115 protein-coding genes and 4 tRNA genes (2 of these 119 only partly in view) are annotated in these 113091 nt (G+C 59.5%); 32 read left to right on the top strand and 87 right to left on the bottom strand.

Annotated features, from left to right (window positions below):
• From HKK55_RS17165 to HKK55_RS17175, 3 genes are all read left to right on the top strand, one after another.
• A protein-coding gene (locus HKK55_RS17165) for a crotonase/enoyl-CoA hydratase family protein (protein ID WP_169355771.1) crosses the window boundary here: on the top strand, positions 1–585 show its 3' portion. Its footprint begins 105 nt before the window's first position; 585 of the gene's 690 nt are visible here — the last part of the coding sequence; its start codon lies beyond the left edge, outside the window; the stop codon is at positions 583–585.
• A gap of 215 nt (positions 586–800) precedes the next feature.
• Positions 801–1556 carry a 1-acyl-sn-glycerol-3-phosphate acyltransferase gene (locus HKK55_RS17170; protein WP_169355772.1) on the top strand — a complete coding sequence of 252 codons (756 nt, stop codon included), beginning with the start codon at positions 801–803 and terminating at the stop codon, positions 1554–1556.
• Positions 1557–1621: 65 nt separating this feature from the next.
• Complete coding sequence (locus HKK55_RS17175) at positions 1622–2593, top strand: magnesium and cobalt transport protein CorA (protein ID WP_155583121.1); 972 nt, start codon at positions 1622–1624, stop codon at positions 2591–2593.
• A gap of 21 nt (positions 2594–2614) precedes the next feature.
• Here HKK55_RS17175 and HKK55_RS17180 read toward each other — a convergent pair whose 3' ends face one another.
• From HKK55_RS17180 to HKK55_RS17190, 3 genes are all read right to left on the bottom strand, one after another.
• On the bottom strand, positions 2615–3337 hold the full coding sequence (locus HKK55_RS17180; protein WP_169355773.1) for an amidotransferase: 723 nt from the start codon (positions 3335–3337) through the stop codon (positions 2615–2617).
• Positions 3338–3625: 288 nt separating this feature from the next.
• A complete protein-coding gene (locus HKK55_RS17185) occupies positions 3626–5770 on the bottom strand; it encodes a 3-hydroxyacyl-CoA dehydrogenase NAD-binding domain-containing protein (RefSeq protein WP_169355774.1) in 2145 nt (714 codons plus the stop codon).
• Positions 5771–5786: 16 nt separating this feature from the next.
• On the bottom strand, positions 5787–6992 hold the full coding sequence (locus HKK55_RS17190) for an acetyl-CoA C-acetyltransferase (protein ID WP_169355775.1): 1206 nt from the start codon (positions 6990–6992) through the stop codon (positions 5787–5789).
• Positions 6993–7698: 706 nt separating this feature from the next.
• On the opposite strand from HKK55_RS17190, the gene HKK55_RS17195 reads away from it, so the two are divergent.
• Entirely contained in the window at positions 7699–8514 is an 816-nt protein-coding gene (locus HKK55_RS17195; RefSeq protein ID WP_169355776.1) for a cytochrome c, read from the top strand.
• Between the two features lie 206 nt (positions 8515–8720).
• Here the strand turns inward: HKK55_RS17195 and HKK55_RS17200 are convergent, their stop codons facing one another.
• The 14 genes from HKK55_RS17200 to HKK55_RS17265 form a co-directional block, all read right to left on the bottom strand.
• On the bottom strand, positions 8721–9524 hold the full coding sequence (locus HKK55_RS17200) for a transglutaminase family protein (protein ID WP_169355777.1): 804 nt from the start codon (positions 9522–9524) through the stop codon (positions 8721–8723).
• Positions 9521–10471 (bottom strand): alpha-E domain-containing protein, encoded by a 951-nt coding sequence (locus HKK55_RS17205; protein WP_169355778.1) that lies wholly within the window; start codon positions 10469–10471, stop codon positions 9521–9523. The genes HKK55_RS17200 and HKK55_RS17205 overlap by 4 nt, the downstream gene beginning before the upstream one ends.
• A 4-nt stretch (positions 10472–10475) precedes the next feature.
• A complete protein-coding gene (locus HKK55_RS17210) occupies positions 10476–11885 on the bottom strand; it encodes a circularly permuted type 2 ATP-grasp protein (protein WP_169355779.1) in 1410 nt (469 codons plus the stop codon).
• Positions 11886–12321: 436 nt separating this feature from the next.
• Complete coding sequence (locus HKK55_RS17215) at positions 12322–12663, bottom strand: ribonuclease E inhibitor RraB (protein WP_155583128.1); 342 nt, start codon at positions 12661–12663, stop codon at positions 12322–12324.
• A 213-nt stretch (positions 12664–12876) separates the two neighbouring features.
• Entirely contained in the window at positions 12877–13137 is a 261-nt protein-coding gene (locus tag HKK55_RS17220; RefSeq protein WP_169357892.1) for a hypothetical protein, read from the bottom strand.
• Positions 13138–13294: 157 nt separating this feature from the next.
• Positions 13295–13900 carry an START domain-containing protein gene (locus HKK55_RS17225; RefSeq protein ID WP_169355780.1) on the bottom strand — a complete coding sequence of 202 codons (606 nt, stop codon included), beginning with the start codon at positions 13898–13900 and terminating at the stop codon, positions 13295–13297.
• 41 nt (positions 13901–13941) lie between these two features.
• A complete protein-coding gene (locus tag HKK55_RS17230; protein ID WP_169355781.1) occupies positions 13942–14196 on the bottom strand; it encodes a YkgJ family cysteine cluster protein in 255 nt (84 codons plus the stop codon).
• 163 nt (positions 14197–14359) lie between these two features.
• Positions 14360–14848, bottom strand: a complete 489-nt coding sequence (locus tag HKK55_RS17235) for a translation initiation factor 2 (protein WP_169355782.1) — start codon at positions 14846–14848, stop codon at positions 14360–14362.
• Positions 14849–14952: 104 nt separating this feature from the next.
• Positions 14953–16392, bottom strand: a complete 1440-nt coding sequence (locus HKK55_RS17240) for a PLP-dependent aminotransferase family protein (RefSeq protein ID WP_169355783.1) — start codon at positions 16390–16392, stop codon at positions 14953–14955.
• Between the two features lie 191 nt (positions 16393–16583).
• Positions 16584–17399 (bottom strand): OmpA family protein, encoded by an 816-nt coding sequence (locus HKK55_RS17245; protein ID WP_169355784.1) that lies wholly within the window; start codon positions 17397–17399, stop codon positions 16584–16586.
• On the bottom strand, positions 17396–17758 hold the full coding sequence (locus HKK55_RS17250; protein WP_169355785.1) for a DUF4398 domain-containing protein: 363 nt from the start codon (positions 17756–17758) through the stop codon (positions 17396–17398). The genes HKK55_RS17245 and HKK55_RS17250 overlap by 4 nt, the downstream gene beginning before the upstream one ends.
• Before the next feature lie 9 nt (positions 17759–17767).
• The gene (locus tag HKK55_RS17255; RefSeq protein ID WP_169355786.1) at positions 17768–18583 is read right to left on the bottom strand and encodes an ABC transporter substrate-binding protein; all 816 of its coding nucleotides are present in this window, start codon (positions 18581–18583) and stop codon (positions 17768–17770) included.
• 82 nt (positions 18584–18665) lie between these two features.
• Positions 18666–19595 carry an electron transfer flavoprotein subunit alpha/FixB family protein gene (locus HKK55_RS17260; protein ID WP_169355787.1) on the bottom strand — a complete coding sequence of 310 codons (930 nt, stop codon included), beginning with the start codon at positions 19593–19595 and terminating at the stop codon, positions 18666–18668.
• A gap of 2 nt (positions 19596–19597) precedes the next feature.
• Entirely contained in the window at positions 19598–20347 is a 750-nt protein-coding gene (locus HKK55_RS17265; RefSeq protein ID WP_169355788.1) for an electron transfer flavoprotein subunit beta/FixA family protein, read from the bottom strand.
• Positions 20348–20887: 540 nt separating this feature from the next.
• On the opposite strand from HKK55_RS17265, the gene HKK55_RS17270 reads away from it, so the two are divergent.
• The gene (locus tag HKK55_RS17270; RefSeq protein WP_169355789.1) at positions 20888–22552 is read left to right on the top strand and encodes an electron transfer flavoprotein-ubiquinone oxidoreductase; all 1665 of its coding nucleotides are present in this window, start codon (positions 20888–20890) and stop codon (positions 22550–22552) included.
• 191 nt (positions 22553–22743) lie between these two features.
• Here the strand turns inward: HKK55_RS17270 and HKK55_RS17275 are convergent, their stop codons facing one another.
• A complete protein-coding gene (locus HKK55_RS17275) occupies positions 22744–23634 on the bottom strand; it encodes an AraC family transcriptional regulator (RefSeq protein ID WP_169355790.1) in 891 nt (296 codons plus the stop codon).
• 180 nt (positions 23635–23814) lie between these two features.
• Here HKK55_RS17275 and HKK55_RS17280 point away from each other — a divergent pair, with 180 nt between their 5' ends.
• Positions 23815–24867, top strand: a complete 1053-nt coding sequence (locus HKK55_RS17280) for an NAD(P)-dependent alcohol dehydrogenase (protein WP_169355791.1) — start codon at positions 23815–23817, stop codon at positions 24865–24867.
• Positions 24868–25006: 139 nt separating this feature from the next.
• Here HKK55_RS17280 and HKK55_RS17285 read toward each other — a convergent pair whose 3' ends face one another.
• From HKK55_RS17285 to HKK55_RS17310, 6 genes are all read right to left on the bottom strand, one after another.
• The gene (locus HKK55_RS17285; protein ID WP_169355792.1) at positions 25007–25810 is read right to left on the bottom strand and encodes an IclR family transcriptional regulator; all 804 of its coding nucleotides are present in this window, start codon (positions 25808–25810) and stop codon (positions 25007–25009) included.
• Positions 25811–26015: 205 nt separating this feature from the next.
• Positions 26016–26981: an L-arabinose ABC transporter permease AraH gene (gene araH / locus HKK55_RS17290; RefSeq protein ID WP_155583140.1), complete on the bottom strand. Its 966-nt coding sequence runs from the start codon at positions 26979–26981 to the stop codon at positions 26016–26018.
• A 16-nt stretch (positions 26982–26997) separates the two neighbouring features.
• Positions 26998–28506, bottom strand: coding sequence for an L-arabinose ABC transporter ATP-binding protein AraG (araG, locus tag HKK55_RS17295; protein WP_169355793.1), 1509 nt, complete (start codon positions 28504–28506; stop codon positions 26998–27000).
• Complete coding sequence (locus HKK55_RS17300) at positions 28503–29492, bottom strand: substrate-binding domain-containing protein (protein WP_169355794.1); 990 nt, start codon at positions 29490–29492, stop codon at positions 28503–28505. Before HKK55_RS17300 ends, araG begins: the two co-directional genes overlap by 4 nt.
• 33 nt (positions 29493–29525) lie before the next feature.
• The gene (locus HKK55_RS17305; protein ID WP_169355795.1) at positions 29526–30347 is read right to left on the bottom strand and encodes an SDR family oxidoreductase; all 822 of its coding nucleotides are present in this window, start codon (positions 30345–30347) and stop codon (positions 29526–29528) included.
• A gap of 228 nt (positions 30348–30575) precedes the next feature.
• Entirely contained in the window at positions 30576–31055 is a 480-nt protein-coding gene (locus HKK55_RS17310; protein ID WP_155583144.1) for a GNAT family N-acetyltransferase, read from the bottom strand.
• 112 nt (positions 31056–31167) lie between these two features.
• Between HKK55_RS17310 and HKK55_RS17315 the strand changes: the two genes are divergently transcribed.
• From HKK55_RS17315 to HKK55_RS17330, 4 genes are all read left to right on the top strand, one after another.
• Positions 31168–31812, top strand: a complete 645-nt coding sequence (locus HKK55_RS17315) for an HD domain-containing protein (protein WP_169355796.1) — start codon at positions 31168–31170, stop codon at positions 31810–31812.
• Positions 31813–31925: 113 nt separating this feature from the next.
• The gene (locus HKK55_RS17320) at positions 31926–33134 is read left to right on the top strand and encodes an MFS transporter (protein WP_169355797.1); all 1209 of its coding nucleotides are present in this window, start codon (positions 31926–31928) and stop codon (positions 33132–33134) included.
• An 85-nt stretch (positions 33135–33219) separates the two neighbouring features.
• Positions 33220–33564 carry a hypothetical protein gene (locus HKK55_RS17325; RefSeq protein WP_169355798.1) on the top strand — a complete coding sequence of 115 codons (345 nt, stop codon included), beginning with the start codon at positions 33220–33222 and terminating at the stop codon, positions 33562–33564.
• 39 nt (positions 33565–33603) lie between these two features.
• Complete coding sequence (locus HKK55_RS17330) at positions 33604–33984, top strand: termination factor Rho (RefSeq protein WP_169355799.1); 381 nt, start codon at positions 33604–33606, stop codon at positions 33982–33984.
• Between the two features lie 99 nt (positions 33985–34083).
• On the opposite strand, the gene HKK55_RS17335 is transcribed toward HKK55_RS17330, so the two are convergent.
• The 21 genes from HKK55_RS17335 to HKK55_RS17435 form a co-directional block, all read right to left on the bottom strand.
• The gene (locus tag HKK55_RS17335) at positions 34084–34821 is read right to left on the bottom strand and encodes a bifunctional 2-polyprenyl-6-hydroxyphenol methylase/3-demethylubiquinol 3-O-methyltransferase UbiG (protein WP_169355800.1); all 738 of its coding nucleotides are present in this window, start codon (positions 34819–34821) and stop codon (positions 34084–34086) included.
• A 38-nt stretch (positions 34822–34859) separates the two neighbouring features.
• A complete protein-coding gene (locus tag HKK55_RS17340) occupies positions 34860–35780 on the bottom strand; it encodes a PfkB family carbohydrate kinase (protein ID WP_169355801.1) in 921 nt (306 codons plus the stop codon).
• The gene (locus HKK55_RS17345; protein WP_169355802.1) at positions 35773–37239 is read right to left on the bottom strand and encodes a cytosine permease; all 1467 of its coding nucleotides are present in this window, start codon (positions 37237–37239) and stop codon (positions 35773–35775) included. Before HKK55_RS17345 ends, HKK55_RS17340 begins: the two co-directional genes overlap by 8 nt.
• Positions 37240–37433: 194 nt before the next feature.
• A complete protein-coding gene (locus HKK55_RS17350) occupies positions 37434–38435 on the bottom strand; it encodes an ADP-ribosylglycohydrolase family protein (RefSeq protein WP_169355803.1) in 1002 nt (333 codons plus the stop codon).
• Positions 38432–39145: a GntR family transcriptional regulator gene (locus tag HKK55_RS17355; protein ID WP_169355804.1), complete on the bottom strand. Its 714-nt coding sequence runs from the start codon at positions 39143–39145 to the stop codon at positions 38432–38434. Before HKK55_RS17355 ends, HKK55_RS17350 begins: the two co-directional genes overlap by 4 nt.
• 70 nt (positions 39146–39215) lie before the next feature.
• On the bottom strand, positions 39216–39776 hold the full coding sequence (locus HKK55_RS17360) for a DUF1285 domain-containing protein (protein ID WP_169355805.1): 561 nt from the start codon (positions 39774–39776) through the stop codon (positions 39216–39218).
• A gap of 17 nt (positions 39777–39793) precedes the next feature.
• A complete protein-coding gene (locus HKK55_RS17365; RefSeq protein ID WP_169355806.1) occupies positions 39794–40399 on the bottom strand; it encodes a DUF4823 domain-containing protein in 606 nt (201 codons plus the stop codon).
• A 74-nt stretch (positions 40400–40473) separates the two neighbouring features.
• Entirely contained in the window at positions 40474–41442 is a 969-nt protein-coding gene (locus tag HKK55_RS17370; protein WP_169355807.1) for a GTP 3',8-cyclase MoaA, read from the bottom strand.
• 139 nt (positions 41443–41581) lie between these two features.
• Complete coding sequence (locus HKK55_RS17375) at positions 41582–42235, bottom strand: TetR/AcrR family transcriptional regulator (RefSeq protein ID WP_169355808.1); 654 nt, start codon at positions 42233–42235, stop codon at positions 41582–41584.
• A gap of 436 nt (positions 42236–42671) precedes the next feature.
• Positions 42672–43454, bottom strand: coding sequence for a TatD family hydrolase (locus HKK55_RS17380; protein ID WP_169355809.1), 783 nt, complete (start codon positions 43452–43454; stop codon positions 42672–42674).
• 63 nt (positions 43455–43517) lie between these two features.
• Positions 43518–44507, bottom strand: a complete 990-nt coding sequence (locus tag HKK55_RS17385) for a DNA polymerase III subunit delta' (RefSeq protein WP_169355810.1) — start codon at positions 44505–44507, stop codon at positions 43518–43520.
• A complete protein-coding gene (gene tmk, locus HKK55_RS17390) occupies positions 44500–45132 on the bottom strand; it encodes a dTMP kinase (RefSeq protein ID WP_169355811.1) in 633 nt (210 codons plus the stop codon). The genes HKK55_RS17385 and tmk overlap by 8 nt, the downstream gene beginning before the upstream one ends.
• 19 nt (positions 45133–45151) lie before the next feature.
• Positions 45152–46282: an endolytic transglycosylase MltG gene (mltG, locus tag HKK55_RS17395; protein WP_169355812.1), complete on the bottom strand. Its 1131-nt coding sequence runs from the start codon at positions 46280–46282 to the stop codon at positions 45152–45154.
• A 1-nt stretch (position 46283) separates the two neighbouring features.
• A complete protein-coding gene (pabC, locus tag HKK55_RS17400; protein ID WP_169355813.1) occupies positions 46284–47099 on the bottom strand; it encodes an aminodeoxychorismate lyase in 816 nt (271 codons plus the stop codon).
• On the bottom strand, positions 47099–48343 hold the full coding sequence (gene fabF / locus HKK55_RS17405) for a beta-ketoacyl-ACP synthase II (RefSeq protein WP_169355814.1): 1245 nt from the start codon (positions 48341–48343) through the stop codon (positions 47099–47101). Before fabF ends, pabC begins: the two co-directional genes overlap by 1 nt.
• A gap of 110 nt (positions 48344–48453) precedes the next feature.
• Positions 48454–48690 (bottom strand): acyl carrier protein, encoded by a 237-nt coding sequence (gene acpP, locus HKK55_RS17410; protein ID WP_010165887.1) that lies wholly within the window; start codon positions 48688–48690, stop codon positions 48454–48456.
• Positions 48691–48882: 192 nt separating this feature from the next.
• A complete protein-coding gene (gene fabG / locus HKK55_RS17415; RefSeq protein WP_169355815.1) occupies positions 48883–49626 on the bottom strand; it encodes a 3-oxoacyl-ACP reductase FabG in 744 nt (247 codons plus the stop codon).
• A gap of 17 nt (positions 49627–49643) precedes the next feature.
• On the bottom strand, positions 49644–50582 hold the full coding sequence (gene fabD / locus HKK55_RS17420) for an ACP S-malonyltransferase (protein WP_169355816.1): 939 nt from the start codon (positions 50580–50582) through the stop codon (positions 49644–49646).
• Between the two features lie 126 nt (positions 50583–50708).
• Positions 50709–51719, bottom strand: coding sequence for a phosphate acyltransferase PlsX (gene plsX / locus HKK55_RS17425; protein WP_169355817.1), 1011 nt, complete (start codon positions 51717–51719; stop codon positions 50709–50711).
• 4 nt (positions 51720–51723) lie between these two features.
• Entirely contained in the window at positions 51724–51906 is a 183-nt protein-coding gene (gene rpmF, locus HKK55_RS17430) for a 50S ribosomal protein L32 (protein WP_003179396.1), read from the bottom strand.
• 13 nt (positions 51907–51919) lie between these two features.
• Positions 51920–52450: a YceD family protein gene (locus HKK55_RS17435; RefSeq protein ID WP_169355818.1), complete on the bottom strand. Its 531-nt coding sequence runs from the start codon at positions 52448–52450 to the stop codon at positions 51920–51922.
• Between the two features lie 105 nt (positions 52451–52555).
• Here HKK55_RS17435 and HKK55_RS17440 point away from each other — a divergent pair, with 105 nt between their 5' ends.
• On the top strand, positions 52556–53134 hold the full coding sequence (locus HKK55_RS17440; protein ID WP_169355819.1) for a nucleoside triphosphate pyrophosphatase: 579 nt from the start codon (positions 52556–52558) through the stop codon (positions 53132–53134).
• A 132-nt stretch (positions 53135–53266) separates the two neighbouring features.
• On the opposite strand, the gene HKK55_RS17445 is transcribed toward HKK55_RS17440, so the two are convergent.
• Genes HKK55_RS17445 through rluC form a run of 3 tightly spaced genes read right to left on the bottom strand, consistent with a single transcriptional unit; the run spans position 53267 to position 55886 of the window.
• On the bottom strand, positions 53267–54256 hold the full coding sequence (locus HKK55_RS17445) for a S49 family peptidase (RefSeq protein WP_169355820.1): 990 nt from the start codon (positions 54254–54256) through the stop codon (positions 53267–53269).
• 21 nt (positions 54257–54277) lie between these two features.
• Entirely contained in the window at positions 54278–54940 is a 663-nt protein-coding gene (locus HKK55_RS17450; protein ID WP_169355821.1) for an HAD-IA family hydrolase, read from the bottom strand.
• Positions 54927–55886 (bottom strand): 23S rRNA pseudouridine(955/2504/2580) synthase RluC, encoded by a 960-nt coding sequence (gene rluC / locus HKK55_RS17455; RefSeq protein WP_169355822.1) that lies wholly within the window; start codon positions 55884–55886, stop codon positions 54927–54929. Before rluC ends, HKK55_RS17450 begins: the two co-directional genes overlap by 14 nt.
• 768 nt (positions 55887–56654) lie before the next feature.
• Here rluC and rne point away from each other — a divergent pair.
• Positions 56655–59888 (top strand): ribonuclease E, encoded by a 3234-nt coding sequence (rne, locus tag HKK55_RS17460; RefSeq protein WP_169355823.1) that lies wholly within the window; start codon positions 56655–56657, stop codon positions 59886–59888.
• A 67-nt stretch (positions 59889–59955) separates the two neighbouring features.
• Here rne and HKK55_RS17465 read toward each other — a convergent pair whose 3' ends face one another.
• The 12 genes from HKK55_RS17465 to HKK55_RS17520 all read right to left on the bottom strand — a co-directional run bounded on the left by HKK55_RS17465 (position 59956) and on the right by HKK55_RS17520 (position 71428).
• Positions 59956–60540, bottom strand: coding sequence for an NTP transferase domain-containing protein (locus HKK55_RS17465; protein ID WP_169355824.1), 585 nt, complete (start codon positions 60538–60540; stop codon positions 59956–59958).
• Positions 60537–61523, bottom strand: coding sequence for an XdhC family protein (locus HKK55_RS17470; RefSeq protein WP_169355825.1), 987 nt, complete (start codon positions 61521–61523; stop codon positions 60537–60539). Before HKK55_RS17470 ends, HKK55_RS17465 begins: the two co-directional genes overlap by 4 nt.
• The gene (locus tag HKK55_RS17475) at positions 61523–63841 is read right to left on the bottom strand and encodes a xanthine dehydrogenase family protein molybdopterin-binding subunit (protein WP_169355826.1); all 2319 of its coding nucleotides are present in this window, start codon (positions 63839–63841) and stop codon (positions 61523–61525) included. The genes HKK55_RS17470 and HKK55_RS17475 overlap by 1 nt, the downstream gene beginning before the upstream one ends.
• Positions 63838–64308, bottom strand: coding sequence for a (2Fe-2S)-binding protein (locus HKK55_RS17480; RefSeq protein WP_169355827.1), 471 nt, complete (start codon positions 64306–64308; stop codon positions 63838–63840). The genes HKK55_RS17475 and HKK55_RS17480 overlap by 4 nt, the downstream gene beginning before the upstream one ends.
• A gap of 261 nt (positions 64309–64569) precedes the next feature.
• Entirely contained in the window at positions 64570–65589 is a 1020-nt protein-coding gene (gene murB, locus HKK55_RS17485) for a UDP-N-acetylmuramate dehydrogenase (RefSeq protein WP_169355828.1), read from the bottom strand.
• The gene (locus tag HKK55_RS17490; RefSeq protein WP_169355829.1) at positions 65586–66050 is read right to left on the bottom strand and encodes a low molecular weight protein-tyrosine-phosphatase; all 465 of its coding nucleotides are present in this window, start codon (positions 66048–66050) and stop codon (positions 65586–65588) included. The genes murB and HKK55_RS17490 overlap by 4 nt, the downstream gene beginning before the upstream one ends.
• Positions 66050–66814, bottom strand: a complete 765-nt coding sequence (kdsB, locus tag HKK55_RS17495) for a 3-deoxy-manno-octulosonate cytidylyltransferase (RefSeq protein ID WP_169355830.1) — start codon at positions 66812–66814, stop codon at positions 66050–66052. The genes HKK55_RS17490 and kdsB overlap by 1 nt, the downstream gene beginning before the upstream one ends.
• Positions 66811–66996: a Trm112 family protein gene (locus HKK55_RS17500; RefSeq protein WP_003174668.1), complete on the bottom strand. Its 186-nt coding sequence runs from the start codon at positions 66994–66996 to the stop codon at positions 66811–66813. Before HKK55_RS17500 ends, kdsB begins: the two co-directional genes overlap by 4 nt.
• A 24-nt stretch (positions 66997–67020) precedes the next feature.
• Complete coding sequence (lpxK, locus tag HKK55_RS17505; RefSeq protein WP_169355831.1) at positions 67021–68031, bottom strand: tetraacyldisaccharide 4'-kinase; 1011 nt, start codon at positions 68029–68031, stop codon at positions 67021–67023.
• A complete protein-coding gene (locus HKK55_RS17510; RefSeq protein ID WP_169355832.1) occupies positions 68031–68459 on the bottom strand; it encodes a biopolymer transporter ExbD in 429 nt (142 codons plus the stop codon). The genes lpxK and HKK55_RS17510 overlap by 1 nt, the downstream gene beginning before the upstream one ends.
• Positions 68456–69091 carry a MotA/TolQ/ExbB proton channel family protein gene (locus tag HKK55_RS17515; RefSeq protein WP_169355833.1) on the bottom strand — a complete coding sequence of 212 codons (636 nt, stop codon included), beginning with the start codon at positions 69089–69091 and terminating at the stop codon, positions 68456–68458. The genes HKK55_RS17510 and HKK55_RS17515 overlap by 4 nt, the downstream gene beginning before the upstream one ends.
• Before the next feature lie 75 nt (positions 69092–69166).
• Positions 69167–71428, bottom strand: coding sequence for a DNA internalization-related competence protein ComEC/Rec2 (locus tag HKK55_RS17520; RefSeq protein WP_237151265.1), 2262 nt, complete (start codon positions 71426–71428; stop codon positions 69167–69169).
• 135 nt (positions 71429–71563) lie between these two features.
• Between HKK55_RS17520 and HKK55_RS17525 the strand changes: the two genes are divergently transcribed.
• The gene (locus tag HKK55_RS17525; RefSeq protein WP_155583174.1) at positions 71564–72079 is read left to right on the top strand and encodes a DUF2062 domain-containing protein; all 516 of its coding nucleotides are present in this window, start codon (positions 71564–71566) and stop codon (positions 72077–72079) included.
• Between the two features lie 2 nt (positions 72080–72081).
• Here HKK55_RS17525 and HKK55_RS17530 read toward each other — a convergent pair whose 3' ends face one another.
• Positions 72082–73452, bottom strand: a complete 1371-nt coding sequence (locus HKK55_RS17530) for a sensor histidine kinase (RefSeq protein ID WP_169355834.1) — start codon at positions 73450–73452, stop codon at positions 72082–72084.
• Positions 73439–74167, bottom strand: coding sequence for a response regulator transcription factor (locus tag HKK55_RS17535; RefSeq protein WP_169355835.1), 729 nt, complete (start codon positions 74165–74167; stop codon positions 73439–73441). The genes HKK55_RS17530 and HKK55_RS17535 overlap by 14 nt, the downstream gene beginning before the upstream one ends.
• A gap of 204 nt (positions 74168–74371) precedes the next feature.
• On the opposite strand from HKK55_RS17535, the gene HKK55_RS17540 reads away from it, so the two are divergent.
• From HKK55_RS17540 to HKK55_RS17555, 4 genes are all read left to right on the top strand, one after another.
• Entirely contained in the window at positions 74372–77125 is a 2754-nt protein-coding gene (locus HKK55_RS17540) for a response regulator (RefSeq protein ID WP_169355836.1), read from the top strand.
• Between the two features lie 73 nt (positions 77126–77198).
• The gene (locus tag HKK55_RS17545) at positions 77199–78188 is read left to right on the top strand and encodes a 2-hydroxyacid dehydrogenase (protein WP_169355837.1); all 990 of its coding nucleotides are present in this window, start codon (positions 77199–77201) and stop codon (positions 78186–78188) included.
• Between the two features lie 71 nt (positions 78189–78259).
• Positions 78260–78700 carry a hypothetical protein gene (locus HKK55_RS17550; protein ID WP_169355838.1) on the top strand — a complete coding sequence of 147 codons (441 nt, stop codon included), beginning with the start codon at positions 78260–78262 and terminating at the stop codon, positions 78698–78700.
• Positions 78697–79101, top strand: a complete 405-nt coding sequence (locus HKK55_RS17555; RefSeq protein WP_169355839.1) for an META domain-containing protein — start codon at positions 78697–78699, stop codon at positions 79099–79101. The genes HKK55_RS17550 and HKK55_RS17555 overlap by 4 nt, the downstream gene beginning before the upstream one ends.
• Positions 79102–79185: 84 nt before the next feature.
• Here the strand turns inward: HKK55_RS17555 and HKK55_RS17560 are convergent, their stop codons facing one another.
• Entirely contained in the window at positions 79186–79647 is a 462-nt protein-coding gene (locus tag HKK55_RS17560) for a TlpA disulfide reductase family protein (RefSeq protein ID WP_155583180.1), read from the bottom strand.
• Between the two features lie 116 nt (positions 79648–79763).
• Here HKK55_RS17560 and arsC point away from each other — a divergent pair, with 116 nt between their 5' ends.
• Genes arsC through HKK55_RS17575 form a run of 3 tightly spaced genes read left to right on the top strand, consistent with a single transcriptional unit; the run spans position 79764 to position 81131 of the window.
• Positions 79764–80117, top strand: coding sequence for an arsenate reductase (glutaredoxin) (arsC, locus tag HKK55_RS17565; RefSeq protein ID WP_169355840.1), 354 nt, complete (start codon positions 79764–79766; stop codon positions 80115–80117).
• A complete protein-coding gene (gene wrbA, locus HKK55_RS17570) occupies positions 80114–80728 on the top strand; it encodes an NAD(P)H:quinone oxidoreductase (protein ID WP_169355841.1) in 615 nt (204 codons plus the stop codon). The genes arsC and wrbA overlap by 4 nt, the downstream gene beginning before the upstream one ends.
• Entirely contained in the window at positions 80712–81131 is a 420-nt protein-coding gene (locus HKK55_RS17575) for a DUF2069 domain-containing protein (protein ID WP_169355842.1), read from the top strand. The genes wrbA and HKK55_RS17575 overlap by 17 nt, the downstream gene beginning before the upstream one ends.
• 146 nt (positions 81132–81277) lie before the next feature.
• Here HKK55_RS17575 and HKK55_RS17580 read toward each other — a convergent pair whose 3' ends face one another.
• Both HKK55_RS17580 and ttcA read right to left on the bottom strand, forming a co-directional pair.
• Positions 81278–81949 carry a DNA-3-methyladenine glycosylase I gene (locus tag HKK55_RS17580; RefSeq protein ID WP_169355843.1) on the bottom strand — a complete coding sequence of 224 codons (672 nt, stop codon included), beginning with the start codon at positions 81947–81949 and terminating at the stop codon, positions 81278–81280.
• Between the two features lie 67 nt (positions 81950–82016).
• The gene (ttcA, locus tag HKK55_RS17585) at positions 82017–82841 is read right to left on the bottom strand and encodes a tRNA 2-thiocytidine(32) synthetase TtcA (protein ID WP_169355844.1); all 825 of its coding nucleotides are present in this window, start codon (positions 82839–82841) and stop codon (positions 82017–82019) included.
• A 405-nt stretch (positions 82842–83246) separates the two neighbouring features.
• On the opposite strand from ttcA, the gene HKK55_RS17590 reads away from it, so the two are divergent.
• Positions 83247–83849 (top strand): Yip1 family protein, encoded by a 603-nt coding sequence (locus HKK55_RS17590; protein WP_169355845.1) that lies wholly within the window; start codon positions 83247–83249, stop codon positions 83847–83849.
• A gap of 129 nt (positions 83850–83978) precedes the next feature.
• The gene (locus tag HKK55_RS17595; RefSeq protein ID WP_155583185.1) at positions 83979–84473 is read left to right on the top strand and encodes a SprT family zinc-dependent metalloprotease; all 495 of its coding nucleotides are present in this window, start codon (positions 83979–83981) and stop codon (positions 84471–84473) included.
• A 125-nt stretch (positions 84474–84598) separates the two neighbouring features.
• Here HKK55_RS17595 and HKK55_RS17600 read toward each other — a convergent pair whose 3' ends face one another.
• Entirely contained in the window at positions 84599–85780 is a 1182-nt protein-coding gene (locus HKK55_RS17600; RefSeq protein ID WP_169355846.1) for a CaiB/BaiF CoA-transferase family protein, read from the bottom strand.
• A gap of 139 nt (positions 85781–85919) precedes the next feature.
• Complete coding sequence (locus HKK55_RS17605; RefSeq protein ID WP_169355847.1) at positions 85920–87251, bottom strand: dicarboxylate/amino acid:cation symporter; 1332 nt, start codon at positions 87249–87251, stop codon at positions 85920–85922.
• Positions 87252–87582: 331 nt separating this feature from the next.
• On the opposite strand from HKK55_RS17605, the gene HKK55_RS17610 reads away from it, so the two are divergent.
• A complete protein-coding gene (locus HKK55_RS17610; RefSeq protein WP_169355848.1) occupies positions 87583–88581 on the top strand; it encodes an AraC family transcriptional regulator in 999 nt (332 codons plus the stop codon).
• A gap of 113 nt (positions 88582–88694) precedes the next feature.
• Here the strand turns inward: HKK55_RS17610 and HKK55_RS17615 are convergent, their stop codons facing one another.
• The 3 genes from HKK55_RS17615 to HKK55_RS17625 are packed head-to-tail and all read right to left on the bottom strand — an operon-like array spanning position 88695 to position 91051.
• The gene (locus HKK55_RS17615) at positions 88695–90041 is read right to left on the bottom strand and encodes an ATP-binding protein (RefSeq protein ID WP_169355849.1); all 1347 of its coding nucleotides are present in this window, start codon (positions 90039–90041) and stop codon (positions 88695–88697) included.
• Entirely contained in the window at positions 90038–90715 is a 678-nt protein-coding gene (locus HKK55_RS17620; RefSeq protein ID WP_169355850.1) for a response regulator transcription factor, read from the bottom strand. Before HKK55_RS17620 ends, HKK55_RS17615 begins: the two co-directional genes overlap by 4 nt.
• An 18-nt stretch (positions 90716–90733) precedes the next feature.
• Entirely contained in the window at positions 90734–91051 is a 318-nt protein-coding gene (locus HKK55_RS17625; protein ID WP_169355851.1) for a hypothetical protein, read from the bottom strand.
• A gap of 180 nt (positions 91052–91231) precedes the next feature.
• Here HKK55_RS17625 and HKK55_RS17630 point away from each other — a divergent pair, with 180 nt between their 5' ends.
• Positions 91232–91948 carry a 4'-phosphopantetheinyl transferase gene (locus tag HKK55_RS17630; RefSeq protein ID WP_169355852.1) on the top strand — a complete coding sequence of 239 codons (717 nt, stop codon included), beginning with the start codon at positions 91232–91234 and terminating at the stop codon, positions 91946–91948.
• 12 nt (positions 91949–91960) lie between these two features.
• On the opposite strand, the gene HKK55_RS17635 is transcribed toward HKK55_RS17630, so the two are convergent.
• Positions 91961–93571 carry an ATP-binding protein gene (locus tag HKK55_RS17635; RefSeq protein ID WP_169355853.1) on the bottom strand — a complete coding sequence of 537 codons (1611 nt, stop codon included), beginning with the start codon at positions 93569–93571 and terminating at the stop codon, positions 91961–91963.
• Complete coding sequence (locus HKK55_RS17640) at positions 93568–94293, bottom strand: response regulator (RefSeq protein WP_169355854.1); 726 nt, start codon at positions 94291–94293, stop codon at positions 93568–93570. Before HKK55_RS17640 ends, HKK55_RS17635 begins: the two co-directional genes overlap by 4 nt.
• A gap of 818 nt (positions 94294–95111) precedes the next feature.
• On the opposite strand from HKK55_RS17640, the gene HKK55_RS17645 reads away from it, so the two are divergent.
• On the top strand, positions 95112–98006 hold the full coding sequence (locus HKK55_RS17645) for a ribonucleoside-diphosphate reductase subunit alpha (protein WP_169355855.1): 2895 nt from the start codon (positions 95112–95114) through the stop codon (positions 98004–98006).
• Between the two features lie 115 nt (positions 98007–98121).
• Here HKK55_RS17645 and HKK55_RS17650 read toward each other — a convergent pair whose 3' ends face one another.
• From HKK55_RS17650 to HKK55_RS17680, 7 genes are all read right to left on the bottom strand, one after another.
• Positions 98122–99180, bottom strand: a complete 1059-nt coding sequence (locus HKK55_RS17650) for a hypothetical protein (protein ID WP_237151266.1) — start codon at positions 99178–99180, stop codon at positions 98122–98124.
• 175 nt (positions 99181–99355) lie between these two features.
• Positions 99356–100672, bottom strand: coding sequence for a flagellar hook protein FlgE (gene flgE / locus HKK55_RS17655; RefSeq protein ID WP_169355856.1), 1317 nt, complete (start codon positions 100670–100672; stop codon positions 99356–99358).
• A 31-nt stretch (positions 100673–100703) separates the two neighbouring features.
• A complete protein-coding gene (flgD, locus tag HKK55_RS17660; RefSeq protein WP_169355857.1) occupies positions 100704–101435 on the bottom strand; it encodes a flagellar hook assembly protein FlgD in 732 nt (243 codons plus the stop codon).
• A gap of 16 nt (positions 101436–101451) precedes the next feature.
• A complete protein-coding gene (flgC, locus tag HKK55_RS17665) occupies positions 101452–101895 on the bottom strand; it encodes a flagellar basal body rod protein FlgC (protein ID WP_046046514.1) in 444 nt (147 codons plus the stop codon).
• Between the two features lie 3 nt (positions 101896–101898).
• The gene (gene flgB / locus HKK55_RS17670; RefSeq protein WP_169355858.1) at positions 101899–102306 is read right to left on the bottom strand and encodes a flagellar basal body rod protein FlgB; all 408 of its coding nucleotides are present in this window, start codon (positions 102304–102306) and stop codon (positions 101899–101901) included.
• 325 nt (positions 102307–102631) lie between these two features.
• Entirely contained in the window at positions 102632–103459 is an 828-nt protein-coding gene (gene cheR / locus HKK55_RS17675) for a protein-glutamate O-methyltransferase CheR (protein WP_169355859.1), read from the bottom strand.
• Between the two features lie 43 nt (positions 103460–103502).
• Complete coding sequence (locus tag HKK55_RS17680; RefSeq protein WP_169355860.1) at positions 103503–104435, bottom strand: chemotaxis protein CheV; 933 nt, start codon at positions 104433–104435, stop codon at positions 103503–103505.
• Positions 104436–104522: 87 nt separating this feature from the next.
• On the opposite strand from HKK55_RS17680, the gene flgA reads away from it, so the two are divergent.
• The 4 genes from flgA to HKK55_RS17700 all read left to right on the top strand — a co-directional run bounded on the left by flgA (position 104523) and on the right by HKK55_RS17700 (position 107124).
• Entirely contained in the window at positions 104523–105299 is a 777-nt protein-coding gene (gene flgA, locus HKK55_RS17685) for a flagellar basal body P-ring formation chaperone FlgA (RefSeq protein WP_169355861.1), read from the top strand.
• A 140-nt stretch (positions 105300–105439) separates the two neighbouring features.
• A complete protein-coding gene (gene flgM, locus HKK55_RS17690; protein WP_169355862.1) occupies positions 105440–105763 on the top strand; it encodes a flagellar biosynthesis anti-sigma factor FlgM in 324 nt (107 codons plus the stop codon).
• A gap of 48 nt (positions 105764–105811) precedes the next feature.
• A complete protein-coding gene (locus HKK55_RS17695; protein ID WP_169355863.1) occupies positions 105812–106279 on the top strand; it encodes a flagella synthesis protein FlgN in 468 nt (155 codons plus the stop codon).
• Positions 106280–106374: 95 nt separating this feature from the next.
• Complete coding sequence (locus HKK55_RS17700) at positions 106375–107124, top strand: flagellar brake protein (protein ID WP_169355864.1); 750 nt, start codon at positions 106375–106377, stop codon at positions 107122–107124.
• Positions 107125–107183: 59 nt separating this feature from the next.
• Here the strand turns inward: HKK55_RS17700 and HKK55_RS17705 are convergent, their stop codons facing one another.
• Together HKK55_RS17705 and HKK55_RS17710 are read right to left on the bottom strand one after the other, a co-directional pair.
• Positions 107184–108578 (bottom strand): MFS transporter, encoded by a 1395-nt coding sequence (locus tag HKK55_RS17705; protein ID WP_169355865.1) that lies wholly within the window; start codon positions 108576–108578, stop codon positions 107184–107186.
• A 379-nt stretch (positions 108579–108957) separates the two neighbouring features.
• Positions 108958–109034: transfer RNA gene (locus HKK55_RS17710), tRNA-Arg, on the bottom strand.
• A 336-nt stretch (positions 109035–109370) separates the two neighbouring features.
• On the opposite strand from HKK55_RS17710, the gene HKK55_RS17715 reads away from it, so the two are divergent.
• Both HKK55_RS17715 and HKK55_RS17720 read left to right on the top strand, forming a co-directional pair.
• The gene (locus tag HKK55_RS17715) at positions 109371–109598 is read left to right on the top strand and encodes a hypothetical protein (RefSeq protein ID WP_169355866.1); all 228 of its coding nucleotides are present in this window, start codon (positions 109371–109373) and stop codon (positions 109596–109598) included.
• 22 nt (positions 109599–109620) lie between these two features.
• Complete coding sequence (locus HKK55_RS17720) at positions 109621–109800, top strand: PA3371 family protein (protein WP_169355867.1); 180 nt, start codon at positions 109621–109623, stop codon at positions 109798–109800.
• Positions 109801–109880: 80 nt separating this feature from the next.
• Here HKK55_RS17720 and HKK55_RS17725 read toward each other — a convergent pair whose 3' ends face one another.
• On the bottom strand, positions 109881–110216 hold the full coding sequence (locus HKK55_RS17725; protein ID WP_169352805.1) for a hypothetical protein: 336 nt from the start codon (positions 110214–110216) through the stop codon (positions 109881–109883).
• 32 nt (positions 110217–110248) lie between these two features.
• Here HKK55_RS17725 and HKK55_RS17730 point away from each other — a divergent pair, with 32 nt between their 5' ends.
• Positions 110249–110575: an Arc family DNA-binding protein gene (locus HKK55_RS17730; protein WP_003175643.1), complete on the top strand. Its 327-nt coding sequence runs from the start codon at positions 110249–110251 to the stop codon at positions 110573–110575.
• Positions 110576–110667: 92 nt separating this feature from the next.
• Here HKK55_RS17730 and mgtE read toward each other — a convergent pair whose 3' ends face one another.
• From mgtE to csrA, 5 genes are all read right to left on the bottom strand, one after another.
• Positions 110668–112110 carry a magnesium transporter gene (gene mgtE / locus HKK55_RS17735; RefSeq protein WP_169355868.1) on the bottom strand — a complete coding sequence of 481 codons (1443 nt, stop codon included), beginning with the start codon at positions 112108–112110 and terminating at the stop codon, positions 110668–110670.
• Between the two features lie 371 nt (positions 112111–112481).
• Positions 112482–112558 (bottom strand) — tRNA-Arg (locus tag HKK55_RS17740).
• A gap of 72 nt (positions 112559–112630) precedes the next feature.
• Positions 112631–112707, bottom strand: a tRNA-Arg gene (locus HKK55_RS17745).
• 108 nt (positions 112708–112815) lie between these two features.
• Positions 112816–112906 (bottom strand) — tRNA-Ser (locus HKK55_RS17750).
• Between the two features lie 62 nt (positions 112907–112968).
• On the bottom strand, positions 112969–113091 hold the 3' portion of the coding sequence (gene csrA / locus HKK55_RS17755; RefSeq protein ID WP_002554426.1) for a carbon storage regulator CsrA. It continues 66 nt past the right edge of the window; the window shows 123 of its 189 coding nt (coding positions 67–189); its start codon lies off the right edge, out of view — the gene reads right to left on this strand; it ends in the stop codon at positions 112969–112971.

A 113091-nucleotide genomic window follows, 5' to 3' on the forward strand; every position in this document is an offset into this window, starting at 1 on the left:
GAAGCGCTGGACCAGGCTGTGCAGGACCGGGCGGTGGTGATCATCACGGGCCAGCCCGGAATTTTGTCGGGTGGCTACGATTTGAAGGTGATGACTGCCGGCCCTAAAGAGGCGGTCAGTCTGGTGACGTCGGGGTCGACCCTGGCCCGTCGTCTGTTGTCGCACCCGTTCCCGGTGATTGTCGCGTGCCCTGGGCATGCGGTGGCCAAGGGTGCATTTCTGCTGTTGTCGGCGGATTATCGGATTGGGGTCGAAGGGCCGTTCAGCATTGGCCTGAATGAAGTGATGATCGGCATGACCATGCACCACGCCGGGATCGAGTTGGCGCGGGATCGTCTGCGCAAGTCGGCGTTTCATCGGTCGGTGATCAATGCCGAGATGTTCGACCCGCAAGGTGCCTTGGGTGCCGGGTTCCTCGACAAGGTAGTCGCGCCTGAAGAACTGCAGGCTACCGCCCTGGAAGCCGCGCGTCAGTTGAAGAAGATCAACATGAACGCCCACAAGCACACCAAGCTCAAAGTGCGTAAGGCGCTGCTGGAAACGCTGGATAACGCGATCATCCAGGACCAGGAACACTTAGGTTAAGTCACCCACATCATCTGTAGCCGAAGCCCGAACTTGAGTCGGGCTTTTTCTTACCCCGCATTCAGCAAGATCCTCTAGCCCTCTAAACCGGTGCTATCAACGCATGTTGAAACATGCGCTCAAACATCGCCCATCTCCTACCTCTATAGGGGCAATTGCCGAAAACAGTGCACATCCGTACACTGCGCCACCTTTTGTCCCGATGGTCCGTGTTGATGCTTTATTTGTTACGCATGTTATTGATGGGCCTGCATTTTATGGTGGCGGGTGTGCTCGGCGTATTGCTGGGGCTTTGCCGGCCATTCAATCCGGACAACAGTCGCCTGTGCGCGCGACTGTATGCGTTGCCGGCGATGTGGATCTTGCGCTTGCGAGTCAAGACCCAGATCGACTCGCTGCGGAACAAGCCCAACAGCTGCGTGATCATTGCCAATCACCAGTCCAACTATGATCTGTTCGTGTTCGGCAATGTGGTGCCCTACCGTACTGTGTGCATCGGCAAGAAAAGCCTGAAATGGGTGCCGTTGTTCGGGCAGTTGTTCTGGTTGGCGGGCAATGTGCTGATTGATCGGGGCAACGCGCAGAAGGCACGCCGCTCGATGCTCACCACCACGCATACCTTGCAGCACGAAGATACGTCGATCTGGGTGTTCCCCGAAGGCACGCGCAACCTCGGTGAAACCCTGCTGCCATTCAAGAAAGGCGCGTTCCAGATGGCAATTGCCGCAGGGGTGCCGATTGTGCCGGTGTGTGTCAGCACCTACGTGAAGCAGATGAAACTGAACGCCTGGAACAGTGGCGATATCTTGATTCGTTCGTTGCCGGCGATTCCTACAACCGGCCTGACCATGGATGACATGCCTCAGTTGATGCTGACCTGCAGGGCACAGATGAACGACTGTATTGAGGCAATGGATCGAGAACTGCAAACCACACCTGAAATTGCCGGTGAACCCCACCGAATTCGCTGACTCTGATAGCGCAGGGCAGGCTAAGCTGCCTGTCACCTGCCATCCAAGAAGAAGCGATCAGCATTATGGGTAGAGTTGTTGCGGCGGCCGTCTACAGCGCCGGAAAGAAAGTCACCGATATCACCCTCGACGAGGGTGCCGCCTGGGCTGCCAAGCCTGGCCACTTTGTCTGGATCGGCCTGGAAGAGCCCAATGCCCAGGAGCTGGCCAATCTGCAACGCCAGTTCAACCTGCATGAACTGGCCATCGAAGACGCCCTGGAAAAACACAGCCGGCCCAAGCTGGAAACCTTCGGCGATGCACTGTTTATCGTGACCTACTCGCCGGTTCGCGAAAACGGCAAACTGGTGTTTATCGAAACCCATATCTTCGCCGGCAACGGCTACATCATCACGGCCCGCAACGGCCACTCGGCGTCCTACGGCTATGTACGCCAACGCTGTGAGGCGCGGCCACTGTTACTGGAACACGGGGAAGATTTCGTACTCTATGCGCTGCTGGATTTCGTCACCGAGAACTACCAGCCGGTGAGCGAGGCGATTCACGCCGAGATCGATGAACTGGAGCGCAACGTGCTGTGCGACTCCCTGAATGAACGGGACATCCAGAACCTTCACGGCCTGCGCCGCGACGTGCTACGCCTGCGTCGTTATGTGGCGCCGATGGTGGAGATCAGCGAGGAACTGCAGAAGCTGAGCTTCCCGTTTATCGACAAGAACATGCGCCCGTACTTTCGCGATGTGCAGATTCACGTCACACGGCAGATGGAAGACCTGGCGACCTTGCGAGACATCGCCAGTCAGACCATCGAGATTGGCGTATTGCTCGAGGCCTCGCGCCAAAGCGTGGTACAGCGCAAGTTTGCCGCCTGGGCGGCGATCCTCGCCTTCCCGACAGCGGTGGCCGGGATCTACGGGATGAACTTCCAGAACATGCCGGAGCTGCAATGGCACTACGGCTATTTTGCGGTGCTGGGGTTTATCGCGGTGGGATGTAGCGGTTTGTGGTTCAGCTTCAAGCGATCGGGATGGCTTTAACCCATCCCGCCGGTTGATTGATCAGGCGACCTGCGGCTTGTGGGCGACAAAGCGCATCATCCATTCCGCCACGGTGACGCCGTGGTGGTCTCGCGCCAAGCTTGCGACGCCATTGCTGTAGACCTTTTCCCCCAGGGTTGTCTGAAGAATTTCCAGCAGCTCCCGGGAATAGTCGTGGATAAATTCCGGGTGACCCTGGAAGCACAGCACTTGATCTTCGATGTGGTACGCCGCAAACGGGCAAAATTCGCTGGAGGCGATCACCGTGGCGTTGTTCGGCAAGGTGGTCACCTGATCCTGGTGGCTGATCAACAGCGTCAGTTCTTCCACCACCGGGCTCATCCATGGGGCCTTGGCATTGAGTTTGTAGTCGTGGATGCCCATGCCCCAACCCTGGCTGGCCCGCTCAGCCTTGCCACCCAGCAGCAACGCCAGCAACTGGTGACCGAAGCAGACGCCGATCAACTTGTCGCCACGCTCATAGCGGTTCAACAGGTAAGTCTTGAGGGTCTGAATCCAGGGATCGGTGCCGAAGGAATCGGCCTTGCTGCCAGTCACCAGGTACGCATCAAACACTTCGGCATCCGACGGATATTCACCCTGCACCACGTTGTAGACGACAAATTCGGCGGCAATCGGCTGCTTGGAAAACAGGCGCTTGAACATCTGCCCGTAACCTTGATATTGATCGACCAGGCCTGGACGCAGGTTATCGGTTTCCAGGATGCAGACGCGTAGCGACATAAAAAATACCTGACACTGTGATGGGAATAATGCACACCCACAGAGCCTGCCTCGAAATACCCCGTTAAGGCAAGCCCTAATACCGGCCCATGAACAGCAAACACTAACCCTGTGGCGAGGGGGCTTGCCCCCGTTGGGCTGCGAAGCAGCCCCAATAAGATCGCCGGTTTTTTTCAGGTATACCGAGATAGCAGGTTTTAGGGCCGCTTCGCAGCCCAACGGGGCAAGCCCCCTCACCACAAGTGACTCACTACCTGTCGAGCACCTAACTGACAGGCGCCAAAACCGTCAGAAAGTCGTGCTCTGCGTTGCTTTTTCCAGGAGTAAGGCCGGTGGCGAGAACCGCTCACCGTATTGCTCGGCCAGGTAGCGGGCGCGAGCGATAAAGTCGTTCAAGCCGTATTGATTGATAAATTGCAGCGCCCCGCCACTCCAGGCCGCAAAGCCGATACCAAAGATCGAGCCGACGTTGGCATCGGCGGTGGACATCAGCACGCCCTCCTCCACGCAGCGTACGGTTTCAATCGCCTGGATAAACAGCAAGCGATCGCGCACATCCTGTGACGAGATCTGCTGACCCGACTTTTCAAAACGGGTTTTCAACTCCGGCCACAGGTGTTTCTGCCCGCCAACCGGGTAATCGTAGAAACCACCGCCGGCCGCCTTGCCTGGCCGCTTGTACTCATTGAGCAACAAATCGATCACCACAAACGCCGGATGCTGAGGCAGTGGTTTGCCCTCGGCCTGCAGGTCCTTGGCGGTTTGCTGACGGATATGGCTCATCAGGCTGAGAGACACTTCGTCGGAAACTGCCAACGGGCCAATGGGCATGCCGGCCTTGCGCGCTTCGGTCTCAATCATCGGCGCCGCTACGCCCTCGCCGAGCATGGCGATGCCTTCGTTGGTAAATGTGCCGAATACCCGCGAGGTGAAGAAGCCACGACTGTCATTGACCACGATCGGGGTTTTCTTGATTTGCAGGACGAAATCGAAACCTCGGGCCAGGGTTTCATCGCTGGTTCGAGCACTCTTGATGATTTCCACCAAGGGCATTTTTTCCACCGGGCTGAAGAAATGCAGGCCGATGAATTTGCTCGGGTCGGGCACTGCCGTGGCCAGACCGCTGATGGGCAGGGTCGAGGTGTTGGAGGCAATTACCGCGTCGGCGCCCACAACACTTTGTGCAGCAGCAGAAACCTTGGCCTTGAGCTCACGGTCCTCAAATACAGCCTCAATGATCAGGTCGCAACCAGCCAAGTCTGCGTCAGACTCGGTCGGATGAATCCGCGCCAAGGTGCTTTCCCGTTGATCAGCGGTCAATTGCCCACGGCTGACCTTCTTGTCCAACAGCGCTGCCGAGTGAGCCTTGCCCTTCTCGGCCGCCGCCAGGCTGATGTCCTTGAGCACTACCTCGATCCCGGCCGAGGCGCTGGCATAGGCAATCCCCGCGCCCATCATCCCGGCTCCGAGCACGCCGACCTTACGGGTCACGTAGGGTGCAAAACCTTGGGGCCGCGAGCGCCCCGCATTGATTTCATTGAGCTGGAACCAGAAGGTGCCAATCATGTTTTTCGCCACCTGACCGGTGACCAGTTCGGTGAAGTACCGGGTTTCGATCAGGTGCGCCGTGTCGAAATCCACTTGGGCGCCCTCCACGGCGGCGCAGAGAATTTTCTCTGGCGCAGGGAAACAGCCATTGGTTTTACTGCGCAGAATCGACGGCGCGATGGCGAGCATCGGCGCCACTTTCGGGTTCGAGGGTGTGCCGCCAGGGATCTGGTAACCGCTGCTGTCCCAGCGTTGTTTCGCGCCAGGGTTGGCCAGGATCCAGGCTTTGGACTTGGCCAGCAGTTCATCGCGATCCGCCGCCAACTCATCAATCAACCCGGCTTGCAGCGCCTGCTGCGGCGTGACTTTTTTCCCTTCCAGCAAGTAGGGCAAAGCCTTTTCCAGGCCGAGCATGCGCACCATCCGCACCACCCCGCCACCGCCCGGCAACAGACCCAGAGTGACTTCCGGCAAGCCGATCTGCACCGACTTATGGTCCAGGGCCACCCGATGCTGACAGGCCAGGCAAATTTCCCAACCTCCGCCCAGGGCCGCGCCGTTGATCGCCGCCACGACCGGTTTGCCGAGGGTTTCCAGGGCCCTCAGCTGGGCTTTCAACACCAGCACGCTGTCATAAAATTCTTTGGCGTGGGGCTTGTCGACCTTGATCAGTTCATTGAGGTCGCCACCGGCAAAGAAGGTCTTCTTCGCCGAGGTGATGATCACCCCGGCAATCGACTCCTTCTCAGCTTGCAAGCGGGCAACGCAGGCCGCCATGGCCTCGCGGTACACCCCGTTCATCGTGTTGGCGCTCTGGCCCGGCATGTCGATGGTCAGCACCACAATCTGGTCCTGGCCTTTTTCGTAACGAATGGCATCGGTCATGACAATTTCCTTAGGCTCAGAGGCGTTCGATAATAGTGGCGATACCCATGCCACCGCCGACACACAGGGTGGCCAGGCCATAGCGTTGCTGGCGCACCTCCAACTCGTCGAGCAAGGTGCCGAGGATCGCGCACCCCGTCGCACCCAAGGGGTGGCCCATGGCAATGGAGCCACCGTTGACGTTGACCCGGGCGGCATCAATGCCCATGTCCTTGATGAACTTGAGCACCACCGAGGCAAAGGCTTCGTTGACTTCGAACAGGTCGATGTCTTCAACCCGCAGGCCGGCCTTGGCCAGGGCTTTGCGGGTGGCCGGCGCGGGGCCGGTGAGCATGATGGTCGGGTCGGTGCTGGTAACCGCCGTGGCGACAATTCGCGCCCTTGGTTGCAAACCCAGCTCACGCCCCTTGGCTTCAGAGCCGATCAGCATCAATGCAGCACCGTCGACGATCCCGGAACTGTTGCCGGGTGTGTGCACATGGTTGATGCGCTCGACATGGCTGTAGACCCGTAACGCCGTGGCATCAAAGCCCATCTGCCCCATCATCTCGAAACTGGGCTTAAGCTTGCCGAGGCCTTCGAGTGTGGAGTCGCCACGGATGAACTCGTCGTGATCCAGCAGCACGATGCCGTTTTGATCACGCACCGCCACCAGCGACTTATTGAAGGACCCATCTGACCGCGCCCTCGCCGCTTTCTGCTGGGAGTGCAAGGCAAAGCTATCGACGTCGTGGCGGGTAAAACCCTCCAGCGTGGCGATCAGGTCGGCACCGATCCCTTGGGGCGCGAAATGGCTGTGCATATTGGTTTGCGGGTCCAGCACCCAGGCGCCACCGTCACTGCCCATGGGCACCCGGGACATGGATTCGACCCCGCCGACCACCACCAGGTCTTCGAACCCGGAGCGTACTTTCATCGCCCCCAGATTGACCGCTTCCAGACCTGAGGCGCAGAACCGGTTGATCTGCACGCCGGCGACGCTGATGTCCCAGTCGGCAACCAGCGCGGCGGTCTTGGCGATATCTGCGCCCTGATCACCGACCGGAGTGACGCAGCCGAGGACGATGTCATCCACTTGCCGAGTGTCGAGGCCGGTGCGCTGTTGCAGCGCCGTCAGCAACCCCGCCACCAGGTTCACCGGCTTGACGCTGTGCAAGGCGCCATCGGCCTTGCCTTTGCCCCGGGGCGTGCGTATCGCATCAAAGATCAAAGCTTGGGTCATGACGTCCTCGAACCACTGTGCAATGAAGCTCTCAAGCTGAGAGCCGACCGTGCTCCTACCTTAAGCGCAGGGGCGCTGGATTCAATGACCGAAGCGCTCATTGACCTTGACGGTCACGCTCAGACGAACGGTAGGAGGCTACTGGAAATTACTGATTAATCGTTTTAGCTGTCTAGCCCTAGGGCTGCCGCCAAGATGGCGATAGGCCTCATGCGTTTTTAAAAGGTTTTTGATATTTGCTGATATGAAATGGATCTAAGCCACGAACGACAAGGGCTCTAAGGTTGACCTTGTAGGAACTGTATTAGGTTGCTGCCGGGTCTTGCTGGAGCAGCTGTAAGAAAAGATTCATGTAACACCGTCATAGTGAGATGCAACGGCACGCATTTGACGCTCAGGAATAACAACAAAAGGCAGTCAGCCATGTTCAAACAATCGAAAGTACGCCAGGCGGGACTTATCCTCTTCGCCACCACCCTGATTCTGATTTTGCCCAATCTGACCAAGGTCATTGGGTGACTGATCTCATCCCTACATGCGGCGCGAATGCAGCGTCAGGATCGCAGCCTTTGGCAGCTCCTACCGGGAAATTGCGTACAGCTGTCCCGTTATAGGGGCTGCCTTTTTGCGTGCCGTTTTTGGGTTGATTTGCGGTATCGTTAGCCACGATTTCGACCTTTGACTATTCAGGTCAACGCTCCCACAGATGGGCCCGCCTTTGAAATACATCTTCGCTTTCCTGACCCTGCTACTGACCTTGCCGGCCTCGGCCGCGCAGTTGACCATCGAACTGGATCACACCAGCAAAACGTGGCAAACCGCTGACCTGCTCAAACACCCGGATGTGCGAACGGTACAGATCGTCGATGACGTTTCCTACAAGCGCCAGATGACTTATCGCGCTGTTCCTTTGGCGGTGTTGCTGCCAGGTCTCAAGCCGCAGAACCACGTGCAGGCGGTGGCCCTGGACGGCTTTGCCGCAGAGTTGAGTGCCGGCCCGTTGCTGGAAAAAACCGGCGCCCAAGCCTGGCTGGCCGTGGAAGATCCGGCCCACCCTTGGCCGAATCTGGGGGATGACAAACCCAGTGCAGGGCCGTTTTATCTAGTCTGGACCGATCCGCAAGCAGGCCATATCAGCCCGGAGCAGTGGCCATTTCAGATGTCTGCAATCAAGCAGTTGAAGACCGTAGCCGAGCGTTTCCCAGCGCTGTTGCCGGATCCAGAGCTGGCAGCCGATGACCCGATCAACCAAGGGTTTGCGCTGTTCCAGAAGAACTGCATGGCGTGCCACCGCTTGAATGGTGCGGGCGATGCGCAAGTGGGACCGGACTTGAATATCCCCTACAGCCCCACGGAGTATTTCGGCGGCGACTTCCTCAAGCGCTACATCCGCGATCCACAGAGCCTGAGGCGTTGGCCCCAGGCGAAGATGCCGGCGTTTGCGGCCAGTGTGTTGCCGGACGGTGAGCTGGACTTGCTGGTGGGCTACCTGAAACACATGGCAGGCAGAAAACAGCCCTAGATACCGCCTTGAACCTCACCGAAAAAGTAACCTAACTGGGTACACCGCGTAGCAGCAGTCGAGCCCCCGCGAGGCTGCATAGGGGGCGACGCCACTCCCTCTGACTTGAAGTGTCGGGGGTTCGGCTTTCTATTAGTGATGTGGCCTTACGTAGCCTCGCTGGCGCTCGACAACTGCTACGTAATATCAGGCATGCACCAGAAGCCTTATTGCTGCTGCACCGAAATCACCGGCGTCGGCGCCACAAACACCTTGGCATGCATCTGCTCATGCCCTCCCCCACGGCGCATCCCGCGCACCGGACACGCATCCAGGTAATCCAGCCCGACGGCCAATTTCAAATGCCGTTCGGGACGGGCAAGCTGATTGGTCACATCAAAGCTGTACCAGGCATCATCCAGCCAGGCTTCGGCCCAGGCATGGCTGGCCAGGTGTTCGCTGTCTTCCGTGTACAAATACCCCGACACATACCGCGCCGGAATCCCCAGGCTACGAGCACACGCCAAAAAGGCGTGGGTGTGGTCCTGGCAGACCCCGGCGCGACCGGCGAAAGCCTGGGCGGCGCAGGTGTCGACTTCGGTCGCCCCTGGTGAATAGGTCATGTACTGGTTGAGCGCGTGCATCAGGTCGATCAGCGCACTGCGGTCCCGTCGCTGGTGGCACTGTTTTTCGGCAAAACTGCGCAGGGCCTCATCCGGTTCGGTCAAGCGTGTACAACGCAAGAATGGGAATGCCGATTGGCTCTCATGCTCGGCCTCGCGTAATTCATCGATATCCACTTGGCCGCGGGCGCCGATGATGATCGCTTCGTGAGGCTCGTCCAGGGTCAACACATGCAAGATATTGCCGAACGGGTCCAACTGCGCCCGCACCGGCCGTGGCAAGTCCAGTTGCCAGCTCAGGACGTGCTGGCGCTCGCTGTCGTGAGGCGTCAGGCGCAGGTACTGGATGCTGGCGCGCACTTGGTCTTCGTAGTGGTAGGTAGTTTCGTGGCTGATGGAGAGTCTCATGCCGCCTCCAGGTAGGAACTGTGAATAGCGTTACCCAACTGGCGCACCAGCGGGATGAAGTCGGTTAGCCAGGCGTGCAGGCCTTCCTCGAGGATTTCGTCAATAGCGGTAAAGCGCAGGCGCGCGTCCATCTCGGCGGCCAGACGTTGGGCCGGGCGACCGTTGACGCCAGGCAGGCTGGCGAGAATCTGGTCGATCTCTTCGCTGCAGGCCCGCAGTGAGCGCGGAACATTGGCCCGCAGCAGCAACAGTTCGGCCACTTGCCGCGCACCGGGAGCGTCGCGGTAGATCTCGGTGTAGGCCTCAAAGGAAGACAAGGCCCGCAGCAATGCACTCCACTGGTAATACGCATGGGCTGTGCCATCGGTGACAGCCTCAGCTTGGTCACCGGCCATTTCATAGCGGGCATCCAACAGGCGCAGCGTGTTATCGGCCCGTTCGATAAACGTGCCCAGGCGAATAAAACGGAAGGCGTCATTACGCATGATGGTGCCGTAGGTCGCACCGCGGAACAGGTGCGAACGCTCCTTGACCCACTCGCAGAATCGACTCATGCCGTAGCGGCTCAGGCCCTGCTGGGCAATGCCGCGAATTTCCAGCCAAGTGGCGTTGATGTTTTCCCACATGTCGGCGGTGATTCGCCCACGTACCGCATGGGCACTGGCACGGGCAGCACCGAGGCAGCTGTAGATGCTTGCCGGGTTGGCCGCATCCAGGGCAAAAAAATGCAGCAACCGTTCGGCGTGCAATTCACCGTGGCGCTCGTGGTAATCGTCCAGGGTGCTGGTAATCAGTAGCGGCATGGCCAGTTCATGCAGGCCATCGCCGCGCCCATCCTGGGGCATCAACGACAGGGAATAGCTGACATCAAGCATCCGCGCGAGGTTTTCCGCTCGCTCCAGGTAACGCGACATCCAGTACAAATCCGAGGCAGTTCTACTCAACATGGCTTCAATCCTCGACCACCCAGGTGTCTTTGGTACCGCCGCCCTGAGACGAGTTGACCACCAGCGAGCCTTCCCGCAGCGCCACGCGGGTCAGGCCACCAGGCACAACGCGGGTTTCCTTGCCTGAGAGCACGAACGGCCGCAGGTCGATATGGCGCGGGGCAATTCCGTTTTCGACAAAGGTCGGACAGGTGGATAAACACAGCGTCGGTTGGGCGATATAGGCATGGGGCTTGGCCTTGATTCTCGCCCGGAACGCTTCAATTTCCGCCGCACTGGCGGCTGGGCCGACCAGCATTCCGTAGCCGCCGGAACCTTGAGTTTCCTTGACCACCAGCTCAGGCAGGTTGGCCAGCACGTGGGACAATTCGTCGGCCTTACGGCACTGGAAGGTCGGAACGTTCTTCAGTATTGGCTCTTCGTCCAGGTAGAAACGGATCATCTCCGTGACGAAGGGGTACACCGACTTGTCATCCGCCACCCCAGTGCCGATGGCATTGGCCAGCACCACATTGCCCGAGCGATACGCCGCCAACAGGCCCGGCACACCGAGCATGGAATCCGGGTTGAAGGCCAGCGGGTCGAGGAAGGCATCGTCGAGTCGACGGTAGATCACATCGACTGCTTTCGGACCGTCGGTGGTGCGCATGAAAACGCGGTCATCCCTTACAAACAGATCGGCACCTTCCACCAGCTCCACGCCCATTTCCCGCGCCAGGAATGCATGCTCGAAGAACGCGCTGTTGAAGCGTCCCGGGGTCAATACCACCACGCTGGGGTTATCCAGCGGGCTGGAGCTTTTCAAGGTGTCGAGTAGCAGGTTGGGATAGTGATCAATCGGCGCAATGCGTTGGGCGGCGAACAGCTCAGGGAACAGGCGCATCATCATCTTGCGGTCTTCCAGCATGTAGCTGACACCACTGGGGGTGCGCAGGTTGTCTTCAAGGACGTAGTAAGTGCCGTCGCCATCCCGTACGAGGTCGACACCGGAGATGTGGGAATAGATATCGCGATGCAAGTCCAGGCCTTGCATAGCCAGTTGGTACTGCTCGTTGGCCAGCACCTGTTCGGCGGGAATGATCCCAGCCTTGATGATCCGTTGTTCGTGGTACAGGTCGGCGAGGAACATGTTCAGCGCCTTGACTCGCTGAATGCAGCCGCGCTCGACGATCCGCCATTCGCTGGCCGGAATGCTGCGGGGAATGGTGTCGAAGGGAATCAGGCGCTCAGTGCCTTGCTCGTCCCCGTACAGGGTGAAGGTGATGCCGGCGCGGTGGAACAGCAGATCGGCTTCGCGCCGACGCTGGGCCAACAGTTCGGCAGGGGTCTCGGCCAACCAGCGGGCGAACTCGCGGTAATGGGGGCGAACCAGCCCTGCCCCGTCGTACATCTCATCATAATAAGTGCGGATCATGCCGTACTCCTTGTCACCCGGACGCAAGAATCATCGCAAGGCCCGTGCCAGCGGCATAAACACTTAAGTATCAATCGGTTGGATATAGCCGAACGGCCAGTTGCACCGTCCCGGTGCAGCAAATGCTACGCGTCTCGCCCCACGCCTCATTGCGACGCAGGCTTTGACTATCAACAGCATAGCCAGAGTTGATTTCACTGCCCGGCAATCCCTGGGGATAATCGCCCTCATCAGCTGAACAGGACACGTCCTACAGCCTCACCTATTGCACCACCGGTAATTTGGTAGCTCGTGTACCGACCGGTTCCCCTTCATGTCCGGTCTTCCCTTTTGGCCACCCCGCTCGGGTGGCCTTTTTTTGTACCGGATATTTGCGACAGCAAAAACAAAATCGGCCGACCCAAGGGTCAGCCGATACGCTGTGGTGTTCATCACGCTACATGGGTAACCCACGCACCTCCTGCTTCACGCCCCATCCCTCGATGATCCCGCCCAGAGGCTCGACCACCGCCTCAAAGTCTTGCTCAAAGTCTCCTATGCCGTCGTAGGTGGCGAACATTACTTTGCTCAGTTCCAGGTACCAGGCGCCGTCGTCCCGCACGCTCACCTGGGCATTGAGGGATTCCCCACGAAATCGACCCGCAGCCCTGCGCGCCCGGGCTTCATCCGGAAAAATGGCGTAGAACTCGATGGGGTGGAAACGTGAGAAGTCAAAGCCGCCCTCTTTCATGCGGCGCAACACGTTGGTGCTGATGTCTTCTTGATAGGCTGTGCTCATGAAACGTCCTCCTCAAACTGATGGATAGACTTTCCGTGCTTCCCAAACCCCGTGCTCGAACGGCACAGGTAAATCGGTAATGGCATCACCGCAGGAAAACAAGCATGTAGCTGACAAGACCAGACCTTAGCGATTCATTCGCTGATCTCCCTTGCAGAGTAGCGCGAAGCTATCACCTCCACCAGAGGCGGTTGAATGGCAGTCAGGGAATGTTCAGGCGACGGGGGCAATGCTGAGGATTTGGATGCTGTTCTGGTTTTTCAGGCTCTTGACCGTTGGCTCATCGGTGCGGCCATCCAGGTCGTTAAGGTCCAACTCGGCGGCCACCGGCAGCAGCTTAGCGCGGATCAAGTGGGCAGCGTCTTCGAGGGTGGGTTTTTCGGTGCAGGCGAACTGCTCCACAGACTGGACGCCATGATCGTCAACGAAGGTGATGTTCCACATTTGCATCAGTGCCTCCTCGATAAAACCCATGGACGGGCTTACGGACATCTGGACCTTGGGGCACTGGCAATCGTTCAACTGTAGCCGCTGCCGAGGCACGAGGCTGCGATGCGGTCCGCAGGAGCGCCCAAAAGGGCCGCTACGCGCCCCATCGCAGCCTCGTGCCTCGTCAGCGGCTACAGGGTGCTTACTTCTCAGCGTGTGCTTTGAGCGCTTTCAAGGTATTGAACGGCGCGTCCACCACGAACTTGTTGGCCAACCACGACGGCACGCTGCCACCAGGTTCGGTGTGCACTTGGTAGGTCACTTCAGTCTGGTTGTCGCCTTTGGGCACCAGTTTCCAGTAGCCCTCGACCTGGGCCACACGCACATAGCCCTTCACTTCCGGCTGGTAGGTCGGCACTTCCAACAGTTTGCGGGTCACGCTGCCATCTGCTGCGGTGCTGGTGGTGATTTCCAGGATCGAGTCACGATCCGAAACCGGGAACGGCGCCTTGAACTGGGTATAGGTCCAGCTCTTGTCACCTTCCTGCTTGAGCAGTTTTTGCGACTTGCATTCGTGGATCCAGGAACAGGCGCCCGCCACGTCTTCCTGCAAGGCCTGAATCTTGGCCAGCGGCGCCTTGATCACGGTCACACCGCGATACGCCTTGTATTTGGAACCGGCGATTTCACTCAAAGACACTTTGATGCCGTCTTCATCCTTGGCCGTTTGCCAGTCTTCAGCCTGCGCTGCGGCGGCAAACAAAACAGTAAAACCGCACAACACAGCCATTCGTTTCAGCGAACCCATTGTTTTATTCCTTATTGTTGAAGTTCCGACAGTAAAGCCCACTAAGCCGCCGTCATCTGCTCCCACCAGCCGATCAACCTGATCGCTTCTTCCTGGCTGTTGCCACACACCTCGATATCCGCCTGAAACGCACTGCAGACCGCTGGCCTCTCCGGCAACCCGAACAGTTGGCACAGCTGTTCGACCGACAGATGCAGACAGCGTTCGCCCGCCAGTTTGCCCTGGGGCATACCGGGTAGCGGTGAACTGATGGATGGGGCAATGCAGCATGCGCCACAGCCTTCACGGCATTTCATGACGAGCAGATCCTCGACGACTAAGTATTGATGGCCAGGCTAGAGTACGCCCTTAAACATCTGTTTTAAATTGGCCTAACAGGGGTTTTTCGCGCAAAACCAATGTGACTGACCAGTCTGCGACAGAAGGTCAGCTGTTCGCGTCACGTTTACAGGCAGGCGTTTATTGCTTGAACTCGAAATCCAGCGCGGCACCTTCCACTTCGCGCCGTTCTTCGTTGCGCAGTTGCAGCTTCATCTCATTGCTGAGCAAGCGCCCATTGATCTGGAAGGCGCTATTGTCAGCGGGCTTTTCCTCGAACATCGGTGGCAACAAGGGCACATTCTTCGGCTTCGGCACGGTGCCTAGGGGCTGTAAGTGCCTGACCATGTCAGACGGCAGGCTCAAGTCCAGCCGCGCCGGCGGCAGTTTGGTCTGGGCCACTTCATGGGCCGATTTGGACTTGCTGGCGACAGGTGCACGTTTTTTCGCGGGGGCGGCTTTCTTGGCAACCGGCTTTTTTGGGGCCAGGGTGGTTTTTTTCGCCACCGACGCCTTGTGTTCAGTGCTGACGGCAGCGGCTCGCTCGCTCACCGGAGCCGCCAACACCACGCCGGCGTTGCACAGGCTTAACAGGCAAATCAACAACGCGGCAGGAAAAGTAGATGTCATATCGCCAACAGCATTAACGGCAGAGGGCCATATGCTCGCTTGTTGCGCCCGGCATGACAAGCGCGCTGATCAATCCACGAGTGTTTGAGTCCCCTTTACACCGTTCAAAAACCTGCCGCTGTTTCCTGGCATAACTGGCTGGCCAGCATGCCCAGGGTCATCAACGCCCGCTCCGCCTCGCGATTCCATGGGGTGCCGCAGTTAAGCCGAATACAGTGGTTGAACTGTTCCGTGTTACTGAAGATCAGCCCTGGCGCAATGCTGATGCCCTGCTGCAACGCACGCACGTGCAGTTCCTGGGTATTGACCCGTCCCGGCAAACTGACCCACAAGATGAAGCCACCGGTCGGCCGGGTCATCTGCGTGCCTTCGGGAAAATACTGTTGCACCGCCAATTGGAAGGCACTGAGGTTCTTGCGGTACTCCTGACGGATATAGCGCAAATGCCGGTCATAACCGCCATTTTCCAGGTACGCCGCGACGCCCATCTGGGTGACGCTGCAGGCCGAATGCGTGCTGAACATTTGCAGACGCTGGACCTCCTGTTGGTACTTGCCGGCGATCATCCAGCCGATACGCACCCCCGGAGACAGGGTCTTGGAGAAACTCGAGCAATAGATCACCCGATCCAGGCGGTCATAGGCTTTCAGGGCCTTTGTTCGGCCCAGCTCGAACATCAGTTCACCGTAGATATCGTCTTCGACAATCTGGATATCGAAGTCCGACGCCAGGCGCAGCAGCTGCTTTTGCCGTTCCTCAGGCATGGTGCCGCCCAGGGGATTGCTCAAGCGCGTTGTCAGTACCAACGCCTTGATCGACCATTGGTTGGCCGCCAGTTGCAGGGCTTCCAGGCTCATGCCGGTGGCCGGGTCGCTGGGGATCTCGATGACCTTGAGGCCAAGCAGGTCGGCCAGTTGCAGCAAACCGTAATAGGTAGGCGACTCGGCCGCGATCAGGTCGCCGGGACGCGTCAGCACCCGCAACGACATCTGCAACGCGTCGACGCAGCCGTGGGTGATCACCACTTCGCTGGGGTCGACCACCACGCCGGCATCGCGCATGCGGATCGCCACTTGGCGGCGCAGCGGTTCGAAACCGGGGCTGAACATGTAGCTGAAGGCCCGTGGGCTCTGGAAGCGCGTGACCTTGGCCAGTTGCTGGTGCAACGCCCGTACCGGCAGATAGTCGACACTGGGCACCGCAGCGCCCAACGGGAACACGCCTTCGCGGCGCGACTCCACCAGTACTTGTTGAATGATGCTGCTGCGGGTAACCAACCCTGGACGCTCGACCCGGGCGATGTCCGGCGTTGGCGCGGTCAGAGCCGGGGTCTGGTGTACGTAGTACCCGGACTGCGGCCGTGCGCGAATCAGGCCTTGGTCTTCCAGGTTGGCGTAAGCCTGCAACACCGTGGCGTGGCTGACGTTGAGCTGGGAGCTCATCTTGCGCACCGACGGCACGCGCTCGCCCGGTTGATAGACACCGCGTCGAATATCCTCAGCCAGTTGCTGAGCGATACGTTGATAGAGCAAAAGGTTGGTCATGACGCAGCACTCGATTTCACGGGTATTTTATTTTTGTGTGAAACATACCGGCACAGTTTAGAAGTGTACGGGGACAGTTGCCACAATAGTCGAGCACGGGCGGCAGTGATAGAAAAAACTGTAAGGGTCGAGCACTGAATGGCGGGCATGAAAAACCCGGGCTATACCCGGGTTGTTTCAGTGAGCGTATTTTATCGCGCGGCGCCCAACTGGCCCTTCTCATCGGAGAACACAATCTCCACCCGACGATTCTGCGCACGCCCCCGCTCGGAAGCATTCACCTCCACCGGATACTGGTCGCCATAACCTTCCACCTGGATGCGTTTTTCATCAATTCCCAGGTCCACCAGTACATCGGCCACGGCTTGGGCACGGTCCCGGGACAGCTTGAGGTTTTCCTGCTCACCGCCAGTATTGTCGGCGTAACCCTCAATGCGCACCACGCGCTTGGGATTCAGTTGCAGGAACTGGACGATCTTCAACACCGTGCGGTTGGCCGAGCTTTTCAGCTCTGCGTCACCGGTGTCGAACAGCATGTCCCCAAGGGTCATCACCAGGCCACGATCAGTCTGGGTGGTCGCCAGGTTGATGATCTGTTCCTCAAGCCACTTGCCCTGTTGCTGCACGCTCAGCAACTTGGCCTCACGCAGAGCCAGTTGCAGGCGCTGGCGCTCCAGTTCGAGCTTGGCGCCACGTTCTTCGTTAAGCACTTGCTCGGTATGCTCTCGGGCAATCGCGCTGTAGCGCTGGCTGAGGTAGGCGTAATGCTCTACGTCGGCACCGCTGCCCAGGTAGCTGGAAAAACGATCGGCACGGGCCAGGGACTCTCCGGCACGAATCACGTCCTTGGGCGCGATGCGCAGCACGTTGGAGTCTTCCTTGACCTTCTGGAAGTCGCTGCTGGCCTGTTGCAAGGCGGCATCGCTGTTGGGATGGCTGGCACAACCGCCCATCGCCACACTGCCCAGCAGCAGCACACTGCTCAAACCGCGAATCATCGGGCTCATTGGGCGTCTCCCAACTGCAGCTGCTTGCGCAGGCGGGTAATGCGGGTGTTGAGCACATTCAGTTTTTCCTGACTCTTCTGGGTCAGGACCCGCGCTTCCGCCAGACGAGCGTCCAGTTCGGCCTGCTCGGCCTGCATGCGGGCATCCTTGTAGGACTCATCAGCCATGTCAGCCTTGGCCTGGGCGAGTTTGCCTTCGGCCAGTTTCAACTCAGGCGAGTCGTCGGCGATGGCGCCCACGGCAGTGGCTTGCTCCAAGGCTTGCCGGGTCAGGCGCATTTGTTCATTCGGCGCTGGATCGGCTGCACATCCCGCCAAAGCTACAACGGCGAGGGCCGCGAAAAGAGGTCGAATAGTCACTGAAAATCCCTACTTTGTTGGGGTACCGACGGGTTGCTGCAATTGCGCCTTCCAGCGTTGCAGATTGCTCTGCAGCGCAGTTTGCGCCAGACCGGACGCGGGCAATTCTGTCATCTTTTTGGCGAGCTGTCCGCGCAACCACGGATCGTTGCAGGCCGAGTTGTGGGAAATGGCGAGGAACAGACCCGGCTGATCAATGGGCAGCTCCCGAGCCACCAAGTCCTTGTCCATGCCCAGGCTCTGGGCCATGGCCATGCCGGAGTAGCGCCCTGCGACTACGTAGTCCACTTCGCCAAGCAACAACTTCTGGAAGGCCGGAGTCACGGTTGGCGTGCGCTGCAAGGTCAACTGCTCAGTGGCGAAGGCTTCAAAGTCACGACTCAAACGTGCCCTTTGCGAGACTGCGCCCTTGTACCCGTGTAGGTCGGCGGCCGCGTTGTAGACCAGCGCTGAATCCTTGCGGGTCCACACCAGGTAGTCGGTTTGCACCAGCGCCGGGTGAATGTAGTCCAGGCTTTCTAGCTCACGGGTGGTCAGTGGCGCATCGGCCAGGATGTCCATGCGCCCGCTGCGCACTTCGTCCAGGGCCAGGGAGCGCTTGCCACCGTACAACAGGTCGATTTTCAAACCCAGGTCCTTGCCGACCTGTTGCAAGAGGTCGGCACTGGCGCCGATCAGGTGCGTAGGGTCTTGGGGATCACGCCACAGGTAGGGCGGTGCGTCCGGGCTACCGGTCACCACCAGACGCTCGCACTTGCCAGCGGCAAGGGACAAGGTTGGCAAGAGCAACAGGCTCAGCAGTACGGTCCAGGGACGCAATTCCATGGCGTGACTCTCCATTCTAAAATTGACGCGCAAAAAAAAGCCCGGTCAACAGACCGGGCTCTTTATAAGTGAAGCCGGCGGATTAGACCAGCTTCTCAAACTCAGGTACGGCTTCGAACAAGTCCGCGACCAGGCCGTAATCAGCCACCTGGAAGATCGGTGCTTCTTCGTCCTTGTTGATCGCGACGATCACTTTGGAGTCTTTCATACCGGCCAAGTGCTGGATCGCGCCGGAGATACCGACGGCGATGTACAGCTGTGGCGCAACGATCTTGCCGGTCTGGCCGACCTGCATATCGTTGGGTACGAAGCCTGCGTCGACGGCAGCGCGGGAAGCACCGACGGCAGCTCCCAGCTTGTCGGCCAGGGCGTACAGGTGCTTGAAGTTGTCGCCGTTCTGCATGCCACGGCCGCCGGAAACGACGATCTTGGCAGCGGTCAGTTCTGGACGATCGGACTTGGCCAGCTCTTCGCCAACGAAGCTGGAGGTGCCAGCGTCGTGGACAGCCGCAACAGCTTCAACGGCAGCCGAACCACCTTCGGCGGCAACCGGGTCGAAACCGGTAGCACGTACGGTGATGACTTTTACCGACGCAGTGGACTGCACGGTAGCAATGGCGTTACCGGCATAGATCGGGCGCTTGAAGGTGTCGGCGCTTTCTACCGAGATGATCTCGGAGATCTGGTCAACGTCCAGTTGCGCAGCAACGCGCGGCAGGATGTTTTTGCCGTTGGAGGTAGCAGCAGCCAGGATGTGGCTGTAGCCAGCCCCCAGCTCGGCAACCAGAGGAGCAACGTTTTCCGGCAGTTGGTGAGCGTAGGCAGCGTTGTCGGCTACCAATACTTTGCTCACGCCAGCGATTTTTGCAGCGGCTTCAGCCACGGCGCCAACGTTCTGGCCAGCGACCAGCACATGGATGTCGCCACCGATTTTCGCAGCGGCAGCCACGGTGTTAAGGGTGGCCGGAGCCACAACCTTGTTGTCGTGTTCAGCGATTACCAAGATAGTCATTTTTAGATTACCTTCGCTTCGTTTTTCAGTTTCTCGACCAGTTCAGCCACCGACTTGACCTTGATACCCGCGCTGCGTGCAGCTGGCGCTTCGACTTTCAGGGTTTTGTTGGTGGAGGCAGTGGAAACGCCCAAAGCGTCCGGAGTCAGCACTTCGAGAGGCTTCTTCTTGGCTTTCATGATGTTTGGCAGGGACGCGTAGCGCGGCTCGTTCAAACGCAGGTCGGTGGTGACGATGGCCGGCAGTTTCAGGGAAACCGTCTGTGCGCCGCCGTCGATTTCGCGGGTCACGGCAACCTTGTCGCCGCTCACTTCGACTTTCGAGGCGAAGGTGCCCTGGCCGTAACCGGTCAGTGCAGCCAGCATCTGGCCAGTCTGGTTGTTGTCGCTGTCGATGGCCTGTTTGCCGAGGATCACCAGCGAAGGCTGTTCCTTGTCGACAACGGCTTTCAACAGTTTGGCAACGGCCAGGGAAGTCAGCTCTTCAGCGGATTCGACGAGGATGGCGCGATCGGCACCCAGCGCCAGCGCGGTACGCAGCTGCTCTTGAGCAGTGGTCGGACCGATGGAGACGACGACGATTTCAGTCGCTACGCCTTTCTCTTTCAGACGTACCGCTTCTTCCACGGCGATTTCGCAGAAAGGGTTCATCGACATCTTGACGTTAGCGAGGTCGACGCCGGAATTGTCCGCCTTGACGCGAACTTTCACGTTGTAATCGACAACGCGTTTGACAGCTACAAGAACCTTCATGGATTCCTCGTTACTCTCCGGTGAAAAGAAAGTCGCCTAGGCGAACCTGGCGGTTGATGCTCATCGGCACACAAGGGCACCTCCAAAAACGCCGGCAATCGTAAACAGGTGACACGGCGATGAAAGTGATGACCGTTCGTCAGTGGTGACTGAGAGGTCATTCATTATCGCGGCGTGTAAACTGCGCGCCATCGTCTGATTGCGCGTCACCTTTTTGCCTTAGCCCTGCCTTTAGAGGTGGCCTTGAAACCTACAGTCTGCCTACGGGATGCGCAAAACCGACCGTATCTTGACCGGAACGCCTATTCTGGTCAATACGCCAAAATGGTCAGTTATAAGCCGCGCTGCTTTGATTTACCTAGCTTGCGAGCAATTCAAACAAACGTTTGTATTGGACGCTGAGAGTGGTGTAGATATAATGCGCCACCTAGAGAGAAAGGTGGGTCATCCGCTGCCCTTTGTATGCAGCAATGACGGATACAACACCGAACCTCCACCCATTAGAAAAAAAACTGTAGAGCCTTGAGTAGGAGATAGCCTGTGGAACGCGAATACATGGAATTCGACGTGGTCATCGTCGGCGCTGGCCCGGCGGGCCTGTCTGCCGCCTGCCGACTGAAGCAGAAGGCCGCCGAAGCCGGTAAGGAAATCAGCGTCTGCGTGGTCGAAAAAGGCTCCGAAGTCGGCGCTCACATCCTCTCCGGTGCCGTGTTTGAACCACGTGCCCTGAACGAATTGTTCCCGGACTGGAAAGAACTCGGCGCACCGCTCAACACTCCCGTGGTGCGTGATGACATCTATGTCTTGCGCAGCCCCGAGGCTTCCACCAAGGTTCCTGACTTCTTTGTGCCCAAGACCATGCACAACGAAGGCAACTACATCATTTCCCTGGGCAACCTGTGCCGCTGGCTCGCCCAGCAGGCCGAGAACCTGGGTGTGGAAATCTACCCGGGCTTCGCCGCCCAGGAAGCGCTGTTCGACGAGAACGGCGTAGTACGCGGGATCATCACCGGTGACCTCGGCGTCGACCGCGAAGGTAACCCGAAAGAAGGCCTCTACACTCCAGGCATGGAACTGCGTGGCAAATACACACTGTTCGCCGAAGGCTGCCGCGGGCATATCGGCAAGCAACTGATCCAGCGTTTCAATCTGGACAGCGACGCCGACGCCCAGCACTACGGCATCGGCCTGAAGGAAATCTGGGAAATCGACCCGTCCAAGCATCAGCCAGGTCTGGTGGTACACACCGCCGGTTGGCCGCTGGACATCATGAGCGCCGAGAACACCGGTGGCTCGTTCCTCTATCACCTGGAAAACAACCAGGTGGTGGTCGGCCTGATCGTCGATCTGTCCTACAGCAACACCTTCCTGTCGCCGTTCGACGAGTTCCAGCGCCTCAAACATCACCCGGTGCTGGCCCAGTACCTGGAAGGCGGCAAGCGCATCAGCTACGGCGCCCGTGCTATCTGCAAGGGCGGCCTGAACTCGCTGCCGAAAATGGTGTTCAAGGGCGGCGCGCTGATCGGTTGCGACCTGGGCACCCTGAACTTCGCCAAGATCAAAGGCAGCCACACGGCCATGAAGTCCGGCATGCTTGCGGCCGAGGCTGTGGCTGATCGTCTGTTCGCCGAGTCCGAAGGCGGCGACGAACTGACCGCTTACGTCGACAGCTTCAAGAAGAGCTGGCTCTACGACGAACTGTTCGCCAGCCGTAACTTCGGCCCGGCGATGCACAAGTTCGGCCCGATCATCGGTGCCGGCTTCAACTGGTTCGACCAGAACATCCTCGGCGGCAAAATGCCGTTCACCCTGCACGACACCAAGCCGGACTACGCCTGCCTCAAGCTGGCCAAAGACAGCCAGAAGATCGACTACCCGAAACCCGACGGCAAGCTGAGCTTCGACAAACTGAGCTCGGTGTTCATCTCTGGCACCAACCACGAAGAAGAACAACCGTGCCACTTGAAGTTGAAAGACCCAAGCATCCCGATCGGCACCAACCTGCCGCTCTACGATGAACCGGCGCAGCGCTACTGCCCGGCTGGCGTGTATGAAGTGGTCACCAAGGAAGACGGCGAGAAGCGCTTCCAGATCAACGCCCAGAACTGCGTGCACTGCAAGACCTGTGACATCAAGGACCCTTCGCAGAACATCACCTGGGTCACACCGGAAGGTGCGGGCGGGCCGACTTACCCGAACATGTAAGTCAGCGGCTTGAACATCAAGGCTCCCGAATGGGGGCCTTTTTGTTGCCCGACTCAGTTAACTGTGGGAGCCGCGTTCTATGGGAGCCGGGCTTGCCCGCGATGCAGGCAACTCGGTGTCTCATTCAAACCTAGGTGATGCCATCGCAGCGATGCGGCGGCCCGACAAGCCAGCTCCCACATTGACCGCGTTTATGCAGCCCGCTCGTCCCCGGGGCTACGTTCGAAGTAGCGCTTATATTCCCGGCTGAACTGCGACGTACTCTGATACCCCACACTGTGCGCCGCCTGCGCCACGCCCATGCCTTCGACCAGCAACAACTGCTGGGCCTTGAGCAAGCGTAAGCGCTTGAGGTACTGCACCGGCGACAGCAGCGTGCAGCGCTTGAAATGCTCATGGAAGGTGGACGCGCTCATATTGGCGTACCCCGCCAGGGTCTCGATATTCAGCGGCTCGGCGTAATGGGCATGCAGGTGATTCAACGAGGTGGCCACCCGGGAAAACTGCCCCTGCTGCTCCACCAACGCCCGCAACACATCGGCCTGAGGGCCACGCAAGGCGGTGAACAGCAATTCCCGCACCCGCGCCGGGCCCATGATCCGGCTCTCCAGCGGATCATGCAGGCACTGCAACAACCGCTCAACACAACCGCGCATGGCGTCATCGAGCACCACCGAGCTCATCGACTCCAGGGTTTGCGCCGCCGGCGGTGGCCCAGGCTTGATGCCCATGGCCATCACCAATTCCCCCAGCACCACCCGGTCAATGCCCACGGTGACGCCCAACAGCGGCGCATTGGGCATGGCAAAAGTCTCGCACTCGAAGGGCACCGGCATCGCCTGGATCAGATAGTGCCCGGCGCCATATTCCAGAGTGCGCGGGCCGAGGTACGCGACCTTGCTGCCCTGGGCGACGATCATCAGGCTCGGCTCGTAGATCTGCGGCCCCCGCGCCACATCACAACTGGCGCGCAACACCTGCACGCCGGGCAGGTTCGTGGGTGAGAAACCGTCGCAGGGTGTCAGCGGTTCGATCAAGGCGACCAACGCAGCATTGGCGTCGAGATGACGGGTCAACAACATGACAAAAAACTTCGCAAAAAGGGGATAACAGCATCATCGCAGGTTCGGCGCCAGATGCAGCCAATCAAGGGGCACTCCCGGACGAATAGGCATGAGACTCGGAGCAATCGCCATGGCCGTCACAAGGACCGGCGCGGAGAATGCCCCACCTCACCTGTCACTGCTTTTGCGAGGTTCTCCATGTACACCGCCATCGGTTACGCCGCCCAATCGGCCACCACTCCCCTCGCCCCGATGTCCTTCGAACGTCGCAGCCCGCGCGCCGACGACGTGGCGATCGAAATCCTCTACTGCGGCGTCTGCCACTCCGACATCCACCAGGCACGCAACGAATGGGGTATCGCCGTGTACCCGCTGATGCCGGGCCACGAGATCGTCGGCAAGGTCACAGCTGTCGGCGCCAGCGTCACCGCACATAAAGTCGGCGACCTGGTCGGTGTTGGCTGCATGGTCGACTCGTGCCGCCATTGCGACGCCTGCCACGCGGACCTGGAGCAATACTGCCTCGAAGGCCCGACCATGACCTACGCCACTCCGGACCGAGTGGACGGCAGCAACACCATGGGCGGCTACTCCGACAGCATCGTGGTCAGCGAACACTTTGTAGTGAAGATCCCGGCCAAGCTCGACCTGGCCAGCGCAGCGCCAATCCTCTGCGCCGGCGTCACCATGTACTCGCCGATCAAGCACTACGGGATCAAGGCCGGTGACAAGGTGGGCGTGCTGGGCATGGGTGGTCTCGGCCACATGGGCATCAAGCTGGCCAAGGCCATCGGCGCCGAAGTCACGCTGTTTACCCGCTCCGCCAGCAAGGCTGAAGAAGGCCGTCGCCAGGGCGCCGATCACGTGATCGTGTCCACCGACGAGGCGCAGATGCAAGCCGCAGCCGGGCATTTCGACTTCCTGCTGGACACCATTCCGGTGCAGCACGACCTCAACCCCTACCTCGACGTGTTGCGCTTTGACGGCGTGCATATTCTGGTAGGTTTGATTGAACCCGTGGACCCGCCCGTCAACGCCGCCAAGCTTATCCTGGGCCGTAAAGTGCTGGCCGGTTCGTTGATCGGTGGCATTGCCGAAACCCAGGAAGTCCTGGATTTCTGCGCCGAACACGGCATCAGCTGCGACATAGAAATGCTCGACATCCGCAACATCAACGAAGCCTACACCCGCATGATCGCGGGCGATGTGAAGTACCGCTTCGTGATCGACATGGCGACCTTGAAGGCCTAACCAACCGCCCCACCCACGTAGCAGTTGTCGAGCTGCCAGCGAGGCTACGTCTGCGGTGTACCTGACACATCGCAGACGCAGCCTCGCTGGCGCTCGACAACTGCTACGGGATCTTGTCCAGTGAGGTTCAAGACGGTATTCAGGCCTTCGCGCCCAACTCCGCTGAAAGCCTGGCTGCAACCTGTTTGACCACGGGAATCAGCTCGGCCATTTTTTCCAGTGGCATGTAGGGCACGGTACTGGCGATGCTGATGCCGGCGACAATCCTCCGGCTGGCATCGCGCACCGGTGCCGCCACGCAGCGGATCGACGGTTCGTTGTCTTCCAGGTCGAACGCATAACCGCCCGCCACATACTCTTGCATGCGCTGCTCGAACTGCGCCCAGGATTGTTCCGGGTGCTGCGGCCACTGCAGGTTTTTCCCGCCAGCCGGCAAGCTGACCTGATACAAACGCTGCCACTCTTCCATCGTGTCATCCAGCAGCAAAGCCTTGCCGATCCCGGTGCGCGCCAGCGGCATGCGATGGCCGACCCGCGAGCGCATTTCCGGGCCGTTGCGGCCGGGGTTCTTGTGCAGGTAGAGCACGTCGTCGAATTCACGAATGGCCAGGTGGATGGTGTCGCCGGTCAATGCCGACAACTCGTCCAGATACGGAACGGCCAACGTCACCAGAGGCAGTTCTTCACGGGCCTGGAAGCCCAGTTCGATCAGCTTCGGGCCCAACAGGTAGCCGACCTGTGGCACCACGCGCAGGTAACGCTCTTCCACCAGGCAACTGGCCAGGCGGTGAGTGGTGCTGCGGGTAGTACCGATGCGCTTGGCAATCTCCTTGAGATCCCGCGCGCCGGCCGCCACCGCTTGCACCACGCCCAAGCCACGCAGCAGGGTCTGGGTGCCGGTGGGGGCGGTGTCTTTGACGGGAATGTGGGCGTTTTCCTGCATATCGGGCCTATGTGGGGGTACGAAAACGGCGGCCATTATGGGCGCTGATGATCACTGTGGCGAGGGGGCTTGTCCCCCGTTGGGCTGCGCAGCAGCCCCAATAGCGTCATCACTGTTTTCAGACAGATCGGGATTGGCTGGTTCTGGGGCTGCTTCGCAGCCCAACGGGGGACAAGCCCCCTCGCCACAAAAAGCCCATTCACCCTCAGCGTTGTTTCATCCTGTCGATAATCACCGCCAACAACAGGATCGAGCCACGAATCACGTATTGGTAGAAGGTGTCGATGTTCTTCAGATTCATCGCGTTCTCGATGATCGCCAGGATCAGCACCCCGGCAATCACATGCCGAATCATGCCAATGCCACCGCTCAATGACACACCGCCCAATACGCACGCAGAGATCACCGTCAGCTCAAAACCCTGGCCAATCATCGGCTGCCCCGAGGTCATCCGCGATGCCAGGATCACGCCCGCCAACGCCCCGATCACACCGTGTACGGCAAAAATGATGATCTTGGTCCGATCAACGTTCACCCCGGCCAACAGCGCCGCTTCCTGATTACCACCGATGGCCATGGTGTTGCGCCCGTAGGTGGTGTAATTCAGCAGCCAGCCGAAAAATACAAAGCACAGCACAGTGATGACAATCGGCACCGGCACGCCAAACAGTTGGCCGTTACCGAACACGAAGAAGCCTTCATCCATCACCCCAACCGCCTTGCCGTTGGAGAAAATGTACGCCAGCCCCCGGACGATCTGCATCGTCGCCAAGGTCGCAATCAATGCGTTGATCCGCAGCTTGGCGATGACGATGCCGTTGATCAGCCCCACCACCAGGCCCATGGCCAATGCCGCCGACACGCCAAGAACAACACTGTCGGTGTCGCGAATCACGATCCCCGCCACCACGCCCGAGCAGGCAATCACCGAGCCCACCGACAAGTCAAAGTGCCCCGACGCCAGGCAAAACAACATGGTGCAAGCGGCAATCCCGACGGTAGAAATCGCCAGGCCCAGGCCGCGCATGTTCAGCGGCGAGAGGAAGTTGTCGATAAACACGGCGCTGAGCACAAAGATGCTCAAGGCCGCTAACAGCATGACCCAATCGTCGAGAAACTTGCGCTGGTTGAAACCCGGCCAGAAGCTTCTCGCGGTTTTTACCTGTGACATACCCACCTCGTATTCTTCAGTCCCGCGTACGCGGAAGCGCCAATTGCAGCAGCCGTGCTTCGTCCGCTTGATCGCGGGTCAATTCGCCGGTCAGGGCACCTTCACTCATCACCAGGATGCGGTCGGAGATGCCCATCACTTCCATCAGGTCGCTGGACACCACAATCACCGCAATACCGCTGGCGGCCAGGTTGTGGATGATCTGGTAGATCTCGGATTTGGCCCCGATGTCGATACCGCGAGTCGGCTCATCCAGCAGCAGGACCTTCATCGGCATCGACAGCCAGCGACCTAAAATAGCCTTCTGCTGGTTACCGCCGGAGAGGTACAAAATCGGTTGATCCGCTGACGGCGTGCGCACGTTCATCGCGCTGATTTGCCGTTGGGCGTTGTCCCGCTCCCAGCCGCCCTGGATCAGCCAGCCGAAGCGGGCATGGTCGCGGCGGGCGCTGATGTTGATGTTCTCGGCGACGCTGGCGCGAGGCACGATGCCTTCCTTCTTGCGGTCTTCCGGACACAGCAACACACCCGCCGCAATCGCATCCCGTGGCGACTTGAACGTCTGCGCCTGGCCATGCAACACCAGCGCGCCCTGCACGCTGCGAGACAGGCCGGCCAACAGTCGCAACAGCTCCGTGCGCCCTGCCCCGACCAAACCGAACAGCCCAAGAATCTCGCCCTTATCAACCTTCAGGCTCACCGGTTCCTGCAACCCCGGCCCGAGCAAACCCTCGACCCGCAACGCCTCGCCAAAATGCTCGCGAGGCCGGTAGTTGTAGATGTCCTGGATATCGCGCCCGACCATGCAGTTGACCAATTGATCGACGTTCAACTGCTGCATGTCCTCAAACGTGCGCACAAAGCGCCCGTCCTTGAACACCGTCACCGCATCGCAAATTCGGAACACTTCTTCCATGCGATGGGACACATAAAGGATCACCCGGCCTTCGTCCCGCAGCCGGGCGATGATCACCATCAACCGCTCGATCTCCCGGGCCGAGAGGCTGCTGGTGGGTTCGTCGAAGGCAATCACATGAGCATTGCGCGACATGGCTTTGGCAATTTCCACCAACTGCCGTTGGCCGAGGGACAGGCTGCCGAGGCGCACGTTCGGGTCGATTTCGTCTGCCAGGCCTTTGAGCAATTCTCGCGCCTTGCGCACCATCGCCCCGCGATTGACCACGCCCCAGCGCGACGGCATATGCCCCAGCAGCAGGTTTTCGGCGACGGTCATTTCCGGCACCAGTTGCAGTTCCTGGTGGATCACGGCGATGCCATTGGCGATGCTGTCTGCCGCCGATTTGAAACTGACGCTGCGCTCGCCCAACTGCAAACTGCCGCTGTTGGGCGGATAGAAACCGCCGAGGATTTTCAGCAAGGTCGACTTGCCCGCGCCGTTCTCGCCCATCAGCGCATGCACCGAATGGGGCCGCGCTTCAAAGCTGATCTGCGCCAGGGCTTTCACCCCGGGAAACTCCTTGCCGATACCGTTGAAGCGCAGGCTTTCTGCTGCGGCGGTGTTCATTTCCACAGACCGATCTTGCTCAACTCTTCCTTGAAGTTGGCGCGGGTGATCAAGGTCACGTTATCCAATGCGGTGAACTTGGCCGGCTCGGTGCCTTTGGTAACCCACTCAAACATTGCGGTGGCGGTTTTATAGCCGGACGCGTCGGGACTCAGAAGCATCGAGCCGTAGAAGCCGGTATCAGATTTTTTAAGCTCTTCAATGGCGTCAGTGCCATTGATGCCCACGCCGATCACGTTGGCAGCCTTGAAGCCGGCGCTTTCGGTGGCGCGTACGCCGCCCAGCACGGTGCTGTCGTTCATGCCGCCGATGATCAGGTTTTTCGCGCCGCTGGGCAGTTTCACCAAGGCCGAGTTGGTGGAGTCCATTGACCCTGGGACGTCGAGGGTTTTCTGCGCGCTGAACAGGATATGGTCAGCCGGCAGGCCGGCGGCCTTGAGGCCTTCTACCGAACCGTCGGTGCGTTTCTTGCCGGTTTCCAGCTCGTCAAAGGTGTTGATGACGGCGTAGGTTTCCTTCCAGTCCCAGTTACGATGCTTGGCTTCGGTGGCCATGGCCTCGCCTTGTTTCTGGCCGATCTTGTAGGCGTCGAGGCCAACGTAAGGTACGTCTTCCATGGGCTTGCCCTTGGCGTCGACAAAGCGGTCATCCACCGCCAGCACCTTGAGATTGTTGAGCTTGGCCTTGGCCATGATCGCAGGGCCCAGGGACACGTCCGGCGGGCAGATCACGAAGCCTTTGGCACCGTTGGCGGCGAGGGTGTCGATGGCTGAGAGGGTTTTCTCGCCGTCGGGCACGGCAATCTTGATCACGGTGAAGCCATGGTCCTTACCGGCCTTTTCGGCGAAGGCCCATTCGGTCTGGAACCAGGGCTCTTCGGCTTGCTTGACCAGGAAGCCAATCTTTACTTCTTCGGCAGATGCAAGGGCGCTGAGACTGCTGAGTGCCACGGCTACCGCCAAAGTCCGCACTGTCTTCTTGAACATAAACCACCTCTTGTTATTGGAGAGTTATAGGGTTTAGTCGTGGTACATCACCGACCGCCCGCCATCGATCATCAGGCAGGTGGCATTGATAAAGGGCGCTTCATCGGTGGCCAGAAACAACGCGGTCATTGCCACTTCAATGGGCTGGCCGATGCGCTTGGGCGGGTGCAGGTCGAAGGCGCGCTGGCGTTCGGCATGGGGATCGGGGAAACCGTTCCAGTAGTCGACGTTGAGCTGGGTTTCGATATAGCCCGGCGCAATGGCATTCACGCGGATGCCCTTGGGTGCGTATTCGATGCCCAGGGCGCGGGTCAGGCCGAGCAAGCCGTGCTTGGCCACCGGATAGGGAAAGCAGCCGGGAATGATGTGGCTGGAATGGGTCGAGGCAATGTTGATGATGTTGCCGATGCCCTGCTCGATCATATGCGGCAATACGGTACGGCAGCCGAACCAGGCGCCATCCAGGTCGATGGCGAAGCAACGGCGCCAATCTTCGTCGGTCATCTCCAGCGGGTCGCGGAACACGTTGACGCCCGCGCAATTGATCAGCACATCGACGCGGCCAAAACGCTCGATGGCGACATCCACCAGGGCGCGCCATTGGTCCTTGGAGGTGATGTCGACTGGCTGCGCGTAGATCTGGGCACCGCGTTCACGCCAATGGGCGGCGACCGCCTCGACCTTCTCGCCCTGGATATCACCGATCACCAGGCGCGCCTGTTGCGCCTGGAAGCACGCGACGATGGCCTCGCCGATGCCCTGGGCGGCGCCAGTGATGATCACCACTTTGTTTTTCAGCCGCTCGCCATACGTTGGCTCGGGCACGGCGGGTAACGACAACGGTTGAGGCTGCATCGCTTCACCTGTTTTATTTTTGGTAGTGAGTGCTGATGCAGAAGACTATAAACCCAGAACCTGAAACATCTCAATATATAATTACTCATCCCATATAATGGGAGACCATACAAAAAAACTGACAACAGTCAGTTAGGTGCACACAGCCCTACAAGGCAACGGAAAACAAATGTGGGAACTGTCGAGCCCCACAAGGGTTTCACTTCGCTGGTTAGATCGTTCCCACTCTCAGCCTTGGGCAAATTCGCGCAGTGCGTCGCCTTCCATCCGGTAGCGTACCCACTCTTCCTGAGGCTGAGCGCCGATGGATTTATAGAAGGCAATGGCCGGTTCGTTCCAGTCCAGCACGCTCCACTCGAAGCGCCCACAGCCGTTGTCGAAGGCGATTTTCGCCAGGTGCCGCAGCAACTTCTTGCCCGCCCCGCCGCCCCGCTGTTCCGGGTTGATGTAGAGGTCTTCCAGGTACAGGCAGTTACTGCCCAGCCAGGTGGAATAGCTGAAAAAGAACACCGCAAAACCAATCGGCAAACCGTCCCGCAGACAGATCAGACCGTGGGCGGTGGCGCCTTCGCTGAACAGGCTGCGCTCGATGTCCACCACACTGGCGATCACTTCGTGGCGGGCTTTCTCGTAGTCGGCCAGCTCCGTGATAAAGGTCAGGATCTGCGCAGCATCGCTGGGCACGGCGGGGCGAATCTCGATGGTCATGGACGGGCCTTGGGATCAAAGGAAAGGACACATACTAAGGGGGTTTGATGACTGATTGCAGTGCAATTTCATTCGCGACTACCCTGTAGGTATTCGTCCTTTGAGAATCCTCATGCCCTTCTCTCCCTTGTCTGCCCTTGCCGATACCTTATTGCCTCACGCTCTGGAACCTTCAGAAGATGGCGCCCACGACCTGTCCCATTTGCAGCGGGTGTGGCACAACGCGCGCTCGATTCAAGCCGAGGAAGGCGGTGACCTTGAGGTGCTGCTAGCGGCGGTATTGCTGCATGACTGCGTGGCGGTGGAAAAGAACTCACCCTTGCGCTCGAAAGCTTCCGCGCTGGCCGCGACTAAGGCCAGGAAGGTTTTGCAGGCTCTGGATTGGCAGCCAGCCCGTATCGCCGCCGTCACCCATGCCATCGAGACTCACAGTTTTTCTGCGGGGCTTACACCCAACTCCCTGGAAGCCAGGATCGTTCAGGACGCCGACCGCCTCGACTCCCTGGGCATGATCGGCGTGGCCCGCACGTTCTATACCGCCGGGCGCATGGGCAGCGCATTGTATGACCCGGCTGATCCTACTGCCCTGAATCGGGACTATGACGACAAGCGCTTTTGCCTTGATCACTTCCAGACCAAGCTGCTGCACCTGGCCGATGGTTTCCAAACCGCGACGGGACAACATATGGCGCAGGTTCGCCATCAGCGACTGAAGGGATTCATGGACACTTTCATTGAAGAGATCGGCGCCCAATAAATGCGTCGTTACTCCGCCCAGCGCTAATGCAAAAACCGCTAACCATTGAACAAACCGTCTTGCCGCGCATGGTAAAAAACCTGGCATAAATCCAACGAACTACAGGTTTGATCATGCGCTCCACTCCACCGGTTGGCGGAAAACTATTCGCCCTGTTCTGCCTTGCCAGTTACCTGCTGTCGCTGTCGTACGGCTCGACCTTTCTGCTGTCGCTGCTGATTCACGCCCGAGGTGGCAATGAGCATGACGCCGGGAGCGTGATCTCGATGGCGATGCTCAGTACGTTCGGCGCGGTCATGGTGTCCGGGCATTTATCGGACGCCTTGGGCGCAGCGCGGTCCATCGCCTGCCTGGGTGTCTTGCTGGTGGTGGCCTGCCTGGGCTTTGCCCTGGCACCCGGTTTTGGCGAAAGCTTGATGCTCTTCGGTTTATCCTTGGGGCTGGGCTGGGGTGTGTTTTACACGTTGGGCCCGATCATCGTGGCGATGCTGGTGGAACCCACGCAGCGCGCCAAATACTTTGCCCTGCTGTCGGGCAGCATGATGACCGGCATAGGCTCGGGGCCGCTGCTGGGGCGCGCGGCGAATGCCTTCGATCTGCCGTTGACTGCAGCGTTCTACATCGCGGCACTGGCGAGCCTGGCAGGCGTGGTGATGTTCTGGCGATTGGGTGCGCAGCTCCAGCAGCGCCCCAACCTGCTAGGCGTCGCCGCCGTGTCGAAAATCTCCTGGCCCGCGACACGCCAGGTGCTGTCCTCCAAAGCGGTGTTCGCCATCATCATGGTGGGCCTGGGCGGTTGCGTGTTTGGTGGCTTGTCGTCGTTTCAAACCAGCTATGCGGCGACTCACTCGCTGGACTATTCGTTGTTCTTCCTGGGGTTCATGAGTGCGGCCATCACCAGCCGCCTGTTGATCGCCAGCATCGTGGTCAAGCGTGATCCCTATTGGGCTGCGTGTGTCTTGTCTGGGGTGATGTTGGTGTCGATCCTGATGTTCGGCTTCCTGGTCAACGACAGCTTCAGTTACCTGTTGGCGGCCATCACCCTGGGAGTGGGTTATGGCCTGACCTATTCAGTGATCAACGGCCTGGCAGCCAATGAGGCTCCAGCGGGCACTACCTCCCAGGCACTGCTGCTGTTCAGCTTGTCGTACTTTATCGGGGTGTTCGGCTTTCCGTTGCTGGCCGGCAAGGTCATCGTCGAATACGGCATGCCGACCCTGTTGATGAGCGTGGTGGCCGTGGCTTCGTTCAACTGGCTGATCACCGTAGGGCGGCTGATCTGGCGCCGTGTCTCGCCACATAAAATCTTACAAGCAGCGTAGGACCGTTCGTCGCCAGTGAGGCACCAATGGCAAACAGGGGCGGACCAATATGAGGTAAGGACTTAAATCATAAGGAGACACCCTCATGACGACTTCCAGATTGACTGCCCTCGCCCTCACCGGTTTGCTGTCTGCCGTTTCGCTGAGCAGCTTTGCCGCCTCGAACAACTCCACCGGCCCGACCGACCCCATCGGCAGCCCGCCCAGCCCGGCGACCGAAGAGTCCAAGGGCTCCATGGGCACTGGCCTCGACACCAACGGCGGGGCAATCATTGATAACAGCAACGATCCCCGCACCCAAGGCAATGACAGCAACCGTCAGGGCCTAGGTTCCGATGTAGAGAACGGCAAAATGGGGCCGGGTAAAAATGCCACCCCTGGCGGCGATGATTCCAACATCCCCGGGGCGCCCAAACAGCCAAAACCCTGATCAACCTATGGCCCTTAACGGGTCAGGAGGAGTATCGCAATGCCTCGTGGAAGCAAAGCCAAATACACCGCCGAACAGAAACGCAAAGCCGCGCATATCGAAGACAGTTATGAGCACAAAGGGCTTTCCAAGGAGGAAGCCGAAGCCCGGGCCTGGGCCACCGTCAACAAGCAGTCCGGCGGTGGTGAAAAGGCCGGCGGCTCGGGACAACGCAAGTCGCCGGTGAAAAAAGCCAAGGACCGCCATGAGTCGGCCAAGCGGGCGGCGGCGACACGCGAAGGACATCCCCGCAACAGCCGCGCCTCGCTCGGGACACAGACCAAGGAAAGTCTGATGAAGGAAGCGCGAGCCAAGGCTATTCCTGGGCGCTCGACGATGCGTAAAGATCAGTTGATTGAAGCACTGAGAAAGGCGGGTTGATCTCGGTCTTGTAGAGACGGCAAAACCCATGTGGGAGCAACTGTCTTGGTGATTTTTAAATAAACCTCGCCAAGACAGTTGCTCCCACACTTGATCTTTTTATGCCAGCGAACGTTGAGCAGCCACCAACAACATCATCGGCCGCTCCTGCTCTTCCGCCAACTCGGGGCGGGCCTTCAGGTCCGCCTCACTCGGGCCCCACTCCTCGACATGATTCAAGGTAAAGCCTGCCTGGATCAACAGATTGAGCAAGGTACCCAAGGTGCGGTGTTGCTTGATCACACCCTTCGCCAGCCAGTTTGTGACCCGGGGCCCTTCCTGCTGATAGCCGTTCACCGGCCAGCTCTTGCGGCCTTGATCGTCAATCAGCCAACCCGGCTCACGAGGCGCCATGAAGATCGGGTGCTCGATGGAAAACACCAACCGGCCACCAGGAACCAACGCTTCATGGATGCGAGCGAACAAGCCTTTGAGGTCGACGATGTAATGGAAAGCCAGCGAGCTGTAGGCCAGGTCGAAAGTGGCGGCAGGCAGATCCAGCTGTTCAAGGTCGGCAATCGCATAGGTAATCGCGGGCAATGAAGTCATCTCGGTGGCTCGCGCCAGCATCTTTTGCGAGACGTCCAATCCCACTACCTGTTCGGCACCCTGCTCTTGCGCCCAGCGACTGAACCAGCCGTAGCCGCACCCCAGATCCACCACCTGCAAGCCAGCCATGGGTGGCAGCAATGCCTGCAAGGCGGGCCACTCAGGAGCGCCGGAGAGGCCTTCTACCGAGCGGTTCATCTTGCTGTAGCCCTCGAAAAAGGCCGGGGTGTCGTAGATGTTCTGGGTCATGATATCGCTCCGTGCTGAGTGGCGCCTATTCTGCCAACTCAGGCCTGCGCCAACAACGCATCCACTTCAACGGTGCCCGGTGACGTCGCCGGTCCCCAGCGGGTGACCGCCAACGCAGCAGCCGCATTCGCGCGCCGGGCCGCGACGCTCGGCGCCAGACCGTTGGCCAAACCGGCGATAAACACACCGGCATGGGCATCGCCTGCACCGTTGCTATCCACTGCCTGCACCTTGAACCCCGGTACATGCTCCGGCTGGCCGTTGCGGCTGACCCAGCAACCGTTCGGGCCATCCCGCACCACCAGCAACGCATGGGCAGGTAGATGATCATTGAGTTTGAGCAGCGCTTCGACGATGTCTCCCGCACCAGTAAAAGCCAGGGCCTCCGGACCGTTGCTGGTCCAGATATCGATGCGTGGCAACAAGTCGACCATCAACGCAGAGTCGGGCGCCTTGACCAGCGGGCCCGGATCGAACACCACCGTGATCTGGCGTGGCAAGGCCAGCAACCAATCGATCAAGGCCTGGCACTTGCCCTCCAGCAGCAAGCTGTAGCCACTGACGTACACATAATCGTCGGCACGGGGCACAGCGGTGGCCAAGTCTTCGGCACTCAGCTCACCTTCAGCACCGATATGGGAGATGAAGGTGCGTTCGGTGGTGGCCTCGGTCAGCGAGACGCACAGGCCGGTGTCCTTGGTGTCACTGGCAGCCAGGGCCATTTCAATGCCTTCAGCCTGCATCGCCGCACGCGCCAGGTCGCCGAAACGCCCCTTACCGTGTCGCCCCAGATAGACCACCGGCAAGCCATTGCGCCGAGCTGCGGCCATCACATTGAAGCCACCGCCGGCCTCGAAACTGGCGGACTTGGCCAATACATCGCCGCCGGTTGCCGGCAAGGTATCGAGGGACATGACCAGGTCGACGATGACCTGGCCGCTGTGAATCAATCTAGACATTGTGGCTCTCTACTAACGCCGGGCGACGATCAGCAGCACCGCCCAATACCGCATAAATCCCGCCGGCCACCAGGAAAGTGACGATCCAACCCAGGCCGTTATGACCCAGCCACGAATCCGACAGCGGCCCGGCGAACCAGATGTTCTCGGCGGTGGTACCGATGGTGGTGAAGCTGAAGCCCAACACAATCGCGACTGCCCAGGCGCCGAATGCACGCCATTCAATCCCGCCGCGATACCAATAGGCGCTGCTCGGTGTGACGTCCAGCAAGTCCTTGGCGCTGTAATAGTGGCGATGAATCAGGTCGACCACGAAGATCCCCACCCAGGCGGTGATCGGCACGGCCAGCAGCGAGATGAAGGTGATGAATGGGCCGTAGAAGCTGTCGGCGATCAACATGAAGTAGATGGAACCGGCGAAGATCGCGACGATGTCGACAATCACCGCGTGGACGCGCTTGACCTTCAAACCGAGGGTCAAGGTGGTCAGGCCCGCCGAATACACCGATAGGTTATTGGAAAGCAACAGCCCACCAAACGCGGTGATCAGGTACGGCACGGCCATCCAGGTAGGCAGCATGTCGCGGATCGCGATGATCGGGTCAGTGGCCGAGGCCAGGTCGTTATTGCCCACCGACAGCAAGCCGCCCAAGGTGATCAGCAGCACCAGCGGAATCCCCGCACCAAAGGCGGCGGAAGCCACCAGGCGCACGGCCTTGACGCTGCGATGCTGGTAGCGGGACATGTCGGCCCCCGCGTTGGCCCAACCGATGCCGGTACCGGCGGCCATGGTGCCCACACCGATAATCATCGCGCTGAGCGGTGCCGGGGTGGCGTTGAATACCGCGCTCCAGTCGATAGTCGCGCAGAGGAAGCCGCCCACCAGGATGTTCAGCGCGCCGAATACGTAGGTCGCCCACTTCTGGATCACCAGCAAGGTGGCGTGGCCTAGACCGGAAACGGCCAGGGTCAGCAGCACGAAAATGCCGATGAACAGCAAGGTCAGCAACGGCGCACTTTTGGCGGCCACAGGCGAGTTGAACAGGATCGAGCACAGCGACAGCAACACAAAGGCTGCGGTGGTGGTGTTGACGGTTTCCCAGCCCAGGCGTGACATCAGCGAGACCACGGTAGGGCCGATATTGCCGCGTACACCGAAGATCGCTCGGGACAAGGTCAGGCTCGGCGCACGGCCACGACGGCCGGCGATGGAAATGATCCCCACCACCGCGAACGAACCGGCGGCGCCCAGGATCGCGACGATGATAGCCTGCCAGATCGCCAACCCGCGAAAGGCCACCAGCGTCGCCCCCAACGGCAAGCCGAGGATGCTGATGTTGGCGGCAAACCAGACCCAGAACAGCTGCAGCGGATGGCCGTTACACTCGCTTTCTGGGACGGGCTCGATGCCTCGCGTTTCCAGTTGCCCAGCGCCTTGGCCGGAAGAGGTCGAACTCATGATGGGGTGCTCCTGATGCCTGTTTTTGTGGTTGTGGCAGATTGGCAATTTGAATCTATATTCAGGTCTCCCTGACCCGATATCATCAAATGTGGGAGCGGGCTTGCTCGCGAATGCGGTGGTTCAGTACCCAATTTGCTAGCTGATACACCGCATTCGCGAGCAAGCCCGCTCCCACATTTGATCTGTGGAGTTCAACGCAATTGGAGCAGCCCTTGAACCAGCGGCTGCAAGTCCAGGCCGTTGACCTGCTTGACCTGCTCGATCATCGCCTCAGGCCAGCACGCCATCCCCAGGCATGCGCCGAGCATCGCACCGAGAATCGCGGCGATGGTGTCGGTGTCGCCGCCAAGGCTGGCGGCCATGCACAGGGCTTCGAAAGCGTCCATCTCACCCACGGCCACTTGCTGGGCGAGGGCAAACGACACCACCACCGACTCCTGGGAGGCGACGGAAGTACCGATCAATTCGTAGAGCAGGTCGGTAAACAGCGCTTTGTCGCTACTGCCGACACTCAGGGTCCGCGCCCAACTGATGCGGGTGCCGATACGCCCACCGGCGACCCAGTGCCCATGGTTTTCGGCCTGTTGCGCGATCCGGGTGCCAATGTTCAGTGCTTCTCCCAGGTCCTCGCCATTGATACCCGCCGAAACCACCGCCGCCACTGCTGCCGCGCTGGCAATGCCAAGCGTGGTGTTGTGAGTCACCTGGCAGGCCTGGATCACCGACTGGATGAACTGTTCAGGGTCGGCAACGTTTGCCGCGATGCCTACCGGTGTAATGCGCATGGCTGCACCATTGGTGGTGCCGTAGCGCCCGGACTCTTCCGGGGTGTGGCCGGCCAGGATCATGTCGATCGCGCGTTTGGTCGACGGGCCCAGCAGGTCCTGGGAGCCTTTGGCGCGCATCACCGCTTCCCAATCGATCAGGCGCTGGGCAAGTACCGTCGGCTCGATCTTGCCTTGGCCATCCACCAGCAACTGGCCCACCAGGATCGCCTGTTCGGTGTCATCGGTGATGGAGCCCTTGGGCATGTTGGGCGCAATGGGTTGGTCAGGGCCGGCGTCTTCCAGGGCGGTGATTTCACCGAAGCGTGCCCTGACCTGCTCGCGACTCAAGGATTGGGTAGGCATACCTAGAGCGTCGCCTAAGGCCAGGCCGTAGAAAGCGCCGAGGGCGCGAGTGTGCGGGGTCATTTCGGCGTTCCAAATTGAAGGTGCAGGCGAAAGTGCAGCGGGTCGAGCAAGCTTTCGACGTATTCCATGAACCGCTCGCGACGGTCGTAGGTAGTGCGCAACGCCTTGAGAAACACGGTGCCGACCGGGCGCCCCAACAACTCGGCGTCGACCTCGTTCAGTGGCTCGGCGCCAATCCACTGGTCACCGCCCGCGCCGATGTAGCCGTAGGCTGCCAGGGTGATGGTCAGGGAGTTATCGATAAGGCCGACCCTCGGCAGGCTTTCAAGGCCACCCGAGGCAGGCATCAGCGAGCGCTCCAGGGACACGAAGGTGCCATCGGTGGTGCGACGGCGACGATCGAGGGCAATGAACTGATCGCTGCCGAAGCGGCTGAGCAGGTCCGGCCGCGTGACCGCTTCAAGACGCAAGATATCGGCGATCACTAAAGCGCCGGTATCCGCCAACGCCTGTGCCCAACCATTGCGTTGATCAAGCGCCATGCCATCGAAGGTGACGATGGAGCCGACGCCGCTCTGGGTGGCGATGTAGTTACGACGCTTGAGCTCGGCGAGGGCTTCGCGCAGGGTGCCGCGACTGACCGCAAACTCTTCGGCCAGTTGATGCTCGCCCGGCAACAGGAAACCGTCGGCCATCATCCCGCCCTCGATACGGCGGATCAGCTCGTCGACGACGCGTTTTTTCTTATCAAATCGAACATGTCTAATCATGTACAAATTGATAACCGAAAGCGCCCTGCTACAGCAAGGTAATTATTTCAAGGGAAGGAAAAATTCGGCCTCAAGGCTCCAGGCCAATAGGGAAAAACACACCGTCGCTCCAGACGCCAAGCCAATTCTGACCGTTGATCGGACGGCTCACCGCCAACTCCACCAATTGGTAGAAAACGTTGCGATGCACCAGGGCTTCGAGGTTGTTGCGTACCAGCAGGTACGGCGCAGGTTCCTGGGTCTGCGGGTCGATCACCACTCGCAATGGGTGATCGGTGCCGGCTTCGACCTGCTCTTCAACGTTGGTGGTAAAGCGCAGGACCTGGCTTTCGCCCTGCCCTTCAACTTCCAGGGTCACGGCGACAAACGGCGCATCCTCGACCGTGATCCCGACCTTTTCCACCGGTGTGATCAAGAAGTAATCATCGCCGTCGCGGCGGATGATGTTGGAGAACAACTTGACCATGGGTTTGCGACCGATAGGCGTACCCAAGTAAAACCAGGTGCCATCGCGGGCGATGCGCATATCGATGTCGCCGCAAAAGTCCGGATTCCACAGATGCACCGGCGCCGGACCTTTGCCCTTGGGCAATTGCGCCAACAAATCATTGGCCTTGGCGGAATCGGTCATGGGGTTCTCCTCAGGTCTTACTGATCACTCATGCCCAACAGGCTACGGGCGTATTGCGCCAGGGGCTTGGCAATCAGGTCTTCAGGCGTGGTGTCGTGGAACGTCAGTAAACCGCCACGACTGCGAATCCGTGCAGTATCAATCAAGTACTGGGTGCTGGTCTCGATCAACATGATCTGAATCACCCCGCTGTCGATCCCCAGGCGATCCACGGCCTGCTGGTCGGCCCATTCATCAGCATTGCCGATACGGTCATCGGCCTTGGCGAAGCGGGTGTACAGCAAGTAATGGGCGCCAACGCTACGGGCTTCGGCCATTGCCTGTTCCAGACCCTCCGGTGCGCGAGCGCGGCGGACCATGGGGAAATACTCGACAAAGCCGTTGAAGGCTTCTTCGGCCACCACGTTGGGACGCGGGTAGGCGCTGCCCGGCGGCGTAAACGCACCCTGGGCAATAAAGATAAAGGAGTCGGGCTGCACGCGGATCGAGTTGGCGCGACGGGTATCACTGTGATCCAGAAGCCCAGCATCGCTCATCTGATAGCGAGTGCCTTCGGCCATATCACTGACGGTCATGCAGCCACCCAACGCCAGTGACGCCAGCAACAACACCAGACTACGCATCCTATCCTCCAGAAGCCGGTGACGGAAAACCGGCGAATGGGCACGAGATGCAGATTTTGCGCCAGCTTGGGGGATTAGCCGCCGATGATCTTCATCACTGTTGCCCCGCCCGAGAACGCCACTTCTTGCTTGTCGCCCAATGCCTTGACCAATAGCCGCTGCAAGGCCGGCAGCGCCTGATGGCGGGGCTTGTCCAGCAGGTCGCCAACGTAGTGGCGGTTACTCGACGACAAGCAGCCATGGAGCCAGCCCGTGGACGACAGCCGCAACCTCGAACAGGTGCGGCAGAACGGTACGCTTTCGTTGGCAATCACACCAAAGAAGCCTTTGCCCGGGACTTCATAACGCACGGCTGTGGCGTCTACCGGGGCATCGGCTTGCAGGTATTCATGGTGGTCGCCAATCAGGCTCAGCAATTGCTGGAGGCTGACGAATTGCTGGAGGAAGGCATTGGCGTCACTGGCCAAGTGGCCCATGCGCATCAGTTCGATAAAGCGCAACTCATAGCCGCGCTCCAGGCAATAGTCGAGCAGCGGCATCACCTGGTCGAGGTTCTGACCGCGCAACGGCACCATATTGACCTTGATCTTGATCCCGGCCGCGCTCGCCTGGTCCATACCATCGAGCACCGTGGCCAGATCGCCGCCGCGGGCAATGCTGCGAAAGCCGTCGGCATCTAGGGTATCGAGGGAAACGTTGATCCGCCGAATCCCGGCATCCACCAGCAGTGGCAGCTTGCGCGCCAGTAACTGGCCGTTGGTGGTCAGGCTGATGTCACTCAAACCCATCTGCCCCACCGCGCCCATGAAGGCTTCCAGCTTGGGACTGACCAGCGGTTCACCACCGGTAATGCGCAGACGCTCGATACCGGCGGCCTCAATCAAATAGGCCACGCCCCGTGCCATCGCCTCAGCCGACAGCTCATCCTGCGCAGCCACCAGCCGCTTGCCATTGGGCACGCAGTAGGTACACGCGTAGTTGCAAGCTGAGGTCAGGCTGATCCGCAAATTGCGGAATCGCCTGCCTTGTCGATCAACGATCATGGATCACTCCGGCAGAGGATAATTCGGGCGCGCTAGAACCTGACTCATAAATCAGATTTTAGCAAGGTCCTTGCCTGAGTATATTCCTGGGCTACTGCACCCGACAGAAAATCATATCGCCATCACTTGGGCGAATGACTCAGGTAGCGGGTGTCTCGGCGCTCGGCAGATCGGTGCTGTGCTTGCGCTTGTTGCCCATGCGCACGCCGATATCCATCAGGAACTGGAAGAAGCCTTCCTGATCTTCCAGCACATTGCTCCAGAACGGCGAGTGATACAGCGCGACGGCGCCATGCACCAACGCCCAGGCAGCGCAGTAGTGGAAGTACGGCGGCACATCTTCCAGCTTGCCTTCGCTGATGCGGCCCTTGATCAACAGGGTCAGGCGTTCGAAGTTGGAGGCGCGGATCTTGTGCAGTTCCTCGACCATTTCCGGCACCTGGTTGCCCTTGACCACCTTCTCTTCCAGGCGATCGAACAAGCGGTAGCGTTGCGGATCACGCATGCGGAATTCGAAGTAGGCCCGGGACAGGGCTTCCTTGTCCTTGTCGACATCCGCCGAGTGCAACAACTCGTTCAAATCCCGCTCGTAGTCGAGCATCAGGCGCAAATAGATCTCGGCCTTGGACTTGAAGTGTTTGTAGATAGTGCCTTTGCCGATACCCACGGCATCCGCAATCATCTCGACGGTGACGCTGTCTTCACCTTGTTCGAGGAACAGCTTAAGTGCGGTGTCGAGAATTTCCTGCTCGCGGCGGCGAAACTCACGGACCTTACGGGGTTCTTTGTGCATAAGAAAAGGTCTGCAGAGGTCAATATGGGGAGGGTTGTGCGCTCCCAAGCGGTGCTTGGCGGAACGTTTTACCCAGTGCATGGGATTATCCCGACTGAACGGTCGTTGGGCAACGTCTATGTGAACAACCCATACACTTAACTTACAGTCCGCCAACGAATAAGGCGGTATGAGTCAGAAATAAGACACGACTTATTCGGGCGTCTACCACATCAATGAGAACTCAACCGAAGCGGGCGTATTCCAAATCTGTTTAAAAAACGATCAGATGCGGCTGGACTGAATGGGATACTGATCAATACTTGAAATGTCGGCGCGACATCTCCCCCAAGTGATGCGTCGACCTGGGTACCGACGGACTGTGTACCTTTGTTTTACTCCTAATGGTCTTAGCCCGGATTCACCCCCCAGAACCCGGGTTTTTTTTGCCCTGAATTTAAGCGACGTGTGCCAGGGGGAACAGGCGCTTGAAGTTTTCGGTGGTCTGTTCGGCAAACCGCTCGTAGGACTCGCCCCGCAGCATCGCCAGGTAATCCGCCACATCGCGCACATATTGCGGCAGGTTCGGCTTGCCACGATGGGGGATGGGTGCCAGGTACGGTGAATCGGTCTCCACCAGCAGGCGGTCCGCCGGGACCTGGCGAGCCACATCACGCAACGCATCCGCATTACGGAAGGTCACGATGCCCGACAGGGAAATGTAAAAGCCCAGGTCCAGGGCAGCCTTGGCCATGTCCCAATCCTCGGTGAAGCAATGCAACACGCCCGCTTGGGGCAGTGCGGCCTCGCGCAGCAGCGCCAAGGTATCGGCACGGGCGCCACGGGTGTGGACGATCACCGGTTTGCCGGTTTGCTGGGCGGCTTGCAGGTGCAGACGGAACGAAGCCTGTTGGAGCTCGGCGGCTTCCGGTTCGTAGTGATAATCCAGGCCGGTCTCGCCAATGGCTACCACTCGCGGGTGATTAAGCTCACCCAGCAGCCAATCCAGAGCCGGCGCTTCACCAGGCTTGAGGTCCAGGGGATGAATGCCCACCGAACAATCGACATCGGCGTAACGATCCGCCAGGGCTTTGACGTCGGCGGCGTTTTCTGCGCTGACGCCGATACACAGGAAGTGCCCTACCCCGCGCTGACGCGCAGCCTCAAGGGCGGCATCCAGGGAGCCGCCGTGTTCGGCGAGGTCGAGGCGATCGAGGTGGCAATGGGAGTCTACGAGCATAGGAAGTTACAACTTGAGTCGCGGGAAGTGTCTGGCCAACGATACACCTGTCGGCCACTGAAATTAACGGCGGCCGAGCAGGCCGACCCATTGCACCAACAAGGCCTCAAGCAACAGCACGCGGTTGAGGTTGGCCTTGCCCAGGACCTTCTGGCGTTGGGCGAGGATCCAGTCCTGAATGTTCAAGACCTTGTCCTGGGCACTCTTCTGCGCCAGGTATTGCACAACCTTGCGCATGTCCGCCAGGCCCAGGCCGTTTTCATCCTGAGTCAGTTGGTAGCGCAGGATCAGGCTCGACCAGTCGCAGAACCAGTCAAACAGCAGCAGCAATGGAATGTCTTTCCAGGCGGTTTCAGCCAATTGCGTAGCAGATTGCTCTTGTTTGAGCAGCTTCTTCACGCCATCCACCACCAGCGCCCGCTGTTCGCGCACGCCTTGGGCCTGCAACTTGACCGCAGCCAGTGGTGAACCGGCAGCCAGGGTTAGCAGTTCAACCCGCTCCTCTTCGGAGCACTCCGGCAAGGCCTGGCCCAGCCACTGCAGGCTCATGGCTTCGCTGGGCAACGGGCAAGCCTGTTGCACGCAGCGGCTGCGAATGGTCGGTAGCAAACGGCTGGACTGATGACTGACCAGCAACAGAACGGTATTGCCGGACGGTTCTTCCAGACTCTTGAGCAAAGCATTGGCGGCGTTGATGTTCATCGCCTCCACCGGTTCGATCAACACCACCTTGCGCCCGCCCATCTGTGCGGTCTGCACCACGAAGCCGACCAGATCTCGAACCTGATCGACCTTGATCGCCTTGTCCGCCTCTTCCGGCTCCAGCAGATAGTTGTCCGGATGGCTACCGGCTTTAAGCAACAGGCACGATTTGCATTGCCCGCACGCCTCCAGACCGTCCAGCCGCTGACACAACAGGTTGGCCATCAGCCGCTCGGCCAGCGCGCGCTTGCCGATGCCTGCAGGGCCATGGAGCAAATAGGCGTGGGCATGTTGGGCACGACCGGCCAACTGCTGCCAGAGACCGTCCTGCCACGGGTAGGCTTCAGCCACGGTAAAGCTCCAACATTTTTGGCAACAGGGTATCCAGTGATTGCTGAACCTGAGCCAGGGGCTGCGCCGCGTCCACCAGGCAGTAACGTGCCGGGGCTGCTTCAGCGCGCTTGAGGTAGGCACTGCGTACCGCATCGAAAAACACCCGACCTTCCAGCTCGAAACGATCCAGACGGCCACGGGCACTGGCGCGGGCCAGGCCGACTTCCACCGGCAGGTCGAACACCAGAGTCAGGTGCGGACGCACGTCGCCCTGAACGAAGGTCTCCAGGGTTGCGATGCGCTCCAGGGACAGGCCACGACCGCCGCCCTGATAGGCGTAAGTCGAATCGGTAAAGCGATCACAAATCACCACCGCACCACGGGCCAGGGCCGGGCGAATCACTTCAGCCAGATGCTGGGCGCGGGCAGCGAACACCAGCAACAGTTCGGTATCCGGGTTCATTGGCTCCTCGCCCGGTGTCAGCAAGACTTCGCGAATCCGCTCGGCCAGAGGAGTGCCGCCTGGTTCGCGGGTCAACAACACCTCGATGCCCTCGGCGCGCAAACGCTCAGCGAGGTATTCACGGTTGGTGCTTTTGCCGGCGCCTTCCGGGCCTTCCAGGGTAATAAACAAGCCAGTCACAGGCAGTCCTTAGTCAGAGTCATTGCGGGCTTTGCGGCGCGTCGGCGTCCGGCACTGAAGCAGGTTCGGGCGCTTGTTCGGCGGGGGCCTCGGGGGCGGCATCCGTCGGCTTCGCCACGGGCGCAGGGCTGGAACGATAATCGGCGCGACGCTTCATCTGGAATTCACGCACTGCTGAATTATGCGCATCCAGGTTGTCAGAGAAAATATGGCTGCCGTCGCCACGGGCGACAAAGTACAGGCTGCTGCCCGGCACCGGGTTCAGCGCCGCATGAATGGCCTCACGACCGACCATGGCAATCGGTGTCGGCGGCAGGCCACTAATCACGTAAGTGTTGTAGGGCGTGGCTTCTTTGAGGTGGGCGCGGGTCAACTTGCCGTTATAGCGCTCACCCAGGCCATAGATCACCGTCGGGTCGGTTTGCAGCAACATGCCGATCTGCATACGCCGTACAAACACCCCGGCAATCTGCCCACGCTCTTCTGGCACACCGGTTTCTTTCTCCACCAGGGAGGCCATGATCAGCGCTTGATAGGGCTCGGTGTAGGGCGCGTCGGGAGCGCGCTTGCTCCATTCCTGAGCGAGGACATCGTCCAGTCGGTTGTAGGACTTTTTCAGTAACTCAAGGTCCGTCATGCCACGCACGAAACGATAGGTATCCGGGAAGAACCGCCCTTCCGGGAAAATGCCTGGGTGACCGAGCTTATCCATCACCTCGCTGTCGCTCAAGCCCGAGAGGGTTTGCTCGATTTTTTCATGCTTGGCCAGGGCGGCGCGCACCTGACGGAAGTTCCAACCTTCCACCAGCGTGATGCTGTACTGCACCACTTCGCCACGCTGCCACAAACCGATCAGGCCCTGGGCGGTAAGGCCGGGTGTCATGCGATATTCACCGCTGTGCAGCGGCTGACCGTCGAGGTTGAAACGCCAGTAGAGACGCAACCAGAAGGCATCCTTAAGCACGCCGTCATTTTCCAGACGATTGAAGGTGCCGGTGGGTGTCGCACCGGCCGGCACATCCAGCAACTGCTCCTGGGTCAGGTTTAAAGACTGTTCCAGGGCCGAGTTCATCTTCCAGGCAGAAGCGCCCAGCAGCAGACCCGCCAGGACCAGACCGATCTCCAGCAACAGTACAAATTTACGTCTCAAATCAAATATCCAATAGCGCGCGAACAATGCCTTGCAGTTTACGGGTGAGCGGCCCAACCGACCAGCTCATTGCCCCACATCCACGCACCGGCCAAATGCCATACACGCTGTTGCAAACGAAGACTTCATCAGCCTGTTGCAATTGGTCAAAACTTACATCGGCCACGATTACCGGGATGCCCAACGTCCGCGCTTGGGCCAACAACTCGGCCCGCATGACGCCAGCGACACCGCAACGATTCAGATCAGCGGTCAGCAACATGCCGTCACGCACCAGGAACAGGTTGCTGAACACGCCTTCGATGACTCGACCGGACATATCCAGCATCAAACCTTCTGCATGATCGGCATCCAGCCACTCGGAACGGGCGATCACCTGCTCCAGGCGATTGAGGTGCTTGAGACCGGCAAGCAAGGGTTGCTCGGACAAACGGGTAACACATGGAAACAGGCGTATGCCAGACGAACCATGAGCTTCGGGATAAATGGCAGGTGGACTGCCTTGTAGAATGCGACGCGCTGGGGCGCCCGCGTTGATGCCATAACCGCGCAGGCTATCGCCACGCGTGAGGATCAACTTGAGGACACCGTCGCCCAAGACGGCGGCATAGGCCAACAACTCGCTGCGGATCAACGACTGATCCACAACAATCGCCAACCGCCTGCAGCCTTCGTCCAGGCGCTGCAGGTGGCGATCGAGCAGCACCGGCTGCCCGGCCTTGACCGCGATGGTCTCAAACAGACCATCGCCGTATGCCAGGCCGCGATCTTTCAGGGGCACTGCGTCCTCCGGCTGACCGTCGACCCAGCTGTGCATTACTCGGCGAACCGACGGAACACCAGGGAACCGTTAGTGCCGCCAAAGCCAAACGAGTTGGACAGCACCACGTCGATCGGCATCTTCTGCGGCTCGTGAGGCACGAAGTTCAGGTCGCAACCCTCATCCGGCTCATCCAGATTGATGGTCGGCGGTGCGACCTGATCCTGGATCGCCAGCACACTGAAGATCGCCTCGACCGCGCCCGCCGCACCCAACAGGTGACCGGTCATGGACTTGGTGGAGCTCACCGCCAGCTTATAGGCGTGCTCGCCAAACACCGACTTGATGGCCTCGGCTTCCGCCAGGTCTCCGGTAGGAGTCGAAGTGCCGTGGGCGTTGATGTACTGCACCTGATCGACGTTGATCTTGGCATCACGCAGTGCGTTGGTGATGCAACGTGCAGCGCCTGCACCATCGGCCGGCGGCGACGTCATGTGGTAGGCATCACCGCTCATGCCAAAACCGATCAGCTCGGCGTAGATGGTCGCGCCACGAGCCTTGGCGTGCTCCAGCTCCTCGAGGACCAGCGCACCGGCACCATCGGAAAGCACGAAGCCATCACGGCCCTTGTCCCACGGACGGCTGGCACGGGTCGGCTCGTCATTGCGGGTCGACAGCGCCCGGGAAGCACCAAAGCCGCCCATGCCCAGACCGCAAGCTGCCATTTCGGCGCCACCGGCGATCATCACGTCAGCCTCGTCATAGGCGATGTTGCGCGCCGCCATGCCGATGCAGTGAGTGCCCGTGGTGCACGCCGTGGAAATGGCGTAGTTCGGCCCCTGAGCACCCAGATGGATGGACAGGAAGCCGGAAATCATATTGATGATCGAACCGGGCACGAAGAACGGTGAGATTCGACGGGGACCGGATTCGTGCAGGGTGCGACTGGTTTCTTCGATATTGGTCAGACCGCCAATACCCGAACCCATGGCCACGCCGATGCGCTCACGGTTGGCGTCGGTGACTTCCAGGCCGGCATTACGCATCGCCTGAAAACCGGCTGCCAGGCCGTATTGAATGAACAGGTCGAGTTTGCGGGATTCCTTGACCGAGAGATATTCCTCGACGTTGAAACCCTTTACCGAGCCGCCAAAACGGGTGGAATAGGCAGAAAGGTCCGTATGCTCAATCAGACCAATACCACTGTGGCCAGCCAGAATGCCCTGCCAACTGCTCGGCACATCCGTACCCAGTGGCGACAACATACCCATACCGGTGACTACGACGCGTCTACGCGACACAGCACTCTCCTTTTTCTAATGACGACACTTTGCATCAGGCCTAAAGGAAAAAACCGCACGCCATAGGGCAGTGCGGTTTTTCCATCACAGCAAGCGACGATTACAAACTATTACGCCTGGTGGCTAGTTACGTAGTCGATAGCAGCTTGAACAGTAGTGATTTTTTCAGCTTCTTCGTCCGGGATTTCGGTCTCGAATTCCTCTTCCAGAGCCATCACCAGCTCAACGGTGTCAAGGGAGTCGGCACCCAGGTCTTCAACGAAGGAAGCAGTGTTGGTCACTTCTTCTTCTTTAACGCCCAGTTGCTCGGCAACGATTTTCTTGACGCGCTCTTCGATGGTGCTCATACCTTGTTTTCACTCCTAATGGACAAATTCAGGCAGCTGGCCAGTGGGTAAGTGTATAGAAAGGCTTTTCAGCTTTTCAACTGAAAGCTTCACCCTCGTACCCTATTGGCCATCTGTCTATAAATAGATTGCAGCTTTATAACGGATTTTAGACAGCTCGTATGACATTTTTTTGAAGCGATCCGTCACAATTTAACTCATGTACATCCCGCCGTTCACCGGGATTGTAGCCCCAGTCACGTATGCCGCACCGTCGGATGCCAGGAAAGCGACCACATTCGCGATCTCTTGAGCCTGGCCTAGACGGCCCAGCGGAATCTGCGTCAGCAAGGCTTCACGCTGCGTCTCAGGCAATTCGCGGGTCATATCGGTGTCGATGAACCCTGGGGCCACCGAGTTGACCGTAATCGACCGCGAGCCGACTTCACGCGCCAGTGCACGGCTGAAACCTTCCAGACCTGCCTTGGCGGCGGCGTAGTTTACTTGGCCTGCGTTGCCCATGGCACCCACTACGGAGCCAATATTGATAATTCGCCCCCAACGCGCCTTGGTCATACCGCGCAAAACCCCCTTGGACAGGCGAAACAGACTGTTCAAGTTGGTGTCGACGACATCATGCCACTCGTCGTCTTTCATGCGCATCATCAGGTTATCGCGGGTGATACCGGCGTTGTTCACCAGGATAGCCGGAGCACCGAACTGTGCAGTGATTTCGGCCAATACGGCAGCCACGGACTCATCGCTGGTCACGTTAAGCTCAAGACCGGTGCCCTGAACGCCATTTTCCTTCAACGTCGCGGCAATACGCTCAGCGCCGGCGGCGGAGGTTGCGGTACCGATGACCACAGCGCCCAGACGGCCCAGTTCCAGGGCGATCGCCTGGCCAATGCCACGGCTTGCGCCAGTAACCAGTGCAACTTTACCTTGCAGACTCATGCAGGCTTCTCCTTAGTTCAGGCCAGTGCCGCGCGAGCGGCAGCGAAGGCATCCGGGGTATTGAGGTTAGAAGTCGACACGCCTTCGGCGCAGCGCTTGTTCAGGCCGGCCAGGACTTTGCCGGGACCGCACTCGACCAACTGGGTCGCACCATTAGCCGACAGGGCCTGAACCGACTCAACCCAGCGGACCGGCTTGTACAGCTGCTCCAGCAGGTCGCGCTTGAGGGTTTCCAGATCCGGAGCAACAGCCGCACTGACGTTCTGTACCAATGGAATCTGCGGCGCCTGCCAATTGATAGCGGCGACAGACTCGGCAAAACGCTCGGCAGCCGGACGCATCAGCTCACAGTGGGACGGCACGCTGACCGGCAGCGGCATGGCACGCTTGGCGCCACGGGCCTTGCAGCCTTCGATGGCACGCTCGACAGCCGCCTTGGCACCGGCGATCACCACCTGGCCTGGGGAGTTGAAGTTGACGGCACTGACCACCTCGCCCTGAGCCGCTTCGGCACAGGCTGCGATCACGTCAGCGTCTTCCAGGCCGAGAATCGCGGCCATGCCACCCTGCCCGGCAGGAACAGCTTCTTGCATCAGTTGACCGCGACGCTCCACCAGCTTGACCGCTTCACCGAGGGTCAGGCTGCCAGCGGCTACCAGGGCACTGTATTCGCCCAGGCTATGGCCGGCGACATAAGCCGGACGTGCACCACCTTCAGCCAGCCACAAGCGCCACAGGGCGATCGAGGCGGTGAGAATGGCCGGCTGGGTCTTGTCGGTTTGGTTAAGCTGCTCTTCCGGCCCCTGCTGGGTCAGCGCCCACAGGTCGTAACCCAGGGCATCGGAAGCTTCCTTGAAAGTTTCCAGGATCAGCGGATATTCCGCGCCCAGCTCGGCCAACATGCCGAGGGACTGCGAACCCTGCCCTGGAAAGACGAATGCGAGGGATGTAGACATGTAACAAGCCCCTAATGATCTGGTCGTCGGAAATTGGCGCCCCACAGGTGGGAGCGCAAGAAACTGACAGATTGGATGGTCAATTGAACTGGCCGGTCACATTTAAGCATTTCCGGCCCCATTCGCCTAAGGCAACAGATCCTCAAGGCGGCCGCGCAAGCGTTGTGGCAGGTTTTCCTGGATCTCGATCAAGGCACGCTGGATGGCGCTTTGAAAACCCTGCACCCCTGCCGAGCCATGGCTTTTGATCACAATACCCTGCAACCCCAGGAAACTCGCACCGTTATGCCGCGCCGGTGCCAGGTCCGCCTGCAAGCGCCGCATCAAAGGCAGCGCCAGAGCGCCCACCACGCGTGAAGCAAGGTTGCGCTTGAACAAGGCCTCGATGCGCGCAGCAATCATCGTCGCCAGGCCTTCGCTGGATTTGAGCAGGATATTGCCGACAAAACCGTCGCACACCACCACATCCGCTTCGCCCCGGTACAACCCGTCACCCTCGACAAAACCGATGTAATTCAAGCCCCGCGCACCCTGCAACAAACTGGCAGCCAGCTTGACCTGCTGATTACCCTTGATGTCTTCGGTGCCAATGTTGAGCAGGGCCACCCGAGGCCGCACCACACCCAGCGTTTCCGCGGCCACCGATCCCATCACGGCAAATTGCAACAAGTGCTCGGCACTGCAGTCGACATTCGCCCCCAGGTCCAGCAACTGGCAATAGCCACGCTGGGTGGGAATTGCCGCCACCATCGCCGGCCGGTCAATGCCTGGCAGGGTTTTCAACACATGACGGGACAACGCCATCAAGGCCCCGGTATTGCCAGCACTGACACAGGCCTGAACCTTGCCATCACGCAACAGCTCAAGGGCCACACGCATCGAAGAGTCCGGCTTGCCACGCAGCGCCTGCGCAGGCTTTTCATCCATGCCAATGGTTTCGCTGGCAGCCGTAATCGTCAGGCGCACGCGATCCACCGCCGGATGGCTGGCAATCAATTCTTCAAGTAGGGAGGGTTGACCGACAAGGGTCAGGTGCAGCGAGGGTGTGGCAGACAGGCAAGCAATACTGGCCTGAACAATGCTGCGGGGACCGAAGTCCCCGCCCATTGCGTCAATCGCGATGACTTGAGCAGACAAGTGATTACTCGTCAGCGCCCTTGTCGATCACTTTACGACCACGGTATACGCCTTCTGGCGATACGTGGTGACGCAGGTGAACTTCACCGGTGGTCTTTTCTACGGACAGGGTGCTAGCCTCGAGAGCATCGTGGGAACGACGCATGTCACGGGCAGAGCGGGATTTTTTGTTCTGCTGAACAGCCATAATTGATTAACTCCTAAACGTTTGGGTCACGCTTTAACTGCGCCAATACACTGAACGGGTTGGACCGCGTTACCTCGTCCTCGCTCGGCTCGGCCTCGTCATCGAGACCCTCCGGCTGCTGGCATTCTTCCGGATGATGAGCAGGCACAATGGGCAAGGCGAGCAGAAGCTCCTCCTCGATCAGTGCATGCAGATCCAATGGATCTTCGCCCAGTTCCAGCACGTCATAACCTTTCGGCAACGACTGGGTATTCGCACCCTCTTTCACCACAGCATAACTGCATTCGCTGTGGATCGGCAGGGTGACCAGCTCAAGACAACGCTGGCAAACCATTTTGACTTCAGTGTCGATAAAACTGTGAATTACCACAGATTTACGTTCATCTCGTTCAAAAACGAATTTAGCCTGCACCGTACCGACATTGTCGGAAAGCGGGTCGCAGAGTCTCTCCAAATCGGCCAGCAGCACTTCACCTTGAAGGGTGGTGCCACGATCAGCCAATTTGCGCGGGTCAACGTGAGGTGGAATCGGGTCATTCAACATAGGCGCAGCATTATAGGGATGCCCCCAGCCATGTCAAAGGAAATTCAGCCCTGTCCGTCACCTGGCCACCTCGCTAGAATTCGCGACTGCCCTGAGGAGACGTCCATGCTGCCTTTATTACTCGCTTCCAGCTCGGTTTATCGCCGGGAATTGTTGAGCCGCCTGCACCTGCCGTTCACCTGCAGCTCACCGGATATCGACGAAAGCCACCGCGCGAACGAGACGGCCGAGGAGCTGGTCAAGCGCCTGGCCGAGGAAAAAGCCCGGGCGCTTGCTGGCAGCTATCCAGGCCATCTTATTATCGGCTCCGATCAAGTCGCAACGCTCGACGACCAGATCATCGGCAAGCCTCACACTTTCGAGCAGGCACGCGAGCAGTTACTGACGGCCAGCGGCAAGCGAGTCAGCTTCCTGACCGGCCTGGCAGTGCTGAACAGCGATACCGGGCACCTACAGGTCGACTGCATCCCCTTCACCGTGCACATGCGCACGCTGGACGCGGCGCGCATCGAGCGCTACCTGCGAGCCGAACAGCCCTACGACTGCGCTGGCAGCTTCAAGGCCGAAGGCTTGGGAGTGAGCCTGTTTCAAAGCACCGAAGGGCCAGACGCCACCAGCCTGGTGGGCCTGCCACTGATTCGACTGGTGGATATGCTGCTGACTGAAGGCGTGCAAATCCCCTGAATACACCGCAAACCAAATGTGGGAGGGGGCTTGCTCCCGATGGCGGTGGATCAGTCAATTTATCTGTAACTGACCCACTGCTATCGAGAGCAAGCCCCCTCCCACATTTTGATCTACACCAGGCTTGAAATCTCAGCGCAGCGTCGGCCCCTGGAAGCCCATATACAGCGCCAGCTTCTCAGCTACGCTGGCACCGAGCTTCTTGGAAAAGCGATCAAACGGCGATTCCTGAACGGTGAAATCCACCAGCTCTTTCTCGCCAATCACGTCCCGCGCCACCGAACTGGCACTGCCCAGGCCATCGATCAAACCCAGCGGCAGCGCCTGCTCGCCAGACCAGACCAACCCGGAAAACAGCTCAGGATGGTCTTTATCCTTGAGTCGATCACCCCGCCCCTGCTTGACGCTGGCGATGAATTGCCGATGAGTGGTATCCAGCACATTCTGCCAGAACTGGGTTTCATCAGCCTTTTGCGGCTGGAACGGATCCAGGAACGACTTATGCTCACCAGAGGTGTACGTCCGACGCTCGACACCCAGCTTTTCCATGGTGCCGACAAAGCCGTAACCGGCCGCTGTCACACCAATGGAACCCACCAGGCTGGCCTTGTCGGCGTAAATCTGGTCAGCGGCGCTGGCGATGTAATAGGCACCCGAAGCACCCAGGTCGGAAATTACCGCATACAGCTTGATGTCCGGATGCAAGCCGCGCAGACGACGGATCTCGTCATACACATAACCAGACTGCACCGGACTGCCGCCCGGGCTGTTGATGCGCAGAATCACAGCCTTGACCTTTGAATCCTCAAAGGCTGCCCGCAGGCTGCTGACGATATTGTCGGCGCTGGCAGACTCCTTGTCGGCAATCACCCCGCGCACTTCGATCAACGCCGTGTAATTACCGCTACGGGTGGCGTTTTTTTCCATATCCATCAGCGGACTGAACAGCGCCAGCATGCCCAGCAGATAAACAAAGGTCAGCAGCTTGAAAAAGATTCCCCAACGTCGCGAACGACGCTGCTCCTGGACGCTGGCCAGCAAGGTTTTTTCCAGCAGCTTCCAGCTTTTGTCATCGTTGCTATCGGTACTGGCCTTTTCAGGCGCTTTCCACTCATCGGTCATGCCATCCACCCCAGCAAAGACTTAATTGGCCTGACTGAGCCAGGCCTGCAATTCAGAAAAACGGTCAATCGTCAGCCTGGGCTCGTACGCCTGCAAGGCCTGGGCAGACTGGGCACCGTAGCTGACCGCCACGGAGTCCATCCCGGCATTGCGCGCCATCATCAGGTCGAACGACGCATCACCCACCATCAACGCCTGCCGAGGAGACACGCCACAATGGGCGAGGATCTGCTCCAGCATCAGCGGGTGGGGCTTGCCAGCTGTTTCATCCGCCGCACGGGTGGCATCGAAATAATCGCTCCAGCCATGGGCCTTGAGCACTCTATCCAGGCCACGACGCGCCTTGCCGGTCGCAACAGCGAGGTGATAGCCCTCGCCACGCAACGCATCCATGGATTGCACCACCCCCTCAAATAGCGGCGAAGGCTCGGCATCCAGGGCCATATAGTAATCGGCATAGTGCTGGCGAAACGCGACCAAATCATCGTCACCGATCTGCGGATACAGGGTGCGAATGGCCTCTGCCAGGCTCAGGCCAATGATGCCCTTGACCGCCAGGTCCTCGCAGGGCTCAAACCCCGAGCGCGTCGACGCCATGTGCATCGACTCGACAATCCGACCAATGGAATCGCACAGCGTGCCATCCCAATCAAAGATCAGCAGCTTGTAATCAGGGTGCGACACTCAGGCGCTCCACGGTCTTGGCCCACATTTCATCGACAGGTGCTTGCAGCTTCAACTCGCCGCCATCAGGCAGCGGCACGGTCAGCATGTAGGCGTGCAGAAACAGGCGCTTGCCACCCAGGTCGCGGATTTCCTTGGAGAAATCCTCATCGCCGTATTTGGTATCACCGGCAATGCAGTGACCAGCATGCAAGGTATGGACGCGGATCTGGTGAGTGCGACCGGTAACCGGCTTGGCCTCGACCATCGTGGCAAAGTCACCAAAGCGACGCAGCACCTTAAACAGGGTCAGCGCTTCCTTGCCCTCCTCGTCCACCTCGACCATGCGCTCACCGGAACGCAGGTTGCTCTTCTGCAATGGCGCACGGACGCTCTTGATGGAGGTTGCCCAGTTGCCACGTACCAGCGCCATGTAGCGCTTGTCCACACCGTCACCGCGCAGGGCAGCGTGTAGATGGCGCAACATGCTGCGTTTCTTGGCGATCATCAGCAGACCAGAGGTATCGCGGTCCAGACGATGGACCAGTTCCAGCTCCTTGGCATCTGGGCGCAACTGACGAAAGGCTTCGATTACCCCGTAGTTGAGGCCGCTGCCGCCGTGAACGGCGATACCACAAGGCTTGTTGATCACAATCAACGCCTTGTCTTCGAAGACAATCGACGCTTCAAGGCGCTGCAACAGGCCCTGGGCCAGAGGAACAGGTTCGTCACGCTCAGGCACCCGTACCGGCGGCACACGGATGATATCGCCCGCCTGCAGCTTGTACTCGGGCTTGATCCGCCCCTTGTTCACGCGCACTTCGCCCTTACGCAAAATGCGGTAAATCAAGGTCTTGGGCACGCCTTTGAGCCTGGCAAGAAGAAAGTTGTCGATGCGTTGGCCGGCATATTCCGGCGAGACCTCAAGCAGCTGGACGCTGGGGGTCTGGGGGGCGGTAGTCGTCATGGCGGCGATGATAACAATTTTTTATGGAATTGAAGCACTTAATCATTGCTGCTATAGTCGCGAACGCCGCCAAAAGCGGCCTGGACAGAGGACTAGCGGCAAACTGCCGGCCCTGACCATCGCAATTCATCAGGACGCGAGGCCGTCCTACGGGGCTTTCGCCACCCTGGAAGGCTCGAGATTGTAACAAGCGCAGGTGACATGAGGCCTGAAGCGAGTGCAAAAAGCAGAGTAGATACTCGCCTTTTGCGCCGATATTTACGGCCAGTTCACAAAGTGCAGTCAGTCTTGAGCCAGACCACGGCGAATGCTTCGGAAACAACGCCTGTTACGAGCTGAGTGAGAGCACAGTCGCCCACACCCGGTCTTGTTTAGCCATGAGCGTGGACTCCCCATTGGAGAACACGGTAAATGCCAACCCGCTGCGGATTCTGCGCGCGGCAGCACCCGAATTATCAGGGATACGTGTAGGGTGGAGATGCACAACCGTCGGACCGTGTAGCACTAGGCTTATATTTAGACGCTTCATCTCGTCCACAGTCGCCGGTTGATTCCTCCTCCTGACCTTAGCTTTTGTTGAAGTGGTGCCTTTGTCACCACCGCTAACAAGCAGGACGCGTCCGTCGCGATACCGGCCCAATTGGCTGGTTTTTGCTGGACACTGGAGTGGCCAACCACTCTTGACGCACCTGACACCGACCGTGAGAAGTCGTGTGTGCCGAACGCCGTTTCCGGCAGCCCGGAAACCGACGGTACAACATGAAAAGAATGCTGATTAACGCAACTCAACCCGAAGAGTTGCGTGTTGCACTAGTAGATGGCCAACGCCTCTACGACCTGGACATCGAGTCCGGTGCACGCGAGCAGAAGAAGGCCAACATCTATAAAGGCCGGATTACTCGTATCGAGCCAAGCCTTGAGGCTGCCTTTGTCGATTTCGGCTCCGAGCGCCACGGCTTCCTGCCCCTCAAAGAAATCTCCCGCGAATACTTCAAGAAAGCCCCCGAAGGCCGCGTGAACATCAAGGACGTCCTGAGTGAAGGCCAGGAAGTCATCGTTCAGGTAGAAAAAGAAGAACGTGGCAACAAGGGCGCCGCCCTGACCACCTTCATCAGCCTGGCTGGCCGCTACTTGGTCCTGATGCCGAACAACCCACGTGCCGGTGGCATTTCCCGCCGCATCGAAGGTGAAGAACGCAACGAACTGCGTGAAGCACTGAACGGCTTGATCGCTCCGGCCGACATGGGCCTGATCGTGCGCACTGCCGGCCTGGGCCGCAGCAGCGAAGAGATGCAGTGGGACCTCGATTACCTGCTGCAACTGTGGACCGCTATTAAAGAAGCGTCCCTGGATCGTTCCGCGCCATTCCTGATCTATCAGGAAAGCAACGTGATCATCCGCGCCATCCGCGACTACCTGCGCCAGGACATCGGCGAAGTGCTGATCGACAGCGTTGAAGCCCAGGACGAAGCCCTGACCTTCATCCGCCAGGTAATGCCGCAGTACGCCAGCAAGATCAAGCTGTACGAAGACAGCGTTCCGCTGTTCAACCGTTTCCAGATCGAAAGCCAGATCGAGACCGCCTTCCAGCGCGTCGTCGAATTGCCTTCCGGTGGTTCCATCGTTATCGATCCGACCGAAGCACTGGTGTCCATCGACATCAACTCGGCGCGCGCCACTAAAGGCAGCGACATCGAAGAAACCGCCCTGCAGACCAACCTGGAAGCGGCTGAAGAAATCGCCCGCCAACTGCGCCTGCGTGATATCGGTGGCCTGATCGTCATCGACTTCATCGACATGACCCCGGCCAAGAACCAGCGCGCCGTGGAAGAAAAAGTCCGTGAATGCCTGGAAGCCGACCGTGCCCGCGTACAAGTCGGCCGTATTTCGCGCTTCGGCCTGCTGGAGATGTCCCGCCAGCGCCTGCGTCCATCCCTGGGCGAAAGCAGCGGTATCGTCTGCCCACGTTGCAACGGCACTGGCATCATCCGTGACGTTGAATCGCTGTCCCTGGCGATCCTGCGCCTGATCGAAGAAGAAGCCCTGAAAGACCGCACTGCCGAAGTTCGCGCACAAGTGCCGATCCCGGTGGCCGCGTTCCTGCTCAACGAAAAGCGCAACTCGATCACCAAGATCGAACTGCGCACGCGTGCCCGCATCGTCATCCTGCCGAACGATCACCTCGAGACGCCGCACTTCGAAGTGCAGCGCCTGCGTGATGACAGCCCGGAAGCCCACACCAATCAGTCCAGCTACGAAATCGCTGCTGCCGCTGCCGACGTGGAAGAAGTCCAGCCAGCCGCTGCGACCCGCACCCTGGTTCGCCAGGAAGCCGCCGTCAAGACCGCACCAGCCCGTGCCAACGCACCGGTTCCGGTTGAAGCCGCAGCTCCAGTTGCTGCGCCAGCCGCCCTGCCTGAGCCAAGCCTGTTCAAGGGTCTGGTGAAGTCACTGGTCAGCCTGTTCGCGACCAAGGAAGAGCCGGTTGCTCCAGCTGTGGCCGAGAAGCCAGCCACCGAGCGTCCTGCCCGTAACGAAGAGCGTCGCAACGGTCGCCAGCAGAGCCGTAACCGCAACGGTCGCCGTGACGAAGAGCGCAAGCCTCGCGAAGAACGTGCACCGCGTGAAGAACGCGCACCACGTGAAGAGCGTCAGCCACGCGAAGCCCGTGAAGAAACCCCGGCCGTAGCCCGTGAAGAACGTGCACCACGTGCCCCTCGCGAAGAGCGTGCACCGCGCGCGCCTCGTGAAGACCGCAAGCCACGTGGCGAGCGTGAAGAACGCGTGCGTGAACTGCGCGAACCTCTGGATGCAGCTCCAGCCGTTGCCGCTACCGCTGCCGCCACTGCCGAAGAACGCCCAGCTCGTCAGCCTCGTGAAGAACGTGCTCCACGCGCACCGCGTGAAGAGCGTCAACCTCGCGCCGAACAAGCCGCAGCCGCCAGCGAAGAAGAAGAACTGCTGTCCAACGACGAGCAGCAACAGGAAGACGGTCAGGAGCACGCCGAAGGCGATCGCCCACGCCGCCGCTCCCGTGGCCAACGTCGTCGCAGCAACCGTCGTGAGCGTCAACGTGATGCCAACGGCAACGTGATCGAAGGCTCGGAAGAGACCGGCGAAGCTACTGACGACAACACCAACGAACCGACTGGCGCCGAGCTGGCTGCCGGCCTGGCCGTTACCGCTGCCGTTGCCAGCTCGGTCATCAGCGCACCTGCTGAAGCCCAGGCCAATGAGCAAGCCGAACGCGCTACCGCCGCGGTCCAGGAACAAACTGTTGTAGAGACGCCTGTCGTTGAAGCGCCAGTGGTTGAAGCAACGACTCCAATCGAAGCTCCAGCGGTTCCGGAAGTGGAAGTTGCACCGGCTCGTGAAGTTCGCGAAGCCCTGCCGGAAGTTGAAGTGGTAGCCGAACCTCTGGTGGTTGCTGAGCAACAGCCAGTGGTTGAAGCTGCCGTAGAAGCGCCGGTGGCCGAGCCGACTCCTGAAGTGCGTGAAGTTCGTGAAGAACAGACCGCATTCCAGTGGACTGCCGAACCAGCCGCTGTTGTCGAAGCACCAACACCTGCTCCGGTCGTAGAAGAAGCTCCAGCGCCAGTCGCTGAAGTGGTTGCTGCCGAGCCAGTCGCCGTTGTTGCCGAACCAGCGCCAGTCGTAGAAGCGCCAGTCGTTGCCGAAGCCACTCCAGTGGTAGAAGCCGCCCCTGTCAGCGCCCTGACCGAAAACGGTCGTGCGCCGAACGACCCGCGTGAAGTACGCCGTCGCAAGCGTGAAGCCGAACGTCTGCAGAAGGAAGCCGAACTGGCTGCCGCGGCTGCTCCGGTCGTAGCCGAAGTTGCACCGGTTGTCGCTGAAGTCGTCGAGGCATCCGCCCCGGCAGTTGAAGCCGTGGTTGAGCACACCGCCCCTGCCATCGACGAGAACCTGCGTTCCGTTGAGGAAGTGGTGGAGCACAACCCTAAAGCCCTGGAAGAAGAGCACGAGCCTAAACCCCTCGCCTGATTCCATCGGCCACTAAAAAGCCCCGCCTGAGTAATCAGGCGGGGCTTTTTTATGTCTGCTGCATCCATTACCGATAATGCAATGCCTCTGGCACATCCACATCCCACAGCACGCCTGGGTCAACAACCGGCACTTCCAGCACCAAGGCCTGGGCAAACAAAGGTTTTGCTCCTCTATCCCCGGTCAGCGCCATCAGGGCAGGTCCGAACGAACGGCCAAACCCTACAGGGTGACCATACTGACCCTCATGCACTGGAACGCTGATACCGTCCTGCTCAACTCCAGCCACCACGTGCTCGATACTCGAAGGCAGGACAAACGGCATGTCGCCCAGTACCACCAACCATCCGTCGCAAGCACCACTGGCCGCTACCGCCGCCGCGATGCTGTCGCCCATGCCAGTCGAGGGTACAAGCAACACTTCACAACCATGGGCCTGCGCCAGGCGAATGACTTCGGATCGATCAGGCGAGGTGACCACCCAGCGCTTGGCAACACTGGCCGGCAGATTGGCCAACACCTGCTCAATCACCGGCCGCGTAGCGCCATCACGGCCCACACAAGGTGCCAGCAGCTTGTCCTGATCCACCTGCGCACGAAAACGACTGCCCTGCCCCGCCGCCAGGACAATCGCGGTAATTGGCCCCCTCAACTGACCGTCACCTGCAACGGCTTCTTCTGCAACAGATCCACGCCATTCTTGATGGCCACAATTTCCGCCATCAACGACAGCGCAATCTCCGCTGGCGTATGGCTGCCGATGTGCAAACCGATAGGCCCATGCAGGCGCTCAATCGCTTGTGATGCCAGGCCCAACGCCGCGAGGTTTTCCCGACGCTTTTGGCTGTTAACCCGCGAACCCAGGGCGCCAATGTAAAACGCCCTGGAGTTCAACGCGGTGAGCAGCGCCATATCGTCCAGGCGCGGATCATGGGTCAGCGCGACAATCGCCGTGCGCTCGTCCGTCTGGATGTTCAGCACCGCCTCATCGGGCATGCCCGGCACGAAGCGTCCGTGCTGCTCCTCCCAACCGTAGACAAACTCCTTGCGCGGGTCGCAGATCAGCACTTCGAAATCCAGCAGCCGGGCCATTTCCGCCACGTAGCGCGACAACTGGCCGGCGCCGATCAACAACAAACGCCAGCGCGGCCCATAAATGGCGCGCAGACGCTCGCCGTCGAACGTCAGCGTGTCGGTCTTGCTCGCGCCGTTCAAGGTCACGTCGCCGGTGGTCAGGTCCAACTCCCGCGCGACAATCTCATGGGCCTCACAACGCGCCAGCAGTTCAGCCACCCAAGCTGGATCGCCGACGCGCTCTTCGGTCAAGCGCAAAGTCCCGCCACAGGGCAGACCAAAACGTGCCGCTTCATCGCGGGTGACGCCGTAGGTCACCAACTGCACCGGCGGCCCATCTTCAAGCAAGCGGCCATCCTGCAAGCGGGCGATCAGGTCATCCTCAATACAACCGCCGGAGACCGAGCCGATGACCACCCCGTCCCCGCGCAAGGCCAGCATGGCCCCCGGCGGCCGGGGCGCGCTGCCCCAGGTCTGGACCACGCTGTACAGCACCACCCGCTGTCCGGCGCGGCGCCACTCCAGCACGCTGCGCAAGACATTCAGATCGACGCTGTCCATCAGGCCTTCGCCTCCTGCCAACCCTGCAACTGATAACGCACCGGCAGGTTGCGGATGCGCTTGCCGGTGGCGGCAAAGATCGCATTACACAAGGCCGGTGCAATTGGCGGCACTCCTGGCTCACCGACCCCGCCCAAGGGCACGTCGCCTTTTGGGGTCACCAGATGCACGGCAACTTCCTTGGGCGCCAGAGACATACGCGCCACTTCGTACATATGGAAGTTGTCCTGCTGAACCTTACCGTCCTTGAAGCTGATTTCCCCCAGCACCGCATTGCCCAGGCCCATGACGCAGGCGCCTTCGAACTGCGAGCGAATACGCTCCGGGTTGATCTGCGGGCCGCAATCCACGGCAATGTCGGCCTTGTGCACAATCAAGGTACCGTCATCTTTGACTTCGACCTCAATGACAGCTGCCACATAGGTGACGAAGCTGTAATGCACCGCCAGGCCCAAGCCACGTCCTTTGGGCAAAGTGCGGCCCCAGCCGGCGGCCTTGGCGGCGGTTTCCAGCACACCACGCAAGCGTGCGGTGTCGATGGGATAACGCTCAGGGGATTCGCCGTAGTTCCATTCGTCACTCAGGGTCTTGGGATCGATCTGACGGTCCGGGCCCAGGAGTTTGAGTTGGTACTTCAGCGGATCCTGGCCAGCCTTATGGGCCAACTCATCGACAAAACTCTGGATCGCAAAGCCGTGAGGAATGTTCGACACCGAGCGATACCAGCCAACCCGCGTATGGGCCGCCGCCTCGGGGTTTTCCAGACGCACATTGGGGATCGCGTAGGCCATGTTGGTAAAGCCCATGCCCAACTCGAACGGCGCCTCGTGGTTCATACCCGGGGCAAACAACGCGGTGATACTCGGCGCCACCGTACGGTGCAGCCAGGCTGATGGCATGCCGTCCTTATTCAGGCCCGCCTTGAGGTACTCGGCGGACACGGTATGGAAATAGGAGTTATGGATATCGTCTTCACGGGTCCATTGCACGCGCACAGCCTTGCCCGGGAACTCCTTGGCCAGCACGGCAGCCTCGACGATGAAATCCGGTTTCGATTTACGACCAAACCCTCCGCCCAACAGGGTGACGTTGAAGGTGACGTTATCGAAAGGCAGGCCCAACCGCTCGGCAATCCGCTCGCGGGTCACTTGGGGTGCCTGGCTGGGGGCCCAGGCTTCGCATTGCCCCTTGTCATAGCGCGCAATGGCAACCATTGGTTCCATCGGCGACTGAGACAGATGTGGCAAGTAATAAGCGGCTTCCAGGGTGCTGTCGGCGTCGCCCAGCGCCTGGTCGATGCTGCCCGTGTTGCGCACCACTTTGCCCGGTTTCAAAGCTGCGGCTTCCAGTTCCTTGCGGTAGTCGATGGAGTTGTAGCCCGCGTTAACACCGTCATCCCAGACGATCTTCAAAGCCTCACGCCCCTTGATCGCCGCCCAGGTATTGCTGGCGATCACCGCCACGCCGCCCAAGGGCTGGAACTCCGACGGCAGCGGCCGGCTTTCGATTTCCAGGACCTTGACCACACCTGGGACTTTCAGCGCCGCGCTGGCATCGAAGGATTTGACCTTGCCGCCATAGACCTGTGGCCGCGCAATAGTGGCATAGAGCATGCCGTCAAAATGCACATCGGCACCGTAGACCGCCCGGCCGTTGACGATGTCAGCACCATCAATGGCCTTGGTGCCCTCTTTACCGATGTAACGAAACTCCGAGGGTTGCTTGAGACGCAGGCTGTCCCGCGCTGGGACCGCCAGTGCGCCGGCCGCAGCGGCCAGGGCGCCATAACCCAGTTCACGACCGCTGGGCTGGTGAATCACTTTATGTAACTGCGCATGGCACTCACCCACCGGGACCTTCCACTGTTCGGCAGCGGCCTGTTCCAGCATGGTTCGCACAGCCGCGCCGCAACGACGCATCGGCTCATACCAGTGACGCATGCTGCGCGAACCATCGGTATCCTGGTTGCCGAAGCGCACTTCATCGCCTGGCGCCTGCTGGACTTTCACCAGGGCCCAATCAGCCTCCAGCTCATCGGCCACCACCATGGTCAGGCTGGTGCGTACGCCCTGGCCCATTTCCGAACGGTTGCAGATCACTGTCACGGTGCCGTCGGTGGCAATGCTGACGTAAACCTTGGGGTCATCGATCACACCATGAGGCATGGCATCACCGCCGTATTTCTTCACCTCTTCGGCAAACGCATCCGGCAAGCCCCAACTGGCAGCGACCACCAAGGCACCGGTGACGCCAACGCCTTTGAGGAAGCCGCGGCGGCTGAGGTTGTTCAGGACGAAATCAACAGGTAACCGGTTCATGCCTTGGCCTCCTGCAAATGAGTAGCGGCCTGACGGATCGCAGTCTTGATGCGATTGTAGGTGCCGCAGCGGCAGATATTGCCGACCATCGCCTCTTCAATTTGTTCGTCGCTGGGGTTGGGATTGGTTTTCAGCAACGCGGTGGCAGACATGATCTGCCCGCCCTGGCAATAACCGCACTGGGCCACAGCGGTATCCAGCCAGGCTTGCTGGACCACTTGGCCGACAGGGTCGTTATGCAGGTTATCGATGGTGCTGATGTTCTGGCCCTTGACCGAGCCAATCGGGGTGATGCAACTACGGGCCGGGGAGCCGTCGATATGAATGGTGCACGCGCCACACAGGCCCATGCCGCAACCGAATTTAGTGCCGTTGTAGCCAGCCACGTCGCGGATAGCCCATAACAGCGGCATATCTTCAGTGACGTCCAGTGGATGGTCTTGACCGTTGAGCTTCAGGGTAATCATGGGCACGCCCGCATATTTATTGGGTTATGGGGTCGAGCAATCTGCCGCTTGAGGCAAGCGGAATCGGTTCACGCAGATGGCTCAGGCTAATCGGGCTCTCTTGTGAAGACGGATCTTCACTGGACCCTTGATGAACGGCATCGATATAAAGCAAAAGAAAGCATCGTTAGTCAGCTAAGTTAACTCACCTGGCATTACGGTGTGAAGAGAACAAAAAAGCCCTGCAATGCAGGGCTCGATCAGTCAAAAAAGAAGCTTAGCTCAATAGCGATTGGGCTCCATTTCCAAATCAACCTTGAAGCGCTGGGCGATGTCCTGTTGGATCCGTTGCGCCAGGTTGGAAATCTCTAACCCCGTGGCGCCGCCGTAGTTGACCAATACCAGAGCCTGCAAGCGATGCACGCCGGCATCACCCTCGCGAAAGCCTTTCCAGCCAGCCTTGTCGATCAACCAGCCGGCGGCCAATTTCATCTGCCCGTCCGCCTGAGGGTAAGCCACCAGATCCGGGTACAAGCCCTGCAACTCGGCAGCCAGCACCTGGGAAACCAGTGGGTTCTTGAAGAAACTGCCCGCATTGCCCAGTACCGCAGGGTCTGGCAGTTTCTCGCTACGAATGCTGCATATCGCCCGACTGACATCGCTTGGCGTCGCCAGAGTAACCCCTTGCTCGGTCAGTCGCTGCTGAACCGGACCGTACTCCAGCTTCAAGTGCACAGCGCGACTCAGGGCAAAACGTACCCGCAAGATCAGCCAACGCCCCACTTCGTGCTTGAACAGGCTGTCACGGTAAGCAAAGTTACATTCAGCCAGGCTGAAGTCCCGCAGTTCGCCGGTCTGGCGATCCAGGGCAGTCAGGCCGCAAAACACGTCCTTGATCTCTACACCGTAAGCGCCGATGTTCTGCATCGGTGCCGCCCCGACCGTGCCAGGGATCAGGCTGAGGTTTTCCAGACCGGAAAAACCGTGCTCCAGGGTCCACAGCACAAACGGATGCCAGGTTTCGCCGGCTTCGGCTTCGACCACGACCTGCACGCCATCGTCGTGGAGCACCCGAATACCCTGGGTGGCCATGCGCAGCACCACGGCATCGATGTCCTGGGTCAGCAACAGGTTGCTGCCACCACCAATCACCAGCAATGGCAGTTGTTGCCCAGCTGCATAGGCCAGGGCCTCACGCACGTCGGCGTCACTGTGGGCCTGTGCAAACAACCGGGCGCGCACATCGATGCCAAAGCTGTTGAACGGCTTGAGCGAAACCTGCGCTTGAACGTGCAAGGTCATAACCGCCCCTTCAATTCAATCACCAACAAATCACAGGCGCGCTCGATCAGGTCCAATACCTGTTCGAATCCTTGCTCGCCCTCGTAGTACGGGTCTGGCACTTCATCCACCACCGAGTCGTAGCGGCGCAGGAACAGGTCCAGCTCCGCCTTGCCTTGGGCCGGTTGCATCGCCTTGAGGTTGCGCAGGTTGCTGTGGTCCATGGCCAGGATCAGGTCATACCGGGAAAAGTCGGCACGGGACACCTGCTGGGCACGCTGGGCCGACAAATCGTAACCCCGCTGCAACGCTGCGCGCTGGCTGCGTTTGTCCGGTGCCTTGCCAATGTGCCACTCACCGGTGCCGGCGGAGGCCACTTCGACCTGAGCTGCCAACCCCGCTTCACGCAGCTTGCGGCGCAGCACGCCTTCGGCGGTGGGCGAGCGACAAATGTTACCCAGGCAGACGAACAGAACTTCCATCAAGCCCCCAGCAGACGGCGCACGCGCTCGAGGTCTTCAAGCGTGTCGACACCGGCCGGTGGCGCTTCCAGGGCGTCGCCCACATGGATCCGCACGCCGTGCCACAAGGCACGCAGTTGCTCCAGGGATTCGGTGTTTTCCAGCCAGCACGGCCCCCAACTGACAAAGTCATGGAGGAAACCGGCGCGGTAGGCATAGATGCCAATGTGGCGGCGGTAAGGCACGCCAGCCGGCAACACATCAGGATTCCTGGCGAAGTCATCCCGCGCCCACGGCAAGGTGGAGCGGCTGAAGGTCAGTGCCAGACCATTGATGTCGCTGACCACTTTCACCACGTTCGGATTGAACAGGGTTTCAATGTCTTCGATCGGCTCGGCCAGGGTCGCCATGCGTGCTTCGCCATGGGCCGCGAGATTGGCGGCCACCTGGTCGATGACGCCGGGCGGGATCAGCGGTTCGTCGCCTTGCACATTGACCACAATGGCGTCAGGCGCCAATCCAAGCTGCGTGGCCACTTCGGCCAGACGGTCGGTGCCGGAATTGTGATCTTCACGCGTCAACACCGCTTCGGCGCCAAAGCCCTTGCAGGCTTCGATGATGCGCAGGTCATCGGTGGCCACGACCACACGCTCGGCGCTGCTCTTGCAGGCCTGTTCCCAGACCAACTGGATCATCGGCTTGCTGCCGATCATCTGCAGGGGTTTGCCCGGCAGACGGGTGGAGGCATAGCGCGACGGAATGACAACGGTGAAGGCGGTGGTCATTTATCCAGGCGCTCGTCGGTGGTCAAGGTACGGGCTTCGCTTTCAAGCATCACCGGAATGCCATCGCGGATCGGGTAAGCCAGGCCAGCGCCCTTGCTGATCAGCTCGGTTTTGTCAGCGCTGAGCTTGAGTGGACCTTTGCAAATCGGGCAAGCGAGGATGTCGAGCAGTTTGGTGTCCATGAGTGTTTCCTGGAGAGCAACGTTTTAAGGCAAAAGACGGGCGGGCAGTAAACGCATCAACTGCGTGTCGAACCAGGCGATGAACGCCGGTGACGGTGCCGCATCCACCGCAAGGTACCACCAGTCGGGCTGGGCAAAGGCGCGGCACTTCACCGCGTCCTTTTCAGTCATGACCAGAGGCCATTGTGGTGTGAAGTTCAGGACCTCGGCGCTGTAGGGCGCGTGGTCGGCAAAAGCATGGGGTAGCGCCAGCCAGTGTAGCGTTTCAAGCGTATTGAAGAAACGTTGCGGGTTGCCGATACCAGCCACGGCGTGAATGTGCTGCCCCACCGGGAAATGGTCGACGGGCTTGCGCTCACCGCTTTTCAGGTTGACCAAGGCGCTGGGCAACAGACGAAAGGCAAAGCCATCGTCACGGTCCGAGCCTGCGCCGTTATAAAGAAGCGCGTCGACACTTTGCAAACGCTCGATCGGCTCTCGCAACGGGCCGGCAGGCAGGCAACGGCCATTGCCCAAGCCTCGGGCGGCGTCAATCAACACCAGTTCCAGGTCACGGGCCAGACGGTAATGTTGCAGGCCGTCGTCGGACAGGATCAGATCCAGTGTCTCGCTCGCCAGCAACGCCTGCACCGCACGGCTGCGGTCGGGGTCGATCATCAGCGGTACGCCGCTGCGCTGGACGATCAGCAAGGGTTCATCCCCCGCCACCTCGGCGCTGTGGCTGGCTTCTACGCGCCAGGGCAACTGCGGCGGCTTGGCGCCATAACCACGGCTGACCACACCCACGCGCAAACCGGCGCGTTGGCAGTGCTCAATCAGCCAGAGAATCAATGGCGTCTTGCCGGTGCCGCCGACGGTGATATTACCGACCACGATCAACGGCACCGGCGACTGGTAGATCTCACCCTCGCCCACCAGGAAGCGCTCGCGCTTGCGCCGCACCACCCGGCGATAGAGCCATTCCAATGGCCGCAAGAGCTTGAGGGCCGGATGGCCGGCGTACCAGGCATTGAGCAAACGATCGGACATGGCCATCAGGGTTGCTTCGCCGCCTCGACAGTGGTCATGCGCAAATGGCTGAAACCGAGCTTGCCTGCGGCATCCATAGCGGTGATCACAGCCTGGTGCTGGGTCTTACCGTCAGCACTGATGGACAGTGGCTGGCTGGTATCGCCGCCGGACTCCTTCTGCAGCGCGTCCATCAAGCCGGCCAGATCGTTTTTCTCCAGCAACTGGTTATTCACCGAGAAGATGCCGTCGGCGCTGATGGCGATGTCCAATTGCTTGGCTTGCGAGTCTTCCGCCGGCGAGCCACTGACCGCTTCCGGCAGGTCAACCCGCAGCTGGGTTTCCCGAGTAAACGTGGTGGTGACGACAAAAAACAGCAGCAGGATAAACACTACGTCGATCAACGACGCCAGGTTGATATCGACGTTTTCCCGTTGCTTGCGGCGAAATTTCACGCTTTGCCCTCAACCAGGTCTACATCACGGTCACCCTGCACCACTTCCACCAGCTTGATGGCTTCCTGCTCCATGCCCACCACCAGCTCATCGATCCGGCGTTGCAGGAAGCGGTGGAAGAACACCGAAGGAATACCCACCATCAGGCCCGCCGCCGTGGTGATCAAGGCCTTGGAAATCCCCCCCGCTAATACGGCTGCGTTGGTGGTCATGCCCGAGCCCATGAAGGACGAGAAGATATCGATCATACCCAGCACCGTACCCAGCAGCCCGAGCAGCGGCGCCATGGCCGCGATGGTGCCCAGTGCATTGATATAGCGCTCCAGCTCATGAATGACCCGAGCGGCGGCCTCCTCGATGCATTCCTTCATGATCTCGCGACCGTGCCTGGAGTTGGCCAGCCCTGCGGCGAGAATTTCCCCCAGGGGCGAATTGGCCCGCAGTACCTTGAGTTTGGCGTTGTCCAGTTTCTTGTCTCTGATCCAGCCCCAGACCTGCCCCAGCAGATGCTCCGGAGTCACACGACTGGCCCGCAGGGTCCACAGGCGTTCAGCGATGATGCCGAGAGCGGCAATGGAACTCAAAATGATCGGCAACATCATCCAGCCACCGGATTTGACCAATTCCCACACAGTGAATGCCCCCTCGAAAAAGTGCGCCACTTTAGCATAGAGGCTCCCCAGGAAGGGCTAGCCCGCCCAGGTGCATCATGTCGCAGGCACCCGGTCTTTGGTAACGCCGGATTGCGGTGGGGGTTCGCGCCAGAAGCGACGTTGACTGCGAGCGGCGACCGGTGGCTGGAAGGTTCCTAGTTGCAAGCGTAGAGCGCCCTGTTCGGCGCTGTCATAAATCGCGCTGCCCAGCGCCTGATAACGCGCCATGACCTGCGGATGAGGATGGCCGAAGGCGTTGCCACGCCCCCGTGAAATCAGCACCGCCGTGGGCGCGAGCCGCTGGAGAAACCGCCATGAGGAAGAACTTTGGCTACCATGGTGAGGGGCTTGCAGCCAATCGGTGCGCACCGCCAGCGAGGTGGTCAGCAGCGCCCGTTCGGCATCACGGTCGATATCGCCAGTCAGCATCAACCGCTCGCCTCTGGCCTGCACCAGCAGCACACAGGACTTTTGATTGCCGTTGGTCGCGTCCGGCCATTGCCACAGCTCGAATTTTACGCCGTCCCACTCCCACTGTTCCCCGCTGATACAGGGTTGAACGCCCAGGAAGGCCGGCAGCCCATCGGTTTCCCCGCCCACCACCCGCTTGATCGGCAGACCTTGGGCAATAGCCGCCGCGCCACCGGCATGATCGGCGTCGGCATGACTCAGCAGCATCACGTCCAGTGCCGTGACACCGAACTTGCGTAATGCCGGCAGGACGACCCGCGCGCCGAGGTCAAATTCGCCAAACCGGGGCCCGGCGTCGTACAGCAACGTGTGGTTGCGGGTACGGAGCATGATCGCCAGCCCCTGCCCGACGTCCAGTTGCACGACATCAACCTGACCATGGGGCACCGATTCACGCGGGGGGAACACCGCCAACAGCAACATCGGCCAACCCAACAGGCGAAACGGCACGCCCTTGGGCAGCAACAGCAACACCGCGCCCAACAGGCTCACCAGCCAATAGCCGATGGGCACCTCGGCGGGCGTCCAGGCCGGCAAGCGTTGCGCCAACAGGTCCAGGCCCCTGAACAACCAATCGAGCGCACCACCCGCCAGCCACAACAAACCCTCTCCTATAAAGGGTAACGGTAATGACAAAGTCCCCAGCAGCGCCAACGGCAACACCACCAGGCTGATCCACGGCACGGCAAACAGATTGGCCAAGGGCCCGCTGAGGCTAATGGGCAAGCCCAGTATCAGCAGCACCGGGAACAGGCCGATGGCAATCAACCATTGGGCGCGGGTCCAGGTTTGCCAGGGATTCCAGGGACCCAATCGGCCGCTGAAAGCCAGGATCAGCACAGCGACGGCAGCAAACGATAGCCAGAACCCCGGCTGCAGGCTGGCCAGCGGCTCCAGGATCAGCACGCCATTGAGTGCCAGCAACAATGGCCACCAGATCCCCAAATGACGAAACCGCAGGCGCCACAGCAATACCAGCCCCACCATGACACAGGCCCGTTGCACCGGTACCTGGAACCCTGCCAGCAAGCCGTACCCCAGCGCGGCGGCAAACGCCAGGCCACACGCCCAGGGCAACCACGCCAACCGCATAGGCCAACAGCCATAACGGGCAAGGCCGGCCACCAATCCGTAGATCAACCCCGCCAACAACCCGATATGCTGGCCGGAAATCACCAGCAGGTGAACGGTGCCCGTGTCCTGTAATGTCCGCCAATCCTGCGACGCCAAGCCCGAACCATCTCCCAGTACCAGCGCCACCAGACCTGCCTCGCGGCCTTGCGCATCCACCGTCAACAGACGCTGGCGGATCGAATCGCGTAAGGCATGCCGGGCAGGAGCCAGACGCTGGCCGTCTTTGACCGAACCGGTGGCACCAATACGCTGGGCCAACAGCCAGGCCTCATAGTCAAAGCCATGGCCATTGAGCAACCCGGAAGGACGCTTGAGTGTGACAGCCAGGCGCCAGCGCTCCCCGCTATGAACCGGTGGGCCGCCATGCCAGGTCACGCGGATACGTTTGGGCAGCAAATCCTTGCGTGACCGACTGTCGGCCAGTTCAAAGCGCACCACCCCGTCGGTCTGTTGCGGCAGCCCGGTGATCCGGCCCTCCAGCCAGCGGGTCTGCCCGTCCAACGAAGGCACCAGCCGGTCATTCAGGGCCCACTGCGCGCTAAGGCAAGCCCAGCTCAAACCCAGCAGGAAAAACGCCAATGGATAGGTGCGAAACGGTAACAGCATCAATGCCAACATCGGCATGGCCAGCAGCCAGCCCGTCGACGGCAGTGCAGGCAAAAATCGCAGGACAAGCAGCCCCACGGCGAGTGCGAACATCCCTGTTCTCATGGATCATTCCTTGAAAGTGACCCATCGAGTGTTAGCTGCTCCCACGGCGCAGACTATGATCTTTTGTCACAAAGTCTGAATTTCCTGTTCGTAAAATGCGGTCATACTTGCCCCTCGAACTGACCTGGATCCCTTATGCCACGGCGCTTATTCAAACGGTACATGCCCGATCCGACCAGTATCAGGGAACACAAATCCTTACGCTTTCTCGGTAAGTTGCTGCATGACCCGAACCTCTGGCACCTCAATCGGCATTCGGTTGCCCGCGCCATGGCGGTCGGTTTGTTCGCGGCGTTTATTCCCATGCCATTGCAAATGCTGTTGGCCGCCGTCCTGGCCATCGCGGTACGCGGCAATATGCCCATTGCGGTGAGCCTGGTGTGGCTGACCAACCCGATCACCATGCCGCCCATATTCTTCTGCACCTACATGACCGGGGCGTGGTTGATGAACCTCCCACCCCGTAGCCTTCCCGACGAACTGACCTGGGAGTGGATCAGCGGGCAGTTGTCGACACTCTGGCAACCCTTCCTGTTGGGCTCGGTGGTGATGGGGTTGGTGCTGGGCGCCCTGGGCTACTGCTTGACCATGCTGTATTGGCGCTGGTGGGTCGCGCGGCAGTGGAAGAAGCGCAAACTGCGTAGGCCCTGACGCTATCGGGCCGACAAGCGCATATGCACCCGCAAGCCTTGCCCGGCGTTTTCCGCCCATAGGCGACCGCCCTGGCGCTGCACCGCGTTGCGAGCAATGCTCAAGCCCAGGCCGAAGCCGCCGTCTCCAGGGCGGGAACCGTCCAACCGGGTAAACGGTTCGAAGATCCGCTCCAATTCTTCTTCATCGACGCCCCCACCCTGATCTTGCAGCCACAAGTGCCACTCGCCACCTTCGCAACGCCCATCCAGACGCACAACGCCTGCCTCCGGCGAGTGCCGAATAGCATTGCGCAGGATATTTTCCAGAGCCTGAGCCAGGGAATTCAGGTGGCCGCGCACCCAGCAATCGGCTTCCAATCCGCACTGCAAGCGTGAAACAGGCCAGCCGCTTTCAAAGCAGGCGTTTTCCCTGAGCATGTCCCACAAGGCCTGGACCTGGATGTCTTCCTGAGGCAGCGGCGCACGTTCAGTGTCCAGCCAAGCCAGTTGCAGGGTGTCCTCCACCAGGCGTTGCATGCCGTCGATTTCCCGCCCCAGACGTTCACGCAACTGTGGCAGATCCTGCTCGCTGTCACAGGCCACCCGCAGGCGACTCAACGGCGTGCGCAGTTCATGGGACAGGTCGCGCAACAACTGTTGCTGCAGGGCCACAGTACTTTGCAGCCGCTCGGACATGTGATTGAAAGCGCGACCCAGTTCACCCAGTTCATCCTGACGGCTGGTGGCGTCATGGGAAAGACGGGTGGCCAGTTGATCAGCACGCCAGGCGTTGGCCTGCTCGCGCAGGTGATTGAGGGGCATGATCAGCAGTCGATAGAGCCCCACACACAGCAACAAGGTGAACAAACCGGGGATCACCCCATTGGTGACCACGCGCCAGAACACCTGATAGCGCCCAGGCATGAAACGTTGCGGCAATTCGATGACCAGCGCACCGACGCCGGGGTCAACGGGAAACGGGATTTTCAGCCACGGCAGCCCCTTGGCGTGGCGGCTCACGGGCCAGTCCAGGCCCCGCAGAAAGGTCAGGCGCTGGCTTTCCTTGTCAGTCAGCGGGTAGCTGCTCAGGGATTGCAGGTCGTTGCCGATCACCCCCAACCAAGTGGACTCACGCTTGCCCATTGTTTGCATCCAGGCATCCACGCCAGCACTGCCCCCGGTGTTCCAGGCCAGTTCCGCACCGGCCGCATACCCACTCAAGGTGGCACGGGCGTCATCGGACAAAAAAGCGCCCTGCTGCTCCATGTATCGGCCCCACGACCAACTGAGCCAGATCATCAGCAGACAAAAGGCAATCAACAGGCAGGCCAGCTTCCAGAATAACGAGTGCTTGCCCGGCAGCCGCTTGAGTGAACATTCAAGCCCCTTCATCGAGACCACTCAACACGTAGCCCTTGCCCCACACGGTGCGTACTTCACGGCCGGTATAACCGATGGTCTTGAGCTTGCGGCGGATCTGACTGACGTGCATGTCCAGGCTACGATCATGGGGCGCGTAGCCGCGCTGCAACACATGCTGATAAAGGAACGCCTTGCTGAGCACCTCTTCACCATTGCGGTGCAAGGTCTCCAACAGGCGGTATTCACTGCGGGTCAAACCGGCCCATTGTTCCTGGTGAAAGACGTCACACCGCTCATCGTCAAAGCGCAGGCTGCGGGCATCGTTACGTACTGCGGCAAGGGCCGGTAGCGGTCGCCGATCCAGGGCCACCCGCCGCAGAATCGCCTCAATGCGCACCCGCAGCTCGATCATGCTGAACGGCTTGGGCAGATAATCATCCGCCCCCAGGCGAAAGCCGCTGATACGGTCGGCTTCCGCGCCCAGGGCCGACATCAGGATCACCGGGATCGAATGGCTCTGGCGCAAATGGGTAAGGATCGACAGACCGTCCATACCCGGCAACAGAATATCCATCAACACCACGTCGAACGCTTGCTCGCGGGCCATTTTCAGACCTGCCTGGCCGTTCTGGCACCAGGTCACCTGAAAACCACAACGCCCCAGTTGTTCATGGACATAAGCGCCCAGTACGGGATCATCTTCAATGGTCAGGATGCTGGGAAGGCCAATTGCTGCGGGATTCATTAGCGTCTGCAAGTCATTCTCAATGACTGATTATTCAAGATTGCCTGGTCCTAGGCAACCGCCACCGGGCGTTCAATGGCCCGATGTTTGCCTCACGTCATTAATTTGCAAGATTCCACACCGCGCAAATGGCTACACTGCGCAGGTGGCGCGGGCCGGATGCCTGCGCAGAATTCGACAACAGCGTGGTAGCAGGAGAGTGGCGTGCTTAGAAGAATGGGGATAAAAGGCCGCGTACTGTTGCTGACCTTATTGCCTACCAGCCTGATGGCATTGCTACTGGGCGGCTATTTCACCTGGATGCAGCTGTCGGAGTTGCAAACGCAGTTGCTCAATCGCGGCGAAATGATTGCCGAACAACTGGCACCCCTGGTGGCCCCAGCCCTAGGCACCAAGAACACCGACCTGCTGGAACGCATTGCTACCCAATCCCTGGAACAAGCGGACGTACGCGCCGTGTCCTTCCTTGGGCCGGACCGCACGCCCTTGGCCCATGCCGGCCCGACCATGCTCAATCAGCCGCCCATTGGCAACAGCTCTCACCTGTTGCAGCGCACCGGCAATGATGCAACCCGCTATCTGCTGCCGGTCTTTGGTCGCCATCGCAACCTGGCCGGCGAACTGATTCCCGATGAGGCCGACCGCCTGCTGGGCTGGGTCGAGTTGGAGCTTTCCCACAACGGTATGTTGCTGCGCGGCTATCGCAGCCTGTTTGCCAGCCTGCTGTTGATCGCCATCGGCCTGATCTGCACCGCCGCACTGGCCCTGCGCATCAGCCGCACGATCAACTCACCCATAGGCCAGATCAAACAAGCCGTCGCCCAACTCAAGGACGGCAACCTGGAAACCCGCCTGCCACCGCTGGGCAGCCAGGAACTGGATCAACTGGCCTCGGGCATCAACCGCATGGCCGAGACCCTGCAAAACGCCCAGGAAGAATTGCAACACAGCATCGACCAGGCCACTGAAGACGTGCGGCAAAACCTGGAAACCATCGAAATCCAGAACATCGAGCTGGACCTGGCCCGCAAGGAGGCCCTGGAGGCCAGCCGTATAAAATCGGAATTCCTGGCCAACATGAGCCATGAAATCCGCACACCGCTGAACGGCATCCTGGGGTTCACCCACCTGTTGCAGAAAAGCGAGCTGTCGCCCCGTCAGTTGGACTATCTGGGGACCATCGAAAAATCCGCCGACAACCTGTTGGGGATCATCAACGAAATCCTCGATTTTTCGAAAATCGAAGCCGGCAAACTGGTGCTCGACAGCATCCCGTTCAACCTGCGGGACCTGTTGCAAGACACCTTGACCATCCTCGCCCCGGCCGCCCATGCCAAGCAGTTGGAACTGGTCAGCCTGGTCTACCGCGACACGCCGTTGGCCCTGGTGGGCGACCCCTTGCGGCTCAAGCAGATTCTGACCAATCTGGTCAGCAACGCGATCAAGTTCACCCGCGAAGGCACCATCGTCGCCCGCACCATGCTCGAAGACGAGCAAGAAGACAGCGTGCAACTGCGCATCAGTGTCCAGGACACCGGCATCGGCCTGTCCAATCAGGATGTACGGGCGTTGTTCCAGGCGTTCAGCCAAGCCGATAATTCGCTGTCCCGACAACCAGGCGGCACCGGTTTGGGCCTGGTGATTTCCAAGCGCCTGATCGAACAGATGGGCGGCGAAATCGGCGTCGACAGTACACCAGGGGAAGGCTCGGAATTCTGGATCAGCCTCAACCTGCCAAAAACCCGCGACGATGCCGAAGACCTGCCCTCCCCACCGCTGCTGGGTCGACGCGTGGCCGTGCTGGAAAACCACGAACTGGCGCGCCAGGCCCTGCAACATCAATTGGAAGACTGCGGCCTGGAAGTGACCCTGTTCAACACCCTGGAGAGTCTGACCAACGGCATCACCAGCGCCCATCAGACCGAACAGGAAATTGGCCTGGCAGTACTGGGCATCACCGCCAATGACATTCCGCCGGAACGCCTGAACCAGCATCTCTGGGACCTCGAACACTTGGGCTGCAAGGTCCTGGTGCTGTGCCCAACCACCGAACAGATGCTGTTCAACGAGTCGGTCCCCAACCCCAACAGCCAGTTGCAGGCCAAGCCGGCCTGCACCCGCAAACTGCGACGGGCCCTGGCCGACCTGATCAGCCCGCGACCGATGCGCAGCGAACCGGGCGAGCCCCTGTCCAGCCGCGCGCCACGGGTGCTGTGTGTCGACGACAACCCGGCCAACCTGCTGCTGGTGCAAACGCTGCTGGAAGACATGGGCGCCAAGGTCCTCGCAGTGGAAAGCGGGTACGCCGCGATCGACGCGGTGAAAAAGGAAACCTTCGACCTGGTGCTGATGGACGTGCAAATGCCCGGCATGGACGGCCGCCAGAGCACCGAAGCGATTCGCCAGTGGGAAAGCGAGCGCCACGGCACACCGTTGCCGGTGGTCGCCCTCACCGCACACGCCATGGCCAACGAAAAGCGGGCCCTGCTGCAAAGCGGCATGGATGACTACCTGACCAAACCCATCAGTGAACGGCAACTAGCCCAGGTGGTGTTGAAGTGGACAGGGTTGGCCTTGCGCAACCAAGGCCAGGAGCGCGGTACGGAAGCCGTTGTCCATGCGGCTCAACTGCCGGTCCTCGACCACGAGGAAGGTTTGCGCCTGGCGGCTGGCAAGGCCGACTTGGCCGCCGACATGCTCGCCATGTTGCTGGCCTCCCTGGAAGCCGACCGCGAAGCCATTCGCATCGCCCGGGAAGCCAGCGACCACAACGCCTTGATCGAACGGGTGCACCGCCTGCACGGTGCCACCCGTTACTGCGGCGTCCCGCAATTGCGCGCAGCCTGCCAACGGGCCGAAACCCTGCTCAAGCAGGATGACGCCAGGGCCATGGCCGCCCTGGATGAGTTGGACCTGGCGATCACACGACTGGCCAGTGAGGCGCGGGTCAGCGCCTGACCGACACACACAGTAGCGGCCTGCTTGTCTACGGGGAGTCCGTTAGCTGGCCTCAGTCCAAAGGAACGACTTGATGCGCATCATCCTCTTCAGCAGCCAGGCCTACGACCGTGACAGCTTCCTGGGCGAAGCGTTACCCGTGGGCATGGAACTGCAATTCCAACCCGCCCGCTTGAACCTCGACACCGTGGCCCTGGCGGAACATCACGAGGTCGTCTGCGCCTTTATCAACGACGACCTCAGCGCACCCGTGCTGGAACACCTGGCCCAACACGGCACGCGGCTGATTGCCCTGCGCTCGGCCGGTTACAACCATGTCGACCTGGCGGCCGCCAAACGCCTGGGCCTGACCATCGTCCAGGTGCCGGCCTACTCGCCGCATGCGGTGGCCGAACATGCCGTCGCGCTGATCCTGGCCCTCAACCGCCGCCTGCACCGCGCCTACAACCGCACCCGCGACGGCGACTTCAGCCTCCACGGCCTGACCGGCTTCGACCTGGTGGGCAAGACCGTCGGGGTGGTCGGCACCGGGCAGATCGGCGCCACCTTCGCCAAAATCATGGCCGGGTTCGGCTGTACCTTGCTGGCGTACGACCCCTACCCCAATCCGCAGGTCGAAGCGCTGGGCGCCCGCTATGTAACCCTGCCCGAACTGCTGGCCCAGGCGCAGATCATCAGCCTGCATTGCCCGCTGACCACCGACAGCAAACACTTGATCAACGCCCGGTCCCTGGCCCACATGCAGCCCGGTGCCATGCTGATCAATACCGGACGCGGCGGCCTGGTGGACACGCCGGCGCTGATCGAGGCGCTCAAGGTGGGCCAACTGGGCTACCTGGGACTGGATGTCTATGAAGAAGAGGCGCAGCTGTTTTTCGAGGACCGCTCAGACTTGCCGCTGCAAGACGACGTGCTGGCGCGCCTGCTGACCTTCCCCAACGTGATCATCACCGCGCACCAGGCGTTCCTGACCCGTGAGGCCCTGGCAGCGATTGCCGGCACTACCTTGGCGAACATCGCGGCATGGGCCGACGGGCTGCCGCAGAACGTGGTCGACGGCTGATCAATGGTCACATACCCGGGCGATGATGGGCTGCGGCCCGTGATAGGATGCCGCGCCTATTTGGAGGATCCATGGCCGAACACGATTTCCGCTTCAGCTTGCTGAGCCCGCAACACACCCTGATCGAATGCCGCGCCCTGGTACCGGGCCGTTATCAAGTCACCGGCAACGGTGGTTCGATTAAAAACGGCGATGTGCTGATCGTCACCCTTCGCGGCAGCAAGACCCTGTCAATGCGCCTGACCGTTGAAGGCGACGCTCGCTATTCCCTCAAGCCGGCTGGCCAATGGGTCGCCATGGCCCAGGGGCCGAAGTTCGGCGAGCTGGAGATTCACACCTGGAACGTCAACTGCGACAGCTGTGAGGCGACGCTTGAATTTGAGTTCTCGGTAGAGACCAAACTGACCAAGGAACCCCTGCAACCGGCCGCCACTGCGCGGATCGCCGAGTTGGGCTGGGCCACGGTCGGTGACAAGCATCGCTGCCCGAAATGCCAGAAGGCGGCTCAATGAAGCCGCTGTTCCTGCTCGCTGCGCTGGGAGCAGGCCTGGTGGGTTGCGCCGGTGAGCCGGTCAAGCTCCAGCAGGATCACAGCTACGTGCTGGAGTGGATCGGCGAACGGCCACTGATGGACTACGCCCACTTGACCGTCACCCTCGGCTCCGACGGCCGGGCCTATGGCAATGGCGGCTGCAACCACTGGTTTGCGCCGTACACCCTGGACGGCGACAAGCTGAGCTTCGGCAAGATCGGCAGCACCCGCAAACTCTGCGCCGAAGCGTTGATGGAGCAGGAGCACCGTTTCTTTGAAGCCTTGCAGACCGTGGAACGCTGGGACATCTCGCCCATCGAGCAAACCCGCTTCTGGCCGGCCGAAGGCAAGCCCTTGCGGTTGTGGCTGGAAGAGGGCTGATCCGCGCTTTATAAAGCACTGCGGATCAACATGTGGGAGCGGCGGTGCGAGCAAGTCGAATCGTCGCACCGCCGCTCCCACACTTTAACCGCGCAACGCCTTGATCTTGGCCAACACCCCTTGCGCCGTCTGCTCACCCATCAACTGTTCACGCACCTTGCCCTTGTCATCGATGATGTAAGTCACCGGCAAGGCTTCGCTGCGGGGAATATCGAATATCCCGTCGGGGTTCTGCGCCAGCACGGTGAACTTGATGCCCAGTTTGTCACTGGCGCTCTTGAGCTCCTCGCCCTGCGCATTGTCGAAGTTGACGCCAAACACACCCACCGACTGGCCCTTGAGTTGCTCGGCCAACGCGTTGAGCTCGGGAATCTCGGTACGGCACGGGCCACACCATTCTGCCCAGTAATTGACCACCAGCCATTGCTTGTCCAGGCGTTCGGCAGCCACTTTCTGACCGTATTGGTCAACGCCATAGTCATTGCCGCAACCGCTGAGCAGTAGCGTCGTGGTGATAAACAATGCGCCTAACAGTCGCCTCGTCATGGGGTATTCCTTCAAGCAAAAATGAACATGAACTGCGGCCTATCGCCTCTCAAGGTTCAGGACTTCACGCAGCGCAGGTAGAATACCCGCCACCTTACGCAAGATGCGACCCGCACATGACCGATCTGACGCTTTATCACAACCCGCGCTGCTCGAAATCCCGCGGTGCGCTCCAACTGCTGGAAGCCCGTGGCCTGGCACCAACCGTGGTGCGCTATCTGGAAACCCCGCTCGACGCCGTACAATTACAGGCCTTGCTGGGCAAATTGCAGATCAGCGCCCGGCAACTGCTGCGCACCGGTGAAGACGAGTACAAAACCCTCAACCTGGCCGATGCCAGCCTGAGCGAAGCGCAACTGATCGCCGCCATCGCCGCTCATCCGAAACTGATGGAACGCCCGATCCTGGAAACCGCCGACAAGGCCGTGATTGGCCGCCCTCCGGAAAAAATCCTGGAGATTCTGCCGTGAGCGCGCCGTATGTGCTGGTGCTGTATTACAGCCGCAACGGCTCGGTCAGCGAAATGGCCCGGCAGATTGGCCGGGGCATCGAGCAAGCCGGTTTGGAAGCGCGACTGCGCACCGTGCCGGCGATCTCCACTGAATGCGAAGCGGTGGCGCCCAGCATTCCGGCCGAAGGCGCGCTGTACGCCAGCCTGGATGATCTGAAAAACTGCTCGGGCCTGGCCCTGGGCAGCCCGACCCGCTTTGGCAACATGGCAGCACCGCTGAAGTACTTTCTCGACGGCACCATCAACCTGTGGCTGACCGGTGCCCTCGTTGGCAAACCGGCCGGGGTCTTTACCTCTACCGCCAGCCTGCACGGCGGCCAGGAAACCACCTTGATGTCGATGCTGCTGCCGCTGCTGCACCACGGCATGCTAATCACAGGCCTGCCCTACAGCGAACAGGCACTGCTCGACACCCAGGGCGGCGGCACGCCTTATGGCGCCAGCCACCATGCCGGTGCCGATGGCAAACGGGCATTGGATCAACATGAAATCGCCCTGTGCCGTGCCCTTGGCCTGCGCCTGGCGAAAACAGCCATGAAACTGGAGAGCGGCCGTGGCCAAGAAGCCTAAAGTCCTGCCGCACCAGGCTTGGCTGGAGCCGCGGGTCAAGGTGGCGCGCATCCTGAGCTTGGTGAGTTTTCTCGGCTTGGTCGGCTTGCTGTGCGCCTACTACTTGGTGTTTGCCGACCTGCATGGCGCGCGACCTTGGGTGATCTTGCTGATCGAACTGGTGCCGCTGCTGTTGCTGGCGCCAGGCATGGTGATCGGCAGTGCCCGCGGGCATTCGTGGATGTGCTTTGTGGTGAACCTGTACTTCATCAAGGGCGCACTGGCGGCGTACGACCCAAACCGGCAGTGGTTTGGCGTACTGGAAATGCTGGCCAGTTTGGCAGTGTTCTGCACGGCGATGATTTATGTGCGTTGGCGGTTCCAGCTGGATCGGCGGTTGGCGGGGGAAGGTCAGATAGCCTGATAGGTAGCTATTGTGGCGAGCAGGCTTGCCCGCGTTGGGCTGCGAAGCAGCCCCAATAAAGCCGCCGCATTTCTTCAGGAGATACTAGGTCGCAGGTTTTAGGGCCGCTTCGCAGCCCTACGGGGGCAAGCCCCCTCGCCACAAGGTCAGTGATTAACGGTGTAGGCCAGCATCATCGACAACTGACACATCGGCCGCCCGCTCTCCGCGTGCCACTGGTTGAACGCGCCCTGCACCGTCGCCAGATCCCGCAAGCTGGTGGGCGCCTTGTCGACAATCTTCTGCGCATTCAGCGCCGCCACCACGTCATAGCTGGGGACGAAGGTGTCCTTGCCAACCATGCGCAAAAAGCGCGGCGCCGACAGCCCGCCCAACTGATGGCCGTGCTTGCTCAGGTATTTCCACAGGCCGACGATGTCGGTCACCGGCCAGTCCGCAATCAATGCGCCAAAGCTGCCTTTTTCCTTCTCGATATCCAGAATCATCTGCGCGTTGCGTGGCACGCTCTTGAGCTTGCCAAGGTGGCGAATGATCCGCATGTCCTGCATCAACCGCTCCAGGTGCTCGGCGCCCATCAACACGACTTTTTCCGGATCAAAGCCAAAGAATACCTGCTCGAACGCCGGCCACTTGGCGTCCACCACACTGTGCTTGAGCCCGGCGCGGAATACCCGCAGCGATAGGGTCGACAGGTAACGATCATCGCTGATCTTACGCAATTGCGCCGCCGTCTTGGGCACCGGCAGGTGGGCTTCCAGCTCGGCCGCCGAACCGAAACGGTTCAGACAATATTCGTGCAGCCACTTGTAATCGCGCATGCCCTCTCCTACGGATTGAAATGAAAACGGCGCCCAGGAGCGCCGTCTGTCAGAGCGATTGAAAGGCTCAGAGGTTCACTACGTTGACGAAACGTGAAGCTGCGGTTTCGTCGATACGCAGGCTGGTGAAGTCGAACAGGTTGCGGTCGGCCAACTGCGACGGGATCACGTTCTGCAAACTGCGGAAGATGCTTTCGGTACGGCCTGGGGTCTTGCGTTCCCATTCCAGCAACATCTCCTTGACCACCTGGCGTTGCAGGTTTTCCTGCGAGCCGCAGAGGTTGCAGGGAATGATCGGGAACTGCTTGAAGTCCGAGTACGCCTGGATGTCCTTTTCGTTGCAATACGCCAACGGGCGGATCACCACGTTGCGTCCGTCATCGGCCCGCAGTTTGGGCGGCATGGCCTTAAGGGAACCGTTGAAGAACATGTTGAGGAAGAAAGTTTCGACGATGTCATCGCGATGATGACCCAAAGCCATCTTGGTCGCACCAATCTCGTCGGCAAAGGTGTAGAGCGTGCCTCGGCGCAGGCGCGAGCACAGCGAGCAGGTGGTCTTGCCCTCCGGGATCAGCTCCTTGACCACCGAATAGGTGTCTTTTTCGACGATGTGGTACTCGACCCCCAGTTCCTTGAGGTACGCCGGCAACACATCCTCGGGAAACCCGGGCTGCTTCTGGTCCATGTTCACGGCGACGATGTCGAACTTGATGGGCGCGACCTTTTGCAGGTGCATCAGCACATCGAGCATCGTGTAGCTGTCTTTGCCGCCGGACAGGCAGACCATGACCTTGTCACCTTCCTCGATCATGTTGAAATCGGCGACCGCTTCACCGGCCAGGCGGCGCAGGCGTTTTTGCAGTTTGTTCTGGTTGACCGTAAGAGTGCCCATGGCGCTTGGATCCGCGAAAGGTGTGTGACGAAAAGCCGGGTATTTTACGCAAAAAAATCGGGATGAGCGACGCAGATCCTGTGTGGGAGTGGGCTTGTGTGGGAGCGGGCTTGCTCGCGAATACGCTGGGTCAGTTAATACATGTGCTGACTGATACACCGCCTTCGCGAGCAAGCCCGCTCCCACACAAGCCCGCTCGCACACTTGATTGCGCTACTCCTGACAGACCCCGCCGCGATTAAGCCCAGTGTTTACAGCGCGATTTGCTCTAAAGCCCTACAGTTTTTCCGGTCATCAGTTCCTATACTGCGACATAAGGTCGCACATATATCCAGACCTTTCAGGCCAATTGGCCCGTGGGCGCTCCACTGGGGGGCGATGGTAATAACGACAGGAGTGACTGGCATGATCCATCACGTTGTGGGGCTTTTCACCCACCCCGATCAGGAATGGCGGCAGATTCGTGGCGACAAGGAAGAAAGCATCAGCCACATGTACCTCACCCACACGCTGATTCTCGCGGCGATCCCCGCCGTATCAGCCTTTATCGGTACCACCCAGGTCGGCTGGGTCATCGGCAGTCGCGCACCGGTCATGCTGACTGTGGAAAGCGCCTTGTGGATGACCGTCATGTCGTACCTGGCAATGCTCGGCGGCGTGGCGGTCATGGGCGCCTTCGTTCACTGGATGGCCCGCACCTACGATGCCAACCCAAGCATGGCACGCTGCGTAGCCTTTGCCACCTACACCGCGACACCGCTGTTTCTCGGCGGGTTGGCGGCGCTGTACCCGCATATGTGGCTGGGCATGGTCGTCGGCACCGCTGCCATCTGTTACACGGTGTACCTGCTGTACGTGGGGCTGCCGACCTTCATGAACGTCAACCCGGACGAAGGCTTCCTGTTTTCCAGCTCGGTATTGGCCGTGGGCCTGGTGGTGCTGGTGGCGATCATGGCGTTTACCGTGATCGTCTGGGGCTTGGGCGTGGGGCCGATCTACACCAACTAGGCGACTTCACCTCGTAGGAAAAGCCACCGCAAGGTGGCTTTGTGCGTTATGCATGACCATTCGGCGCCTGACAGATTCGGATACACCCTTGTTTGCGGCATACTGGACATCTCTGGAGATATGTACAGCATGCCCGAGCAACTCAATACCCGCGTCGAAGATTGTTTCCAACAAGCCGAATCCTTTTTCAAACGAAGTTTCAAACGCCCTCAGGTCAGCCTCAAGCTAAGAGGCCAGAAGGCCGGTGTCGCACACCTGCACGAAAACCTGCTGCGCTTCAATCCGCAGCTGTACCGCGAAAACAGCCAACACTTCCTTAAACAGACGGTGGCCCACGAAGTGGCGCACCTGATTGCCCACCAATTGTTCGGCGAGCGCATCCAGCCCCATGGCGAGGAATGGCAACTGATCATGCGTGGGGTGTACGAACTGCCGCCCGACCGCTGCCATACCTATGAAATCCAGCGGCGGCGGATGACCCGTTACATCTACCGTTGCCCGTGCGCCGACAGCGATTTCCCGTTTTCGGCCCAACGCCATGGATTGGTGAGCCAGGGGCGGCGGTATTTGTGCAGACGGTGCCGGGAGACACTGGTGTTTACCGGGGAAACCCGGGTCGAATAAGGCCTTGCAGCGTTTTTAAGGGCCTCATCGCGGGCAAGCCCGGCTCCCACATTTGATCGGTGTTCGTCCAGACAACTCAGTCAAATGTGGGAGCTGGCTTGCCTGCGATGGCGTCGACCCTAGCGCTACTTAATCACCTTGGCACGCCGCAGATCATCTATCTGCTGAGCACTGAACCCCAACTCCACCAATACCTCATCACTGTGAGCCCCGAGTACCACGCCAATATGCCTGGGCGCCGGCAAGCCTTCCGAGAACTTCAACGGGCACGCCATTTGCGCCTGGCTCGAACCATCGCCCCGAGGCACCTGGCTGACCAGTTCCCGGGCTTTCAACTGGGGATGTTCAAGGGCTTCGCTCAGGCTCAGCACCGGTTCGACACAGGCATCCGTCGCGGCGAACAACGCGCACAACTCAGCAAAGCTGCGCTTCTCGAACTCGATCTGCAGCGCCTGCTTGAGGGCTTTCTGCTGCTCTGGCTTGGGCGACAACCCCTGGGCTGCCAGTTCCGGGCGCCCCAGGGCTGCGCACAACTGCTGCATGAAGGCCGGTTCCAGGCTGCCCACCGACAGCCAACGGCCATCCCGCGAGCGGTAGTAGTCATAGAAGCTACCGCCATTGAGCACCTGGTTTTCCCAGTCCGGCTCTACGCCACAGGCCAGGTAACCCGCACCGGCCATGGCGTTAAAACTGAAGGCGCAGTCGGTCATGCTTACGTCCAGATACTGGCCGACGCCACTCTGTTGCCGAGCGATTACGGCCGCCAACAGGCCGATCACCGCATGCAGCGAGCCACCGCCGACGTCTGCCAACTGCACGCCCAAGGGTAACGGCCCACTGTCCCGGCGCCCGGTGTAGCTGGCCACACCGGCCAGGGCCAAGTAGTTGATGTCATGGCCGGCGCGGTCCTTGTAGGGGCCGGTCTGGCCGTAGCCGGTGATCGACACGTAGATCAGCTTCGGATTGATCGCCTTCAAGGCCTCGTACCCCAAGCCCAACCGCTCCATGACGCCGGGGCGAAACTGCTCAAGGACGATGTCGTGATCTTTCACCAGTTGCCGGACGATCTCCACAGCTTCGGCCTGCTTGAGGTCCAGCGCCAGGCTGCGCTTGTTGCGATTCAGGTAAGCGTGGCTGGCCGAGACGCTATGGTCATGGGGCGGTAACACCCGCAGCAGATCCATGCGGGTGGGCGATTCAATGCGCAATACCTCGGCGCCCATGTCCGCCAACAACAACGAGGCGAACGGGCCCGGGAGCAAGGTGGAGAAATCCAGCACTTTGAGGGACGCCAAGGGGCCTGACATGGGAGCTCCGATTCCGATTCGATTGGACACAGAGTAGGCAGTGTTGGCGTTGAGCAGCAATTACATAAACTTTCAATCGAATTGACTGAGGTATAAAAAAACCCATCCGAAGATGGGTTCTTTCAACCGCTATGCAGCCTTACTTGAGGGTTGGAGCCGGGCCTTCAGCTACGCCCAGGTCATCTTCTTCACGGGTGTCGGAGATACCACGACCACCGGAAGCCAGCTCGACTTGCAGCTTGTCTTCGTCCAGTTCCTTGACCCACTTGGCCACCACCAGGGTTGCCACAGCGTTGCCCACCAGGTTGGTCAGGGCACGGGCTTCGGACATGAAGCGGTCGATACCCAGGATCAGCGCCAGACCGGCAACCGGCAGGTGGCCCACGGCCGACAGGGTAGCAGCCAGTACGATGAAACCACTACCGGTCACGCCAGCAGCGCCCTTGGAGGACAGCAGCAGCACCAGCAACAGGGTGATCTGGTGGGTGATGTCCATGTGGGTGTCAGTCGCCTGGGCGATGAACACGGCAGCCATGGTCAGGTAGATCGAAGTACCGTCGAGGTTGAAGGAGTAGCCAGTCGGAATCACCAGGCCTACTACCGACTTCTTCGCGCCCAGGCGTTCCATCTTGATCAGCATGCGTGGCAGTGCGGACTCGGAGGAGGAAGTACCCAGTACGATCAGCAGCTCTTCACGGATGTAGCGGATCAGTTTCAGCACGCTGAAGCCGTGAGCGCGGCAGATGGCGCCCAGCACCACCACCACGAACAGGATGCAGGTGATGTAGAAGCAGATCATCAGTTGGCCCAGTTGCACCAGCGAACCCACACCGTAGGCACCGATGGTGAACGCCATGGCGCCCAGGGCGCCGAGTGGCGCGAGCTTCATGATCATGTTGATGATGTTGAACATCACGTGCGCGAAACGATCGATGAAGTCCAGCACTGGCTTGCCGTAGGCACCCAGGCGATGCAGGGCGAAACCGAAGATCACCGAGAACATCAGCACTTGCAGGATGTCGCCGTTGGCGAATGCACCGACGATGGTGTTAGGAATGACGTTGAGCAGGAAACCAACGATGCTCTGGTCGGCACCGGCAGTCACATAGGCCGCGACTTTCGAAGCATCCAGGGTAGCCACGTCGATGTGCATGCCGGCGCCCGGTTGCACAACGTTAACCACGACCAGACCGATCAACAGGGCGATGGTAGAGACGATTTCGAAGTACAGCAGCGCGTAGCCACCGGTTTTGCCAACCGACTTCATGCTCTGCATGCCAGCGATACCGCTGACTACGGTGCAGAAGATGATGGGGGCGATGACCATTTTGATCAGTTTGATGAACCCGTCACCCAGAGGCTTGAGGGCCACGCCGGTCTGCGGGTAGAAATGACCGAGCAAAATACCGATAACGATGGCAACGATCACCTGAAAATACAGGGATTTGTACAGTGGCTGACGAGTCGTCATTGCAAAGTTCCTCAAACGTCCCGTGTGGCAAATATCCGCCATTGCCCACGACACTTGAATTGCGAACCCTCCTGCACTGGAGGGATTTGTTGTGCGAGCTGCGCAGGGCAGTTCTCCCACTTGTATCGCAAACGCCGTGCCACTTTGCTGAAAAACCCTGAAGGCCTTTAGACATCAGGGATTGTGATTGCCTGGGCACCGTCATAAGGCTGGATCCGGTGGCGGATTTCCGCCCACCCAGCCAATCTCGTCCTACAATTTGGCGGATATCCGCCTTGTGGTACCCAAGGGTGATGGCTAACATCCGCCACTCAATGGACGAGGCCCCTTCATGCGTGAACGTACCATCGCCAGTCATTACGCCCGGGCTGCCCTCGGTGGTGCACGTCGGGCCGGCTACGATTACTCGGGTGTGCTGCAACAGGTAGGCATCACGCCCGAGTTACTCAGCGAACCTCGTGCCCGCATCGCGCCCGAGCAGTTCACCCGATTGCTGCAAATGCTCTGGCTGGAGCTGGATGACGAGTACCTGGGGTTTGCCGAAGGTCCGAGCAAGCGCGGCACCTTCGCCATGATGTGCCACGCACTGATCCACTGCCGCACCCTGGAGAAAGCGCTGGAGCGCGGCTTATTATTTTATAGCCTATTCCCGCAAGGTCCGCGCTGGCACCTGACGCGTGAAGGAGATATGGCCCACCTTAGCCTGGACGATTCCCAGTTGTGGGACCCGGATCACTTCTTGAGTGAATGCCTGCTGGTGATCTGGCATCGCCTCGGCAGTTGGCTGATCGGCCAGCGCATTCGCCTGGAACAGGCGACGTTCAGCTACCCGATGCCAACCCACAGTGGCGAGTACGATTTGCTGTTCCCCTGCCCCCAGGTGTTCGGCGCCCCCACCAGCAGCCTGGTGTTTCATTGCCGTTACTTGAGCCTGCCGCTGTTGCAGGACGAACGCACCCTCAAGCTTTTCCTTGAGCGCTCCCCCGCCGACCTGCTGTCGCGTCCCGATGAGGGTGATAGCTTGAGCAGCCAGTTGCGGCGGTTACTGAGTCGCGACCGTACACCTTGGCCGGATCTGGAAGCCGTCGCTCAACACCTGCATATCAGCCCACAAACCTTACGCAGGCATTTACGGGAGGAAGGCACCAGCTTTCAGGCGCTCAAGGATGAGTTGCGTCGGGATATTGCGATTTACCACCTGGGGCGGGCGGATTTGTCGCTGCAGGAAATCGCCGAGCAACTGGGGTTTTCCGAGCCGTCGGCGTTTCATCGGGCGTTCAAGAAATGGACCGGGCTGACGCCGGGGGCGTATCGGGCGCAGGAAAGCTAGAGATATGTTGCCTGGACGGGCCCCATCGCGGGCAAGCCCGGCTCCCACATTGGAATGCGACTAAATGTGGGAGCCGGGCTTGCCCGCGATGAGGCCAGTGAGTCCAGCGGAAATCAAACAGCCGGAAAATGAATCTTGAACGCCGCGCCACCCAACGGCGAATCCCCAAGGGTCAGCCGTGCACCATAGCTTTCAATGATGTCTTTGACCACCGCCAAACCAATCCCCTGCCCCGGATGCTGGCGATCCAGCCGTTCACCCCTTTCCAGGATCCGCGCACGCTGATCTGGTGGCACACCGGGGCCGTCATCTTCGATGCACAACTCGATGCCTTCCAGGCTTTCTTGCAGGGTGATGCGTACTTCGCTGAGGCACAGGCGATAGGCATTTTCCAGTAGGTTGCCGAGCAACTCCAGCAACGCACCCTTCTCGATGGGCACATCACACTCGTCCGGCAGCACAAAGGCCACGTGAACGGCCTTGTCGCGGTAGACCTTGTCCAGCGTGTCGCACAGGCTTTGCAACACCGGCCGCAAGCGCACCTGGTGGCGCACCAGGCCGCTTTTGCGCAGGCTGGCGCGTTGCAGTTGATAGCTGATCTGTTGGCTCATACGCTCGATCTGCGACTGCAGGACCCAGGCCTGGTCGCGATCTTCGGGGCGCTGGGCCATGTCTTCGCTCACGCCCTGCAAGACCGCCAGCGGGGTTTTCAGGCTGTGGGCCAGGTCATCCAGGGAGTCGCGGTAGCGAGTGCGCTGCTCACGTTCGCTATGGAGCAGACGGTTGAGGGAACCGGTCAGGCGCAACAGCTCTCGCGGGTGTTCTTCACTGAGGCTTTCGCGGGTGCCGCCTTCGATCTGGTCCAACTCCTGGCTTAGCCGCCGCAACGCTTGCAAGCCCCAGGTCAAGCCGATCCAGAGTAACGTCAGCAACACCAGCAACGCCGCGCCAAAGCCCAGATAGAGGTTCTCCCGCAGGCCTTCGAGGGTCAGTTGGTATTCACGCACCGGTTGCAGGGCGACGATGCTGAAGGCTGCGCTTTTGCCCCCCAGCAGCTTGACCTCGACGTCATAGACGAAGAACTCCTGGCCGTTGGTCTCGCGAATCCGCGCAAACTCATTACCGCGCCCGTCATAGCGCGGTTTGTAGTTGATGTTTTCTTCCTGGGTCGCCCGCGAGCGCCAGACCAGATGGCCCTCGCGGTCATAGATGTAGCCCAGCAGACGGCTGTCGGTGAGGTTGAAGCGTTCATCCGGCAATTGCGCTGGCATCAACAGGCGATTGTTTTCAACACGTGCCGCGGAAATCAGGGTTGTTACGTCCGACGCCAAACGCTGCTCGATGGAATCCTGCAAGGCCAGGCTGAAGGCGCCTTGCATGGCCGGCAACAACGCCAGCATAAACAACACGGCCAGGGTGGTGGCCGCCAGCATCAGGCGCACACGTAACGAGCGAATCAACGGCAGCGCTCGTTAAACAGGTAACCCAAGCCACGCACGGTGTCGATCGGCTTGAAACCCGACGGTCCTTCCAGCTTGCGGCGCAGACGACCGACCAGCACTTCGATCACATTCGGATCACGCTCGTCATCATCAGGGTAGAGCTGTTCCATCAGGCGATCCTTGGCCACCACCTGTTGATGGTGGCGCATCAAATATTCAAGGATCCGGTATTCGTAGGCGGTCAGCGCCAGTGGCTGCTCTTCGAGGGACGCCTGCTTGCGATTGAGGTCCAGCAGCAAGGGGCCGGCAACGATGGTCGACTGGGTGAAACCACTGGAGCGACGCAGCAACGCGTTCATCCGCGCTTCCAGCTCTTCAAACTGGAACGGCTTGACCACGTAGTCGTCGGCACCCGCCGCCAGGCCTTCGACCTTATCCTGCCAGTTGCCGCGAGCCGTCAGGATCAGAATCGGGAACGTCTTGGCCTGGGCCCGCAACTGGCGGATCAGGTCGAGCCCACTCATGCCCGGCAGGCCCAGGTCGATGACTGCCAGGTCATGGTTGAATTGCCCGGTCTGGTACAACGCCTCCTCGGCATTGGCCACGGCTTCCACCACGTGACCGCTGTCGGTGAGTCGGGTCAGCAAGTGATGACGCAGCAGCGCCTCATCTTCCACAACCAGCAATTTCATAAAGCTCTCCAAGGCAAATCAACTTTCCGGCAGGGGTACATCATAGCGGCCCTGCAGGTCTTGCTGGCGTAGTTTAGTGCCGTTAAAACGGCCGGATAGGTTCTCGTATCCTGCGTAATAGGGCGACGATGGGGTAGCCCGGCCCAGCGGCTGGCCCCAGGTAGAACCCTGTCCGCCGGCATCATTGAAGCTGACGTGATCAAGACCTGCACTCACACTGCTCGATTTCTTGACCCTGTTACTGTCCTGGATCACCAGGCTACCGTCAGAGGCTTGGATTGCGGCGCTGGCACTGAGCATGGTAACCGCCAACATCAGCTTCTTGAACGTCGTCATAGTGCTACCTCGTACGCTTTGGGCTTTGGGTACGGGCCCAGACTACGCAGGCGCCCCTGAACTCCCCCTGAACACTCTCTGAACCTGGGCTGAACCGAACGGGCTACTTCGTAACAAGTTATTTAAGCTACGAACGCCCCAGGCTATCCAGTTGCCCTTCAACTCGGCAAAATACCCGGCATGAATCCCCTACCCGCCTGCTGCTCTCCACTCGATGCCCATTGGCCGCTGCCCGATCCTTTGCCAGGCACGGTGCTCCTGAGCACCCGCTTTGATCCGAACTTGCTGGTTGCCAGCGACTTCCAGCGCAGCGCTGTGCCGCCGCCCGCCAGTATCCAGCGCTCGGTGGCCAAACGTCAGGCCGAGTTCCTGGCCGGACGGCTCTGTGCCCGGGCGGCACTGCAACAGCTTGAAGGGTTGGACTGCGTCCCGGCCATTGGCGAGGACCGTGCGCCTGTGTGGCCTGGGCATATCAGTGGCTCGATCACCCACAGCACCGGGCACGCGGCGGCCATCGTTGCTCATAAGGCGCAGTGGCGTGGACTGGGGATGGATCTGGAAAATGTACTGACGCTTGATCGGGCCCAGCGGCTTGCCGCAGAGATCCTGACGCCGGATGAGTTGCAGCGCATGGCAAGTGGCCCGCGAGAGCAGATTGCGCAGCTGGTGACCTTGACCTTTTCGGCCAAGGAAAGCCTGTTCAAGGCGCTCTACCCCATCGTGCAGAAGCGCTTCTACTTTGAACATGCCGAGGTCGTGGAGTGGTCCGAGACAGGGCATGCGCGATTGCGGCTGCTGACGGATCTGTCGGATGAGTGGTGCCATGGCACGGAACTGAAGGCGCAGTTTTCAGTGCATGAGGGGCAGTTGCTGAGCCTGGTGGCTATCAGCGCCTGATCAATTGCCATCTCAAGTTTTCTCCTGATCCCTCGGCCAACTCAAACTGAAACACGCGCCACCCAGGTTGTTGCTCTTGCTGATCAACGCCCGCCCGCCATGCCAATAGATGATTCGCCGCACAATCGACAACCCCAGCCCATGCCCGCCCGAAGCGCGGGTGCGGCTGTCGTCCAGGCGCAGGAAGGGGGTGAAGATGCGTTCCCAGGCATTTTCCGGCACACCGGGGCCGTCGTCCTCCACATCGATCCGGCAACGCACCTGCCCTACCTGATAGCTGACCAACACGTGTCCTTTTGCATGGCGCATCGCATTGCTCACCAGATTTTGCAGCGCTCGGTGCAAGTAGCGCGGTTCAGCGTCGACCCAAGCGCCGTCCCAATGGGCCGATGACAGGCAAATCCCCCGCGCTACGTTGATTTCCGGGCGCAGTGGCGCCAGCTCGTCAATCACCTGATCGAGTAAGGCACTGAGGTCAATCCGCTGGTAATTCAGCGCCGGCGAACCTTGCTCCAGGCGCGCATATGTCAGCATCTCGTCCACCAGGCCGTCGAGGTCCTGGATATCGCTGTCCATACCTTCCATATACTTGCGCCGGGCTTCAGGGGTGGCGGCATCACCGATCATCTCCAGGCCAAAGCGCAGCCGCGCCACCGGGGTACGCAGTTCGTGGGACACCGCCCGCACCAGTTCACGTTGGATCGCCAGCAAACGCTGCAGGTGTTCAGCCATGCCATTGAAGGCCGCCGCCAGACGGCCCACCGAATCGGCACCGCGTGTGGGCACCCGGGCTTCCAGATTGCCTTTGGCGATGCGCGTAGCGGCCGATTCCAACCCGCTCAAGCGCCGCTCCAATTGCCGCACCAACAGGTAGACGATCAAGCCGATCAAGGACAGGCCAATCAGGGCGATCAGGATCAGCCATTGCACCGGATAAGGATTCATCTGGTACAACGGGCCGATTTCCAGGACCCACGGTGTGCCGACCATGCCGGCAAACACCCGGATCGAATCACCACCTTTGCCCAAGGCCATCACGGTGTCGCCCTCCGCCACACGGCGGCGCTGATCGTCGTCCATGTCGGCCTGGTCGAGGTTCACCAGATGCATTTCGAAGCCAAAACCCTTGGCCGCTTTCAGGTCTGCCAGCCGTTGCGGCTGCTCGGCGACCGGAAAGCGCACCAGTTCATCGGCGAGCAGGTAAATAGTCGCCCGAGCCAATTGCTCACTGATCTGCTGCACTTCCCCCGTGAGCAATAACTGCTCGGTGTCACTGACCAGCCGCAACACCTTGGCGGCATGGGGACCGGTTTGCTCCACTAGGACCTGACCACGTTGCAGGCGATTGCGCTGGGTGAGGTCGAGATGCGCATCGGCCACGGCCTGCAACTCCAGGGGAATGCCCAGCAAGCGCTCCCACACCGCCAAAGCGCGGCGCCGTTCGATGGCACTCATGGATTGCAGATTGTCGCCCATCAGCGCGAAGGTGCCATGGGCCAAGCGTTCGCGGTATTGGCCGCCGCGCACTTCGTTGAGCAAGTGCAGGGCCAGCACGCCGAGCAGGGCAACCAGGATCAGCGCCGCGCACATGCCGCCATAAATGCGCAGGAAGATCGAGTTCACTGCGGCATATCGGCGGCGGCTTCGGGGACGAACAGGTAGCCTTTGCTGCGGATGGTCTTGATCAGGCGCGGGTGGATCGGGTCATCGCCGATTTTCGGACGGATCCGCGAAATGCGCACGTCGATAGAGCGGTCCTGGCCGTCATAGCCGATCCCGCGCAGAGCGGTAAATATTTCTTCCCTCGACAGGATTCGCCCGGCATTGGCCACCAACAGCCACAACAGATCGAACTCGGCGCTGGTCAGTTCGATGCCGCCGTCGTGCAACCAGGCTTCGCGCAAGGCGTTGTCCACCACCAGAGGGCCGAATTGCAGGCGCCGCTGTTTCTCGGGGGCCACGGGCTCAACACTTTCGCTGCGCCGCAACAGGGCCTGGATCCGGGCCAGCAGCAGGCGCGGGCGCACCGGTTTACAGACGTAGTCGTCAGCGCCCATGTCCAGGCCCAGCACTTGGTCCATATCATCGGTGCGCGCGGTCAACATCAGGATCACCCCGTCGTAGCGCTCGCGCACTTTGCGGCAGATGCTCAGGCCGTCTTCCCCCGGCAACATCAGGTCGAGAATCACCAGGTCCGGTTGTTCGGCGATGATCCGCGCCGCCGCCAGGGCGCCGTTGCCTTCTACCGAAACCCGCAGACCGTTACCCTCCAGGTAATCACGGGTCAACTCAGCCAGACGCTGATCATCCTCGACAATCAATACCTGCCAGGCTTCATGCTCCATGCGCTACCTCTTTTTATAATATGTAGGAGCGAGCTTGCTCGCGAAGGACGTCAACGATAACGCTGGCATCCCGATTCAACGCGGCGCCCTCACGTTTTTCGCGAGCAGGCTCGCTCCTACATTTGTCATGTGAAGCGTGCATAAACGCAGCGTGTATCGAACCCGATTGTAGCAACGGGCCAACCCTCAAACACAAGCCGGGAAATGCATTCGGTAATCGTGTTTTTTTGTGGTAGGGTTCGCGCCCGCAAAAATCCACCCAGGAGTTTTCAGCCTGGAATATTCGGTGACAAACGGCACAGTCCAGCAGTACTGCGGCCTACACGCCTGTTCCACGTTTCATACACATTTTACCCACAGCGTTATCCACAGGTAGTCCGTTGCTAAGCCCCCCAAAACGCATTATCTTGTACCTTGTCGCCAAAAAAACCCTACATGTAGGGTTTTGAGCGAAAAAACCAAACACACATCAGCCAAGAAACTCAAGCGCTTTCTTGCTCCTGTTTGGTGGAACTAAAGGCTTTTTCAGTAGACCAAACCGCGCACGCGGATGGCAGCCGTTTTCCAGCCCACAACGGGGAAAACGGTACGGGTGTTGCAGAGCCGTAATAGAAAGAGGCCTGTCACCCCATCAGGAATACGGCGTTGAAGCCCTGGCTTCAATGCTTTGACTTCGGCATGGAAGCGGCGCGATCAGCTGCCTTCCTACTGTCCCGAAGTGGTTATGCCCGGTTTCACCGGTTGTAGTGCTTCAGGACGGAACGGTGGGCACCGTGATGGTGCCCAAATAAATACAGAGAATGTGGAGACAACCCCCCATGCAAACCGACACAACTCGCGAGAACCCGCAAGGCTCCGTGCCGCAGGGCGCTGATTCGAATATGGATCTGTCCGCTACCGCGCCCGGCCAATTGCGTGTGATCAAGCGTAACGGCACTGTCGTTCCTTATACCGATGACAAAATCACCGTCGCCATCACCAAAGCGTTTCTTGCAGTTGAAGGCGGCACCGCAGCTGCTTCGTCGCGCATCCACGACACCGTTGCTCGCCTGACCGAACAAGTCACCGCGACCTTCAAACGTCGCATGCCATCGGGCGGCACCATCCACATCGAAGAAATCCAGGACCAGGTCGAACTGGCCCTGATGCGTGCCGGCGAGCAGAAAGTAGCGCGCGACTACGTGATCTACCGTGACGCCCGTTCCAAGGAACGTGCCGTACGCGCCCCGTCCGAAGAAACCGTGCAGGCTCACCCGTCGATCCGCATCACCCTCGCCGATGGTTCTTTCGCGCCGCTGGACATGGGCCGCCTGAACACCATCGTTACCGAAGCCTGCGAAGGCCTGGAAGAAGTCGACGGCGACCTGATCCAGCGCGAAACCCTGAAGAACCTGTACGACGGCGTGGCCCTGACCGACGTCAACACCGCCCTGGTGATGACCGCCCGTACCCTGGTTGAGCGTGAGCCGAACTACTCGTTCGTCACCGCCCGCCTGCTGATGGACACCCTGCGTGCCGAAGGCCTGGGCTTCCTGAAAGTCGCCGAGAGCGCTACTCACCACGAGATGGTCGACCTGTACGCCAAGGCCCTGCCTGCCTACATCGCCAAGGGTATCGAATTCGAATTGCTGAACCCGATCCTGGCCACCTTCGACTTGGAAAAACTCGGCAAGGCGATCAACCACGAGCGTGATCAGCAGTTCACTTACCTGGGCCTGCAGACTCTGTACGACCGTTACTTCATCCACAAGGACGGTATCCGCTTCGAACTGCCGCAGATCTTCTTCATGCGCGTGGCCATGGGCCTGGCGATCGAAGAGAAGCACAAAGAAGACCGTGCCATTGAGTTCTACAACTTGTTGTCGTCCTTCGACTACATGTCGTCGACCCCAACCCTGTTCAACGCCGGCACCCTGCGTCCACAGCTGTCGAGCTGCTACCTGACCACCGTGCCGGATGACCTGTCGGGCATCTACCACGCGATCCACGACAACGCCATGTTGTCCAAATTCGCTGGCGGCCTGGGCAACGACTGGACCCCAGTGCGTGCCTTGGGTTCGTACATCAAGGGCACCAATGGCAAGTCCCAGGGCGTGGTTCCGTTCCTGAAAGTGGTGAACGACACCGCCGTAGCGGTCAACCAGGGCGGCAAGCGCAAAGGCGCTGTGTGTGCCTACCTGGAAACCTGGCACATGGACATTGAAGAGTTCATCGAGCTGCGCAAGAACACTGGTGATGACCGTCGTCGTACCCACGACATGAACACCGCCAACTGGATCCCTGACCTGTTCATGAAGCGCGTCTTCGATGACGGCCCATGGACCCTGTTCTCGCCATCGGAAGTGCCAGACCTGCACGACCTGACCGGCAAGGCCTTCGAAGAGCGTTACGAGTACTACGAAGCCCTGTCCCAGTACCCAGGCAAGATCAAGCTGTTCAAGACCATCCAGGCCAAAGACCTGTGGCGCAAGATGCTGTCCATGCTGTTCGAAACCGGCCACCCTTGGCTGACCTTCAAGGACCCGTGCAACCTGCGCAGCCCGCAGCAGCACGTGGGCGTGGTCCACAGCTCGAACCTGTGCACCGAGATCACCTTGAACACCAACAAGGACGAGATCGCCGTTTGCAACCTGGGCTCGATCAACCTGCCGAACCACATCGTGGATGGCAAGCTGGATACCGCCAAGCTGGAACGCACCGTCAACACCGCAGTACGCATGCTCGATAACGTGATCGACATCAACTACTACTCGGTGCCACAGGCGCAGAACTCCAACTTCAAGCACCGTCCGGTCGGCCTGGGCATCATGGGCTTCCAGGACGCGCTGTACCTGCAGCACATTCCTTACGGTTCGGACGCTGCGGTCGAGTTCGCCGACAAGTCCATGGAAGCGGTCAGCTACTACGCGATCCAGGCTTCCTGTGACCTGGCCGACGAGCGCGGCGCCTACGAGACGTTCCAGGGCTCGCTGTGGTCCAAAGGCATCCTGCCGCTGGATTCGCAACAGATCCTGATCGAGCAACGTGGCCAGAAGTACATCGACGTTGACCTGAACGAATCCCTGGACTGGGCGCCGGTACGTGCCCGTGTGCAGAAAGGCATTCGTAACTCCAACATCATGGCCATCGCGCCGACCGCCACCATCGCCAACATCACTGGCGTGTCGCAGTCGATCGAACCGACCTACCAGAACCTGTATGTGAAATCGAACCTGTCGGGCGAATTCACCGTGATCAACCCGTACCTGGTTCGCGACCTGAAAGCCCGCGGCCTGTGGGACTCGGTCATGATCAACGACCTGAAGTACTACGACGGTTCGGTGCAGCAGATCGAGCGCATCCCGCAAGAACTCAAAGAACTCTACGCGACGGCTTTCGAAGTGGACACCAAGTGGATCGTTGACGCCGCCAGCCGTCGTCAGAAGTGGATCGACCAGGCTCAGTCGCTGAACCTGTACATCGCCGGCGCTTCGGGCAAGAAGCTGGACGTGACCTACCGCATGGCTTGGTACCGTGGCCTGAAAACCACTTACTACCTCCGTGCCCTGGCTGCGACCAGCACCGAGAAGTCAACCATCAACACCGGTAAGCTGAACGCGGTTTCCAGCGGCGGCAACCATGGTGATGATTCGGTCCTGGCTGCTCCTGCCGGCCCGGCGCCAGTGCCAAAGGCCTGCGCGATCGACGAGCCGGATTGCGAAGCTTGCCAATAAGCTGAGCCAGTCCCGGACTTGACCGTCCGGGGACTGAAAAACCCCCGATAAACCCTGGATGCAGTTGGGTCTATCGGGGGTTTTCTTTTACCCAGGCAAAACCTTGTGCATCAGGCTAGAACAACACAGTCGCTATACCCGATTTAGGCGCCTCGCCTCGCCCCCCCCACAACTCAATCCGGCCGCCGATCACTGCCATCGAATGACCGCCGTATTCCACCGTCCCCACTTTGCCATTTCTCAAGTCGGCATCAGTAGCCGGCCTGTAATGCCCCCTGAGACCCAGGCGATCCAAACCTTCCCGACTGTACTCACCATCGTTGAGGCTGTTCATCGCAGCCATGAAACTGCGTCCGGCAGTGCCATCGTTGTTTTCCATTTGCGCCCGTTTGGCACTCACGGCATACATGAAGTTGGCATCCGTCATCATTTTCGGATCATCACCCTGGAAGCGAGCGTGTGTTGCAGCCTGCCTCAATTCATCCTTGGACAAATGGACCTTGACTCCATCGCGCATGGTCACGTCGAAGCCATTGCCCGCCTCCTTTACCTCTTTGAAGACGTCAGTGGGCTTCTGGCCAAACTGCATCATTGCAGCTTTGATCGCTGAAACAGTGACGCAATTGCCATCAGGCCCCTGACTGAATCCGCTCCAGATATTGTCCGGTTTTTTCCCAGGGTTGCTGTTATCGGGTTTGTAATTGAAGTATTTAGCCCCTTCGGTAATAGGCTTGTTGCTCATGGACTCGCGGGGGCCAAAATCACTCGGATTTACTCCGCCGCCACCACCGCCACCGCCACCGCCACCTGGAGAAGGGGATGGGGATGGAGAAGGAGACGGCTCATCCGGAAATAAATCCGGAAACAGTCTCTTCAACCACGCGAGCCAATCCTCAGACGCGTCTTTCTTAAGCTGCTCGAGGATCTCCTTGAATTTTTCCTCCCCGAGCTCCTTTCGCTTTTCATTCAGCTTGTCACGTAAATCCTGAACAGTCTGACTCTTGGACGTTTTCTCGGCATCTTCAAGCTCTTTAAGAAGCTTGCTGACCGCTTCTTTATCCTTATTGTTGACACCTACGTCGTCCTTTTTGTCATCTGAACGACTTACGCCCTCCAGATACTGCCCTCGTATACCTGTAGGCCCTTGGCCAGCCCCCGACGAATTCCACCACATACCCACTCTCCCCTTGACTGGTGAGCCTCCGGGCTCTGACCCGATCAGTGGTGAGAAGAGAATGGAGCGTTCCTTCCCAAGCATTTCAGTGCGTAACCTGATGCGCCGCAGGTTGTTTTCTTACGCCCACAAAAAAGCCCCTCTCACGAGGGGCTTCTTGTGGAACGCTACCGCATCAGGTCATCTGAATGATGGTCTGCATGATGGTGCTTTGAGTGGAGATGGTCTTGGCGTTCGCCTGATAGTTGCTCTGGGCCTTGATCAGGTCCACCAACTCGTTAGTCAGGTTGACGTTGGAGTTTTCCAGGGAACCCGCGACGATCGAACCCAAAGTACCAGCCTGCGGGCTGTCATAACCCGGTTGGCCCGATGCGAAGGTTTCTTTCCAGGTGGTACCACCAGCAGGCGCCAGGCCCTGCTCGTTGTTGAAACTGGCCAGGGACAATTGGCCGATGGCCTTGCTTTGCTGGTTGCTGAAGGTGGCAAACAAGACACCGTTACCGTCAACTTTCAGATTGGTGATTTCACCCGTGGCATAGCCATCGGTAATCGGCGGATTGCGATAGCTGGCTGAGTTGTACTGAGTGATGCTGGCCATGTTGACGGCAATACCCGCCGGGTTGGCCGCTGCACCGTTGGTTACCCAAGTACCGTTGCTCATCACGCCCGGCTTCCAGTCCGCAATGGTCAGCGTGGTGTTAGACACAGTGCTTGGCGGTGTGACAATCCCCGTGAGGGTACCCGCGGTGTCAAACGTCACGGTCGAGGCCACTGGAGCGACGGCACCCGTACCACTGATTGGCGTACCGTTAGGGTTACGACCGTCGATCAGGGTGTAGGACTTCCAGGTGTTGGAGTCCGTCTTCACCATGTATTGAACCATCGGGTGCGCATTACCCTGAGTGTCATACAAGGTGGTGCCGTACTGGGTGGTGAAGGTTTCTGACTTGGTCGGGTCGAACGGATGAGCCGTTTGATCGATGACCGGCTCCGACGAGTTCAGGTTACTGGTGGAGTCCACTTTGGTGGAAGCCTTGGGCGGCAGATTGGACAGGTTGATCTGCAAGTCAGTCAGCGCGCCCTTGATGATTTTGCCATCAGCGTCCGCAGCATAACCTTGCAGTCGTGAAGTCCCGGTGTTGTTGGTGATATAGCCATCCTTGTCCGGCTTGAAGGAGCCGTTACGGGTGTACTCCAGCGAACCGTCGCTGCCCTTCTGTACGAAGAAACCGCCACCCTGGATCGCCATGTCCAGCAGACCGCCGCTGCTGTTGACCTCGCCCTGGGTAAATTGCTGGGACACCGCCGCCAGGTTCACGCCACTGCCGACGTTATTTTGGCCAGTACCCAGCTTGGACTGCGCATAGATATCGGAAAATTCCGCGCGGGACGACTTGAAGCCAGTGGTCGCGACGTTGGCGATGTTGTTGCCGGTCACGTCCAGCTGTTTGTTGGCCGCATAGAGGCCGCTAAGGCCGATATTAAAAGACATGTTTCTCTCCTCTTGCCGTATTTAGCCGGCTCTATGTACCGATAATCTGAATTTGCGACAGTTTGATACTGCCCATGCCGCCCGCGAGATTGAGCATCATCTCGCCGCCATTCTGGCCGAGGGTCACGCTGGTGACCGTCGCTGGCAGGGAAGTCGTCAGGGCTACCGAGTCGCCCTTGTCCGTCTTGGTAGAAGCGTTGAAGGTGTAGGTACCGGAAGCGACTGTCTCACCGGCTTCGTTTTTGCCGTCCCAGATAAAGTCAGCCTTGCCGGCGCTCTGGGCACCCAAGTCGATCGTCTTGACCAGCTTGCCGTCCTTGTCGGTGACCTTGACGGTGACATTGCCCACTGCCGAGGTGACCGCCACGGAACCGTTGAGGCTCTTGCTCGTGTCCACCATCGCCTTGTCGGTCTGGGTGATCACCGAACGCCCCACCAGCGACGAGGCCTGCAGCGCCTGCGATGAGCTGAAGTTGGTGGAGATGTTGTTGACCGAGTCGTTCAGGGTGTTGATGCCTTCCAGACTGCTGAACTGCGCCAACTGCGCAACAAACGCGCCGTTATCCTGGGGCGACAGCGGGTTCTGGTTTTTCAGCTGGGTAACCAGCAACTGCAAGAACGCATCCTTGCCCAACGATTGGTTGCCAGTAGCGGCCTTGGCCGCACCCGACAACCCGTTGTTGTTTGCCGAAGCGTCCTTGACCTTGGAGTTGAACAGGTCCTGGATCGCCGTGTTGTTTGATGACGTATCAACAATGGCCATTATTTGGCGCCCCTTATCACTGACCCAGGGTCAGGACCTTCTGCATCATGGTTTTGGCGGTGTTCATCATTTCCGCGTTGGTCTGGAACGAGCGACTGGCGGAAATCATGTCTGCCATTTCCTCGACCACGTTGACGTTGGGGTAGTACACGTACCCTTTGGCGTCGGCGGCGGGATGGTTGGGTTCATAACGCGCTTCGAGGTTGCTCTGATCCTCCACCACGCCCAGCACCTGGACACCCTGGCCGGCAGCGTCCTGGTTCTGGAACAGCGAATCGCTGCCGCCACTCTGGCCACCCTGGAACATGGTGGCGAACACCGGGTGACGGGCACGGTAAGTCTGGTCGATGCTCGAAGACACGGTTTCGGCGTTGGCGATGTTACTGGCGACGGTGTTCAGGCGCGTGGTCTGGGCGCTCATGCCACTACCGGCAATATTGAAAACACTGGCTAGAGACATGACTTACTCTCCACGCAGGGCCGACATCAGCCCTTTGAATTTGCTGTTGAGCAGGGTGAAGCTGGCCTGAAAGTTCACCGAGTTTTCGGCGTAGGCCGATTGCTCCAGCTGGGCATCCACGGTGTTCTGGTCGATCGAAGGCTGCATCGGCGTGCGATACAGCAGCGACTCATCGCCATTGCTCAGGCCTTGCGCTTCGATATGACGGGTGTTGGTCATGTTCAAGGCGAAGGTGCCGTTCTTGGTCTTGTCTTGCTGTGCGGCGAGCACGGCGGAGAAGTCCAGGTCCCGAGCCTTGTAGTTCGGGGTATCGGCGTTGGCGATGTTGTTAGCCAGAACTTCGGCACGCTGAGCGCGAAAGCCCAGGGCTTGTTCGTGGATACCGAGCGCTTTATCGAAGCTGATGCTCATGGTGGAAACCTTTAGGGGCTGACCTGCTTTTCGTAACAGGGTTATAGCAAGGGGCATGCCAATCTGCTGGGAGCCCTTATATCAAGGGTTTGCGGGGAGATTGCCGCCGGCAATGCCAGAAAAGCGGCAAGGGGTTTCCGCGTGGTGCCAGTAAAGCGGCAATGGGAGGTTGCCGCTTTACGGCGGCTTGCAAAGAGGGATATCAAAGACGAGCACAAAAAAAGTGGGAGCGGGTTTGCTCGCGAATGCGGTGGGTCAGTCATACATCGGGTGACTGCCACACCGCATTCGCGAGCAAGCCCGCTCCCACATTTTGTTCCGTGTATTACTTGGCCTGGTAAATGATCCCAGGACTGCACTGCACCATCTGGTAATGATCCGGCAAACCATTCAACGCTTCAGACGCGCCAAGGAACAGGTAACCGCCACGCTTGAGGGTGCCATGGATGCGCAACAGGATGTCCTTCTTCACCTCCGCTGAAAAGTAGATCAGCACATTGCGGCAAAACACGATATCGAACTTGCCCAGGCTGGCATAACTGTCCAACAGGTTGAATGAACGAAACTCCACCCGACTCTTGATCGGCGCCTTGATCGCCCAGCGCCCGGCGCCCTTGGGGTCGAAGTAACGCTGCAAACGCTCCGGGGACAAACCACGCCCCAAGGCCAGGCTGTCGTACTCGCCGGTCTTGCAGTTGGTGAGCATGGTGCCGGACAAGTCAGTGGCCACAATCTGCACCCCCGCTTTCAACTGGCCCATGTTGGTCCGCTCGAACTCATCAATGGACATCGAAATCGAATAGGGTTCCTGCCCCGACGAGCACGCCGCCGACCAGATCCGCAGGCGCTGGCCTGGGCTGGCCTTGATCGACTCCGGCAGGACTTTGTTCTTGAGCACTTCAAACGGATAGGTATCGCGAAACCACAGGGTCTCGTTGGTGGTCATGGCATCCACCACCATTTCCTTGAGCCCGCTGCGCGGCTGGCCCTGGATCCGCTGGACCAACTCACCCAGGGACTTGATCCCCTGCTGCTCCATCAGTTTGTTGAGACGGCTGGATACCAGGTACTGCTTGTTTTCACCGAGCAATATGCCACAGGCTTTTTCCAGGAAGACCCGGAACTGTTCGAAATCCAAATTACCCGTAGACAATGATACCGCCTCTTAAATCGTGTGACCGCCAGGGAAAAAGCCCCTAGCCGTGATCTGCTGCCTTGATCCGGTCGACTACCCGGGATGCCAGGTCATCAGGGCGGAATTTGGCCAGAAAGTCATCGGCACCGACCTTCTTGACCATCGCCTGATTGAATACACCCGACAACGAAGTATGCAGGATGATGTGTAATTTTTGCATGCGTGGATCGTTGCGTATCTCGGCCGTAAGGGTGTAGCCGTCCATTTCCGGCATCTCGATGTCGGAAATCATCATCAGGAATTCTTCTTCCGGTTTCTTGCCCTCATCCACCAACTTACGCAGGTAGTCCAGGGCCTGGCGGCCGTCATTGAGCGCCACGACCTCGACACCAACCGTCTGCAAGCATCGGGACACCTGCTTGCGCGCCACCGAGGAATCATCCACCGTCAGCACTCGCAGGGAGATCGCCTTGTGCTGGGTCTCAGCATCCACCACCCCCACTGAAATAGCCTCCGAAGTCGGGGCCACTTCCGCGAGGACTTTCTCCACGTCGATGATTTCCACCAACTGGTTGTCGACCCGCGTCACTGCCGTGAGGTAGTGATCACGCCCGGTCCCCTTGGGCGGCGGATGAATCTCTTCCCAGTTCATGTTGACGATGCGTTCCACCGAGCGCACCAGGAAACCCTGGGTCTTGGTGTTGTACTCGGTAATGATCACAAACGGGTTCTCACGATCCTGTAGACCCGGGGAACCAGTGGCCATCGCCAGGTCAAGAATCGGAATCGTCGCGCCACGGATGTTGGCCACGCCACAGACCACGGGGCTGGACTTGGGCAATATCGTCAACTTGGGGCACTGCAGCACCTCCCGTACCTTGAAGACGTTGATGCCGTAAAGCTGCTTGCCGTCCAGACGAAACAGCAGCAACTCCAGGCGGTTCTGTCCCACCAGCTGTGTCCGCTGGTTCACTGCATCCATTACACCCGCCATGCCTTTACTCCTACGCTAAAACTACGCCATACCTACGGTACAGCGCGTACCCACACTAAACGGCACGGGCTTTGCTTTTTATTGGCCATGAACATCAAACCGACAGTTTCCCGACGCCCCCAGCCACTGCCGTACTTTAAACAGTACCGCAGATTGCTCTGCGTCTCGCTGGCCTTGCTGGCTTTCGTCACCGGCCAGCCGGCCCGTGCCGACAATGTCACCCTGCCTGATCTACTTATCGGCGTCACCCAAGGCTTTCTTGAGTTCACTGTAGAAGATTATCTGGCCACCACGCAGACCCCGGGACGCTACGAAATCCAGGTCAACCCACTGGACCCGCGCCTGCGTATGCCCATGTGCGACAAGGAATTGACAGCCACCCTGGAAAGCCCTGCCCAACCCATCGGCCGCGTCACCGTGCGGGTACGCTGCGACGGGGCCTCACCCTGGACGGTGTTTGTGCCCGCCCAGGTCAAACTGTTTCGTGATGTCGTTGTCGTCACCCGGCCTCTGAAACGCACAGGAATCATCGGTTTCGACGACGTCGCCCTGCGTGAACGCGACATCAGCCAAATCAGTCAGGGGTACCTGACTTCGGTAGATCAGGCGGTCGGACAGAAACTCACCCGACCAATGGTCACCGACCAGGTCATCACCCTGGTCCATCTCGAACAGGCCGAAGTCGTGCGCAAGGGCGATCAGGTGGTGATCTCCGCCAGCAGCGGCACCTTGACCGTAAAGATGCCTGGCGAAGCCTTGTCCAATGGCGGTATGAGCGAGCAAATACGAGTTAAGAACCTCAACTCCAACCGAGTGATCAAGGCACGGGTGACAGCTCCGGGCCAAGTGGAGGTCGCACTCTAGATAGCTGGCGCGGGGCGCCGGCTTTTCCTACACTGTGAGCAGACGTCGTCACGTACAGGTTTATTGTCAATCGAGCCTAAAGTTTGTCCGGGTATGGCCGAAAACATGGCAAGCGTCCAAATACCCAGAGGTTTTCTAACATGGTCATTGATTTCAGTCGTTTGAATAACACCCCGGCGCTTCCCGGCAATACGCGCACCAGCGTGGCCAAGGACAGCGTTGAAGCCAAGCCCCAGCCTCTGCCCGCCAAGGCAGAACAGGCCGGTGCCAGCCAGAGTGGGGAATCAGTACACCTGAGCAATGAGGCTCAACAGTTGCAGAAGGTCACTGACTCGCTGCGCGATCAACCGGTTGTCAATAAAGCCCGCGTGGCCGAATTGAAGCAGGCGATTGCCGATGGCAGCTATAAAGTCGACAACAACCGTGTAGCCAGCAAACTGCTTAACTTCGAAGCCGAGCGCTAGGCAAAGGCCTGCGCCAGGCTTTTGGACGCTTAAAACCCAAGGCCAGCCATGCACGACGAAAATTTACTCCAACTGATCACTGAAGACCTTGCTCCAGCGCAACGTTTGCTCGAGCTGCTTCAAGAGGAATCACTGGCCCTGTACGGCCGGGACATGCCCCTGCTGGAAGATATCCTGGCGCGCAAGCAGTCGCTGATCGTCCTGCTGGAACAGCATGGCAAGAAGCGCAGCCAGATTCTGGTCAGCCTGGGGCTACCGCCTGACCACGACGGCCTTGCACAATTAGCCAGTCATTCCTCGGTCGGCGACCCGTTGCTGAGCCAGAGCCAAGCACTCAACGAGCTGTTGCTCCAGTGCCAGCAAGCCAACGCACTCAACGGCCAATCGATCCAGCTTCAGCAAGCCACGACCGCCAACCAGTTGCGCATCCTTCATGGCGGCGAACCTCCAGAGCTGTACAACGCCCAGGGTTCCACCTCTCGCCTGGCCAAGCCAAGCACCCTCAGCCAAGCCTGACGCCGGTTTATCGCGCGCCCTATCATGGCGCGCCACATGCTGGCAAAATGCCGGTTCTTGCGTGTAGTCGTATTTTGCCTGGAGATGGAAGAACCGTGTTCAACACCCTTAACGCGGAAGATGCTCCGCAGCCACCCAAGGTCCTCACCACACCTCTGGAAATTGCCGCCACCTTGCGGCTGCTGCAAGAAAGTCATGATCCCCTGATCATCACCTTCCACGAACGCAACCAGCGCTTCCAGAGCTATCTGGTGGATGTGGACCGGGAAAGCAAAAGCCTTGCCCTGGACGAGATGATTCCCCGCGACGGCGAACGCTACCTCGAGAATGGCGAAGCCTTCCGCATCGAAGGTTTCCATGACGGCGTGCGAGTGGCCTGGGAAAGCAACGGCCCCCTGACCATCAGCGAAACAGACGGTCACCGCAGCTACAACGGCAGCATGCCTGACGAGGTGGTTTACCATCAGCGCCGCAGTGCCTTCCGTGCCGCCCTGAAGCTGGCGCAACTGGTGAATGTCGAGTTGGGCGGTGAGAAGCTCAAGGCCCCCATCAATGGCAAGCTGCTGGATATTTCCGCCACCGGCTGCAAGCTGCGCTTTGATGGCGACATCTCCGGGCGCCTGCAACTGGGCCAGGTCTATGACCGCTTCATCGCTGCCCTGCCCTTCGGCAGCATGACCACCGCCGTAGAACTGCGCTATTTGCACTTCGAAGAAAAGATCGACACCACCTTTGCCGGCGTACGCTTTCACAACATGAGCGGGCTGGTACAGCGCCAGGTTGAACGCTTTGTCTACCAATTGCAGCGCGAGGCGCGGCGGTTTGACAAGGATGACGACCTTTAATCTTTAAAGGTTGCGATAAAAAACGGGCCGTTCCTTCAGGGAACGGCCCGTTTTTTGTTTCAGGGACGCGCCCTGCTCAGATCATGAGGGTGATCATCCGGGTCCGGATGCTCTGGGAGTTCTGCGGACGAGGCCGGCTCTTCTACCGCTGGCTCGGGATTGGTTTCGGGCTCGAGTTCGGGATCCGGAACTGTTGTCTGCATCTGGTCTTGCACCACCTGCTCATCCACACGCGGGTCGAGGGCTGCCACCAGCGGCGAACTGGACATGCTGTCGGGCATCGCCACGTGATGCAGTGGAGCATCGTCTACTTGATGCAGGTTGGTCACCGCCTTCGGCCGGATACGCCAGACCAGGATCAAGGCGCACAGACTGAAAAACGCGTAGAGCATATGGCTGCCGAACAACTTCATCACCACACCCGCCAACAGCGGCCCGACGCTGGCACCGATGCCGTAGGTCACCAGCAGCATCGCCGTCAGGGAAACCCGGCGATCACCCTCGACGTGATCATTGGAGAACGCCACCGCCAGCGGATACAGACAGAACTGCACCAACGAACAGAGGAAGCCCGCCACAAACAACACCTCCAACGGCACCTGGGTCATGATCGCCAACGGCAACGCCGCCACTGCCAGGCACAAGGCGAAACAGCGAATCAACAGCGCCCGATCATAGCGGTCCGACAACCAGCCCAGCGGCCACTGCACCAGCAGCCCGGCAAAAATGCAGCTACCCATGAACAGGCCGACCTGCTCGGTGCTCAGCCCTTGCTGCGACGCATAGAGCGGCGCCAGACCATAGAAGGAACCGACAATCAGCCCCGCCCCCAACACCGTGCTGAGGGACTGCGGCACCCGCTTGATAAAGAAGCGCGGCTCCATCGGCGCTGGGTGCAAGGGCGCCGGGTGGATACGCCGGGTCATGGCCACCGGCACCAGACACAGGGCAAAGCACAGCGCCACCAGCATCAGCAGTTCAAGACCCAATTGAGGGTGCATGACCAGAATCAGTTGCCCCAGCACCAGGCCCAAGTAAGAAGCGATCATGTAGCCGCTGAAGACCACACCCCGCTGCTTAGCTTCCGCCTGCTCATTGAGCCAGCTCTCGATGACCATGTACTGGCACATCATGCCCAGGCCCACCACCATCCGCAGTACGATCCAGGCGGGTAGCCAATTGATCAGGCCATGACCCAACACGGCCGCACCGACAATCCCGGCACAGGTGGCATAGGCCCGGATATGCCCGACCCGGGCGATCAGCCGGTGACCGATCTTGCCCCCCAGCACCAGGCCGAAGTAGTTAGCGGCCATCAACGCACCCACCCACAGGCTGTCGACATGATCCGCCGCCAGGCGCAGGGCCAGGTACGTACTCAACAGGCCGGAGCCGATCAGCATCATCAAGGAGGCGAAATACAGGGCTCGAAAAGATTTCCAGATTTGGCGCATCGGCGTTCCGAGCGGCTCCTTGCAGTGAGTGTCAGGCTATCGGCATGATAGTCCGACGGCGCAACGTCGTCAGGCCCGGGAAGCCAAAACACACCGTTTCCAGGGAATATTTTCTTTAAAACAGGTGCATCGCCAAGAGGCTATGTCTCAGACGCTCAGTGGCGACCTGCAAGGTACAAAACTCGCGCCGCAATGCCATTGAGCCTTAAACATCGGCAAGGTTCGCAGTGCGATCAAAAAGAGCTGGAAACTCAGGCGCTTCGTTTGACATGGCGGTAGCCGCCCCCACCTTCAGCCCACAAAAAAGCCCCGCCAGAATGTTCTGAACGGGGCCTTCCCGAAATCCCTGCCCTTTCTAAAAAGAGCGGAACGTCAATGATGGTGTCCCAGGGCCGGTTCGAACGGCCAACCTTCCCCTTAGGAGGGGGATGCTCTATCCAATTGAGCTACTGGGACAAATGACAGCCACCGCGCCAAGGGCGTTGCGACGGACGGCGTGCATGTTAACGGCCGAGCTGAGTTTTGTCATGTCGTCCGTAGGCTTTTTGAGTGTAAGCCGTGCCTCTTAACGGAGAGCCGAGCGTCACCCGATAGTGGCTGGCGATAATCACGATCGTGCAAAATGCAATAACTCAAAATACCATCATTGCAAAATGCAATAAGACATCATTCCAATATCATCATAAGTTATTGTTTTTTAATATAATTTAATAATAAAAAGACTGGCACGCCCCCTGCAATCCTTATCTTTATAGACTCAGCTCACACCACCATTCTGCGGAGAACACACCCATGAACAGTGCACTTCTGCTAGCCCTCAATGCTATGGCCTTGACCGCACTGGTGATGTTCCACTTCCAATCTCCCGTCGGTGATGATCCGGTATACGCCAACCAGGCCGCCTCACACCACATTCAACAACGCCCACAATTGGCAGTCATGACGGCCAAGGCTCAACCCCCCGTCCAACTGACCCAAGGCATCCAGGCCACCGCTTCATCGGAGCACTGGATTTTTTGACACCACCCTTACGGAACACCCCATGACAAAATCCGCCTGGCTGTTTCTGATCCTGGCCCTGGCTACCGGCATTGCGGGCCTGAACATCCCATCACCGGACACACAAATCACCACCTTTATCGCCAGCGCCGTGTTTGGCAGCCTGTGGTTACTGGCGATCATTGTCGGACCACGCTTCAAGTTTGATCCGGTGTTGCACTGAGCATTTCCTGCGAGCACGCCGCAGTCAAAAAATAGTTGCCCCCTCCTCTGCGTGGTTCACACCCATCCAAATGCCCGACCTTATGTCGCCAAGGCCTCGTAAATCGGCAAATTGCCACTAGTCTTAAATTCAAGGGCAAAAGGCCATATTGCTATAGCATGTGCCCCCGAAAATCCTTTTTCCCCCAGGGTCTGCGGCCTTGCCACTCGCCTGGACGCCTTGCAGATAAAGTTTTCAAACCAGTCCGCAAATTTGAAAATGAGTGCTGGCATAAAGCCTGTAGCCGGTTCAATATTTGTCACAGAATTGACGCCAATGAACTGGCAAATCTGAGGCATGATGCGGCCTCTTTGCAATTCAGGTTGAACATTTGGCGGTAAACCTTGTCCTAACAGACATCTTGCGGCCAATTCCAAAAACCGCTCCCCTGAACTAACCGGTTAAATATATGCGCCCATTGAAACAGGCAATTTATTCCAGCCGTACGGCTGACAAGTTCGTCGTACGTCTGCCAGACGGAATGCGGGAACGCATTGCCGAGGTGGCTCGCAATCATCACCGCAGCATGAACTCCGAAATCATTGCACGCCTGGAGCAGAGCCTTATTCAGGAAGGTGCACTGGGAGACGAGTTGAGCATGCGCCTGGACAGCCCTGAGCTGTCACTGCACGAACGCGAACTGCTGCAGCGTTTTCGTCAGCTCTCCCACCGCCAGCAAAACGCCCTCGTATCGCTTATCGCTCACGATGTCGAGGCCGCTGCAGAAGCCAACTGATGTTCAATTGAAAGCTGAAGCCAGCCATGTGCTGGCTTTTTTTTGCCTGGAATTTGGAGTTTGGGGCCGCAGCGCAACCCCAGAGGGAAGTATCAGAGCAGGAAGATGGTTGCCAGACCAAGGAAGATGAAGAAGCCACCGCTGTCGGTCATGGCGGTAATCATGACGCTGGCACCCATGGCAGGATCGCGACCAAGGCGCACCAGTGTCATAGGGATCAACACCCCCATCAGGGCCGCCAATAGCAGGTTAAGCGTCATGGCGGCAGTCATGACCACGCCCAGGGACCAACTGCCATAAAGCAGATAAGCCACTATGCCAATCACCCCACCCCACACCACACCATTGATCAACGCGACCGCCAACTCCTTGCGCAGCAACCGTGAACCATGCCCCGTACTTACCTGGTCCAGCGCCATGGCTCGCACAATCATGGTGATGGTCTGGTTGCCCGAGTTACCACCAATCCCAGCCACGATCGGCATCAGCGCCGCCAATGCCACCAGCTTCTCGATAGAGCCTTCGAACAGCCCGATCACACGAGAAGCGATAAACGCGGTAATCAGGTTGATCGCCAGCCAAGCCCAGCGGTTACGCAGGGACTTCCAGACTGACGCAAAAATATCTTCCTCTTCACGCAGACCCGCCATGTTGAGGACTTCGCTTTCGCTTTCCTCACGGATCAGATCGACCATTTCATCGATGGTCAGACGGCCGATCAGCTTACCGTTCTTGTCGACCACCGGTGCCGAGATCAAGTCGTAACGCTCGAACGCCTGAGCTGCGTCGTAAGCATCTTCATCCGGGTGAAAACTCACCGGATCACTGGCCATGACGTCCGCGACTTTCTTGTCCGGGTCATTGACCAGCAGGCGCTTGATCGGCAGCACGCCCTTGAGGATGCCTTCGTAGTCGACCACAAACAGCTTGTCGGTGTGGCCTGGCAACTCCTTCAAGCGGCGCAGGTAACGCAGGACCACTTCCAGGCTGACGTCTTCTCGAATAGTCACCATCTCGAAGTCCATCAGTGCGCCGACCTGCTCCTCGTCATAGGACAACGCGGAGCGCACACGCTCACGCTGCTGACCATCGAGGGCCTCCATCAGCCCATGAACAACGTCGCGAGGCAGCTCAGGGGCCAGGTCGGCCAGTTCGTCGGCATCCATCTCCTTGGCCGCAGCCAGGAGCTCGTGATCGTCCATGTCGGCGATCAGGGTTTCACGGACCGAGTCGGATACTTCGAGGAGGATGTCGCCGTCGCGGTCAGCCTTGACCAACTGCCAGAGGGTCAGGCGATCATCCAGGGGCAAGGCCTCAAGGATGTAGGCGACGTCGGCGGAGTGCAGATCATCGAGCTTGCGTTGCAACTCGACGAGGTTTTGCCGGTGGACCAGGTTCTCGACCCGATCGTGATGCGGACCTTCCTGGCGATGGGTCAGGTCTTCGACCACGCGCTGGCGATGCAGCAACTCCACCACTTGAGCCAGGCGATCCTGCAGGCTTTCTTGTGTTTTCTTTACTTCAACTTCGGTCATAGGCGAACTCCACTCCCAGCAGCGGGGCACGCCGGAAGGATCAATCAGTCAATTCATGATTGGTAAAGCGGGGTGTTAAGTAACTACTGGGTAAGTCCATGGAGGTATTCCACAAGCCCCGGCGGGGCTGACGGGCGCAATGATACACCGCCCGACCGTTTTAAACGTCAAAAAACTGGAAAGAACAAGCGCTTGCGATGCAAACCTGAGTATTGGCCACACGTATGGAGTTGCGACGACACGGGGAGAAAAGAAAACACATGGGTGGACAGAAAAAGAACCGAGGCCTTTTGCAGCGCACGGATGGCACAGCAATAGAAATAAAAACCCCAGACGGCAAAAAGCCCGCACTAGGCGGGCTTTTTGTTGTTTGGTGCACTCGACAGGATTCGAACCTGTGACCGCTCGGTTCGTAGCCGAGTACTCTATCCAGCTGAGCTACGAGTGCAAGTTGTGTTTTTAGACCAGATCACAACTGGTTGAAGCCAAGCTACCTGCATCGCTGCAACTAACTCTTAAATGGTGCACTCGACAGGATTCGAACCTGTGACCGCTCGGTTCGTAGCCGAGTACTCTATCCAGCTGAGCTACGAGTGCATTTGTTGCCGCGCATTATAGGCCGTTCAATCTCTATGTAAAGCTATTTTTTCGAGCAATTTCAACAACTTACCGAAAAAACCAGATTGCAACGTACTAAGCAAATAATGGCGGAGAACGGGGGATTCGAACCCCCGACACCCTTTTGAGGTGTACTCCCTTAGCAGGGGAGCGCCTTCGGCCACTCGGCCAGCTCTCCGCAACACGGGGCGTATATTAACCAGCTTCATCCCCGTTTGCAAACATAAAAAACGATAAAAATTAATGGCTTGGTTCTTCGTCCTTCTCTTTCTTGATCCGCAGGTAGATTTCCTCACGGTGGACAGCCACCTCTTTCGGAGCGTTAACCCCGATTCGTACTTGATTGCCTTTGACGCCAAGCAC

This window comes from Pseudomonas sp. ADAK18 (assembly GCF_012935695.1).
Taxonomy (GTDB): domain Bacteria; phylum Pseudomonadota; class Gammaproteobacteria; order Pseudomonadales; family Pseudomonadaceae; genus Aquipseudomonas.

Excerpts from the sequence above, each read along its gene's own strand:
- HKK55_RS17640 (WP_169355854.1), bottom strand. The coding sequence starts at position 94,293 with ATGGAGCATGAAGCCTGGCAGGTATTGATTGTCGAGGATGATCAGCGT.
- fabG (WP_169355815.1), bottom strand. The coding sequence starts at position 49,626 with ATGAGTCTGCAAGGTAAAGTTGCACTGGTTACTGGCGCAAGCCGTGGC.
- flgC (WP_046046514.1), bottom strand. The coding sequence starts at position 101,895 with ATGTCTCTAGCCAGTGTTTTCAATATTGCCGGTAGTGGCATGAGCGCC.
- ttcA (WP_169355844.1), bottom strand. The coding sequence starts at position 82,841 with ATGGGCACTCTTACGGTCAACCAGAACAAACTGCAAAAACGCCTGCGC.
- HKK55_RS17715 (WP_169355866.1), top strand. The coding sequence starts at position 109,371 with ATGAACAGTGCACTTCTGCTAGCCCTCAATGCTATGGCCTTGACCGCA.
- flgM (WP_169355862.1), top strand. The coding sequence starts at position 105,440 with ATGGTCATTGATTTCAGTCGTTTGAATAACACCCCGGCGCTTCCCGGC.
- HKK55_RS17355 (WP_169355804.1), bottom strand. The coding sequence starts at position 39,145 with ATGATTAGACATGTTCGATTTGATAAGAAAAAACGCGTCGTCGACGAG.
- HKK55_RS17285 (WP_169355792.1), bottom strand. The coding sequence starts at position 25,810 with ATGCAGGAAAACGCCCACATTCCCGTCAAAGACACCGCCCCCACCGGC.
- HKK55_RS17680 (WP_169355860.1), bottom strand. The coding sequence starts at position 104,435 with ATGGCGGGTGTAATGGATGCAGTGAACCAGCGGACACAGCTGGTGGGA.
- HKK55_RS17370 (WP_169355807.1), bottom strand. The coding sequence starts at position 41,442 with ATGATCGTTGATCGACAAGGCAGGCGATTCCGCAATTTGCGGATCAGC.
- HKK55_RS17535 (WP_169355835.1), bottom strand. The coding sequence starts at position 74,167 with ATGAATCCCGCAGCAATTGGCCTTCCCAGCATCCTGACCATTGAAGAT.
- HKK55_RS17225 (WP_169355780.1), bottom strand. The coding sequence starts at position 13,900 with ATGGGTTCGCTGAAACGAATGGCTGTGTTGTGCGGTTTTACTGTTTTG.
- HKK55_RS17480 (WP_169355827.1), bottom strand. The coding sequence starts at position 64,308 with ATGATTACCCTGAAGCTCAACGGTCAAGACCATCCACTGGACGTCACT.
- acpP (WP_010165887.1), bottom strand. The coding sequence starts at position 48,690 with ATGAGCACCATCGAAGAGCGCGTCAAGAAAATCGTTGCCGAGCAACTG.
- HKK55_RS17650 (WP_237151266.1), bottom strand. The coding sequence starts at position 99,180 with ATGTGGTGGAATTCGTCGGGGGCTGGCCAAGGGCCTACAGGTATACGA.
- HKK55_RS17255 (WP_169355786.1), bottom strand. The coding sequence starts at position 18,583 with ATGGAATTGCGTCCCTGGACCGTACTGCTGAGCCTGTTGCTCTTGCCA.
- HKK55_RS17560 (WP_155583180.1), bottom strand. The coding sequence starts at position 79,647 with ATGACGAGGCGACTGTTAGGCGCATTGTTTATCACCACGACGCTACTG.
- HKK55_RS17555 (WP_169355839.1), top strand. The coding sequence starts at position 78,697 with ATGAAGCCGCTGTTCCTGCTCGCTGCGCTGGGAGCAGGCCTGGTGGGT.
- pabC (WP_169355813.1), bottom strand. The coding sequence starts at position 47,099 with ATGCACAGCTGGGTCGACGGTCAGCCGGAGGACGCAGTGCCCCTGAAA.
- HKK55_RS17645 (WP_169355855.1), top strand. The coding sequence starts at position 95,112 with ATGCAAACCGACACAACTCGCGAGAACCCGCAAGGCTCCGTGCCGCAG.
- HKK55_RS17320 (WP_169355797.1), top strand. The coding sequence starts at position 31,926 with ATGCGCTCCACTCCACCGGTTGGCGGAAAACTATTCGCCCTGTTCTGC.
- HKK55_RS17520 (WP_237151265.1), bottom strand. The coding sequence starts at position 71,428 with ATGAGAACAGGGATGTTCGCACTCGCCGTGGGGCTGCTTGTCCTGCGA.
- HKK55_RS17345 (WP_169355802.1), bottom strand. The coding sequence starts at position 37,239 with ATGAGTTCGACCTCTTCCGGCCAAGGCGCTGGGCAACTGGAAACGCGA.
- HKK55_RS17310 (WP_155583144.1), bottom strand. The coding sequence starts at position 31,055 with ATGACCATCGAGATTCGCCCCGCCGTGCCCAGCGATGCTGCGCAGATC.
- HKK55_RS17490 (WP_169355829.1), bottom strand. The coding sequence starts at position 66,050 with ATGGAAGTTCTGTTCGTCTGCCTGGGTAACATTTGTCGCTCGCCCACC.
- HKK55_RS17545 (WP_169355837.1), top strand. The coding sequence starts at position 77,199 with ATGCGCATCATCCTCTTCAGCAGCCAGGCCTACGACCGTGACAGCTTC.
- HKK55_RS17720 (WP_169355867.1), top strand. The coding sequence starts at position 109,621 with ATGACAAAATCCGCCTGGCTGTTTCTGATCCTGGCCCTGGCTACCGGC.
- HKK55_RS17245 (WP_169355784.1), bottom strand. The coding sequence starts at position 17,399 with ATGAGCCCGATGATTCGCGGTTTGAGCAGTGTGCTGCTGCTGGGCAGT.
- HKK55_RS17335 (WP_169355800.1), bottom strand. The coding sequence starts at position 34,821 with ATGACCCAGAACATCTACGACACCCCGGCCTTTTTCGAGGGCTACAGC.
- HKK55_RS17195 (WP_169355776.1), top strand. The coding sequence starts at position 7,699 with ATGGGCCCGCCTTTGAAATACATCTTCGCTTTCCTGACCCTGCTACTG.
- HKK55_RS17185 (WP_169355774.1), bottom strand. The coding sequence starts at position 5,770 with ATGACCGATGCCATTCGTTACGAAAAAGGCCAGGACCAGATTGTGGTG.
- HKK55_RS17275 (WP_169355790.1), bottom strand. The coding sequence starts at position 23,634 with ATGTTGTTGACCCGTCATCTCGACGCCAATGCTGCGTTGGTCGCCTTG.
- HKK55_RS17315 (WP_169355796.1), top strand. The coding sequence starts at position 31,168 with ATGCCCTTCTCTCCCTTGTCTGCCCTTGCCGATACCTTATTGCCTCAC.
- HKK55_RS17500 (WP_003174668.1), bottom strand. The coding sequence starts at position 66,996 with ATGGACACCAAACTGCTCGACATCCTCGCTTGCCCGATTTGCAAAGGT.
- HKK55_RS17200 (WP_169355777.1), bottom strand. The coding sequence starts at position 9,524 with ATGAGACTCTCCATCAGCCACGAAACTACCTACCACTACGAAGACCAA.
- HKK55_RS17470 (WP_169355825.1), bottom strand. The coding sequence starts at position 61,523 with ATGGACAGCGTCGATCTGAATGTCTTGCGCAGCGTGCTGGAGTGGCGC.
- HKK55_RS17360 (WP_169355805.1), bottom strand. The coding sequence starts at position 39,776 with ATGACCGATTCCGCCAAGGCCAATGATTTGTTGGCGCAATTGCCCAAG.
- HKK55_RS17325 (WP_169355798.1), top strand. The coding sequence starts at position 33,220 with ATGACGACTTCCAGATTGACTGCCCTCGCCCTCACCGGTTTGCTGTCT.
- HKK55_RS17265 (WP_169355788.1), bottom strand. The coding sequence starts at position 20,347 with ATGAAGGTTCTTGTAGCTGTCAAACGCGTTGTCGATTACAACGTGAAA.
- HKK55_RS17590 (WP_169355845.1), top strand. The coding sequence starts at position 83,247 with ATGATCCATCACGTTGTGGGGCTTTTCACCCACCCCGATCAGGAATGG.
- kdsB (WP_169355830.1), bottom strand. The coding sequence starts at position 66,814 with ATGACCACCGCCTTCACCGTTGTCATTCCGTCGCGCTATGCCTCCACC.
- murB (WP_169355828.1), bottom strand. The coding sequence starts at position 65,589 with ATGACCTTGCACGTTCAAGCGCAGGTTTCGCTCAAGCCGTTCAACAGC.
- HKK55_RS17620 (WP_169355850.1), bottom strand. The coding sequence starts at position 90,715 with ATGAAATTGCTGGTTGTGGAAGATGAGGCGCTGCTGCGTCATCACTTG.
- HKK55_RS17605 (WP_169355847.1), bottom strand. The coding sequence starts at position 87,251 with ATGACGACTCGTCAGCCACTGTACAAATCCCTGTATTTTCAGGTGATC.
- HKK55_RS17170 (WP_169355772.1), top strand. The coding sequence starts at position 801 with ATGCTTTATTTGTTACGCATGTTATTGATGGGCCTGCATTTTATGGTG.
- HKK55_RS17350 (WP_169355803.1), bottom strand. The coding sequence starts at position 38,435 with ATGACCCCGCACACTCGCGCCCTCGGCGCTTTCTACGGCCTGGCCTTA.
- HKK55_RS17445 (WP_169355820.1), bottom strand. The coding sequence starts at position 54,256 with ATGACCGATGAGTGGAAAGCGCCTGAAAAGGCCAGTACCGATAGCAAC.
- rne (WP_169355823.1), top strand. The coding sequence starts at position 56,655 with ATGCTGATTAACGCAACTCAACCCGAAGAGTTGCGTGTTGCACTAGTA.
- HKK55_RS17305 (WP_169355795.1), bottom strand. The coding sequence starts at position 30,347 with ATGCAGCCTCAACCGTTGTCGTTACCCGCCGTGCCCGAGCCAACGTAT.
- HKK55_RS17475 (WP_169355826.1), bottom strand. The coding sequence starts at position 63,841 with ATGAACCGGTTACCTGTTGATTTCGTCCTGAACAACCTCAGCCGCCGC.
- HKK55_RS17180 (WP_169355773.1), bottom strand. The coding sequence starts at position 3,337 with ATGTCGCTACGCGTCTGCATCCTGGAAACCGATAACCTGCGTCCAGGC.
- flgA (WP_169355861.1), top strand. The coding sequence starts at position 104,523 with ATGAACATCAAACCGACAGTTTCCCGACGCCCCCAGCCACTGCCGTAC.
- HKK55_RS17220 (WP_169357892.1), bottom strand. The coding sequence starts at position 13,137 with ATGGGTTTTATCGAGGAGGCACTGATGCAAATGTGGAACATCACCTTC.
- arsC (WP_169355840.1), top strand. The coding sequence starts at position 79,764 with ATGACCGATCTGACGCTTTATCACAACCCGCGCTGCTCGAAATCCCGC.
- HKK55_RS17550 (WP_169355838.1), top strand. The coding sequence starts at position 78,260 with ATGGCCGAACACGATTTCCGCTTCAGCTTGCTGAGCCCGCAACACACC.
- HKK55_RS17440 (WP_169355819.1), top strand. The coding sequence starts at position 52,556 with ATGCTGCCTTTATTACTCGCTTCCAGCTCGGTTTATCGCCGGGAATTG.
- HKK55_RS17380 (WP_169355809.1), bottom strand. The coding sequence starts at position 43,454 with ATGCTCGTAGACTCCCATTGCCACCTCGATCGCCTCGACCTCGCCGAA.
- HKK55_RS17630 (WP_169355852.1), top strand. The coding sequence starts at position 91,232 with ATGAATCCCCTACCCGCCTGCTGCTCTCCACTCGATGCCCATTGGCCG.
- HKK55_RS17340 (WP_169355801.1), bottom strand. The coding sequence starts at position 35,780 with ATGTCTAGATTGATTCACAGCGGCCAGGTCATCGTCGACCTGGTCATG.
- HKK55_RS17530 (WP_169355834.1), bottom strand. The coding sequence starts at position 73,452 with ATGAAGGGGCTTGAATGTTCACTCAAGCGGCTGCCGGGCAAGCACTCG.
- HKK55_RS17330 (WP_169355799.1), top strand. The coding sequence starts at position 33,604 with ATGCCTCGTGGAAGCAAAGCCAAATACACCGCCGAACAGAAACGCAAA.
- HKK55_RS17205 (WP_169355778.1), bottom strand. The coding sequence starts at position 10,471 with ATGTTGAGTAGAACTGCCTCGGATTTGTACTGGATGTCGCGTTACCTG.
- HKK55_RS17260 (WP_169355787.1), bottom strand. The coding sequence starts at position 19,595 with ATGACTATCTTGGTAATCGCTGAACACGACAACAAGGTTGTGGCTCCG.
- HKK55_RS17695 (WP_169355863.1), top strand. The coding sequence starts at position 105,812 with ATGCACGACGAAAATTTACTCCAACTGATCACTGAAGACCTTGCTCCA.
- HKK55_RS17175 (WP_155583121.1), top strand. The coding sequence starts at position 1,622 with ATGGGTAGAGTTGTTGCGGCGGCCGTCTACAGCGCCGGAAAGAAAGTC.
- HKK55_RS17240 (WP_169355783.1), bottom strand. The coding sequence starts at position 16,392 with ATGACCAACCTTTTGCTCTATCAACGTATCGCTCAGCAACTGGCTGAG.
- HKK55_RS17235 (WP_169355782.1), bottom strand. The coding sequence starts at position 14,848 with ATGACATCTACTTTTCCTGCCGCGTTGTTGATTTGCCTGTTAAGCCTG.
- HKK55_RS17375 (WP_169355808.1), bottom strand. The coding sequence starts at position 42,235 with ATGCACAAAGAACCCCGTAAGGTCCGTGAGTTTCGCCGCCGCGAGCAG.
- HKK55_RS17280 (WP_169355791.1), top strand. The coding sequence starts at position 23,815 with ATGTACACCGCCATCGGTTACGCCGCCCAATCGGCCACCACTCCCCTC.
- HKK55_RS17215 (WP_155583128.1), bottom strand. The coding sequence starts at position 12,663 with ATGAGCACAGCCTATCAAGAAGACATCAGCACCAACGTGTTGCGCCGC.
- HKK55_RS17435 (WP_169355818.1), bottom strand. The coding sequence starts at position 52,450 with ATGTTGAATGACCCGATTCCACCTCACGTTGACCCGCGCAAATTGGCT.
- HKK55_RS17230 (WP_169355781.1), bottom strand. The coding sequence starts at position 14,196 with ATGAAATGCCGTGAAGGCTGTGGCGCATGCTGCATTGCCCCATCCATC.
- HKK55_RS17190 (WP_169355775.1), bottom strand. The coding sequence starts at position 6,992 with ATGACCCAAGCTTTGATCTTTGATGCGATACGCACGCCCCGGGGCAAA.
- HKK55_RS17600 (WP_169355846.1), bottom strand. The coding sequence starts at position 85,780 with ATGTCAGGCCCCTTGGCGTCCCTCAAAGTGCTGGATTTCTCCACCTTG.
- flgB (WP_169355858.1), bottom strand. The coding sequence starts at position 102,306 with ATGAGCATCAGCTTCGATAAAGCGCTCGGTATCCACGAACAAGCCCTG.
- HKK55_RS17580 (WP_169355843.1), bottom strand. The coding sequence starts at position 81,949 with ATGCGCGATTACAAGTGGCTGCACGAATATTGTCTGAACCGTTTCGGT.
- flgD (WP_169355857.1), bottom strand. The coding sequence starts at position 101,435 with ATGGCCATTGTTGATACGTCATCAAACAACACGGCGATCCAGGACCTG.
- araH (WP_155583140.1), bottom strand. The coding sequence starts at position 26,981 with ATGTCACAGGTAAAAACCGCGAGAAGCTTCTGGCCGGGTTTCAACCAG.
- HKK55_RS17365 (WP_169355806.1), bottom strand. The coding sequence starts at position 40,399 with ATGCGTAGTCTGGTGTTGTTGCTGGCGTCACTGGCGTTGGGTGGCTGC.
- HKK55_RS17705 (WP_169355865.1), bottom strand. The coding sequence starts at position 108,578 with ATGCGCCAAATCTGGAAATCTTTTCGAGCCCTGTATTTCGCCTCCTTG.
- flgE (WP_169355856.1), bottom strand. The coding sequence starts at position 100,672 with ATGTCTTTTAATATCGGCCTTAGCGGCCTCTATGCGGCCAACAAACAG.
- HKK55_RS17300 (WP_169355794.1), bottom strand. The coding sequence starts at position 29,492 with ATGTTCAAGAAGACAGTGCGGACTTTGGCGGTAGCCGTGGCACTCAGC.
- araG (WP_169355793.1), bottom strand. The coding sequence starts at position 28,506 with ATGAACACCGCCGCAGCAGAAAGCCTGCGCTTCAACGGTATCGGCAAG.
- HKK55_RS17525 (WP_155583174.1), top strand. The coding sequence starts at position 71,564 with ATGCCACGGCGCTTATTCAAACGGTACATGCCCGATCCGACCAGTATC.
- rluC (WP_169355822.1), bottom strand. The coding sequence starts at position 55,886 with ATGACGACTACCGCCCCCCAGACCCCCAGCGTCCAGCTGCTTGAGGTC.
- HKK55_RS17595 (WP_155583185.1), top strand. The coding sequence starts at position 83,979 with ATGCCCGAGCAACTCAATACCCGCGTCGAAGATTGTTTCCAACAAGCC.
- fabD (WP_169355816.1), bottom strand. The coding sequence starts at position 50,582 with ATGTCTACATCCCTCGCATTCGTCTTTCCAGGGCAGGGTTCGCAGTCC.
- lpxK (WP_169355831.1), bottom strand. The coding sequence starts at position 68,031 with ATGGCCATGTCCGATCGTTTGCTCAATGCCTGGTACGCCGGCCATCCG.
- mgtE (WP_169355868.1), bottom strand. The coding sequence starts at position 112,110 with ATGACCGAAGTTGAAGTAAAGAAAACACAAGAAAGCCTGCAGGATCGC.
- HKK55_RS17610 (WP_169355848.1), top strand. The coding sequence starts at position 87,583 with ATGCGTGAACGTACCATCGCCAGTCATTACGCCCGGGCTGCCCTCGGT.
- rpmF (WP_003179396.1), bottom strand. The coding sequence starts at position 51,906 with ATGGCTGTTCAGCAGAACAAAAAATCCCGCTCTGCCCGTGACATGCGT.
- HKK55_RS17625 (WP_169355851.1), bottom strand. The coding sequence starts at position 91,051 with ATGACGACGTTCAAGAAGCTGATGTTGGCGGTTACCATGCTCAGTGCC.
- HKK55_RS17730 (WP_003175643.1), top strand. The coding sequence starts at position 110,249 with ATGCGCCCATTGAAACAGGCAATTTATTCCAGCCGTACGGCTGACAAG.
- HKK55_RS17210 (WP_169355779.1), bottom strand. The coding sequence starts at position 11,885 with ATGATCCGCACTTATTATGATGAGATGTACGACGGGGCAGGGCTGGTT.